Raw genomic sequence first — 112,547 nt, forward strand, 5'->3', positions numbered from 1 at the left:
CGGTCTCACTGGCGGTGTGTTCGGCAGTAACTATCAGGACGTGTTTGCGTTCATCGTGCTGATCATCGTGCTCGTGTTCCGTCCGTCGGGGCTGCTGGGCGAACGTGTTGCGGACCGTGCATAAGAGGGGGTAGCACAACATGACTTCTATTCAACCGATCGAGCCGTCGACGACGCTGATCCCCGAGAAGAACACGACCAGGACCCTCACGGTCGGGATCGTGACGGCCATCGTCGTGGCCGCGCTGCCCTTCGTGGTCGGCGCCGCGGGCGGCAACTACTGGGTCCGTGTGCTGGACTTCGCGATGCTCTATGTGATGCTCGCGCTGGGCCTGAACGTGGTGGTGGGCTTCGCCGGCCTGCTGGACTTGGGCTACATCGCGTTCTATGCGGTGGGCGCCTACGTTGCCGCGCTGCTGACCTCGCCACACCTCACGAACCAGTTCGAGTGGATCGCGCACATGTTCCCGGGCGGCATGCATACGCCGTACTGGATCGTCGTGCCGTGCGCGATGGGGCTCGCCGCTTTTGCGGGTATCGTGCTCGGCGCGCCGACGCTGCGTCTGCGTGGCGACTATCTCGCGATCGTGACCCTCGGCTTCGGGGAAATCGTTCGTATCTTCATGAACAACCTCGACCGGCCGGTGAACATCACCAACGGGCCGCAGGGCATCACGGGCGTGGCGCCGCTGCATGTCGCGGGCATGGACCTCTCGCAGCCGCATACGATCCTCGGTTTCACGTTCACCGCGGTGTACTGCTACTACTACGTGTTCGTGCTCTGCGCGCTGCTCGTGATCTGGGTGTGTACGCGCCTGCAGCACTCGCGTATCGGCCGTGCATGGGCCGCGATCCGCGAAGACGAAATCGCCGCCAAGGCCATGGGCATCAACACCCGTAACGTGAAGCTGCTCGCGTTCGCGATGGGCGCGTCGTTCGGCGGCCTCTCGGGTGCGATGTTCGGTGCTTTCCAGGGCTTCGTTTCGCCGGAGTCGTTCACGTTCTGGGAGTCGGTCGTGGTGCTCGCCTGCGTGGTGCTCGGCGGTATGGGCCATATTCCGGGCGTGATTCTCGGCGCGGTCCTGCTGTCGATCTTCCCCGAGTTCCTGCGCTCGACCATGGGACCGCTGCAGCATGCGCTGTTCGGCCACCAGATCATCGATACCGAAGTCATTCGCCAGCTGCTCTACGGTCTCGCGATGGTCGTCATCATGCTGTACCGCTCGGAAGGCCTGTGGCCCGCGCCGAAGCATGAGGACAAGATCGCGAAGATTGCGAAGCGTACGAGCAAGAAGCCGGTGCGCGCCTAAACGACAGGACGGGAGATACAGCATATGAGCAACAACCAGATCCGCCTGTCCGTGAAGGGCGTGAACAAACGCTTCGGCGGCCTGCAGGCACTCTCCGATGTGGGCCTGCAGATCGAAGCCGGCACGATCTACGGCCTGATCGGCCCGAACGGCGCGGGCAAGACCACGTTCTTCAACGTGATCACGGGCCTCTATACGCCGGATTCGGGCGAATTCCGGCTCGACGGCGACACCTACACGCCGACCGCCGTCTATCAGGTGGCGAAGGCGGGCATCGCGCGCACGTTCCAGAACATTCGTCTGTTCGGCGGTATGACCGCGCTGGAAAACGTGATGGTGGGCCGCCACGTGCGCACGAAGCACGGCCTGCTGGGCGCGGTGTTCCAGACGCCGGCCGAGCGCAAGGAAGAGCGTGAGATCAAGGAGCGCGCGCTCGAACTGCTCGAATACGTGGGCATTTCGCAGTACGCCGACTACACGTCGCGCAACCTCTCGTACGGCCACCAGCGCCGTCTGGAAATTGCGCGGGCGCTCGCGACCGATCCGAAGCTGCTGGCGCTCGACGAGCCGGCGGCGGGCATGAACGCGACCGAGAAGGTCGAACTCACGCGCCTGCTCGACAAGATCCGCGCCGATGGCAAGACCATCCTGCTGATCGAGCACGACGTGAAACTGGTGATGGGCCTGTGCAACCGCATGACAGTGCTCGACTATGGGAAAGTGATTGCCGAAGGCCTGCCGCACGACGTGCAGAAGGACCCCAAGGTGATCGAGGCGTATCTGGGCGCGGGAGTTCACTGATGGCTACACCGGTTCTGAAAATCAAGGGCCTGCAGGTCAACTACGGCGGCATTCAGGCGGTCAAGGGCGTGGACATGGAGGTCCAGCAGGGCGAGCTCGTCACGCTGATCGGCGCGAACGGCGCGGGCAAGACCACCACCATGAAGGCGATCACGGGCCTGAAGCCCTACTCGGCGGGCGACATCGAGTACATGGGCCAGTCGATCAAGGGCGTGCCGGCGCACGAGCTGCTCAAGCGCGGTCTGGCGATGGTGCCGGAAGGCCGTGGCATCTTCGCGCGCATGTCGATTGTCGAAAACATGCAGATGGGCGCGTACCTGCGCAACGACACGGACGGCATCAAGAAGGACGTCGATCGCATGTTCGGCTTCTTCCCGCGCCTGAAGGAGCGCGCGGCGCAGCTCGCGGGCACGCTCTCGGGCGGCGAGCAGCAGATGCTGGCGATGGCGCGCGCGATCCTCAGCAAGCCGAAGCTTCTGTTGCTCGATGAGCCGTCGATGGGTCTCTCGCCGATCATGGTCGAGAAGATCTTCGAGGTGGTGCGCACGATCTCGTCGGAGGGCATCACGGTGCTGCTCGTCGAGCAGAACGCGCGGCTCGCGCTGCAGGCGGCCAACCGTGGCTACGTGATGGACTCGGGTCTCGTCACGATGGAAGGCGACGCCAAGCAGATGCTCGACGATCCGAAGGTGCGCGCGGCGTATCTGGGTGAGTGAGCGGTAGCGGTCTTCACGACCGCGAAAGAACGAAAGCCGCATGGACCTGAGGCCCATGCGGCTTTTTTCATGGTACGGCGAGTAGAGCGCCGGTAGCTACGCGCTTGCTTCGGATTCCTGCATGCCGAGCCGCTTGCCGAGGCTCACGACCGCATCGGCTCGATAGCCGAGCGCATCGTAGAACGCGAGCACGTCGGGCTTGCTGCTGAGCACCTGGAGATTGAGCTTCGGGCACCCCATTGCGGCGAGCGCATGCTCCGCATGGTGCACGAGCCGGGTACCGATGCCGAGCCGCCGCGCATCCGCCGCCACGGCGAGCGAATAGAGCCAGCCGCGATGGCCGTCGTAACCCGCCATCACCGTGCCGACGACCGCGCTGCCTTCGCCATCTTCGCCACGCACCGCCACGAAGAACAATTCGGGCTGCGTACCGAGCTTGTTCGCGATCGACAGGCGCGGATCGCGGTGCGGCCGGCCGGTGTCCCCATATTCGGGAAACGCGTCCAGCCACAACGCGAGCACGGCGTCGGTATCGGCCACGGTGAAGGTGCGGATCGAAATGGACACGGGGCGCCTTTTTGCGTGCTTACAGCGAATCGAGCACCGTGCGCAGCATCGCCATCATCTGGTCGATCTCTTCGTTGGTCACGTTGAGCGCGGGCATGAAGCGCAGCAGATTCGGGCGCGCCGCGTTCAGCAGCAGGCCGTCCGGTTGCATGAGGCGCGCCTTCTCGACGATCTCCGGGCCGATGTCCTTGCCGAGCAGCAGCGCGCGCAGGAGACCTTCGCCGCGCTCGCCCTGGAAGCCGCGTTCCGCCGACAGTTCCAGCAGCTTCTCGCGCAGATACTCACCACGCGCACGCACGCCTTCGAGGAAGCCCGGCGCGACCAGTTGCGAGATCACCGAATACCCCACGGCCGTCATCAGCGGGTTGCCGTTGTAGGTGCCGCCCTGATCGCCCGCTTCGAACACCGTGATTTCCTTCTTCGCGAGCAGCGCCGCGAGCGGCACGCCGCCGCCGATGCCCTTGCCGAGCGTCATGATGTCCGGCTCGATGCCCGAGAGCTCGTAGGCGAAGAGGGTGCCCGCGCGGCCGCAGCCGCTCTGCACTTCATCCGCGATCAGCAGGATGCCGTGCTTCCTGGTGAGCGCGCGCAGTTGCTGCATGAATTCGCGGGTGGCGGGAATCACGCCGCCTTCGCCCTGGATCGGCTCGAGCATCACGGCGACGGTTTTGCCCGTGATGAGCTTCTCGACCGAGGCGATGTCGTTGAGGTCGGCCTTCGGGAAGCCCGGCACCTGCGGCGCGTAGATCGTGTCCCAGCCCGGTTTGCCGCTTGCCGACATCGTCGCGAGCGTGCGGCCGTGGAAGCTGTGGTCGAACGTGATGATCTCGTAGGCGCCGTCGCGGTGCTTCTTGCCCCACTTGCGCGCGAGCTTGATCGCGCCTTCGTTGGCTTCCGCACCGCTGTTGGCGAAGAACACCTTGTCGAAGCAGCTGTGCTCCGTGAGGAGGCCGGCGAGCTTCGCCATCGGCTCGTTATAGAAGGCGGGCGACGGGTTGATCAGCAGGCGTGACTGCTTTTCGATCGCCTCGATCATGCCTTCGTTGCAGTGCCCGAGGCTGTTGACGGCCCAGCCCTGGATGAAGTCCAAATATCGCTTGCCTTCGTTGTCGTAGAGCCACGACCCCTTGCCATGCGTGAAAACGATTTCGGGCCGGTTGGTGATGTACATCAGCGACTCGATCGGGTACTCGGAAAAATTCATGGCAACGGGCTCCGCGCTGGGACTGCAATAAGGGTTGGAAAGAAGCCGTCAAAACCGGCAGACAAACAAAAAGCCACGGACTGGCCGTGGCTTTCGTGATTCGAACTCCATGTGCGTTGGGGGTTCAACCCACATGCAACGCGCGTCCGCGACCGAGCCAGGCCCTAGAGATGGGGCAGGCGTCGACGTCGAAGAGCGGACAGGATGGAGTTCATGGGCGCAAGAATACGACAAGGGCGGCGGCGCTGTAAACCGTCAATGTGCCGATTTGCTTCGATCAGCCGAAGAAATTTTCGTGACGGCGCGCCGGCCCGCTTACCGGGGTGCACCACTACGCGCGCAAATGCGCAAAGGCATTGCGCGCGCAACGGGTGCGCGGCAGGGGCACACGACGCCTGCCCCTGCGCCGCTCAGACGGGGTTCGCGAGGTCCGCGGCGCTCGTGAACGAGTCCGCGTAGAACTCGTCTTCGGGCAGCCCGTGATGTTGCGAGAAGTCGCGCTGCGCCGACTCGACCATCACCGGCGCGCCGCACGCATACACCTGGTAGCCGGAGAGATCGGGCAAATCCTCGATCACGGCGCGGTGCACGAAGCCCGTGCGGCCGGTCCAGTTGTCGTCGGCGGCGGGCTCGGAGAGCACCGGCACGAAGCTGAAATTCGGGATGTCCTTCGCCCACTGCTCGGCGAGATCCAGCAGATACAGATCCTTCTTCTGGCGTGCGCCCCAGTAGAGCGTCATCGGGCGGTTCAGATTCTTGTGGGCCGCATGCTCGACGATCGCCTTGAGCGGCGCGAAGCCGGTGCCCGAGGCGAGCAGCACGATGGGCTTCCCGGAATCCTCGCGCAGGAAGAAGGTGCCGAGCGGCGCCTCGAAGCGCAGGATGTCGCGCTCCTTCATCTGCGAAAAGACGTGGTCGGTGAACTTGCCGCCCGGCATGTGGCGGATGTGCAGCTCGAGCGGGCCTTCCTCGTGCGGCGCGGTGGCCATCGAGTAGCTGCGGCGCGTGCCGTCCTTGAGGATGAACTCGAGGTACTGGCCCGCGAGGTACTGCAGACGCTCGTTGGCGGGCAGTTGCAGCTTGAGGACGACGACGTCGTCGGCTTTGCGCTCGATCGCGGCGATGCGGGTGGGCAGCTTGCGCACCTGGACGTCGCCGACGCCCGCCACCTCGCGGATATCGATTTCGAGGTCGGTCTGCGCCGTCGCGCAGCAGAAGAGCGCCATGCCGCGTGTTTTCTCGTCGTTCGAGAGCGCCGAAGCGGCGTGCGCGCGCTGCTCGACCTCGCCGCTGCAGACCGTGCCCTTGCACGAGCCGCAGGCGCCGTTCTTGCACCCGTACGGCAGGCCGACGCCCTGGCGCAGGGCCGCGTTGAGGATGGGTTCGTCGGGTTCGACCTGGAACTGCCGGCCGCTTTGCTTGAGCGTTACGTTGAAGACCATATTCGAGAAGGCTTGAGTCTGAAATCCGGGAGATTGAGCTGGGTTGCGGCTCGTTTCGCCGATGTTCGGCGTGCTTGAGCCTGTCTGAGCCTGTTTCGGCCTGCTCGGGCCGTCGCCGCACGACGCCGGCGGCTAAAATGGGTCCACCATGATTGCCACACGAACCTTGCGCCGTGCGCGCATCCTCATTGTCGGTTGCGGCGACGTCGGTTCGCGCTGCGTCGCCCAGTTGCAGGCGCGGCGCAGCCGACCGCGTATCTTCGCGCTCACGCGCCGTCCAGAGCAAACCGGGACGCTGCGCGCCGCGGGCGCGGTGCCGGTCGCCGGCGACCTCGACGTGCGCTCGCGCCTTGCGCGCCTCGCCGGGCTCGCGAGCGTCGTGCTCCACCTCGCGCCACCCGCCAAAGACGGCGACGACGACTTGCGCACACGCAGGCTGATTGCGGCGCTCAAGGCGCGTCGGCGCTCGGCGGCGCGGCCCGCCCAAAGCGGGGCATCGCGCCGCGCGGCGAGAGGCGCGCCAGCGCGTACGCCAAGGCCGGCAAAACCGTCGACATCGACGCGTACCATGCGTCCGAAATCGCTCTCTATTGTACCCGAGCGCACCCGCCGCACCGCCCATCCCCACCCCGCGCAGCCCACGCTCGTCTACGCGAGCACCACGGGCGTCTATGGCGACTGCGGCGGTGCACGCATCGACGAAACCCGTCCGGCGCGGCCTGCCAACGCGCGCGCGAAACGGCGCGTGGCGGCCGAGCGGCAGTTGCGGCGCGCAACGGCGCGTGGCGCGCTCAAGGCGACCATCGCCCGTATCCCCGGCATCTACGCCGGCAACCGCCTGCCGCTCTCACGGCTGGAGAAACGCACGCCGGCGCTGCTCGAGCAGGACGACGTCTACACGAGCCACATCCACGCCGACGATCTCGCGGCCATCCTGCTGCGTCTTGCCACGCACGGACGCCCGGCGCGCGTCATCCACGCCAGCGACGATAGCGAGCTGAAGATGGGGGACTATTTCGACCGCGTGGCGGACGCGTTCGGCCTCGCGCGCCCACCGCGCATCAGCCGCGCAGAGGCGGAGCACGAACTCGATCCGACGCTGCTTTCGTTCATGCGGGAATCGCGCAGGCTCGCCAACGTGCGGCTCAAGCGCGAGCTGCGCGTGCGCCTGCGCTATCCCGATGTGGATGCCTTTTTGCGCACGCTGCCGCCGCGCCCGTGAAGCCGGGCCGGCGGCGCGGCGCAAGCGTGCCGTTCACGTGATTGCCGGCAGCGCTTCGAGCAAGAGGAAGCAGAACAGGGCCCCGATGAGCGCCCCGATCAGATTTGGATGGTATTGATGCCGCAAATGCATCGACGCCAGCAAGCCGCCAATCAGAATCGCCCCCAGCGCCATGAATGCCATCAACACGAAAGAGATTTCGAATGAGCCGTTGATGATCATGATGCCCCTCCTTGCAACTTGTAATCGTTGTTGAGTCGAGTATAGGGCGGAACGTCTGGAAGGGCATGCTGCGGCGCGGCGCAACGAGGAGCGAAGCTGCGCGCGTGAGTGGGCGAACGCACGAAGGGCAGGCCGTGCGCGGCGTGCGCCGTGGTTTACCCCGTGTTGCGCAGCGCGTCGAGCGCGGCCGCATCGAGCCATTTCCATGCGCCCGGGGCCAGATCCTCGGGCAGCGCGAAGCCGCCGATGCGCTCGCGATGCAGCGCTTCCACGCGGTTGCCCGCGGCGGCAACCATGCGCTTGACCTGGTGGTACTTGCCTTCGAGCACGCTCAATTCGAGCTCGTGCTCCCCGCGCGCCTGCGCGGCGACGGCGGCGCTGGGCTCGCGCTCGCCGTGCAGCAGGACGCCTTCGCGCAGCGCCAGCAACTGCGTCTCGTCGAGCGGATGGCGCGTGGTGGCCACGTAGACCTTGGGCACCTTGCGTTTGGGCGAGGTGAAGGCGTGCACGAACTGGCCGTCGTCGGAGAGCAGCAGCAGGCCGGTCGTGTCCTGATCGAGACGCCCCACGGACTGCACGTTGCGCGCGGCGAACTGCGGCGGCAACAGGTGAAACACGCTCAGATGATGCTGCGGGTCGCGCGAGCACTCGTAGCCCGCGGGCTTGTTCAGCGCGAGGTAGGCGTGCGCGTGGAACGGCCAGGGCGAGCCGTCGACGCTGAACACGAGGCCTTCGGTATCGAAGGTGGCGAGCGGATCGGCGCAGGGCTCGCCCGCGACGGCCACACGCGCGTCGAGGATCAGGCCGCGGCACTGGCGGCGCGTGCCGAAGCCCTGGGTGAAGAGAATGCTTTCGAGGTTCATGGCGGGACGCCGGCGGCTACAAACCGCAGCATTTTAGCGAACGCCAGCGTGCCATCCGCGCACATGTCCGGATCGAATGCGTTTTTCCACGCGTGATGCCGCGATGGCGCATGAGGTGCCGCGCGTCCTGGGCGTTCCGGTTGAGACGCTTCACGGCGTGTCTTGCGAGGATGGCGTAACGTATCGCAACGCACCGGCCGACGCGTGAATCGCGCGCCGCGCCCGACAGTTCACGAGGAGAACGGCATGGCGAAGACGATCGCGGATTATTTGGCCAAGACGCTCGAAGCAGTTGGCGTCGAGCGTATCTGGGGCGTGACCGGCGACAGTTTGAACGGGCTCTCGGCGAGCTTGCGCAAGCTCGGCACGATCCGCTGGATGCATACGCGGCACGAGGAAGTCGCCGCGTTCGCGGCGGGCGCGGAAGCCGCTGCGACCGGCCGGCTCGCGGTATGCGCGGGCAGTTGCGGCCCCGGCAATCTGCACCTCATCAATGGCCTGTACGACTGCCATCGCAATCACGCACCGGTGCTGGCGATTGCCGCCCACATCCCGTCGACGGAGATCGGCCTCGGCTACTTTCAGGAAACCCACCCGACCGAGCTCTTTCGCGAATGCGCCCATTACGTGGAACTCGTGACGAACGCCTCGCAGTTTCCGCGCGTGCTCGCCACGGCGCTGCGCACCGCCATCGACCAGAAGGGCGTGGCCGTGATCGTCCTGCCCGGCGACGTGGCGCTGCTCGACGGCCCGGAGGAAGAGCCCGTCTGGGCGCAGCACGCGCGGCCCGCGACGCTGCCGGCTTCCGCGGACCTCGACCGGCTGGCGGACCTGCTCAACCGTTCGGAGGCTGTCACGCTGCTGTGCGGCAGCGGCTGCAAGGGTGCGCACGACGAAGTGGTGGCGTTCGCCGACACCCTCGGCGCGCCGACCGTGCACGCGCTGCGCGGCAAGCAATATGTCGAATGGGATAACCCGTACGACGTGGGCATGACGGGGCTGATCGGCTTCAGCTCCGGCTATCACGCCATGATGTCGTGCGACACGCTCGTGATGCTCGGCACCGACTTTCCCTATCGCAACTTCTATCCCGAGCACGCGAACATCGTGCAGATCGACCGCAACGCGGCGGCGCTGGGCAAGCGCGCGCCGCTCACGCTCGGGCTGATCGGCGATGTGCGCGAGACCTTGCGCACCCTGGCGCCACGCCTCACGCGCAAGACCAATCGCCATTTCATCGAACGCGCGCGCGAGCACTACGCGAACGCGCGCAAGGGACTCGACGACCTTGCGCGTCCGGCGCCCGCGGGCAAGCCGCTGCATCCACAATACGTGACCTCGCGCGTCGACGCGCTTGCCGCTGACGATGCGATCTTCGCCGTCGACGTCGGCACGCCTACGCTCTGGGCCGCGCGCTATCTGACGATGAACGGACGCCGCCGCCTGCACGGTTCGTTCAACCACGGCTCGATGGCGAACGCAATGCCGCAGGCGCTGGGCGCGCAGGCCGCGCACGCCGGGCGCCAGGTCATCTCGCTCTCGGGCGACGGCGGGCTTTCGATGCTGCTGGGCGACATTCTCACTGCGCGCCAGCTCGATCTGCCGATCAAGATCGTCGTCCTGAACAACGGGTCGCTCGGCTTTGTCGCGATGGAGATGAAGGCGGGCGGCTACGTGGAAACGGGCACCGATCTCGTGGCGACGAATTTCGCCGATATCGCGAAAGGGGCGGGCCTCTTCAGCGTGCGCGTGGAGACTTCGGAAGCGCTCGATGACGCATTGCGCGAGGCGTTCGCGCATGACGGCCCGGCGCTCGTGGACGTGGTGACGACCAAGCACGAGCTGGCGATGCCGCCGAAGCTGCAGTGGGCACAGGCGAAGGGGTTCAGCCTCTATATGCTGCGTGCGGTATTGAGCGGGCGAGGGGACGAGGTGGTGGAACTCGCGCAGACCAACTTGCGCTGATTCGCTGGGGCCGGCCTGCGGAGATTACGCGCCGGCAGCAAAAAACCCGCGAAGCCTTGTGCTGTCGCGGGTTTCTGTCCTTCGCCGGTGCTTGCCGGAATATTCTTTGGTCGGGCCGGAATGGAAAAATCCTTGCTAATTCAATGCTGGCGGGCGTCTGTTGTTTTCGCGCTGAAGAGATACCACCAAAAATACCACCAGAAGAGGCGCGCTGGCCCGGCGATCCGGGGAGCACGTTATCGCGGCAGACCTGAATATTCCGCTTGGTGTTGAGCCGACTCCATAGGTGCGCTTCGACTGCTACAGCCCCAGAGGAAACTGTATGTGCCGCAAAGCCTGAACGGCTGCATCTGTTCCGCATCAAATCACTGGACTCTTACCTACCGCAAAGTCTCCCATTTCGCTGCGTGCTACGTATACCAGCCTCAGATCGAGATGGAGGAGACATGGCGTTACCCGAATGGGGCAATTCCTATAACGCGCTCTACGTCCCGCTCAAGGGCGGTTGGCAGTGCGCGCTGGTGCCCGCTCGCGATATCGACGACGTATACCGTGGCTGGCGGCTGTCTTACGAGGAGCGCCAGAAGGCGCAGAAGGCGCGCGCAGACCAGATAGAGCAGGACAGGCGGGATTTCGATCAGCTATTCAGGGTGAGCATTGCTCGCCGTGCGTCGCGTACCTCAGGCGATTTCAGCGCCTACGCGGACTTCATCAGCAAGCATGTACGTGGGCGATGGCACACGCCAATCGACGGCGAAGATGTCACGCGCATTCTGCGCGAAGCGGTGCGAGATGGCTTGATCGTCCCGGCCATTGATCGTGATTGGCGAGGTAGTGTCGGTGTATCGAAGCGGTACGCGCCGCAAACCTGGAGCGAAACATATCGAAGCGCAGGCGGGGGCGGAGTGGCCGCCGCCAGCACGCGCGGCAAGACGTTTCACCAGTCTGTGATGGAATCGATGGGCCTTGATGCCGACGGCGCGACGGCCTACATCGAAAAGTACAACGCGATGGTCGAGCGCATCGAGGCAATACAGGCGGCGAACGCCGCGAAGCGCGCAGCAGCCGCACTGGCGAGCAACGGCGACGACTTGCTTGGCGTGGTGGAGGGGGCAGCCGGGGCGGTGCTTGGCGGGGGTGACGGCTCGGACGATGGAGAGGATGCTGACGATAGCGGTGCGCCTGACGATGACCTTTTCGGCGCCGGCTCAGCCAGCGATTCGACGCCGCTCGGCGATGCGCAGCCGTTTGAGTACAGCGAAGACTCAGCGAATAGCGATGTGACTGACCTTGCCGCGCGTGGCGTGAGCGAAGAGGATGAGGCGGAATGCTTTGCGCAGTACGAGGAAGATATGGAAATGTGCGGCGCGGGGAGCGCCACCTATGGGAGTCCCGCTTACTACACCGAATGTTCCCAGCGGGCATTTAGTCGTTATCAACAATGCAGGGGGTATTGATGGAGGCAAAGCGTCCAACGTGTGTCATTACGCTCTATGACGAAGAAACGCAGACGATTTCGTATCACCACGTCGCACAAAGTGCGGTCGCTGCGGCCATCGGGAAAAGCGCCAGCTTTGATGTTCCGCTCGCGGATTTTGGGCACAAGGTTGACGATGAGTTTGCGCGAAAGCTCGGTGTAATGATTCTGCTTATCCTGGCCGGGCGCTCTCCGTCGCTGAAAAGTCAACTAGCTATCACGACGAGCACGAGCGGCGACTCTGAACCGCCGACCACATAGGCCGCCAGTATCCAGAAACGCAAAAGCCGACCCTCGCGAGTCGGCTTTCTTGTGGCCGCCAGCCGGCGCGGCGCACTGGATCAGATATCAAGCAGCTTCGCGCAAGTATCGCGCTCTTTTTAGCCTGGCGCGTTGCCGGTAGCCCGACCAATCGGAACCACGTCAGCGCCGACCTTTATGCGATCGAGATAATCAGCCCATCGTTGCATCATCGCACGCCGTTCCTTGATGAACCGTGTGCGGTTGTAGGCGCTGCCGAGGTTATCGGACACGGCGTGCGCGAGCTGGTGCTCAATGACTTCCGGCTTGTGCTCCAGTTCCTCGTGCAGAATCGTTCTCGCCATTGCACGGAAACCGTGGCCGGTGATCTCAGTGCGCGTGTCGTAGCCGAGGCGACGTAGGGCGGCGTTGATTGCAGCCTCACTCATCGGCCGCTTGCGATCGCGCGCACCGGGGAACACATAACGCCCCGCGCCTGTGAGCGCGTGCAGTTCGCGCAGGATGGCGACGGCTTGGGCTGCGAGTGGTACCAGATGCTCGGTCTTCGTCTTGCTGACGTGGTAACGCCATTCACCGTTGTCCAGATCAAACTCTGACCACTCAGCCTGTCGCAGCCTCGCCGGGCCGCACGAACAGCATTGGTGCGAGCTTGAGTGCGCACAAGACAGGGAATGTCCCGGTGAAGCCGTCGAACGCGCGGAGCATTTCGCCCACCTTGGCGGGCTCGGTAATCGAGGCGAAATGCGTTGTCTGGGGTGGCGGAATCGCGCCCAGCAGGTCGCGAGCCGGATCGGCCTTGCACAAGCCTTCCTTGATACCGTAGCGAAACACTCGGCTGATCTCGCCACGGAGGCGGTGGGCGGTGAAACGCGCGCCGCGCGCATCGACACGCTTCAGCGCCTCGAGGATTTCCGGAGCTTCGATCTCAGTGACTGGGCGTTTGCCGAGCCAAGGGAAGGCGTCATTCTTGAAGCGCGCCGGCGTCTTGTCGTATTGCGCCGGCTCAACCTATGGGCGGCGCTCCTCCACCCATGCCAGCGCGACTGCCTCGAAGGTGTTGACCGCTGCCAGGCGCGCAGCGCGCTTGTCGGCCTTCTTCGTCTCGCCAGGATCGACGCCCGCCGCCAGCTTTTCCCGCGCCTCGTCGCGCTTCTTGCGTGCAGCCGCTAATGACACGTCCGGGTAGACATCCAGAGCCAGCGTCTTGTCTTTGCCGTTGAAGCGGTAATTCATCCGCCAGTACTTCGCCCCCGACTGCGCGATCTGGAGGTACATGCGGCCGCCGTCCGACAGGCGATTGCCGGTGCCGTCTTCGTTGAAGCGAGCGTTCCTGATCTGGGTGTCGGTGAGTGGCACGGTGGTATCGCGAGATGAAACGCGGTGGTAACTGGCTTTATGCCACCAAAAATCCCACCCGATACCACCGGCTGTCACCGCACCTTGCTGGACCATGCCGGAAAGAAAAAACCCGCGAAGCCTTGTGCTGTCGCGGGTTTCAGTACTTCACCGGAACGTGCCGGAATATTCTTTGGTGCCTCGGGCCGGAATCGAACCGGCACTCCTTTCGGAACCGGATTTTGAGTCCGGCGCGTCTACCAATTTCACCACCGAGGCAGTTTTCGCCGCCTGCTCTTAAAACAGACGCTCGAAGTAGCCGCAAATTATGGCGTAAATTTGCGGCCGCGGCAACCATAGACGTCGGCTCAGCGACAGTGCTCAGATCGTGCGCGAAAAGCGCTCAACCTGCTGGGTCCCGAGGTAGCGGTCGAACACCATGGCGATATTGCGCACGAACATGCGCCCGGCGGGCAGCACTTCGATCCGGTCAGAACTGCGCGCGACGAGCCCGTCGGCTTCGAAGGCGCGCAGCCGTTCCAGCTCGGGCGCGAACACGGCCGGGAAGCGTACGCCATAGGCTGCCTCGAATTCGTCGAAGCGCAGCTCGAGATTGCACATCAGCTCGGTGATGATGTCGCGGCGCAGGCGGTCGTCGGAGCTCAGGCGCACGCCGCGCGTCACGGCGAGCCGCCCGGCGTCGATGGCGGCGCCGTAGCCCGGCAGATCCTTGGCGTTCTGCGCGTAGACGTCGCCGACCTTGCCGATCGAGGAGGCGCCGAAGCCGATCAGGTCGCACTCCGCGCGCGTGCTGTAACCCTGGAAATTGCGATGCAGCGTGCGTTGCGCCTGGGCGCGCGCAAGCTCGTCGGTGGGCAGCGCGAAGTGATCCATGCCGATATAGACGTAGCCTGCGTCGGTGAGCTGCTCGACCACGAGCTGCAGCAGCGCGAGCCGTGTGGCCGGCGAGGGCAGTGTGGCGGCGTCCATCTGGCGCTGCATCTTGAAGAGCTGCGGCATGTGCGCGTAGCCGAATACCGAAATGCGCTCGGGCGCGAGCAGCAGGATCGTGTAGAGCGTGCGCTTGAAGCTGGCGACGCTCTGATGCGGCAACCCGTAAATCAGGTCGACGCTGATCGACTCGAAGCCGTTCGCGCGTGCCGTGTTCATGACGTCGACCGTGAGCTCGAGCGGCTGGACGCGGTTGATCGCGCGCTGCACGATGGGATCGAAGTCCTGTACGCCGAGGCTCAGCCGGTTGAAGCCGAGCGTGCGCAGATGTTCGATGGTTTGCACCGACGCTTCGCGCGGATCGATTTCGATCGAGTATTCCCCTTCGCTGTCGGGGCGCAGCGCGAAGTGCTCGCGCGTGGCGGCCATCAGCGTGCTCATTTCCTCCAGCGAGAGAAACGTGGGGGTGCCGCCGCCCCAATGCAGCTGCGAGACCGGCCGCGTGGTATTGAACAGCGCCGCCTGCAGCTCGATTTCGCGCACGAGTTGCTGCACGTACGGTTTCGAGCGCCTGCGATTTTTTGTCGCAACCTTGTTGCAGCCGCAATAGAAGCAGACGGTGTCGCAGAAGGGGATGTGGAAGTACAGCGAGAGGTCGGTTTCCGCTGCGCCGGGATCGGCCGCGGCGTGCCGGTAATGATCGAGATCGAAATCGTCGCGGAACTGCAGCGCGGTGGGGTAGGACGTATAGCGTGGGCCGTTTGCGCCGTATTTGGCCAGCAGATCGGGACGAAACAGAAGGTCGGTGTCGCTCATGCGGGGGACTCTGGGATGGCCGGCGCGGCACCCGCGGTGCGCCTCGCGGCATCCAGGGCGGGGCATCTTGATGCGCCTGATAAGTTCAGTGTAAGAGTCCGTTGATCAGGATGTTTGTGTAAAAAGGTCGCATCTTGCGATGGCACAATGCGAAGTGTTGTTTGCCGTGGTCGCGGTTGCGCCGGGCGATGGTTTTTTTTTGAATCTGTAACAGTCTGGTTTCAGGAAGCAGTGGTGAGTGCCGGTTTCCCTTTTCCCGCGTCCGCGCATGCATGCCGCCGCGGTTGCGGCGCATGTTGTATCGCGCCGTCCATTTCGAGCCCGATTCCCGGCATGCCGCATGGCAAGCCCGCGGGGGTGCGCTGCGTGCAGCTCGACGAGGACTTGCAGTGCAAAATATTCGGCTCGCCGTTGCGTCCCGCGTGCTGTTCGGGTCTGCAGCCGCAGGCCGAGATGTGTGGCGCCTCACGCGAGGAGGCGCTCATCTGGATCGAGCGTCTCGAAGCCGCCACCAAGCCTTAGTTGTGCCGCTTGGGCCCGCTGAAACCCGTCGTTCCCCCGGTCGTCCCCGCATCGTCCATTAAGGAGATTTCGCATGATCCGACGCGCGACGCGCGCTTCTTCCCCTTCGCGCAACCCCGACGCGCCTCGCGCCGCGCGACGGGCTTTCGTGCTCTCGGCCTGTGCGGCGGCCTGCACGGCGATGTCGCTCGGCGCCTGCGCGTCCGGCATCTTTCCCTTCATCCCCGATCACTACACCTTCTCGCAGCAACAGGTGCAGGGCGCGGTGCAGCGCAAGTTCCCGTACCACCGCTCGGTGCAGCAGCTTTTCGATGTGACGCTCGCGAACCCGGTCGTCACCCTGCTTCCCGAGCGCAACCGCGTGGCCGTCCGTGTCGATGCGCATCTCGAAAGTCCGCTGATGCAGGAGCCGGTGAGCGGCGTGTTCACGCTCTCGAGCGAGCTCGCCTACGATGCGCCGAGCCGCTCGGTCATCCTGAGGTCGCCCACGGTCGACAGCGTCGATATGGCGGGCGGCGCTGCCATCTATGCGCAGCAGGTGAACGCCGTTGCCGCCGTGGCCGCTACCCAGCTGCTGACCAACTATCCCATCTACACGTTCAAGCCGGATCAACTCCAGTTTGCCGGTGTCAATTACGAACCCGGTACAATCACTATCCTTACAAACGGCATACGCGTGCAGATCGTCGAGAAATAAGCGACAGGAAGCTCGCCGCGCGCAGCCGTCGGCGGGCGGGCGCGCAAGTGCCGTACGGTCCCCCCGACGCAAATTTTTCCGCAAGGGGAGTGGGGATGGACTGGATTGTGACGTGCAAGGCCCTGATTCTAGGCATTGTCGAGGGGCTGACGGAATTTCTGCCGGTTTCCAGCACCGGGCACCTGATCGTGGCGGGTAGCGTGCTCAACTTCGACGGCGAGTTCGAAAAGACCTTCGACGTCGTGATCCAGCTGGGCGCCATCCTCGCCGTGTGCTGGGAGTTCCGCCGCAAGATCGGCGCCGTGGTGACGGGCCTGCCCACGCGGCCCGACGCGCGGCGCTTCGCGCTCAACATCGTCGTCGCGACGATTCCTGCCGTGGTGCTCGGCCTCTTGTTCGAGAAGGCGATCAAGTCGGTGCTGTTCTCGCCGGTGCCGGTCGCGTTCGCGCTCGTCGCGGGCGGGTTGATCATCCTGTGGGTGGAAGGGCGCCGGCGCGCGGGAGCGGGGGCCGGGGCCGGCAAGGCGCCGCCGCCTGCGCGCGTGAATTCGCTCGACGACATCTCGCTCTTCGACGCCCTCAAGGTGGGCTGCGCGCAATGCTGTGCGCTAATTCCCGGCATGTCGCGCTCGGGCTCGACGATCATCGGCGGGATGCTGTTCGGCATCGAGCGGCGCGTGGCCACCGAGTTCTCATTTTTCCTCGCGATTCCGATCATCTTCGGGGCGACCGTCTACGAAATGCACAAGACCTGGCAGACGCTCTCGGCCGACTGGCTCGGGCTCTTTGGCGTGGGCTTCGTCGCCGCTTTCATCAGCGCGTTCGCCTGCGTGCGCTGGCTCTTGCGCTACATCGCCTCGCACGATTTCACGGTGTTCGCCTGGTATCGCATCGCGTTCGGGCTCGTGATCCTGCTGTTCGGCTATGGCGGCGGGCTCGACTGGCAGTAACACGACACGCAGCGACGCCGCAGGCGGCGTCGCCGGAAAGCAAAACGGGCGCCGCGGCGCCCGTTTGTTTTGATGGTCGTACTTGCCGGCGAAGCGTCAGCTCGCGCGGCGCTTGAACACCAGATCCCATACGCCATGTCCGAGCCGCAGGCCGCGGCGCTCGAACTTGGTCACCGGACGATAGTCGGGGCGCGGCGCGTAGTCGGCGGCCGTGTTCTCGAGCGCGGGCTCGGCGCCCAGCACTTCGAGCATCTGTTCCGCATAGTTCTGCCAGTCGGTCGCGCAGTGCAGGTATGCGCCCGGCTTCATGCGCGAGATGAGCAACTGGACGAACTTCGGCTGGATCAGGCGGCGCTTGTGGTGGCGTGCCTTGTGCCACGGATCGGGAAAGAAGATGTGCACGCCGTCGAGGCTCGCGGGCGCGATCATCTGTTCGAGCACTTCCACGGCGTCGTGCTGAATGATGCGGATGTTCGTGAGGTTCTGCTCGCCCACCAGCTTGAGCAGCGCGCCCACGCCCGGCTCGTGCACCTCGACGCCGAGAAAGTCGTCGTCCGGGCGCAGCGCGGCGATCTCCGCGGTGCTGGCACCCATGCCGAAGCCGATCTCCAGCACGCGCGGCGCGTGGCGGCCGAACACGGCGTCCCAGTTGGCGGCCTCGGGCGTGTAGGGCACCACAAAGCGCGGGCCGAGTTCGTCGAGTGCGCGGCGCTGACCGGTCGAGACGCGCCCGGCGCGCGTCACGAAGCTGCGGATGCGGCGCAGGTGCAGGCCATCATCAGCGCTCGCGGGGCTCGCCTGAGCGTCTTCAGCCGCGGTATCGGGCGCAGCCGTTTCCTGCGACGGGGTCGCGGCGTGGTCATCCGCGTTGGCGGGCGGCGTGCAGCCAGTGCGGGCTGCGTCGTTCGGATCGTGGTTCATCTTCGAGGACGGGAGGTGAGGGCAGCGGGCTTCGCGGCGTCGGGCACTGTCGGCATGGCGCGCAGTGTCACCCGGATAGCGGCGTTCAAACGTTCGCGCCGCGTTGGACGGAAGGCTCGCGCGTGGACGCTGGCGGCGGTGCGGGGCACATGGCTGCAGATCGCCGCCGCTCGCAGCTGGCCGGAGCCGCTTCGGGCAAACCCGGCGCGACGCCGCGCCCGGTTGCGAAGCCGCCGCGCATTATAGCAGCGTGGCCCTGCGGGGCTTTAAGCGGTCTGGCGGGGCGCGGGGCCTCGCGGGCTCTCCGGCGGGCGGATTCAGCCCGCTGCCACCGTCACGTGCATGGGCGTGGGCACTTTCAGCTCGAACGCGTCGACGCGGCCTGCGCGCACATCGAACAGCAGGCGCGTGAGATCGGCCACCAGGGCCTCGTGATGCTGGGCGTCGGCGGACAGCTGCTCGTTGGTATTGGCCAGCAGCGTGGCGCGTGCTTTCACGATTAGCGCGATCGCACTGCGGCGAGACATGAAAAATCGTTCCATCGATAACGGCCTGCGCGGATGCACAGGGTAAGACACGGGGCGGCCGCGGGGATACACCGCCTGCAAGTGCTGATGCTAGCGCATCGACAAGCCGGTCTGCAGCGAATCGTGCAGCGGCGGATCTGGGGAAATCGCTGGAGCGGCCCATGGCCACTGCCCGCCAGAGGATAGTGGCGTGACGACGCGATTACGAATCTCAGGGAAGCCGGGACGCCGGAAGGATCGGCCGACTGGAGAGATGCCGCAGCGCCTTGCAATCATGCATGAGGCCGCGATGTGAATTCGTGGAGCGGGCGATGGGAATCGAACCCACGTCTCCAGCTTGGGAAGCTGGGGTAATAGCCATTATACGACGCCCGCAGAGCGCGCCATTTTACGCGGAATTCACCGGGTTGTGCAATCGCGCGCGTCCCGCGTTGCCGCGGGACGCGGCGCGGCGTCAAATTCCGAACAGGGTGAGCGAGACCGCCGCGCGCGTGACAACCATCAGCAGCACCTGGACGATGACGAACAGCAGAATCGGCGAGAGGTCGAGGCCGCCGAAGTTCGGCAGCACGCGTCGAATGGGATTCAGGAACGGCGCCGTGAGCTGGAACAGCACGGGCATCGCAGGCGAGCGCGGGTTCAGCCACGAGAGCAGCGCCATCAGAATCGTGAGCCAGATGAGCAGATTGAGCGCCCACTTCACGAGCGTGAGCACGGCGACGATCAGGAGCGTGGGCAACAGACCGAGCGGATCGACGCCCGCGAGCCATACCATCAGCAGCACGTAAACGATGGCGGCGATCAGCGCGGCGACGACCCCGGCCCAGTCGATGCCGCGCACGCCGGGAATCACGCGGCGCAGCGGCAGCACGAGCCAGTTGGTCGCTTGCTGGATGGCATGCGTCACCGGGTTGTAGGGCGGAACGCGGACGAACTGCAGCCAGACGCGCAGCAGCAGGGCGGCGCCGAACAACGTGAAAATCGTGTTGAGCAAAAAGCGGGCGATATCGCCGAACATCGGTGTTTTTTCCTTCTTGTGATGAGTGACGGTGCGTGGCCGCAGGTTCTGGGCGTGTGGTCCGCGGCCCGCGGCGCGAATCAGACGGAAACCTTGATTTCGCTGATCAGGATCGTGCCATTGCCACCGTCGGTATAGTTGGGAATGTCGTCGACGAGCACTTTCTGATGCAGCTTGAACACGGCGTAGAAGTCATCCAGCGTGTCGAACAGGAAATGCCCGGCTGCGACGTAGGGCGGCGGCGTGCCCGGCGGCCCCGCGTTGATCCCGATGTCGATCGACCAGCCTTTGAGCGTGTCCCCGAAGAGCTGCGCGGCGAGCGGCATATGCCGCTCGGCGTAGTACTCGGTGTCGAATCGGCCGTTTTCGCGGTAAGGATAAAGGATGCTGACCTTGATCATTGTGCGTTCCTGTCGATGAATCCCGATGCGCGCCGCTTGCAGCAGGCGTGCGCGCGCCGTTGCCACATTACCACGGCTTACGCGTTGCCAGTGCGGGTGCGAGGCGTCGGCTGCCCACTCGGTGCACGCAGGATTCCAGTTGTTTTTCCGGCCAGAGGCTAAAGTGAGTTGAGGCGCTCGTGCAAGGCCCCACACCGCGCAATGTTCGCTGACGTACCGATGCAACGGCGTGCTCCGATTAAAAAGGATGCGAAGAGCGGCGGCGAGCGTGTGGCAAGGCATGGGATCCGGCCGGCGAGCACAGGCCGCCGCCCGCGTGGCGGCGCTCGAGGCGTGCGGAATGACCGCCTTTGTGCAGCACGGGGACCGCGCGACTAACAGGTCCCACGCGATATGTCACGCACCTGCGGCTATCTCGCAACACCGCGGTCGTTGTTCGCAAACCTGCGCACAATGCTTCTATGGCTCCGGTTTCGTTGTTGCTGTCGTGCAATTGGGTTGTTTCCTGTCGGTTGTCCGATTCGGGAGGTCACCATGAGCATCTTCGCTTACCGAAAGCATCTGCGGTTTCTCACGCCCCATCAGCGTCGCCGCTGGTGGGATCAGAGGAAGCGTCTAACGCCGCGCGTACAGATTAGCGGCGCGTACGTTCCGCCCAACGTCACGCGCGAGTTCACCTACGTGAAAGTCGGATAGCGCCGCTGCTCGCGCTGTTGCAATCACGACGATGCCCGGTCCATGGACCGGGCATCGTCGTTTCAGGCCCGCGAGCACGCCGCCCCAACCAATTTGTAATGAAACATTACCTGCCTTTTTGGCGTCGGGTGCGATGTTGTCGGTAACTATGACCGGGTGATCCACCTCGGTGGCCTGCAAGGCTCGATGCACTGCCGTTTGGGCCTTTCGTCGTCAGAAGTTTGCGCCATCGCCTTGATTCAGCGTCAAGAAGCCTGCATCTGCGATTGCAATTTGCAACAAATGGCAACCTTTGGCGGCCTCCGTTTTAGATAGAGTCCATGTGTGGGCTGTGCCCGTCATGTGGAGCGACGCCGTCGTCGGCCGCCAGGAGAAGAGAAGTGAAAAAGACCGTTTCGTTTATCGTTGCCGCTGTGCTGGGTGTGGGGCTCGTCAGCGCAGCCGAGGCGCACGTTTCGGTGGGTATCGGTATTGGCATTCCCGTTGCACCGGCTTATCCGGTCTATGCTGCACCGGTCTACGCACCGCCGCCGCCCGTGTACTATGCGCCGCCGCCGGTGGTCTATGCGCCGCCGCCCGCAGTCGTCGTAGGCGGTTATGGCTATGGCTACTACGGCCATCCGTACTGGCGCCATCATGGCTACTACCGTGGCTATCACGGCGGCTGGTACCGCCACTAAGCTCGACGGATGATGCCGGGTGGCGCAGCCGCCACCCGCCAGAAGTTTTCCGCAACGGCGCAACGCCGGCTCATGCCGCGTTGCGCCGTTTGCTTTTCAGGCACTCGTCACGCGGCGCCTGTAGTCTGGACGATCAGATCGCGGTAGCCGTGCACGATCACGCTGTATGAGAAGTACGCGAAGAGCAATGCCGACAGCACGTGGCATGCGCGCAGCAAGCCCGCGCCGGCACGCTTGCGGCCATGGCTTGCGAGGCCGCACAGGAACAGCGTCCAGCCCAGTCCGCCCAGGAAAAAGCCCACGAGAAACACGGCCGCGGAGCCCGCGGTCGTGGCGCCCGATTTCGCGATGAGCGCGCCGCCCACGGCAGCGAACCAGAGAATCGCGCTAGGCGAGGACATGGCGAGCAGCACACCGCGCGCGAAGCTGCGCAGCGGGTTGGGCTTGGGCAGGGCGCCGTCGGCGTTGCCTTCCACCGGCGGCGCGGCATCCGGATTGAGCGCTTCGCGCGCCATCTTCCAGGTGAGCATCAGCAAGAGGGCTGCGCCACCGATCCACACGACCCAGCGCACCGCATCGAATTGCAGCAGCGCCGCCATCCCGGCAAGCGCGAGCGCGGCGTAGGCCAGATCGCCGAAACAGGAGCCGATACCGAGCCAGAAGCCCGGCCTGAAGCCGTGCGAGAGCGTGAGCGAGATGCACGCGACGTTGACGAGGCCGATGTCGAGGCACAGCGAGAGCGACAGAAAAAAGCCGTCGGAGAGCAGGGAAAGGTGAGGCATGTAACGTTGATTGTTGTTGTGCCGCGCCGCCCGGCGCGAGGGATGCGTGATGGGCGGTGCGGCGTGCGTGCGCCGCTCGTTGGCCGCTTCGGGGTAAGCGGTTCGAACGGCGCTCAGTGGTACGGGTGTGGCACCTGAGCGGCTCGCTCAGACGCCCATGCAGAGATACTTCAGCTCGACATATTCGTCGATGCCGTACTTCGAGCCTTCGCGTCCGAGCCCCGACTGCTTGACGCCGCCAAACGGCGCAACCTCGTTCGAGATGAGCCCGGTGTTGATGCCGACCATGCCGTACTCGAGCGCTTCCGCCACGCGCCACACGCGGCCGATGTCGCGGCTATAGAAGTAGGATGCGAGGCCGAACTCGGTGTCGTTTGCGAGGCCAATCACTTCGGCTTCGTCGCTGAAACGGAATACGGCGGCGACCGGGCCGAAAGTCTCCTCGCGTGCGATCAGCATGTCGCGCGTGACTTCGGCGAGCACGGTCGGCTCGACGTAACGGCCTTCCACCACGTTGCCGCCCGCGACAAGCTTCGCGCCCTTCGATGTTGCGTCCCCGATGTGCTGCGTCACCTTCGCAACGGCGGCGTCGTCGATCAGCGGTCCCTGGTTGATGCCGTCCTCGAAGCCGTTGCCGACCTTGATCTTGCGCGAGGCGGCGGCGAGCTTTTCGACGAACGCGTCATAGACCTTGTCGTGCACGTAGAAGCGATTCGTGCACACGCAGGTCTGGCCCGCGTTGCGGTATTTCGAGATCACGGCGCCTTCCACCGCAGCGTCGATGTCGGCGTCGTCGAACACGATGAAGGGCGCGTGGCCGCCGAGCTCAAGCGCGATTTTCTTCACGGTGGGCGCGCATTGCTGCATGAGAATGCGGCCCACCGGCGTGGAGCCCGTGAACGAGAGGTGGCGCACGATGTCGCTTTCGCAGAGCGCCTTGCCCACCTCGATCGAATTGGCCGAATCGGCGGTGACGACGTTGAATACGCCTCTTGGCACGCCCGCGCGCTGCGCGAGCTCGGCGAGCGCAAGCGCGCACAGCGGCGTCTGCTCGGCGGGCTTCACGACGATCGTGCAGCCCGCGGCGATGGCGGGCGCGACCTTGCGGGTGATCATCGCGACCGGGAAATTCCACGGTGTGATCGATGCGCATACGCCGATCGGCTGCTTGAGCACGACGAGCTTGCGGTCGGCCGCCGGACTCGCGAGCACGTCGCCGTTCACGCGCTTGGCTTCCTCGGCGAACCATTCGAGGAACGAGGCGCCATAGAGCACTTCGCCGCGCGCCTCGGCGAGCGGCTTGCCCTGCTCGGCGGTCATGATCGCGGCGAGGTCGTCGGCGTGCTCGATCACGAGGTCGAACCAGCGGCGCAGCACGGTCGCGCGCTCCTTGCCGGTCTTCGCGCGCCAGGCGGGCAGCGCGGTGTGCGCGGCGGCGATGGCACGGTGCGCCTCGGCGGCGCCGAAGTCGGGCACGCGGGCAATTTCCGTGTTGTCGGCGGGGTCGAGCACGGCGAAAGTGGCCGCGCCACCGCTCCATTCGCCGTCGATCCAGGCGCGCGTCTTGAAGAGTGCGGGATCCTTCAGTTGCGTCAGGCGTTCGGATGCGGACAGGCTCATCATCGTGTCTCCTCAATGCGTGAGCGGCGCGGCCCGAAGCGGGCCGTATCGCGGTGAGCGCGGCGTCGCGAAGGCGTCGCGGATGTGCGGCAAATCAGCGGGCAGCGTGGCGGGCCGCAAGCCCGCGATCCTCAAGCGCGCCCGAGTCCGAGTTCTTCGTAAAGCCGGTCGACGCGCGTCTTCACGTCCTGGGTCATCTCGATGGCGCGGCCCCATTCGCGGTCCGTTTCACCGGGCCACTTGTTGGTGGCGTCCAGGCCCATTTTCGAGCCGAGGCCCGCAACCGGCGATGCAAAATCGAGATAGTCGATCGGCGTATTTTCGACGAGCACCGTGTCGCGCGCCGGATCGATACGCGTGGTGATCGCCCAGATCACTTCCTTCCAGTCGCGGATGTCCACGTCGTCGTCGACCACGACAATGAACTTCGTATACATGAACTGGCGCAGGAAGCTCCACACGCCGAACATGACGCGTTTTGCGTGCCCGGGGTAGCTCTTCTTCATCTGCACGATCGCCATGCGGTAGCTGCAACCTTCGGGCGGCAGATAGAAGTCGGTGATCTCCGGGAATTGCTTCTGCAGCAGCGGCACGAACACTTCATTCAACGCGACGCCGAGCACGGCCGGCTCGTCGGGCGGCTTGCCTGTATACGTGGAGTGATAGATCGCGTCGCGCCGCATCGTGATGCGCTCGACCGTGAAGACAGGAAACCACTCCTGTTCATTGTAATAACCGGTGTGGTCGCCGTAGGGGCCTTCGAGCGCGTGCTCGTACGCGGCGCTCGCGCCTTTCGTGGGGCGCGGCGGTGCGCCTGCGGGCGCCGGTGCGGGTTCATGAGCGCCGTTTTGCACGTGATCGCGCGGATAGATGAAGCCTTCGAGCACGATCTCCGCGCGCGCCGGGACCTGGAGCGTGTCGACGCCGGGCGTGAGGCATTTCGCAAGCTCGGTGCGCCCGCCGCGCAGGAGGCCCGCGAACTGGTATTCGGAGAGCGTGTCGGGCACCGGCGTGACGGCGCCGAGGATGGTCGCCGGGTCGGCGCCGAGCACGACCGCAACCGGGTAAGGTTTGCCAGGGTTGTGCAGCGCGAATTCGCGGAAATCGAGCGCGCCGCCGCGGTGCGCGAGCCAGCGCATGATCAGCTTGTTGCGCCCGATCAGCTGCTGGCGGTAGATGCCCAGGTTCTGGCGCGTCTTGTTCGGTCCGCGCGTGACCGTGAGGCCCCAGGTGATGAGCGGACCGGCGTCGCCGGGCCAGCAGGTCTGGATGGGCAGCTTCGCAAGATCGACGTCGCTGCCTTCCCAGACGATCTCCTGGCAGGGCGGGGCGCTCACGGTCTTGGGCGCCATGTCCCAGACGGCCTTGGCAAGCGTGAGCAGCTTGCCCGCATCCTTCAGGCCGCGCGGCGGCTCGGGTTCCTTCAGTGCGGAGAGCAGGCGCCCCACGTCGCGCAGCGACTCGAGCGCCGCGCCGTCGCCGGCGCTCTCGGGCGCGTCGATGCCCATGCCGAGCGCGACGCGCCGCGGCGTGCCGAAAAGATTGCCGAGCACGGGGAACGCATGGGTCGCGCGGCTCTCGAATAGCAGGGCGGGGCCGCCGGCGCGCAGCACGCGGTCGCAGAGCTCGGTCATTTCCAGCACCGGGGAGACAGGCTGCGGCACACGGCGCAATTCGCCGAGCGTCTCCAGGCGACCGACGAAGTCGCGCAAGTCTTTGTATTTCATCAGGATAGGGTCGGAGCCGCAGCGCGCGGCGGGTGCAGAGGCAAGACGATTGTCGATTTTACCTGTGTTACTTGACGCACGCTGTCAGTCATATTGGGTAACCGGCCGCAGACGCGCTTGGTACGTGGGTCTGCCCGGATTGAACACTGTTCATCATTACAATTAGTTATAGATTTGACATTCTATAGTGTTGACGATCTATTAGAGCCTGCTAGAATCCGTCCACACTGGTTGCAGGGCTTGCAATTTTTAGCCACCGTCCCGGTCCTTCAGACGCAACGCGTCGCCGTTTAGCCGATTCCCTGCACGGCTCTTCACGGTCTAGATTGGTTGTCTTCGCCGGCGCCTCTTTGCGCCGGCTGTTCGCGTGAGAACTCCCCACGCGCGCCCAAGGCGTGCCCAGTAGTTCGGGAGGAGTTCCACCTACGGCGTTCTTGCCGTTTTCCCGACGCCGCTGCCGCACTAGCCAGGGCGCGCGGTGTCTTGATCCTGCGATTGCCAATGGGCCTCGCGCCGACTTCGGTCGCCGGATCATGCAACATGGGGAGATCTGTTAGATGAATACCTGGTTATCGTGGTGGCGCGCCGACGAGCGTCTCGCTCCGGGGCTGCGTGCGCTGCTGCGACGTGGCACGCGTCTGAGCCACCACTTGTTCAGCATTGTCGGCGGTTGCGCCGTCCTGGTCGCGCTCGCCATCTGGTTGCTGCCCTCGTGGCGCGGCACGCTGGCCGCACGCATGATGCCCTTTGTCACTGCTGCCGTGCAGGCGGGTCCCGCGCGTCTGCTGCAGGGCAATCCGCTGCCCGCGTTCCCGCAGCCCAACGCCGGAACGGACGAAGACGGCAACGCCGACGGTGCGACCCTGCCCACGGCGCTGCTTTCCGACGCCGGTGCGCCTCGCGGGAACGCGACGAGCGCCGATGTGGCGACCGGCGGCTCGAACGGCACGGTGGACCACGTCGCGAACAGCGTCTCCAAGGGCGGCATGGCCACGCTCGACGCGGTCACGCTCAACGGTCTCGATCCGCGTTCGCTGCCGAGCGTCGGCACGCTGGCGCGCATGATCCCGTCGCAGCGCATCGCGCCCGACGCCCGCGACGACCGCGTGCTGGTTTCGGCGCGCGAGCAGGCGCTCGTCGCCACCTATATCGCGCGCCGCTATCGCGTGGCGCAGGAGCCGGTCGGCGAGCTCGTGCAGGCCGCCTTCGACACCGGCCGTGAAGTGGGTCTCGATCCGCTGCTGCTGCTCGCGGTCATGGCGATCGAGTCGGGCTTCAACCCGTACGCCGAGAGCGGGGTGGGCGCGAAGGGCCTCATGCAGGTCATGTCGAAGGTCCACTCGGACAAGTTCCAGTACTTCGGCGGCCAGCGCGCGGCGCTCGATCCGCTCGCGAACATCAAGGTTGGCGCGCTGGTCCTGAAGGACTGCATCGCGCGCGGCGGCTCGCTGCCGGGCGGCCTTCGTTTGTACGTGGGCTCGACCTCGCCGGACGACGGCGGCTACGGCGCCAAGGTGATGGCCGAACGTATGCGTCTGCGCGACGTGGCCCGCGGCCGCAACGTGCCGATCAATGCGCCTCAGGCGCCCACCACCACGGCCAGCGCGCCGGTGCAGAAGGTGGCGAGCGTGAACGGCGATAAACGCGTGCACGTGACGCTCGACAACGCGCATGCGCTGGTGGACAAGTCCGCCACGTCCGACAAGGCGGCGCCCGAACAGGACGACGCCAGCAATGGCGCCAGCACGGCGGCCCAGAAGCACAGCCAGCCCGAACTGGGCGCGTAAGGCTTCATCGCGAAAGAGCGGACAAGACGAAAAAGGCACCCTCGGGTGCCTTTTTCTATTGCTTCTTCGATTCCTGCCCTGGTTCGGGGATCAGCGGTTGAAAAATGTTCTCAACCGCTCGACGGCTTCTTCAAGCCGCTCGTAGGCCGTGGCGTACGAGAGCCGCACATATTGGCGCGGCGCGGCCACGCCGAAGTCCATGCCCGGGACCATCACCGTGCCCGCCTCGTGCAGCATGGCGCGCGTGAGCGCGTCGCTGTCGCCGGCAGCCGGGTGATTGACGCTCGTGCAGTCCGCGTAGACGTAGAACGCGCCGTCGGGCATCACGGGCACCGTGAACCCGAGCGATTCGAGCGCGGGCGCGATGAAGTCGCGGCGGCGCTTGAATTCCAGCCGGCGTGCTTCGTAGATGCCCAGCGTCTGTGGCTCGAAACAGGCGAGCGCCGCGTGCTGCGCGAGCGCCGACGCGCAGATGAACAGGTTCTGCGCGAGTTTTTCGAACGCGCCGACCAGCGACGGCGGGACCACGAGCCAGCCGAGGCGCCAGCCCGTCATGTTGAAGTACTTCGAGAAGCTGTTCACGGTCACCACGTCGTCGCCGAAAGAGAGGGCGGAGACGGGGTGCGCGTCGTAGCTCAAGCCTTGATAGATCTCATCGACGATCGTGAAGCCGCCGCGCGCCCGCACGGCCTTCACGATGCGCGCGAGCTCGTCGGGCTCGATCGACGTGCCGGTGGGGTTCGACGGCGAGGCAAGCAGCACGCCGCGCGTGCGCGGCGTCCACAGGCGCTCGACGTCGCTCGCGGTGAGCTGGAAGCGCGCTTCGGGGCAGCTCGGCACGAGCACCGGCTTGCCTTCCGCGGCGGCGACGAAGTGCCGGTTGCACGGATAGCACGGGTCGGGCATGAGCACCTCGTCGTCGCGATCGACGAGCGCCGTGCAGGCGAGCAGCAGCGCCGCCGAGGCGCCGGCCGTCACGACGATGCGCGCGGGATCGACTTTCAGGCCGTACGCATGCTCGTAATGCGCGGCGATCGCCTCGCGCAGCGCGTGGATGCCGAGCGCGTTCGTGTACTGCGTGACGCCGCGGCGCAATGCAGCGGCGGCGGCCTCGACCACGGGCTCGGGCGCCGTGAAGTCCGGCTCGCCGATGCCCATATGGATGATGTCGCGTCCGGCGCGCTCGAGCTTCGCGGCCTCCTTCGCCAATTCCATGACGTAGAAAGGCTGGATCTCGTCGACGCGCGCGGCAAGCCGCAGCAGCGGTTCGGCAACGGTGTTCATGCGGGTGTTTCCAGTGCTGGCAGGCGATGCGGCGCGCGGGAAGCCGGTGGCCTGACGGCCTGGCTCCACGCGCCGTATTGCGATTACGACTTGCGGGCGGCCTGGGCCTCGGTGGCGCGCAGTTGCGCCGCGAGCTTGTCGAGCACGCCGTTCACATACTTGTAGCCGTCCGAGCCGCCGAAGGTCTTCGTGAGCTCGACCGCCTCGTTGATGACGACGCGATACGGAATGTCGACGTGGTGCTTGAACTCGTAGGTCGCCACGAGCAACACCGCGCGCTCGACGGGCGAGAGCTGCTCGATCGGACGGTCCAGACACGGCGCGATGGCGGCGGAGAGCTCCTCCGATTCGCGGATCACGCCGTGCAGGAGCGCGTCCAGATGCTCGTGGTCGGCCTTGTCGTAGCCCTGCGAACCGCGCAACTGCGCGTCAATCTCGCCGGCGGGCACACCCGACAGCAGCCACTGATACAAGCCCTGCGTGGCCAGTTCGCGGGAGCGGCGGCGCGCGCTCTTCATTGCTGTTCCTCTTCGTCTTCCTCGTCTTCTTCGTCGTCGCCGCCGTCGAGCTGCTCGAGCGCCACCGTGAGGTTCGCCATTTCGACGGCGACGCGCGCGGCGTCACGACCCTTTTCGGTCATGCGCGCAACGGCCTGCTCGTCGTTCTCGGTCGTGAGGACCGCGTTGGCGACCGGCACGCCGAAGTCGAGCGCGATGCGCGAGATGCCCGCGCCGCTTTCGTTCGAGACGAGCTCGAAGTGGTACGTCTCGCCGCGCACGACCGCGCCGAGCGCGATCAGGGCGTCGAACTGGCCGCTTTCGGCGAGCTTTTGCAGGGCGAGCGGGATTTCCAGCGCGCCCGGCACGGTGACGAGCAGCACGTCTTCGCCCGTGACGCCGAGGCGCTCGAGCTCTTCGATGCAGGCGTCGGCGAGGCCGTTGCAGACGGGTTCGTTAAAGCGCGACTGAACGATGCCGATGCGCAGTCCGTCGCCGTCGAGGTTCGGTTGGTATTGTCCGATTTCCATGTGGTGTCCGTAGGTTCGGTTGAGCGTGGTGACGCGTGAAGTGGGGCCTGCGGCTTAATGCGCTGCGCGGTCAGCCGTGTCCGGCGGGCAGGGTGCTTCGGTTTCGCTGCCCGGCATCGGCACGAAGCCGGTGACTTCGAGCCCGTAGCCCGACATGCTGCCGAGGCGGCGCGGCTTGGAGAGCACCTGCATGCGGCCCACGCCGAGCTCACGCAGGATCTGCGCGCCGATGCCGTAGGTCTTGAAGTCCACGGGCCGGCGTGCGAGCGCCTCCGCGCGCTCCTTCTGGTCGAACGCCTTGAAGACGTCGATCAGATGTTCCTTGGTGTCGCCGCAATTGAGCATGACGATCACGCCGAGGTCGCGCTCAGCGATTTCGCGCATGGCGGCGTCGAGCGTCCACGAGTGCGTGGACGAGCCCGTTTCCAGCAGATCCAGCACCGAGAGCGGTTCGTGCACGCGTACCGGCGTGTCTTCACCGGGCTTGGGCGTGCCGCGCACGAGGGCGATGTGCGGCGTGCGCGTGGGGTGGTCGACGTACATGACCGCGCGGAACGCGCCGTGGGCCGTGTGCATGGTGCGCTCGGCCACGCGCTCGACGATCGACTCGGTGCGGCTGCGATAGTGGATCAGGTCGGCGATGGTGCCGATCTTGATGTTGTGCTCCTTGGCGAACTCGATGAGATCGGGCAGGCGCGCCATCGTGCCGTCGTCCTTGATGACCTCGCAGATCACCGCCGCCGGCGTGAGGCCCGCGAGCGCCGTGAAGTCGCAACCCGCCTCGGTGTGGCCCGCGCGCACGAGCACGCCGCCTGGCTGCGCCATGATCGGGAACACGTGGCCGGGCTGCACGATGTGCTCGGCGCGCGCGTCGTGCGCGACGGCCGTCTGGATCGTGCGGGCGCGGTCGGCGGCGGAGATGCCGGTCGTGACGCCTTCGGCCGCCTCGATGCTCACCGTGAACGCCGTGCCGTACTGCGTGCCGTTGCGGTAGGTCATGAGCGGCAGGTTGAGCAGCTTGCAGCGTTCCTGCGTGAGCGTGAGGCAGATCAGGCCGCGGCCGTACTTCGCCATGAAGTTGATGGCCTCGGGCGTCACGAACTCCGCTGCGATGACGAGGTCGCCCTCGTTTTCCCGGTCTTCTTCGTCAACGAGGATCACCATCTTGCCGGCTTTCAGTTCGGCGATGATCTCAAGGGTGGAGGCGAGCGTCATGATGGGATTTTGGCTGGAAAGCGCACATTTTACGCCACGCGGGCGGGCGCGTCGCCCAGAACGGAGGGAGCGCGCGGGGTTTTGAGGCTGGCGGGCGCTCTGGCGGGTTCGCCGGCGTCGTGCGTTTGTGTGGCCCGGCGCGGATCAAGCGCGCACGAGAGTTGGCCGAACGGCCAGCTAGCCCCGGCGTGGCGCCTTCGCGACAATAGTAACGCTTGACGTTATTAACGAGGAGCGTTACTATCCATGACGATTACATCATTTGCCTGCCGGGACACCGCCGTCCTCTTCACGGGGCGCCGGGTTGCCCGATTTGCCGCAATCGAATCGGTCGCCATGCGCAAGCTGCAGCAAGTTCATGCCGCAGTCTCGCTATCGTTTTTGCGCGTGCCGCCCGGCAACCGGCTGGAGCCCCTGAACGGCGACCTCGAAGGGGCGTACAGCATCCGCATCAACGCGCAATGGCGCATCTGCTTTTATTTCGCGCGCGGCGAGGCTTCGCAGGTGCGCATCATCGACTATCACTGAGGAGCATTGCTATGGCACGGGAAGTACCGCTGGCCACTCCGGGCGAGATCCTGAACGAAGACTGGCTCAAGCCGATGGGCATCAGCCAGTACGCGCTCGCCAAGGCGATTGGCGTGCCGCCGCGCCGCATCAACGAGATCGTGCTCGGCAAGCGCGCGATCACGGCGGACACGGCCGTGCGGCTCGCCGTCTATTTCGGCACCGACGCGCGCAGCTGGATGGAACTGCAGGCGCACTACGACACCGAACTCGCGCGCGAGGCGCTCGCCGAAGTCCTCGCGAACATTCAGCCACATGTGCGTGCGGTGGCGGCCTGAGCGCCGGCGCGTCCGGCTTGCGGCTTGCCACGCGCCGGGCGCTCAGCGCAGGACGATATCGTCGGCGAGTCCCTTCGTGAGCTCCAGCGCCTGGCGCTCGAACAGGCGCCGGTAGAGCCCGTTCTCGCGGCGCACGAGTTCGTCGTGCGTGCCTTCCTCCGCAACGCGCCCGCGCTCGAGCACCAGCAGCCGGTCGAGCGCACGCACGGTCGAAAGCCGGTGCGCGACCACGACCGTCGTGCGGCCCTCCATCAGGCGCTCCATGGCCTGCTGGATCAGCACTTCGCTTTCGCTGTCGAGGCTCGAGGTCGCTTCGTCGAAGATCAGGATCGGCGCGTTGGCGAGGAACGCGCGCGCGATCGCGACGCGCTGGCGCTCGCCGCCCGAGAGCTTCACGCCGCGCTCGCCCACGAGCGTCTCGTAGCCGCGCGGCAGCGCCATGATGAAGTCGTGTGCGCTCGCGAGCTTCGCCGCGCGCACGATCTCGTCGTGGGTCGCGCCGGGTCTCGCATAGGCGATGTTCTCCGCGAGCGAGCGGTGGAACAGCACCGGCTCCTGCTGCACGATGGCGATCTGTGAGCGCAGCGACGCCTGCTGGATCTGCGCGATGTCCTGGCCATCGATCGTGATGCGGCCATCGGACACGTCGTAGAGCCGCTGGATCAGCTTGATGAGCGTGGTCTTGCCGGAGCCCGAATGGCCGACGAGCCCCACGCGCTCGCCCGGCGCGATGCGCAGCGAAAGATTCGCGTAGAGCGGCCGCTCGTGCGCGCCGTAGCGGAACGTCATGTTCTCGAAGCGGATGTCGCCGCGGTCGATCACGATGGGCGGCGCGTCCAGCCGGTCTTCGATGCCAAGCGGCTGGGCATCGAGCATCACGAGCTCTTCCATGTCGTTGACCGAGCGCTGCAGGTTGCGCACGTGCATGCCCACGTCGCGCAGATAACCCTTGAGCAGGAAGAAGAGCGTGAGCGCGAAGGTGATGTCGCCCACGCTCGCGAGCCCGCGCGCCCAAAGCAGCAGCGCCGAGCCCAGAATGGCCGCCTGCATGGCCACCAGCAACGCGCCCTGCACGCCACCGTTGAACGTGCCGCGCCGCCAGGTGCGGCGCGTGCGGCTGTCCCACTTCGCGATCACGCGCGCGAGCCGGGCTTCTTCGCGCGTTTCCGCGCCGAACGCCTTGACGACGGGGTTGCACGAGACGGCGTCGGCGAGCGCGCCACCCATCTTCGTGTCCCACTGGTTCGCCAGCCGCGCGGAAGGCGCGACGTAGAAGAGCGAGAGCGAGACAGTAATGGCGAGATAGAGCGCCGAACCGACTCCGACCACGAGACCCATCACGTGCCACTGCACCGCGAGCAGAATGGTCGAGCCGACGAGCATCACGAGCGACGGGAAGAGGGCGACGAGCAGCGTGTCGTTGAGCAAGTCGAGCGCCCACATGCCGCGCGTGATCTTGCGCACGGTCGAGCCGGCGAAGCTATTCGCGTGCCAGTCGGTCGAGAAGCGCTGCACGCGGTGAAAAGCGTGCGTCGCGACCTCGCTCATCATCCTGAGCGTGAGCACGATGATGTTCTGGAACGCGGCCTGGCGCATGAGCGTGCCGCCGAGCCCGAGCGCCGTCAGCGCCCAGAACGCCACGACGGCGGCGTGCCAGGCGGCGGCGTTGCCGCTTGCGGCGTCGTGCGCGAGCGCGTCGACGAGCTGGCCGGCGTAGTGCGGCGTGAGCACGTCGGCGAGCGCGCCGAGCAGCGCGGCGAGGGCGACGGCGCCTACACGCCACGGCTGGCGCGACCAGTGCCGGAACGTGAAGCCGAGGACATTGCGGAACGTCTGTCCGCCCGAAGCGAGTTGTTTGTCTTGGTCTGCCATGGACAGCGTGCTCCGGACGCGAGGCCCGGAGACTCTTCAGGAATGCGATGAGCGGAAAACGGGGTCTGCGCGTTCAGTGACGCAATTCGGGCACTTCATGCCGAACGTAAAACCTCGAAATCGCTGGAAAGCGGCGCGGCGGCAAGCATGCCGCCAAAGACGCGCCGCGCGGCGCAGCGGACGCGGTCAGCGTGCCGGAAGCGGAGTGTGCGCGAAGTGTGGCATCACCCGAACCGGCGGCATGACGGCGGCCATCTCGATTACTGCCATCTTTGCCTCCTTCATTGAGTTCGGGTGGAGAGACCGCGGCGCGCCGGTCGGCGCCCGCGAGGGACGAATGGGGAGTCTACCAGCGCTGCAGAATATGTGCTTGCACGCGGTGCGGAGTGGGCTGTGCGTGCGCGCCGTTCTTGTCGCGTGTCACTGAGAGGGGCGTCCCGCGAACTGCGCGGGCACGCGCCGTGGCAGGCCGCTCAGTCCTGAGCTATGCCGTTGCCTCGCGAGGAGGAGAGCATCCGCTCCACATACCGCGCAATCAAATCGATTTCGAGATTCACCTTCGAGCCCGCCACGAGATGCTTGAGCGTAGTCACTTCAACCGTGTGCGGAATCAGGTTGATCGAAAACTCGCAGCCGTCGGCGCGGTCGTCCACGGAGTTCACGGTCAGGCTCACGCCGTTGACCGTGACCGAGCCCTTGTAGGCGAGGTAGCGGCCGATCTCCGCCGGCGCGAGGATGCGCAGCTCGTGCGACTCGCCCACGGGCGCAAAACGCGTGACGGTGCCGAGGCCGTCGACGTGGCCCGAGACGATATGGCCGCCCAGGCGGTCGTGCGCGCGCAGCGCCTTTTCGAGGTTCACTTCGCCCGTGTCGGCGAGGCCCACGGTGCGGTTCAGGCTCTCGCGCGAGACGTCCACGTCGAAGCTCGCCGCCGACTTCTCGATCACGGTCATGCACGCGCCCTGAATGGCGATGCTGTCGCCGAGCTGCACGTCCTCGAGGTCGAGGCCACCCGCGTTGACGGTGAGGCGCACGCCCGCGTCGGCGTCGCTGCCGAGCGGACGGATCGATTCGATGCGGCCCACGGCCGCGACGATTCCGGTAAACATCTGGCTGTCCTTTATCTGTTCGTTCAGTGTGTTCGGGAGAATCATGGTGCCTCCCCGTCCGCGTGGGCATCGGCGCCCGCAGTCGGGTCCGCATTGGGGTCATCGTGCACGAGGCGCGCGAGGATGCGCAGATCCTCGGCGACGCGCTCGACCGAGTGGAAGGCGAGGCGCGTGCGCGCATCGAGCTTCGCAGGTGCGACAAGGTCGAACATGCCGAGCGCGTTCGTGCCGAGCAGCGAGGGCGCGAGATAGACGAGCAGCTCGTCCACGCAGCCTTCGCGCAACAGCGATCCATTGAGCTTGTAACCCGCTTCCACGTGCAGCTCGTTCACGCCGCGCGCGGCCAGCTCGCCGAGCATGGCGGGCAGATCCACCTTGCCGCGCTCATTGCCGATCGCGACGATCTCGGCGCCGCGTGCGCGCAGTGCGTCGGCGCGCTCGGCGTTGGTGTCGTCTAGCGTGGCGCAGAACACGAGCGTGGGCGCACCCACGAAGATCTGCGCAAGCGGCGAGGCGTCGAGGCGGCTGTCGACGAGAATGCGCCTGGGCTGGCGCGGCGTGTCGATCGCGCGCACGGTCATGCGCGGGTCGTCTTCCTTCACAGTGCCGATGCCCGTGAGGATGGCCGAGGCGCGTGCGCGCCAGGCATGGCCGTCGGCGCGCGCGGCCTCGCCCGTGATCCACTGGCTTTCGCCCGAGGGCAGGCCGGTGCGGCCGTCGAGCGACGCCGCCACTTTCATGCGCACCCAGGGGCGCTTTCTCGTCATGCGCGAGACGAAGCCGATATTCAGTTCGCGCGCCTCGTTGGCAAGCAGCCCGCAGCGCACTTCGACACCCGCGTCGCGCAGTATCGAGAGGCCGCGCCCCGAAACGAGCGGGTTCGGGTCTTCCATCGCCGCGATCACGCGCGCGACTTTCGCCTCGATCAGCGCGTTCGCGCAGGGCGGCGTGCGGCCAAAGTGGCTGCACGGTTCGAGCGTCACATAGGCCGTCGCGCCGCGCAGGTCGTGGCCGCGCGCACGCGCGTCCTTCATTGCCTGAATTTCGGCGTGGTCGTGGCCGGCGGGCTGCGTGAAGCCTTCGCCAATCACCACGCCGTCCTTCACCAGCACGCAACCGACGCGCGGGTTCGGATCGGTCGTGTACAGGCCGCGCACCGCGAGGGCGAGCGCACGCTGCATGTGGGCGAAATCGGCTTGCGAAAACATGTCGTGCTGGCTCCGGGGCGTTGCGGGTGAGGGAGGGCTGCGAGGCGTGCCGCCCCGCCTTCGGCTGGCTGCCGCGTGCTTTGTATGTGCTTGGTGCGAGCTTGGTGCCTTACTGCTCGGCGAACGCGCGGCGCGCAACGGCAATCGTCTCGTCGATGATCGCGTCGTCGTGCGCGCTCGACACGAAGCCCGCCTCGTAGGCCGAAGGTGCGAAGTACACGCCCGCATCCAGCATCTGGTGGAAGAAGCGGTTAAAGCGCGTCACGTCGCTCTTCGTGACTTCCGCGAAGCTGCCCGGCACCTTGTCCGCGAAGTAAAGGCCGAACATGCCGCCGACCGAATCCGCGACGAACGGCACATTCGCTTCGCGCGCGGCCTGCGAGAGACCTTGCGCGAGACGCGCGGTCTGCGCCGTGAGCTGCTCGTAGAAGCCCGGCGCCTGAATGAGCTGCAGCGTCTTCAAGCCCGCCGCCACGGCGATCGGGTTGCCCGAGAGCGTGCCCGCCTGATAGACAGCGCCGTTGGGCGCGAGGTGGTCCATGATCTCGCGGCGGCCGCCGAACGCCGCCGCCGGCATGCCGCCGCCGATCACCTTGCCGAGGCACACGAGGTCCGCCTGCACGCCGTACAGCGCCTGCGCGCCGCGCAAGCCGACGCGGAAGCCGCACATCACTTCGTCGAAGATCAGCACGCTGCCGTGCTTGGCCGTGAGGCTGCGCAGTGCGCCGATGAACTCGGGCGTGGCCTTCACGAGGTTCATGTTGCCCGCGACCGGCTCGACGATCACGGCGGCGATCTCGTCGCCGAACGCCTTGAACGCTTCTTCGAGCGCCGCGACGTTGTTGTACTCGAGCACCGTGGTGTGCTTCGCGGTGTCCACCGGCACGCCCGCCGAAGTGGGGTTGCCGAACGTGAGCAGGCCCGAGCCGGCCTTCACGAGCAGGCTGTCGGCGTGGCCGTGATAGCAGCCCTCGAACTTCACGATGCGGTCGCGCTTCGTGAAACCGCGTGCGAGGCGCAGCGCGCTCATGGTGGCTTCGGTGCCGCTCGACACCATGCGCACCTGCTCCATCGACGGCACGATCTTGCAGATTTCCTCGGCGATCTCGATCTCGGCCTCGGTCGGCGCGCCGAACGAGAAGCCATTGGCGAGCACGCGCTGCACGGCTTCGAGCACTTCGGGGTGCACGTGGCCGACGATCATCGGGCCCCACGAGCCGATATAGTCGATGTAGCGCTTGCCTTCGGCGTCCCAGAAGTACGCCCCTTGCGCGCGCTCGATGAAGCGCGGCGTGCCGCCGACCGAGCGGAACGCGCGCACGGGCGAGTTCACGCCGCCCGGAATGGTGCGCTGGGCGCGTTCGAAAAGGGCCTGGTTCGTGGACGAGGTGTTGGACATGAGTGCTGGACCTGCGAGAGTGGTGTTTGCGGTGGCGTGGGGCGCGGCAGGCGTTGCCCTGGCGCGCTCCACGCTCTGACCCATGCGGCTGGGGCCGGTCAACTGAGGTGCCGGGCCAGGCGCCAGCGATGGGGCGTTTATGCCGAAATTGTACCGGAGTCGCGCCGAACGGGCCGAGGGCCGCACCGGGCGGCGGAGGGGGCGGCGGCGGGGCACCGGCGCGCACTGCGCGGACGGCGCGGACGGCGCGGACGGCGTGAGGCAGCCCTTGCACCGGCGCGTACCGCACGGACGGCGCCAGCCAGGCCTTCTCCAGACTTACCCAGCCGCGTGCATCGCCGCGACCGCTGCCGCCGGCATGGGCCGCCTGCCGGTCAGCTCGGCCCAGCGCTTTTCCAGCGCGCCCTCGGCGATCGGCTTGATGACGGTGCCCGAGCTCTGCGCATCCCAGGTCTGCACGGAAAACGGATGCACGCGCAGCGCGTCGCGCGCGATCACGACGTTTTCGCTGGCGTCGACCAGCCAGTCGTAGACGAAGTCGATGCACAGCCGGTAGCCGCGCTTGTACGCGGGATCAGGCACCTCGTAGGGCGCGCGTGTCACATAGCCGGAGCCGAACAGGCCTCGTGGCTCGGAGGCGACGCGATGCAGAAAGACGCGGTCGCCGGGCAGGATGCCGCGCGCGAAGCCGCAGCCCCATGTGTCGGCAACGGCTTCGCCCGCCTGCACGCGGCGTGCGAAGTCGGACAGCTCGGGCCAGGGCCACTTCTTGGGGCTCCAGATCAACAGGTAGGCGCTCATGGGCGAAAGTCGCGCCTCGCGGCGCATTGCAGGTCAAGAAAGGGCGAAAGAGGGCGAAAAGGGACGAGCAGGGCGCAGCTTAGCGCAAAGCGGCTGCGGCGCGACACGGACTCCGTTGCAGCCGGCCCGCGCGGCGCGACCCTGCGGGGCGCCGAAAGCGAAAATTAAGCCTCGGGTACAATGCTTCGGCTACGTAGCCGCTTCTCGCGCCGCATTGCGTCGCGATTGCGACCCGAAGGGACGCAACCGGCCCATGCCGAAGCGGCGCAGAACATCGAGACCGAGCCCCCGGCCACGGTCCGCTCCTCATCGATTCCATGTCCCATTCCCCGCGACGCCGGCCCGATGGCCGGCTGATCCTGTTGCTCGGCGCGCTCGCCGCCTGTGGCCCGCTCGCCACCGACATGTACTTGCCGAGCCTGCCCGCCATCGCCCAGTCATTCGGCGTGAGCGCGGCCGCAGCCGCCATGACGCTCACGAGCTTCATGGCGGGCTTCTCGATCGGCATGCTGCTCTACGGTCCGCTCTCCGATGCCTACGGCCGCCGCCCCGTGCTGCTCGGCGGCATCGCGCTCTTCACGCTCGCGAGCGTCGCGTGCTGGCTCTCGTACTCGGCGGGCGAGCTCACCGTCGTGCGCTTTTTGCAGGCGCTCGGCGCGGGTGCGGCCTCGGTGCTCGCGCGGGCGATCGCACGCGACGCGCACGAGCCGTCCGACGCGGCCAAGGTGCTCTCGATGGTCGCCATCGTCACCTCGATCGGCCCGCTGCTCGCGCCGCTGATCGGCGGGCAGTTGCTGCTGCTCGGCGGCTGGCGCGTGGTGTTCGTCGCACTGACGCTGTTCGGCCTCGCGTGCGGCGTTGCCGCCTGGCTGCGCGTTCCCGAGACCTGGCCGGCCGAAAAGCGCGAGAGCGCCGCCGTGCTGCGCTCGTTCGCGGCGTACGGGCGCTTGCTGCGCGACCCGCTCGTCTGGGGCCACATGCTGTGCGGCGGCATGGCATTCGCCGCGATGTTCACCTACATCTCGGCCACGCCGTTCGTCTATATCGAGTACTTCCACGTCTCGCCGCAGCACTACGGCCTGTTCTTCGGTGCGAACGTGTTCGGCATCATGCTCGGCAACTTCCTCAACACGCGCTTCATCGGACGCATGGGCACGCTGCGCATGGTGTCGATGGCCTCGACGGTCAGCATCGCCGCGTCGTTCTTCGTCGCGCTCATGTGCGTGACGGGGTGGGGCGGCCTGTGGTCGATCGTGACCGGGCTGTTCTTCGTGGTGGGCGTGGTCGGCCTGCTCAGCGCGAACTGCGCGACCGATCTGATGTACCGCTATCCGAAGAACGCCGGCGCGGCCGCGGCCGTGTTCGGCGCGACGCAGCTCGGGCTTGGCGCCTTCGCGAGCATCGTGGTCGGCTGGTTCCCCGGCGTCTCGCCGCTCGGCATGGGCTGCACGATCGGCGCGTGCGGCGCGCTCACCTGGGTCGGCCGCAGCATCGTCGTGAAGTGGCACGGGCGGCCCGCGCCGGGCGCTCAGCAGGCGGCGCCGAACGCGTAAGCGCAGCCAGCCGGAAGCACACATGCAAAACGGGACGCCGAGGCGTCCCGTTTTGCATGGCGTCACGCTTTCATTGCATCAATTGCGGCAACGCCATTGCACGTTCGCGCGTTCTCGTCGCGTCAATCGCTTGCACGCGCCGACGAAGACGCGCCGTGGCTCAGCCAGTCGAGCACGGCGGAGGCGTCGTCATCGGCATGCTCGCGGGCCTTTTCGACGGCATCGCCCATGTCCGCATCGGGCGACGCGCGGCGGATCGCGACGCCCACCGCGAGAATGTCGATCATCAGCAGATGCAGGACGCGCGAGATCATCGAAAGCTGCGACTCGCGCATCTCGATGTGGTCGGTCTCGAGCGCCACGGTCGCGCGCTTGGCGAGCGGCGTGTTGCTCGAGGTGATCGCGATCACCTTCGCGCCGGCCTGCATGGCGACGTCGAGCACGCGCAACAACTCGGGCGCGCGGCCCGACTTCGACACGGCCACGATCACGTCGCCCTTGCCGAGCAGGGCGGCCGAGGCCGCCTGCATGTACAGGTCGCCGTAAGCGATAGTCGGGATGCCGAAGCGAAAGAACTTGTAGTGCGCGTCCTGCGCGACGATGTGCGAGTTGCCGAGGCCATAGAACTCGATGCGCCGCGCGCCGTTGAGGAGCGTTATCGCCTGTTCCACATGCTCGAAGTTCAGATGCTCGCGCAGCTGCAGGATGGCCGAGACGGTGTTGTCGAGCACCTTCGCGCCGAAGTCGGTGGCCGTGTCGCCCAGATGCACCTGGCTGTGGCTCACGGGAATCGTGCCCGTGAGGCCCGTGGCGAGCTTGAGCTTGAAGTCCGAGAGCCCCTGGCAGCCGAGCGAGCGGCAGAAGCGGATGACCGTGGGCTGGCTCACGTCGGCCTTGCGCGCGATGTCGACGATCGGGTCGTTGATGATCGAGCGCGGATGGTTCAGCGCGAGGTCGGCCACGCGCCGCTCGGCGGGCGTGAGCGCGTCGCGCATCTGGCGGATGCGCTCGAATACTGCCGACGATCCGCCGCCCGCGCGATTCGAGAGCTGCTCCGCGAGGATCGCCGAAACGCCGAGGAACGCCGGGTATTCGGCGGTGATGACATAGGTCGGCACGTTCGCGAGGTAGGCGTCGAAGCGCCCCTTGGCCTCGAAGCGCTGGCGAAACGACGAACGCGTGAACAGCTCACCCAGGCGCGGCACCACGCCGCCGCCGATATAGATGCCGCCGAGCGAGCCGAGCGTCATCGCGATGTTGCCCGCGAAGCTGCCGAGAATGCCGCAGAAGCATTCGACGGTTTCCACGGCGAGCGCCTCGCCGTCGTGCGCGCGCTTGACGATCTCGCCCGTGTCGATGGTCGCGGCCGGCTTCTTCTTGTCGCGCGCGGCCAGCGCGCGATAGATGAGCTCGATGCCGGGGCCCGCGCACACGCGTTCGAACGACACGTGCGGCCACTTCTTGCGCGCGAACTGCAGCACGATGTCCTCGCGCTCGTCCTGCGGCGAGAAGCTCGCGTGGCCGCCTTCGCTGCCGAGCGCGATCCAGCGGTCGTCGGCGGGAATCAGGCCCGAGACGCCGAGGCCCGTGCCCGGCCCGAGCAGGCCGATCACGCTGTTCTGGCGGCGCTGGCCGCCGCCCACCTGGGTGCGCTGCGTGTCGGTCAGGCCCGGCAGCGCCATGGCGAGCGCGGTGAAGTCGTTCACGACCAGCAGCGTGTCGAAGCCGAGCGCGCGGCGCGTGGCTTCGATCGAAAAGGTCCAGTCGTGATTGGTCATGCGCACCTGATCGCCGTCGACCGGGTTCGCAATGGCGATGGCCGCGTGGTTCACGCGGCCGATCTTTGTGTCCTTCAGGTACTGCTGGATGACCTGGGCGACGCCCGGATAGTCGGCGCACGGATACACGCGCACCTGACCGATCTCGCCCGGGCCCGTCTCCAGCGCGAAGCGCGCGTTGGTTCCGCCGATGTCGGCGAGCAGCCGCGGTCCGTCGGCGTGCTGGCCCGCGCCAGGGGCGGATTTGTTAGGCGCACCAGTAGACATCGAGTCTCACTCCCTTGTCGTTCGCCAGCTTCGAGATGGCGTTGTTCTGTTCTGCCGCGGCGGCCTGTTGCAGCACGTCGAGCTTGCGCTGGCCCGCGATCAGCAGGAACAGGCGATCCACCTGGCGCAGCGCCTGCATCGACCAGGAGACGCGCGCGTGCGGCGCCGCCTGCGGATGCACGGCCACGAACGGGCGCGCCGTGGTGATGGCCTCGTGCCACTCGGGCGCGTCGGCGAAGATCGAGGCCGTGTGGCCGTCCTCGCCCATGCCGAGCACCGCGACGTTGGGCAACAGGCGCTGCGGGTCCGCGTTGAGCGCGGCGACGTGCGCGTCCAGCGTCTGCGCGACATCGACGAGCGGCAGGAAGCGCGCGTGCGCCGCCTCGTTCTTCAGCAAGGTCTCGTGCACGAGCCGCGCGTTGCTGGCGGGGTCTGTCTCGGGCACCCAGCGGTCGTCCACCAGCGTGATGTCGGTGCGCGCCCAGTCGAAGCGGTGCGTCGACAGGGTTTCGAGAAATGGACGCGGGCTCGTGCCGCCTGAAACCGCGAGCGTTGCACGGCGCACGCCGGTGCCGGGTGCGGCTGTCAGAGCGGCGAGCGACGCATGTAGCGCGTCGCCCACGGCTCGCGCCAGCGCGTCGGATTGGACGCGCGGGTCGTCGAATACGTGAAGCTCGATCACTTCTCCTCCAGGCGGCTTTTTTGTCGATCTGCGTGGGTGTTCATCTATTCCGTTCAATTCTCTTCTTCGAGCCAGCAGGTGCCGTGCTGCGCCAGCATCGCGCTCGAGGCCGCCGGTCCCCACGTGCCCGCCGCGTACGGCTTGGGCGGGCGCGGCGAGGCGGCCCATTCGTTGAGGATGGGCTCGACCCATTTCCATGCGGCTTCCTGTTCGTCGCGGCGCACGAAGAGGGCGAGGCGTCCGTTGATCACGTCGAGCAGGAGACGCTGGTACGCCTCCATCTGGCCTTCGCGGAAGAACTGGTCGAACGCGAGGTCGAGGTGGACGCTCGCGAGGTTCATGCCCTCGCCGGGTTGCTTGGCGAGACAGTACAGACGAATGTTCTCATTGGGCTGCAGGCGAATCACCAGACGATTCGAGCCGGGGCGCAGCGCGGTCGGGCCCAGCGCCGAATGCGGCACGGGGCGGAAGTTCACGACGATTTCCGCGACGCGGTCGGCGAGGCGCTTGCCCGTGCGCAGGAAAAACGGCACGCCGGCCCAGCGCCAGTTTTCGATCTCGACGTTCAGGGCGACGAAGGTTTCGGTGCGGCTATCGGGCTTCACGCCGTGCTCGGTCGCATAGCCCGGCACCTGCTGCCCGCGAATCACGCCCGCATGGTACTGGCCGCGCACGGCGACCTTGCTGATATCGGCGGGATTGATGGGCTTGAGCGCACGCAGCACGCGCAGCTTCTCGTCGCGCACCGAGTCCGAGTCCATCGAATGCGGCGGCTCCATGGCGACGATCGAGAGCAGTTGCAACAGATGGTTCTGCACCATGTCGCGCAACGCGCCGGTGTTGTCGTAGAAGTCGCCGCGCGCTTCCACGCCCAGCTCTTCCGCAATCGTGATCTGGATGCTCTCGACCCACTCGCGGCGCCACAGCGGCTCGAAGAGCGCATTGCCGAATCGCAGCGCGAGCAGGTTCTGCACCGGCTCTTTGCCGAGATAGTGGTCGATCCGGTAGATCTGCTCTTCGGCGAAGATTTCGCCCACGGCGTCGTTGATCGCATTGGACGACTTGAGGTCGTAGCCGAGCGGCTTTTCCAGCACGATGCGCGCGCGCTCGTTCAGGCCGACCGAGGCAAGCGCGCGGCAGATCGGCACGAACAGCGACGGCCCCGTGGCCAGATAGAACACGCGGATGCCGGGCAGCGACGCGATACCGTCGCGCAGGTGCGTGAAGTCTTCGGCGCGCGAGAGGTCGAGCTTCACATAGTCGATGCGCTCGAGAAAGCTCGCCCAGGCGGCCTCGTCGAGACCGTTCTTCGAGACGTGCGGCTTGACGTGCTCGTTGACCCACTGGAGGTACTGGTCGCGATCGTCCTCGTGGCGCGCGACGCCCACGATTCTCCCCGACGCGGCGAGCATGCCCGAGCGGTGCGCTTCGAACAGGGCCGGCAGGATCTTGCGCATCGACAGGTCGCCGGTGGCGCCGAAGAGCACGAACGTGAAGCCTGAATCGGTAGGGCTTTGCATAGTCTCCGTCACAGTCCAGAAAGGCCGCGGGAACAAGTTCCAGCGGGGCTCGCGCAGGATGCCGATCGAGCTCCGCCTGGGCGGCCGTAGTCCGATAAAATTTTTTTTGACACTGAATTGTAGTTTAACTACAATCCAAATCAAGAGGTAACGTTCATTCGATGAAAAAAGCGTAGGCAAGCGCGGCGCAGCATAGGTTTGCGGCGGTCCTGCACACGTTTTTCGCGGGTGGACGGAACGTCCCTCATGTTAACGGACAATGGATTCGTCCATGTACCTTCCCGGCGCTCAGTCGGGTCTCTCAATGAGGCCTGCCGGACACCGGAAGCGGGGATGTTCGGCCGCCGCGCCTCTATGACCGGTGCGCGCGGCGCCTTGACTGGTCGAGCGTCGCGTCTCGCGCGCGCGGCCGGACAAAATCAAAAGAGGAGACAGTCTTTGCGTTCCGAACTACTCATCTCTTGAGCGTCCTGCGGCCGGACACCGGCCCGCGGCCCGCGCGCATCCAAAGAAAAAACGCGCGCGCGGCATTCCGGCGCCCGACCCGTCCAGTGTTTTGCCTGTTTTTGTGCCTGTACTAACCACACCGCACCCTGGTGACATCAGGGGCCAGCTGTTCTTACTGATCAGGTGTCTGGAGGAGATAAGCAATGAAATTCCGAGCGATCATGGGCGCCCTGTGCGCCGCAGGTCTCATGGCCGGCGTCGCGACCGCGCAGGCGGCCGAGTCTCTCGAAGTGCTGCACTGGTGGACTTCGGGCGGCGAATCGAAGGCCGTCGGCGTGCTCAAGGACGACATGCAGAAGCAGGGCTATGTGTGGAAAGACTTCGCGGTCGCCGGTGGCGCGGGCGCGGCGGCCATGACCGCACTGAAGACCCAGGTGATCTCGGGTAACGCACCCACGGCAGCACAGATCAAGGGCCCGCTGATCCAGGAATGGGCAGACCAGGGCGTACTGGTGCCGATCGACGCCGCCGCTGGCGACTGGAAGGCCAACCTGCCGCCGCAAATCGACAAGATCATGCGCGCGGATGGCCACTACGTTGGCGCGCCGTTCTCGGTGCACCGCGTGAACTGGCTGTGGATCAACAAGGCGGCGCTCGACAAGGTGGGCGGCAAGGCGCCGACCACGTGGCCGGAGTTCTTCGCGCTGGCCGACAAGCTCAAGGCCGCGGGCTACCAGCCGGTTGCCGCGGGCGGCCAGCCCTGGCAGGACCTGACGCTCTGGGAAGACGTGGTGCTCTCGCAGGGCGCGGAGTTCTACAAGAAGGCGCTCGTCGATCTCGACCAGAAGACCCTGACCTCGCAGCAGATGGTGGGCGTGTTCGACACGGTCCGCAAGATCGAGTCGTACATGGATAACGCCCGCACGGGCCGCGACTGGAACCTCGCCACGGCCATGGTCATCAACGGCAAGGCCGGCATGCAGTTCATGGGCGACTGGGCCAAGGGCGAGTTCGCGAACGCGAACAAGCAGCCGGGCACGGACTACGTCTGCGCACCGGTGCCGGGCACCTCGAAGGCCTACACTTTCAATGTCGACTCGTTCGTGTTCTTCCAGCAGAAGGGCCAGAAGACGGCCACGCCGGGCCAGATCGCGCTCGCGAAGACGATCATGAGCCCGGCCTTCCAGGAGCAGTTCAGCCTGTACAAGGGCTCGATCCCGGTGCGTCTGGGCGTGGACATGAGCAAGTTCGACGCGTGCGGCAAGCAGTCTTACGCGGATGAGCAAACGGCGATCAAGGCCGGCGGCTATGTGCCCTCGCTCGCGCACGGCATGGCTCAGCCGGACGCAACGGCCGGTGCGATCACCGACGTGGTCACGAAGTTCATGAACTCGAACCAGGACTCGAAGAGCGCAGTGGAAGCGCTTGCGAAGGCCGCCAAGACCAAGTAAGCGAAGTCAGTCTGTGTAGTTGATGCAATGAGACAGGCGGAGTGCGCCGCATGCGGCGCACTCCGGGCATGACGGGTCGAACCGACCCCCATCATCGTGTGGAGTCCGTAATGTTTCGCACCGTACCAGGAGTCGCGCAGTGACTGCTTCTCTTAGCGGCAACGGCAAGGCGGCCACGCCTGCCACACGTCGCACGTCGCCGATGGCGGCGCTCGCCGACCGCTGGATCCCGAAGCTGGTGCTCTCGCCCAGCATCCTGATCAGCCTCGTGTTCGTCTACGGCTTCATCGCCATCACCGGCTATCTGTCGCTGTCGAATTCGCGACTGATGCCGCGCTACGAATTCGCGGGCTTCGACCGCTACAGCGAGCTTTTCAGCAACGACGTCTGGTGGACGTCGGCGCAGAACCTCGGCTGGTTCGGCATCCCGTTCATTGCCATCTGCGTGTTTCTCGGGCTCTTTCTCGCGATCCTGCTCGACCAGCAGATCCGCCAGGAAGGCGCGCTGCGCGCGGTGTTCCTCTATCCGATGGCGCTCTCGTACATCGTGACGGGCACGGCGTGGCAGTGGATCTTCAACCCCGATCTCGGTATTCAGCAGGTGCTGCACGACTGGGGCTGGACGAGCTTCCAGCTCGGCTGGCTCAACGACCCGGACAAGGCGATCTTCTGTATCGTGGTTGCCGCCGTGTGGCAGTCCACGGGCTTTTGCATGGCGCTGTTCCTCGCGGGCCTGCGCGGCGTCGACAGCGAAATCTTCAAGGCTGCCCAGGTGGACGGCGCGACGCTGCCCACGATCTACCGCAAGATCGTCATTCCGAGCATGCGTCCGGTGTTCTTCTCGGTGCTGCTGATTCTGTGCCACATCACGATCAAGACCTTTGACCTCGTCGTCGCGCTGACCGCGGGCGGTCCGGGCACGTCGTCGTCGCTGCCGGCCATCTTCATGTACACGTTTTCGTTCAACCGCGGGCAGCTCGGTGTCGGCGCAGCTTCGTCGATGATGATGCTTGCGACGGTGGTGGCCGTGCTCGTGCCGCTCATGTACCTGGAATCGAGGAGCACGCGCAATGCAGCCTAAGATGAAGGTGAGCCGCGTGTTCGTCTACGCGGCGCTGATCCTGTTCGCGTTGTACTTCCTGTTCCCGCTCTACGTGATGCTGTCGACGTCGTTCAAGTCGCTCGACCAGATCCATACGGGCAACATGCTCACGCTGCCGACGAGCCCGACCTTCGCGCCGTGGATCAAGGCGTGGAGCCAGGCCTGTACCGGCGTGCGCTGTGACGGCATGCAGCCGTTCTTCATGAACTCGGTGAAGATGGTGATTCCGGCCGTGCTGATCTCGTCGATCATCGGCGCGTTCAACGGCTATGTGCTCACGCACTGGCGCTTCCGCGGCGCGGACGCGCTCTTCACGATGCTGCTGGTGGGCTGCTTCATCCCGTTCCAGGCGATCCTGTTGCCGATGGCGCGTCTCGAAGGCTTCTTCGGCCTTTCGAACACGATTGGCGGGCTGGTGCTCGTGCACGTCGTGTACGGCATCGCGTTCACCACGATGTTCTTCCGCAACTTCTACGTGAGCGTGCCCGCCGAGCTCGTGAAGGCCGCGCGCATCGACGGCGCCGGCTTCTTCATGATCTTCACGCGCATCATGCTGCCGATCTCGCTGCCCATCTTCATGGTCTGCCTGATCTGGCAATTCACGCAGATCTGGAACGACTTCCTGTTCGGTATCGTGTTCTCAGGCGTCGATTCGATGCCGATCACGGTGGCGCTGAACAATCTCGTGAACACGTCCACGGGCGTGAAGGAATACAACGTCGACATGGCCGGCGCGATCATCGCCGCGCTGCCCACGCTGCTCGTCTACGTGATCGCCGGCCGCTACTTCGTGCGCGGTCTCACGGCGGGCGCGGTGAAGGGCTAACTACGAAAGTTTGAGAAGAGGATTCACAGCATGGCAAGCCTTTCCATTCGCGACGTCTACAAGACCTACCCGAACGGTGTGCCCGTCCTCAAGGGCGTGAACATCGACATCGAAGACGGCCAGTTCCTGATTCTCGTGGGCGGCTCGGGCTGCGGGAAGTCGACGCTGCTCAACATGATCGCGGGTCTCGAAACCGTCACCAAGGGCGAGATCTGCATGGACGGCAAGGTCGTCAACAATCTCTCGCCGAAGGACCGGGACATCGCCATGGTGTTCCAGTCGTACGCGCTCTATCCGTCGATGACGGTGCGCGAGAACATCTCGTTCGGCCTGAACATCCGCAAGGTGCCGAAGGCCGAGCAGGCGCAGATCGTCGATCGCGTCTCGAGCATGCTGCAGATCCAGCATCTGCTCGACCGCAAGCCGGGCCAGCTCTCGGGCGGCCAGCGCCAGCGCGTCGCCATGGGCCGCGCACTGGCGCGCGATCCGATCATGTTCCTGTTCGACGAGCCGCTCTCGAACCTCGACGCGAAGCTGCGCATCGAGATGCGCTCCGAAATCAAGCTGCTGCATCAGCGCGTGGGCAAGACGATCGTCTACGTGACGCACGACCAGATCGAGGCGATGACGCTCGGCGACCGCATCGCCGTGATGAAGGACGGCATCGTGCAGCAGTTCGGCGCGCCGCAGGAAATCTACGACTCGCCGTCGAATCTCTTCGTGGCGGGCTTCATCGGCGCGCCGCCGATGAACTTCATCAATGGCAAGCTGGTGGAGCAGGGCTCGGGTGTGGGCATCGAACTCGATACGGGCGTCGCGCGCAACGTGCTGAAACTGCCGCTGTTCGAGACGAACAAGCTGCGCAGCCATATCGGCCAGGAGGTGGTGCTGGGCCTGCGCCCGGAGCGCATCACCGACGCGCGCAGCGCGCACGACGGCCATGGTCACGAGCTGCAACGCCACACCGTGAAGGTCGACGTGATCGAGCCGACCGGCCCGGACACGCTCGTGTTCGCGCAGGTCAACGGCAAGCGCGTCGTGAGCCGCGTGCACCCGGGCGCGAACCCGCAGCCGCTCAATAGCATGGAGCTGCTGTTCGACGTCTCGAAGGCCGTGCTGTTCGATCCGAAGACGGAAGCGCGTATCGCCTGATCGTCGTCCGCCGGGGTTTCCTGGCGCGATAAAAAAGCCCCGTTCGCTGCGAGCGCAGTGAACGGGGCTTTTTATTTCCGGCCGCGGAGGCGGCGGGATCGATCAGCGCGCGTGCGGGTGATGCTGTCCATGCCCGTGCGTATGCGGCTGCAACAGCACGAGCACCGCGCCCGCGCCGCCGTCATGCGGCCGTGCCTGGCAGAACGCGATCACTTCTTCCTTCTGCACGAGCCACGCGCGCACCTTGCCCTTGAGCACGGGCTCCTTGCCCACCGAGCCGAGCCCCTTGCCGTGAATCACGCGCACGCAGCGCAGCCCGCGCTTGCCCGCCTCGCGGATGAAAGTCTGCAGCGCCTCGCGCGCTTCCTCGCGGCGCATGCCGTGCAGGTCGAGCTGGGCCTGCACGATCCATGCGCCGCGCCGCAGCTTCTTGACGATTTCCTCGCTCACGCCGGGACGGTGGTAGTAGAGCGAGTCGTCGGTATCGAGCAAGGCTTCGGGGTCGAAGTCGTCGGAAATCGCCTCATGGAGGACCGCCTGCTCGTCGAGCTGCGTTTGCAGCGGCAGCGGCGCGGGCGCCGCGCGCCGGGGCTGCGCGCGCGGCGGCTGCTTGAGCTGCGCCACCTGGCCGATCTCGCGGCGAAACAGGTCGCTGTCGGCGGCCGCTTCCACGCGCGCCGCCTTGGCGGCCGCGCGCTCGCGTTCGCGCTGGCGCGTTTGCGTCTTCAGCGCGTCGCGCAGGCTGCCGAGGCCGGCGAAGCCGGGGGTGGCCTTGCCGGGTTCGGCAGCGGGCGTGACGGCAGGCATGGGCGCCGGGGCGGGGCGCGCGGATGCGGGGCGCTTGGGCTCGCCCGGATGGGGCACGTTCTTGGGCATGGCGAAAAAGGCTGGGTAAGGCGGTGGCGCCGCAAAAGCAAAGGGCCGCCGGCTGGCTGGCCGCGGCCCTCTTGCGATGCGCCGTCTGGCTCGATGGCGCTATTTTACCGGCTGGCCGGCGTGCGACCCGTCGCGCCGCGTTGCGGGCCGGGTTGGCCCGATTCGCGGCCGGCCTCGAAGCCGGTTTGGCGAGCCGATCAGCGCTCGGCTTCGGCGCTCATCACGTGCGGCTGGCCGAGCTCGTTGACGGTCTCGAGATAGCGCTGCGCGTCGAGCGCGGCCATGCAGCCCGTGCCGGCGCTGGTGATGGCCTGGCGGTAGACGTGGTCCTGCACGTCGCCGGCGGCGAATACGCCCGGCACGCTCGTGCCCGTGGCATTGCCGTTCAGGCCGCCGTTCGTGATGATGTAGCCGTTCTTCATCTCGAGCTGACCTTCGAAGATGTCGGTGTTCGGCTTGTGGCCGATTGCCACGAACACGCCTTGCAGGTCGAGATCGGTGGTCGCGCCGGTCTTCACGTTCTTGATGCGCAGGCCATTCACGCCGCCGTCGTTGCCGAGGACTTCGTCGAGCACATGATCCCACTTGATGTCGACGACACCTTCCTTTTCCTTTTCCAGCAGGCGGTCGATCAGGATCGGCTCGGCGCGGAACTTGTCGCGGCGGTGGATGACCGTGACCTTCCTGGCGATGCCGGCGAGATAGAGCGCTTCCTCGACGGCGGTGTTGCCGCCGCCGATCACGGCAACGTGCTGGTTGCGATAGAAGAAACCGTCGCAGGTCGCGCAGGCGGAGACGCCGCGGCCCATGAAGAGCTCTTCGCTCGGCAGGCCGAGATATTGCGCCGATGCGCCGGTGGCGATGACGAGCGAATCGCAGGTGTACTCGCCCGAGTCGCCGATCAGGCGGATCGGCTTCTCATCGAGCTTGGCCGTGTGAATATGATCGAACACGATTTCCGTGTTGAAGCGCTCGGCGTGCTCGAGAAAGCGCTGCATCAGTTCCGGACCTTGCACGCCGTTCGGGTCGGCGGGCCAGTTTTCCACGTCGGTCGTGGTCATGAGCTGGCCGCCCTGGGCGAGGCCGGTGACGAGCAGCGGCGAGAGATTCGCGCGTGCCGCATAGACGGCTGCCGTGTAGCCGGCGGGGCCGGAACCGAGAATCAGGACTTTGGCGTGTTTGGTTGCGGACATGGTCGAATTCCGTAGAAGGCGCTGCGTGGCGCGGTTTCCTGGGGCACGCTTCCGCGCGGCTTGCAGCGCGGAAGCGTGCCCAGTTGCCTGCTCCGTTACCGGGATCCGCAGGCGGGCCGCCGGTGGTGCGGCGGGGCACACGCATGAAGTTGGGCATCAGCGCGCAATTATAAAGGCCGGGGGCGTTTGATGCTCCATCGCGGTTTCTCATCGGCGCGATAGCCTGGCGCCGCACGATGCGTCAGGCGCGCATGCTGCCCCAACGCGCCGTTGTCAGTTACCCTCATTTACAGCCTGGGGCCGCCGGGGCCTAAACAACGCGTTTACAATAGGCCCGATCTGACGTCGGCGGCCGGGCCCGTCTGCCGGAGCCCCGGCAGTGCGCCCGGACCGCGCAAGCTTCAAGAATCACCAGGATTCAATGGCCAAAGCTCCTTATTCCGCGCAGGCGCAGGCATTGCCTAATCGCATGTCGCGTCTTTTCACTGAAATCCGCTGGCTCCTGCAGGTCGCGCTGGGCGTGTTCCTGCTGATGGCGCTCATCAGCTACAGCCGCCGTGATCCGAGCTGGACCCACGCCGCGCAGGTCGACCACATCTCGAACTGGGCGGGGCGCGTCGGCGCGTGGACCTCGGACATCCTGCTGCTGCTGTTCGGGCTCTCGGCCTACTGGTGGGTCGTGCTGCTCGCGCGCCATATCTCGAAGAATTACAAGCGCATCACGCGCCACGAAGCGCTCCCCGAGGACGATGACGACAAGCCGCGCGACCACAGCTGGGTGGCCGAAGGCCTCGCGTTTGTGCTCGTGCTGCTCGCCTGCGACGGCATCGAGGCGCTGCGCATGTGGTCGCTCAAGGTGCAACTGCCGCGCGCGCCGGGCGGCGTGGTGGGCGAGGCCGTCGCGCACGGCGTCTCGCACGCGCTCGGCTTCACGGGCGGCACGCTCGCGCTGTTGCTGGCGCTCGCGATCGGCTTGTCGCTGTATTTCCGGTTTTCGTGGCTGAACGTGGCCGAAAGGGTGGGCGAGTCGATCATCAACGCGGTGACGATGGCGAAGCTGCACCGCGAGGCGGGCCGCGACCGCAAGCTCGGCGAGGTCGCCGCGGTCAAGCGCGAGGGCAAGGTCGAGCGCGGCCGCGTGAAGATCGAGGAGCACGAGCCGGTCACGATCGTGCCGCCGGTGGTCACGCCGCAGCGCTCCGAGCGCGTGGAAAAGGAGCGCCAGGTGCCGCTCTTCACCGACTTGCCGGGCGACTCCACCTTGCCGCCCATCTCGCTGCTCGACCCGGCACCCAAGACCCAGGAAACGATTTCGGACGACACGCTCGAGTTCACCTCGCGCCTGATCGAAAAGAAGCTCAAGGATTTTGGCGTGGACGTGGCCGTAGTGGCCGCGTATCCGGGCCCGGTCGTCACGCGCTATGAGATCGAGCCTGCCACCGGCGTGAAGGGCAGCCAGATCGTGGGCCTCGCGAAGGACCTCGCGCGCTCGCTCTCGCTCGTCTCGATCCGCGTGGTGGAGACGATCCCCGGCAAGAACTACATGGCGCTCGAGTTGCCGAACCAGCGCCGCCAGACCGTGCGCCTCTCTGAAATCCTCGGCTCGGCCGTCTATGCGGACGCGCCTTCGGCGCTCACCATGGGGCTCGGCAAGGACATCGGCGGCAAGCCCGTTTGCGCCGATCTTGCGAAGATGCCCCACCTGCTCGTGGCCGGCACGACCGGCTCGGGCAAGTCGGTGGGGATCAACGCGATGATCCTGTCGCTGCTCTACAAGGCGAGCGCCGAGCAGGTGCGCATGATCCTGATCGACCCGAAGATGCTTGAAATGAGCGTCTACGAGGGCATTCCGCATCTGTTGTGTCCGGTGGTGACCGACATGCGCCAGGCCGGCAACGCGCTGAACTGGACGGTCGCCGAGATGGAGCGCCGCTACAAGCTCATGAGCAAGCTGGGCGTGCGCAATCTCGCGGGCTACAACAACAAGATCGAAGAGGCGAACAAGCGCGAGGAGAAGATCCCGAACCCGTTCAGCCTCACGCCCGACGATCCGGAGCCGTGCCAGAAGCTGCCGAATATCGTGGTCGTGATCGACGAACTCGCCGACCTCATGATGGTGGTCGGCAAGAAGGTCGAAGAGCTGATCGCGCGTATCGCGCAGAAGGCGCGCGCAGCGGGTATTCACCTGATTCTCGCGACGCAGCGGCCTTCGGTGGACGTCATCACCGGCCTCATCAAGGCCAACGTGCCCACGCGGATTGCGTTCCAGGTGTCCTCGAAGATCGACTCGCGCACGATTCTCGACCAGATGGGCGCCGAGTCGCTGCTCGGCATGGGCGACATGCTCTACCTGCCGCCGGGCTCGGGGCTGCCCGTGCGCGTGCACGGCGCGTTCGTCGCCGACGAAGAAGTGCATCGCGTGGTCGACAAGCTCAAGGAGCAGGGCGAGCCGAACTATATCGAAGGGATTCTGGAAGGCGGCGTGGCGGGCGAGGGCGACGAAGGCTCGGCCGGCGCTTCGGGCACCGGCGACGAGTCCGATCCGCTCTACGACCAGGCCGTCGAGGTAGTCATCAAGAACCGGCGCGCGTCGATTTCGCTCGTGCAGCGGCATCTGCGCATCGGCTATAACCGTGCGGCGCGCCTGCTCGAGCAGATGGAGCAATCGGGGCTCGTTTCGGCGATGTCGTCGAGCGGCAACCGCGAGATCCTCGCGCCCGCGCGCGACGCCGATTGAGGTCGATCGACGTCGTCCACGGCGCCTGCACCGCGCCGGCGCAGGCACACATTGTGGTTTTGGGAGAACGATAGATGCAGTTTCAGGTTGGGCAACACACCCGTTTGACGCTGGGCCGCGCCGGGCGCGCGCTCTTCGCGGCGCTTGGCGCGTCGCTCGTCATGGCCTCGCACGCGTATGCGAGCGGCACCGATCAACTGAAGCAGTTCGTCGCGCAGGTCCACGCCGCGCGCGGCAACTTCGTGCAACGCGAACTGAAGACGCCCACGAACGCGAAGAACGCGAGCGACGCCATTGCCACGGCCATGTCGAGCTCCAGGACATCGAGCGGCACCTTCGTGTTCGCGCGTCCCGGCAAGTTCATCTGGACCTACGAGAAGCCGTATCAGCAACTGCTGCAATCCGACGGCGACAACCTCTATGTCTACGACAAGGACCTGAACCAGGTCACCGAGCGCAAGCTCGGCGGCGCGCTCGGCGCGAGCCCGGCCGCGATCCTGTTCGGCAGCAACGATCTGGACAAGAACTTCACGCTCACCGACGCGGGCGTGAAGGATGGCATCGACTGGCTGGAGCTGATTCCGAAGTCGAAGGACACGCAGTTCAAGAGCGTGGGCATCGGCTTTCGCGATGGCAATCTCGAAGCGATGGAACTGCACGACGTGTTCGGCAACGTGACGCTGCTCACGTTCTCCAACATCGAGAAGAATCCGTCGCTGCCGGCGTCGACCTTCAAGTTCGTGCGGCCCAAGGGCGCCGACCTGATCACGGGTGGCGGGAACTGATCCGCGCGACGTGACGCGACAAGCGATGTCACAAAAAAGGGGGCGGCTCGATGGGGCCGCCCCCTTTTGCTATGGGCTATAGGTGCCGCGCACTCGCGCGCTCAGACCGAAAAGCGCAGCACGCCCTTGTCGTCCACCTTGCGCTTGAGCTTGCCCGAGAGCCACAGCAGGTTCAGGTGGGCGAGCGCTTCACCCATCGCGAAGGTCAACTGATGCATGTCGAGCGCGCGCTTGAACATGATCGGCACGATGTCGGCGGCGCATTGCGGCGCGCGCTCGCAGGCTTCCATCACTTCGGCGAGGCGCGCGTCGTGGTGCGCGCGCAATTGTCCGATGCGCGTGTGCACGCCGCGGAACGGCTTGCCGTGCGAGGGCAGCACGAGCGTGTCCTCGGCCATGGCCTCGTAGCGTCCGAGCGATTCGAGGTAGAGGCCGAGAGGATTGCCCTCCGGCTCCATGTCGAACACGGAAACGTTGGTCGAGATGCGTGGCAACACCATGTCACCCGAGATCAGCACGCCGAGCGATTCGCACAGCAGCGCGCAATGCTCGGGCGAGTGGCCGTAACCCGTGACGACACGCCAGTCGCGGCCGCCGATCGACACCGTGTCGGCCTCGCGCAGCCGGCGGTATTGCGGCGGCAGCGCCGGCACGAGGTTCGAGTAGTAGTTACGGCGGTTGCGCAGCTGATCGAGCGAGGCCTCGTCGGTCACGCCGTGGCGCGCGAAATGGCGTGCCGCGCCTTCGCCGCCCGCGTTCGAGCCGTTGCCCGAGGCCAGCACGCACGCGCTCATGTATTCGCCGAGCGTCGCCCACAGGCGCACGTCCCAGCGCTTCTTCTCGCCGCCCGCGCAGATCCAGTGCGCAAGGCCGATATGGTCCGGATGGCAGTGCGTGACGATCACGCGCAGCACCGGCAGGCCTTCGAGCTGGGAGTCGAACACCTGCTCCCAGTGCACCTTGATCGTGTCGTCGGTGATGCCGCAGTCCACCACGGTCCAGCCTTGCTGGCCGTCGATCTCGTCGCGCAGCAGCCAGAGGTTGATGTGATCGAGCACGAACGGTAGCGGCATGCGCAGCCATTTCACGCCGGGCGCGACTTCGAAGGCGAGGCCGGGTTCGGGCAGGGTATCGGCGAAGGGGTAGTCGAGCTGGTGTTCGAGGGCGTTCATTGGGGTCTCGTCTGATCTAATTATGCGGGGCTGATGACGGCCGGCGCCGCCGTCTGGCCTCATTGTCGCTGCATTGCGCAATTCCTGCAGGGAAACCGGGAGAATGTTCCGGTACGCGGAACATTCGGGCGGTTGCACAACCTATGCGTTGACGATAACGTAAACGTCGATTCCAACGATAGCCCAGCCGCCGGGTCCACCCCGGCTGGCGCGAGGCGCGCTTTCCGACATGACCCAGTACACGATTACCGAGCTCGCCCGCGAATTTGACGTGACGCCACGTGCGATCCGTTTCTACGAGGATCAGGGCCTGCTCGCGCCGAGCCGCGAAGGGGCGGGCGGCCTCAAGCGCGTGTTTTCGGGGCGTGATCGCACGCGACTGAAGCTCACGCTGCGCGGCAAGCGCCTCGGCTTCACGCTCAACGAGATTCGCGCGCTGCTCGATCTCTACGATTCGCCCACGGATACGCTGCCGCAGCTCCAGGCGTTCCTCGACACCGTGGTGCACCACCGCGAGATACTGGAGCGTCAGCGCGCCGATCTGGACGCCACGCTCGAAGACCTCGCACAATACGAGACCCAGGCGCGCGCGCTGCTCGCAAAGAACGCCGCGGGCGAGCGGATTGCGCCGCTCGTACTGCCCGACGATCAGTAGCCGGCGCTGGCCCGTCTTCGCGTCACGCCGTCGAGCCGAGGTGAATGCGTCATGAGACATTTTCCGAAACTGCTTTCATCGCAGATCGGCTTCGACGTTGCGCAGACGATGCTCGAAGGCTTCAATCGTCACTACCGCAACTTCTGCGCGGCGGCCGTGCGCGCGCGCGAATGCTTCGAGGCGCGCGACTGGCGCAGCCTGCAACAGCTCGCGCGCGAGCGCATTGCGTCTTACGACGAGTGCGTGCGCGAGTGTGTGATGGCGCTCGAAGACGAGTACGACGCGGAAAGCATCGACGACGAGGTCTGGGAGCAGATCAAGCTGCACTACATCGGCCTGCTGACGACGCACCGGCAGCCCGAGTGCGCCGAGACCTTCTTCAACTCGGTGTGCTGCCAGATCCTGCATCGCTCGTACTTCAACAACGACTTCATCTTCGTGCGGCCCGCGATCTCGACCGAATACATCGAGAACGACGAGCCCGCGGCCAGGCCCACCTACCGCGCGTACTATCCGGGCAAGGACGGGCTGGCGCCCACGCTCGCGCGCATCGTCACGAATTTTCAGCTCCAAACGCCGTTCGAGGACCTCGATCGCGACGTGGACTGCGTGATGCGCACGATGCTCGACACCTTCGGCGTAGTCGAGCCCAAACCCAACTTCCAGATTCACGCGCTCGCGTCGCTGTTCTTTCGCAACCAGTCGGCGTATATCGTCGGGCGCATCATCAACGGCGATCTGCTCGTGCCGTTCGTGGTGCCCATCCGCCACACGGACGACGGCAAGCTCGCGCTCGACACCGTGCTCCTGCGCCTCGACGAGCTGCTCGTCATGTTCAGCTTCTCGCACTCGTACTTCCTCGTGGACATGGGCGTGCCGTCCGCCTATGTGGAGTTCCTGCGCACGATCATGCCGCGCAAGGCGAAGGGCGAGATCTACACGTCGCTCGGGCTGCAGAAGCAGGGCAAGAACCTCTTCTATCGCGACCTGCTGCATCACCTCAAGCATTCGAGCGATCAGTTCATCACCGCGCCCGGTATCCGCGGCATGGTCATGATCGTGTTCACGCTGCCGTCGTTTCCGTACGTGTTCAAGGTGATCAAGGACAGCTTTCCCGCGCCGAAGGAAACCACGCGCGAGCAGGTGGAAGCGAAGTACCAGCTCGTGAAGCGCCACGACCGCCTCGGACGCCTCGCCGATACGCTCGAATATTCGAGCGTCGCGCTGCCCGTCGCGCGCCTGGCCGAAGCGCTCGTGCGCGAGCTCGAAACGCTCGCGCCTTCGATGATCGAGTACGAGGGCGAGAACCTCGTGATTCGCCATCTCTACATCGAGCGCCGCATGGTGCCGCTCAATATCTGGCTGCAGAACGGCAGCGACGAAGAAGTCGAGCACGGCATCCGCGAATACGGCAATGCGGTGAAGGACCTGATGCGCGCGAACATCTTTCCGGGCGACATGCTCTACAAGAATTTCGGCGTGACGCGCCACGGCCGCGTGGTGTTCTACGACTATGACGAGATCGAATATCTGACCGAATGCAACGTGCGCGCGGTGCCCGCGCCACGTAATGAGGAAGACGAACTATCTGCCGAGCCGTGGTACGGAGTTGGCCCGCACGATATTTTCCCGGAGACGTACCGGACGTTTCTGCTCGGCGACCCGCGCGTGCGGCGCTATTTCCTCGAGCATCACGCCGACTTCTTCGACCCGGCACTGTGGCAGGAGAGCAAGGCGCGCCTGCTCGCGGGCGAGGTGCCCGACTGCCTGCCGTACGACGCGGCGGTGCGCTTTCGCACGCGCTATCCCGAGCGCTTCGCGCAGGACGACGCCGACGGCGAGGCCGATGAGAACGACGCACGCGCCGCATGAGGCACGTGGCGGACTACGAACTTTCGATCATCGATGGATCGAGTAAGGAGGCTGGACATGAGTGAGACGCAGAAGGATCCGGTTGTGATCGTGGCGGCGACGCGCACGCCGATGGCCGGTTTTCAGGGCGATTTCGCCTCGCTGGCAGCGCCGCAACTGGGTGCGGCGGCAATTGCGGCCGCGGTGGAGCGCGCGGGCCTCAAGCCCGAGCAGGTCGACGAGGTCGTGATGGGCTGCGTGCTGCCCGCCGGCCAGGGCCAGGCGCCCGCGCGCCAGGCGGCGCTCGGGGCTGGCCTGCCGCTCGCGGCGGGCGCGACCACGGTGAACAAGATGTGCGGCTCGGGCATGCGCGCGGCGATGTTCGCGCACGACATGCTGCTGGCGGGCTCCGCCGACGTGATCGTTGCGGGCGGCATGGAGAGCATGTCGAACGCGCCGTATCTGCTGCCCAAGGCGCGCGCGGGCATGCGCATGGGGCACGGCCAGGTGCTCGATCACATGTTCCTCGACGGACTCGAAGACGCCTACGACAAGGGCCGCCTGATGGGGACGTTCGCCGAGGAGTGCGCGAGCGAATTCGACTTCTCGCGCGAGAGCCAGGACGCCTTTGCGATCGAGTCGCTCAAGCGCGCGAAACGCGCCAACGAGGACGGCTCGTTTGCCTGGGAGATCGCGCCGGTGAAGGTCGCCACGCGCGCGGGCGAGACGACGATCGAGCGCGACGAGCAGCCGTTCAAGGCCAATCTCGACAAGATCCCGACGCTCAAGCCCGCCTTCAGCAAGACGGGCACGGTGACGGCCGCGAATTCGTCGTCGATTTCGGACGGCGCGGCGGCGCTCGTGATGATGCGCGAATCCACGGCAAAGCGCCTCGGCGTCAAGCCGCTCGCGCGCGTGACCGGCCATTCGACCTTCGCGCAGCAGCCCGCGAAGTTCACGACCGCGCCCGTGGGCGCGATCGCGAAGCTCTTCGGGAAGACCGGCTGGAAGGCCTCCGATGTCGATCTCTACGAGATCAACGAGGCGTTTGCCGTGGTCACGATGGCGGCGATGAAGGAGCACGACCTGCCGCACGAGAAGGTCAACGTGAATGGCGGCGCGTGCGCGCTGGGCCACCCGATTGGCGCATCGGGCGCGCGCATTCTCGTCACGCTGATCGGCGCATTGCGCGCACGCGGGCTCAAGCGCGGCGTCGCGAGCCTGTGCATTGGCGGCGGCGAAGCGACCGCAATGGGCGTCGAACTCATGTAGGCTTGTGCTTGAAACGCGCCGCGGGGAGGCGGCGCCTCGCAATACCGGCACGCGGCGCAGCAAAAAAACCGCGGCACCCGAAAAAGGTGGCGACATGAAAACAGCGTTGATCGTGGGCGCGTCGCGGGGCCTCGGCCTCGAATTCGCGCGCCAGTATGCGAAGGCCGGCTGGCGCGTGCTGGCCACGGCGCGATCCGATGAGGCGCTCAGGGCGCTGAACGCGCTCGGCGCCCAGACACTTCCGCTCGACATCGCGCAGCCTGAGGACATCGCCGCGCTCGGCGCGAAGCTCGACGGCGAGCGGCTCGACGTGGCGCTCATCGTGTCGGGCGTCTACGGCCCGCGCACCGAGGGCGTCGAAGCCATCAGCGCCGCAGACTTCGAGTACGTGATGAACACCAACGTGCGCGGCCCGATGCAGCTCATTCCGATCCTGCTGCCGCTCGTCGAAGCGGCGTACGGTGTGCTCGGCGTGCTGTCGAGCCGCATGGGCAGCATCACGCAGACGACCGGCACGACGGGCTGGCTCTATCGCGCGAGCAAGGCGGCGGTCAACGACGTCATCAAGATCGCCTCGCTGCAGACCCGCCGCGCGACCTGCATCGCGCTCCATCCGGGCTGGGTGCGCACCGAAATGGGTGGAGCGCACGCGGCCATCGACGCGGCGGCGAGCGTCGCCGGCATGCGCGAAGTCGTGGCTGAGGCGGCCGCCGCGCGCGACGTCTTCAACGGACGCTTTTTCCAGTACGACGGCACCGAGCTCGACTGGTGAGTGGTGTATCCGCGTAATAATCGTGTTCTGGGGCCGCAACGCTTGCGCGAGCGGCCCTTTGTGTTTTGTTCTGCCGAGTGGTGCGACATCGCACACCCTCGTATGCAATCGCATTTAATCGCATTTAATCGCACTTGATCGCACTTGATCGCACGTGAAGGATCGTTATTCAATGACCGCTGAACTCAAGCGCGCCGCGCGCCCGCTCGACTGCCCTTGTGGCGGTGCCGCGCCCAATCTGAAATCGGGCGCAAAGGCGCCGCGCTTTGCCGACTGCTGCGGCCGCTTCATCGATGGCGGTGCGCTGCCCGCCACGGCGTTCGAGCTGATGCGCTCGCGCTACACGGCCTACGTGCTGGGCGAGGCCGACTATCTGCGTGCGACCTGGGCCGTCGAGACCTGTCCCGCCGATCTCGACGCCGACCCTAATGCTCCCGGCGCTCCGCGCTGGCTGGGCCTTGCCATCAAGCGCCACGAGGCCATTGATGCGACGCATGCGCTGGTCGAATTCGTCGCGCGCTACAAGAGCGGTGGGCGCGCGTATCGCCTGCACGAGCTGAGCCGCTTCACGCGCGGCCAGGACGGCCGCTGGCGCTACGTCGACGGCGACATCCTCGAGGGCTGAACGCGAGCCGCGCACTGCCGTTGCGGGGCCTGAGATAACGCCTTTGCAAACAAGCACTTAATGCAAAAAAACGGGGCCGTTGGCGGTGCGCTACACGCAACACGCTGAAATACTTGTTATGCCGTGCTCACCAAGAGCGCGACGAAATCCCGCCATGCGCCGCCCGTCAAGGTATACGCGGCGCATACCGTTCGTTGGCACGCCTTATGCCGGGTTACCCCTGAATTGCACAACAATTAATTGTCGTGCGAGGATGCAATCACGGTGCTCGTCACGCCAAGTAAGCAAACGTTGAGAAACGTTTTCTCACGGCGATTCAGTGACGGGTGCTGGCGGCGGATCTGACGTTTGCAGATCGGCGCCGCACAGGTGTTCCGATCCGTGTTCTCCCCCGCAGCAACGGGTAAAGCCACGCCAGGCTCCTTAGCCAGGCGCGCCGATCCTGTTGTGTCCGCAAAGGGCGGGGATGTTCACATAGTGGTTCGGTCAGGCAGATTACAGCAGGACTTTCGCAGGCGGGTGTTGCGCATGGCGTTCAGGAAGCTTCTTACCGGATGGGCGGTGGCCGGCACGGCGTGCGTGCTGTCGGTTGCCCACGCAGCATCGCTTTCCGATCCGGCAACAGCGGCCAGCGCGCAGGCTTCCGCATCGTCGTCGCTCTCAGTTGCGCACGCGGATGGCCAAGGCGACGCCTCGCACGCCGCAGGCACACCGCTCGCATCGGGCCCGCTCGGCAGCGCGAACGTACCGCGCATCGCGCTCGACGACGCGTATCTGCCCGTCGTGCGCGCCGACATGAACGAGCAGATCATCCACATTCCCGTCGCCGGCGATCCGAGCGTCACGCTCGAAACCACGGTCTATCGTCCCGATGGTCCCGGCCCGTTCCCGATGGTGGTGTTCAACCACGGCAAGATTCCCGGCGATCCGCGCATGCAGCCGCGCAGCGACCCGATGTCGTTCGCGCGCGAATTCGTGAGCCGCGGCTATGTGGTCGTGGCGCCGAACCGCCAGGGCTTCGCGGGCTCGGGCGGCACCTATCAGCAAGATGGCTGCGACGTGGCCAGCAACGGCCTCGGCCAGGCCGCCGACGTCGCCACCACGGTCGACTACATGGCGAAGCAGTCGTATGTGGACGCGAACCATATCGTCGTCGCCGGCACCTCGCATGGCGGCCTCGCGACCATGGCCTACGGCACCGAAGCGGCGCACGGCGTGCGCGCGCTCATCAACTTCTCGGGCGGCCTGCGTCAGGACGCCTGCACGGGCTGGCAGAACAACCTGACCGAGGCGTTCGGCGATTACGGCGCCAAGGCGCGCGTGGCCTCGCTCTGGCTCTACGGCGACAACGACTCGGTGTGGACCTCCGATCTCGTCACGCGCATGTTCGCGGCGTTTCATACCGCGCAAGTGGGCGAGGCGCAGTCGGGCGCGGGCGCGAAGCTCGTCGATTTCGGCTCGTACAAGAACGACGCGCACCGCCTCGTGGGCGACCGCGACGGCGTGCAGATCTGGTGGCCCAAGGTCGAGGCGTTCCTCGCGAGCCAGGGCATGCCCACGGCCCAGGAATACCGCGTGGCGACGCAGGCCGCGCCGCACGCCAGCGGCTACGCGTCGATCGATTCGGTGAGCGCAGTGCCGTTCCTCGATCAGGCGGGCCGTGACGGCTATCGCAATTTCCTCAAGCAGTACCCGAGCCGCGCCTTCGCCGTGTCCGATTCGGGCGCCTGGTCGTGGGCCGAGGGCGGCGACAACCCGATGGCCGTCGCCATCGCGAACTGCCAGAAGCACAGCTCGGATCCGTGCCGCCTCTACGCGGTGAACGGCAACGTCGTGTGGTCGGACGGCACCGCCACGGCGCAGAACGACAATGCCGACGACGGCCACAGCGTCGCCGAAGACGACGCCGACAACTCGCACGCGCTCGCAAGCCGCTGAGCGTGTTTGAAACCGCCGGAGTGCGCGTGAGCGCCACGGCGGTTTTGCACATTTGACCCCACTGAAAGACGCGCGCTTACGCGCCCGGTCGCTTCCGCATCGCCTTCTCATTGCCATTGGGTTTTCGCCTCAATGGCACGCCCGTTCGCCCCAATCGTCTGGTTTTATCCGTACGCATAGCGTGGCGACTTCCGCTCGCGTGACCGATCGACGCCAGCGCTTTCTCGATGCTTCCCCCGAAAAAAAATCGCCGCGCGCGATCTGACGGCACGCCTTTTCGGCACGCGCCCACAGATTTTTTTGCATAAGCGCGCTTCACTTTGCCGTCGTCATCTACGGTCATTTCTGGCCTTCACAAAGGAACGGTGCGCAGCTGTCCCGAACCGCGCCGAACCCCGCGCGCACGGGCTTTCCGGGCCCATTTTGGGGGTAGTGCATTGCGGCATTGAACGGGTTAATCTCGGTCGCTGTCGTATCGGGAGCCGCACTTGAACTCGCATTCCAACCTTGCCAACGAAGCCTGGATCGCGCGCAGCCTGCGCGCCGTCTGGCATCCTTGCACCCAGATGAAGCACCACGAGCGCTTGCCGCTCGTGGCCGTCGCGCGCGGCGAAGGGCCGTGGCTCTACGACCATGAGGGCCGGCGCTATCTCGACGCCATCAGCTCGTGGTGGGTCAATCTCTTCGGCCACGCCAATCCCACGATCAATGCCGCGCTCAAGGCGCAGCTCGACACGCTCGAGCACGTGATGCTCGCGGGCTGCACGCACGAACCCGCGGTCGAGCTCGCCGAGCGGCTTGCCGCGCTCACCGGCGGCACGCTCGGCCATGCGTTTTTCGCTTCGGACGGCGCGTCGGCGGTCGAGATCGCGCTGAAGATGAGCTTTCACGCGTGGCGCAATCAGGGCGCGAACGACAAACGCGAATTCGTGTGCCTCGCCAACAGCTATCACGGCGAGACCATCGGCGCGCTCGGCGTGACGGACGTGAAGCTCTTCAGGGATGCTTACGATCCGCTTTTGACCCACGCGCATGTGGTTGCCTCGCCCGATGCGCGCACGGCGCGCGAGGGCGAAAGCGCCGCCGACGTGGCGCGCCGCGCGCTCGCCGACGTCGAGCGCGTGTTCGCCGAGCGCGAGGGCCGCATCGCGGCGCTGATCGTCGAGCCGCTCGTGCAATGCGCGGCCGGCATGGCGATGCACGATCCCGCGTATCTGCAGGGCCTGCGCGCGCTGTGCGACCGCTACCGCGTGCATCTGATCGCCGACGAAATCGCCGTGGGCTGCGGCCGCACGGGCACCTTCTTCGCGTGCGAGCAGGCCGGCATCTGGCCCGATCTGCTCACGCTCTCGAAGGGCATCAGCGGCGGCTACCTGCCGCTTTCGATCGTGCTCTCGCGCGACGAAATCTACGCGGCCTTCTACGACGACGACACCACGCGCGGCTTTCTGCATTCGCATTCGTACACCGGCAATCCGCTTGCCTGCCGTGCCGCGCTCGCGACGCTCGACCTCTTCGAGCGCGACGACGTGCTCGCCACGAACGCGCGCAAATCGACGCAACTGCGCGAGGCCTTTGCGCCGCTCGAACAGCATCCGCTCGTGCGTGACCTGCGCCAGTGCGGCACGATCCTCGCGTTCGACGTGGCGATCGAAGACGCCGGGCGCGCCCGCACGTTCTCGCGCCGCTTCTTCGAAAACGCGCTGCAGCGCGAATTGCTGCTGCGCCCGATCGGCACGACGGTCTACGTGATGCCGCCGTACATTCTCGACGCACAGACGCAGGCGCACCTTGCCGAGCGCACGCGCGAGACATTCGACGCCACCGTCGCGGAGGACCTCTGATGGCGCAACACACCTCACTGCTCGACACGCTCGAACACGGCCTGCGCGAGCTCGACGCGCAAGGCTTGCGTCGTCGCCGCCGCACCATCGATTCGCCGTGCAGCGCGCACATGGTCGTCGACGGCCGCGCGAGCATCGGCTTCGCGAGCAATGACTACCTCGGGCTCGCCGCCCATCCGCAACTCGTCGCGGCGCTGGCCGAAGGTGCCCAGCGCTATGGCGCGGGCAGCGGCGGCTCGCATCTGCTGGGCGGCCACTCGCGTGCCCATGCGCAGCTCGAAGACGATCTCGCCGCGTTCGCGGGCGGCTTCGTCGATGCGCCGCGCGCGCTCTACTTCAGCACGGGCTACATGGCGAATCTCGCCGTGCTCACCGCGCTCGCGGGCCGCGGCACGACGATCTTCTCCGATGCGCTCAACCACGCTTCGCTGATCGACGGCGCGCGGCTCTCGCGCGCCGACATCCAGATCTATCCGCATGCGGACATGGACGCGTTGAGCGCGATGCTCGAAGCGTCCGACGCGCGCGCGAAGGTGATCGTGAGCGATACGGTGTTCAGCATGGACGGCGATGTCGCGCCGCTCGCGCGTCTCGTCGAGCTTGCCGAAAAGCACGGCGCGTGGCTCGTGGTCGACGATGCGCACGGTCTGGGCGTGCTCGGCCCGCAAGGGCGCGGCGCGCTGGCCGAAGCCGCGCTGCGCTCGCCGCACCTCGTGATGGTCGGCACGCTCGGCAAGGCTGTGGGTGTCTCGGGCGCGTTTATCTGCGCGCACGACACCGTGATCGAGTGGCACGTGCAGCGCGCGCGCCCGTACATCTTCACGACGGCTTCGTCGCCGGCGGTCGCGCACGCGGTGTCCGCGAGCCTGCGACTGATCGCGGGCGAAGAGGGCGATGCGCGGCGCGCGCATCTGAAGCATCTGATTGGGCGCACGCGCTCGATGCTCAAGGAAACCTGCTGGCAACCCGTCGATTCGCACACGGCCGTGCAGCCGCTCGTGATCGGCTCCAACGATGCCACGCTCGCACTGCAGGCCGCGCTCGAGCGCGATGGCCTGTGGGTACCGGCGATTCGTCCGCCGACCGTGCCTGTGGGCACTTCGCGTCTGCGCATTTCGCTCTCGGCAGCGCATTCGGATGCCGACCTCGATCGCCTGAACGCAGCGCTGCAACGCGCAAGCCTTGACGAGCAAAAGCAGGTGCAGGAGAGCGCACAATGAGCACTGCGAAATTTTCGCTCTTCGTCACCGGCACCGATACCGAGATCGGCAAGACCTTCGTGAGCGCGGCGCTCTTGCGCGGCCTGGCCCATGCGGGCCTGCGCGCGGCGGCGATGAAGCCCATCGCGGCCGGCGCCTGCGAACGCGATGGCGTGTGGCACAACGAAGACGCCGACCAGCTCGACGCCGCCGCGAGCGTGCTGCTGCCGCCCGAGATGCGCACCCCGTACCTGCTCAAGGAGCCGGCCGCGCCGCACATCGCCGCCGCGCTCGAAGGCGTGACGCTCGACATGGCGCGCATCGTGCAATGCTACGGTCAGGCGCGCGAGCGCGCGGACGCCGTGGTGGTCGAAGGCGTCGGCGGCTTTCGCGTGCCGCTCACGGCGACGCAGGACACCGCGGATCTCGCCGTCGCGCTGAATCTGCCGGTGGTGCTCGTCGTGGGCATGCGGCTTGGCTGCATCAGCCACGCGCTGCTCACCGCCGAAGCGATCGCCGGGCGCGGCCTCACGATCGCGGGCTGGGTCGCGAACCGCATCGACCCGGCCATGACCTTTCCCGAAGAAAACATCGACGCGCTGCGCGAGCGTCTCGCCGCGCAATTCGGCGCGCCGCTCATCGGCGTCGTGCCGCACATGCCGGGCGCACGCGCCGACGCCGCGGCCGAACACCTGAACATCGACGCGTTGCTCGCACGCCTGGCCACGCTGAGCTGAGCAGACGCGTCTGAACCCCTATCGCCCGTCAAGAAGGACCCCGACACCATGACCGAAGCCCACATCGACATCACCGCGCTCAAGAAGACCGCGCCGCCGGCACAGCCGCAAGACGAAGCCGCAGCGCGCTGGCGCGTCGCCGATGTCGCGGCGCTCTACGAGCTGCCGTTCAACGACCTGATGTTCCGCGCCCAGCAGGTGCATCGCGAGCATTTCGACGCGAATGCGGTGCAGCTCTCCACGCTCCTGTCGATCAAGACGGGCGGCTGCGAGGAGGATTGCGCGTATTGCCCGCAGTCGTCGCATCACGACACCGGCCTCGACGCGAGCAAGCTCATGGACGTGGATGCCGTGCTCGACGCCGCGCGCGTGGCGAAGGCCAATGGCGCGACGCGCTTTTGCATGGGCGCGGCGTGGCGCAATCCGAAGGACCGCCATCTCGAGCCGATCAAGGACATGATCCGCGGCGTGAAGTCGATGGGCCTCGAAACCTGCGTGACGCTCGGCATGCTCGAAGACCACCAGGCGAAGGCGCTCGCCGACGCGGGCCTCGACTACTACAACCACAACCTCGATACCTCGCCGGAGTTCTACGGCCAGATCATCTCGACGCGCACCTACCAGGACCGCCTCGAGACGCTCGAGCGCGTGCGCGACGCAGGCATCAACGTCTGCTGCGGTGGCATCGTCGGGATGGGCGAGTCGCGCCGCGAGCGCGCGGGCCTGATCGCGCAGCTCGCGAACATGGAGCCGTATCCGGAGTCGGTGCCCATCAACAATCTCGTGCAGGTGAGCGGCACGCCGCTCGAAGGCACCGAGCCGCTCGATCCGTTCGAGTTCGTGCGCACGATCGCGGTGGCGCGCATCACGATGCCCAAGGCGATGGTGCGCCTCTCGGCGGGCCGCGAGCAGATGGACGAGGCGCTGCAGGCGCTGTGCTTCATGGCGGGCGCGAACTCGATCTTCTACGGCGACCAGCTGCTGACGACGAGCAACCCGCAGGCCGAAGCCGACCGCAAGCTGCTGCAGCGTCTGGGCATCAGCGCGCAGGCGGCGCAGGAATTGCCGGCTGAGGGGCATGCGCATCACGCGGATCATGCCCATCACGGCGGCTGCGGCCACTGCGAATAAAAGCGCTGACGAGCGCTTTGAAATGCGCGGCGTGCTAGCAGTGCGCCGCTGAAAAAACAAACGCCACGCTGTGAAGCGTGGCGTTCTCGTTTGTAACGTCGTTTGGTGCGTGCGGCGCTTTAAGCGTAAGCCGCGCGCCGGCGTCCCGCGAGCACGAGGTAGCAGAGCGCGCCGATCACGAGCGCGGGCAGCGTGGCGCCGAGATTCGGCAGCCACTGGTTGAGCGCCTGATACGCGCCGAAGCCGAAGCCCCACGCAACAAACGCGGTCACATGCCAGCCACCCGAATAGCCGTAGGCGCCGTTCAAATCGGCGAGCGCGCGGGCGTCGATACGGCGGCGCCGCACGATGAAGTGATCGGCGAGCACGACGCCGAAGAGCGGCGCGAACACCGAGCCGATGAAGAGCAGGAAGTTCTCATAGCGCGCCATCGGCACGACGAGGCCGATCAGCGTGCACAGCGCGCCGAACGCCGCCGAGAGCCACGGCACGCTGCCGCGCGTCCAGAACGTGCCGGTCGAGACGGCGGCCGAATGGATGTCGGCGAAGGCGTTGTCGATTTCGTCGATCAGCACGAGCAGCAGGGCGAAGCCGCCGCCCGCCTTCGCGAGCGCCGTGGTGAGGAGCGCGTCGCCGCCGCCCGCGGCGAGGCCGTAGATCGCGCCGAGCGCATAGAACCACAGGTTCGCGATGCCATAGCCGAACAGCGTGCCGCGGAAGGTCTCGCCCGCGCGGCGGCCAAAGCGCGTGTAGTCGGCGATGAGCGGCAGCCACGAGAGCGGCATCGCCACGACGAGGTCGATCGCGCTGCCGAACGGCATCTCGCCGGTGCCGGGACGCTTCATCAGCGCGCCGATGTCGTGCTGCGCGAGCAGGCTCCACGTGAGCCACGCGGCGCCTGCGAGCAGGAGCCAGATGCCCCAGGTGCGCAGGAAGCGGCGCACGAACGAGAGCGGGCCGCTCACGGCGAGCAGCGTGGCGAGGAAACCGAAGATCAGGGTCCACACGAGCGGCATCGAGAGGCCGAAGGCCTGCTTGGCGAGCGCATCGGCGGAATCGCGCATCACGATGATCTCGAACGAGCCCCAGCCCACGAGCTGCACCATGTTGATGACGGCCGGCACGGACGCGCCGCGGATGCCGAGCGTCGGGCGCAGCGACGCCATGGCGGCGAGGCCCGTGTCGGTGCCGATCACGCCGGCGAGCGCGAGCAGCACGACGCCGATCACGCTGCCGATGCCGATGGCGGCCAGCGCATGGGGCAGCGAGAGGCCCGGCACGAGCAGGGCGCCCGCCTGGGCGACCAGCAGGCCGATGCCGAGCGAGAACCAGAGCGCGAAGGCGTCGCCGGTGCGGAACTGGCGGCGCGCGTCGGGCACGGGCACGTTGGGCGCGTAGGTCGAGCCGGCGTCGCCGGCCGCACCTGAGCCGGCCACACCTGAGCCGGCCGCACCGGATTGCAGGTTTTGAGTCATGGATGAAGCTACCCTCTGTATCGTCTGTTTTGTCTGATGTTTATTGGGGCCGGCCAACTGGGGCGCAAGGCATCGCGTCTCGCGCTGCCGCCCGGGCTGTCATAATGCACGACTGCATCCGGCGCGGCGGGCCGTTTTCGGGGCGCGAACACACGCCTTCGAAGCCGGCCAGTCCCCGGGAAAGCCGACATTATCGCGAAAACGTCATGTTTGAAGAAACCCGTGCCAACGTTCCGCTCGCCGAGCGGCTGCGCCCGCGCTCGATCGACGAAGTCATCGGCCAGAAGCATCTGCTCGGGCCCAACAAGCCGCTGCGCGTCGCCTTCGAGTCGGGCGAGGCGCATTCGATGATCCTCTGGGGGCCGCCCGGCGTCGGCAAGACCACGCTCGCGCGCCTGATGGCCGACGCCTTCCACGCCCAGTTCATCGCGCTCTCGGCGGTGCTCTCGGGCGTGAAGGACATCCGCGAGGCCGTGGAAACGGCGCAGATGCACCGCGCGCATGGCCATCAGACGCTCGTGTTCGTCGACGAAGTCCACCGTTTCAACAAGAGCCAGCAGGACGCCTTCCTGCCGCACGTGGAGTCGGGCCTGTTCGTGTTCATCGGCGCGACCACGGAGAATCCGTCGTTCGAGGTGAATAGCGCGCTGCTTTCGCGCGCGGCGGTCTACGTGCTCAAGAGCCTCGACGAGGAGGAGCAGGGCGAACTGCTCGCACGCGCAAGCGAGGAGCTGGGCGGCCTGACCTTCACCGACGAAGCGAAAAAGGCGCTGATCGGCTCGGCCGATGGCGACGGGCGCAAGCTGCTGAACAACCTTGAAATCGTCGCGCGCGCGGCCGCGCAGCAGAAAAAGCGCGAGATCGACGGCGAGCTGCTCGGCAGCGCGCTCGCCGAAAACCTGCGCCGCTTCGACAAGGGCGGCGACGCGTTCTACGACCAGATCAGCGCGCTGCACAAGTCGGTGCGCGGCAGCAACCCGGACGGCGCGCTGTACTGGTTCTGCCGCATGCTCGACGGCGGCGCCGATCCGCGTTATCTCGCGCGGCGCATCGTGCGCATGGCGTGGGAGGACATCGGCCTCGCCGATCCGCGCGCGGCGCGCATCACGCTCGACGCCGCCGAGACCTACGAGCGGCTCGGCTCGCCCGAGGGTGAACTGGCGCTCGCGCAGGCGGTGATCTACCTCGCGGTCGCGCCCAAGTCGAACGCCGGCTACAACGCGTACAACGAGGCGCGGCGCTTCGTCGGCAAGGATCAATCGCGCGCGGTGCCCATCCATCTGCGCAACGCGCCCACCAAGCTCATGAAGGAGCTGGGCTACGGGCACGAGTATCGCTACGCGCACGACGAACCCGACGCCTACGCGGCCGGCGAGACCTATCTGCCCGACGGCATGCGCGAGCCGCGCTGGTATCAGCCCACGCCGCGCGGGCTCGAAGGCAAGATCGGCGAGAAGCTCGCGCGTCTGGCCGACCTCGACGCGCAATGGCGAGAAGACCACCGCGACGAAATCCGCGAGCGCAAGCGCAAGGGCTAGCCCGCGCCGGTGCGCTAAAATCGGCAATTCACACAACGAAACTGCGTCTCACAATCCCATGCTCGACATCCAGCTGCTGCGCAAAGACCTCGACGGCGTCGCGAAGCGCCTCGCCGACCGCGGCTATACCCTCGACGTCGCGGCGTTCACCGCGCTCGAAGCGGAACGCCGCGCCATCCAGACCCGCACCGAAGAACTGCAGGCGCGCCGCAACAGCCTGTCGAAGCAGATTGGGGCGATGAAAGGCCGTGGCGAGGACACCTCGGCGGTCATGGCCGAAGTGGGCGGCATTGGCGACGAAATGAAGGCCTCGGCCGCCAAGCTCGACGACATCCAGACGAAGCTCTCGGACCTGCTGCTCGGCGTGCCTAACCTGCCGCACGAGAGCGCGCCCGTGGGCAAGGACGAAAACGACAACGTGGAAGTGCGCCGCTGGGGCACGCCGCGCGAGTTCAGCTTCGAAGTGAAGGATCACGTCGACGTGGGCACGCCGCTGGGTCTCGATTTCGAGACGGGCGCGAAGCTTTCGGGCGCGCGCTTCACGATGCTGCGCGGCCAGATCGCGCGCCTGCACCGCGCGCTCGCGCAGTTCATGATCGATACGCACACGCTGCAGCACGGCTACACGGAAACGTACACGCCCTACATCGTCAATCCGGAAATCCTGTACGGCACGGGCCAGCTGCCCAAGTTCGCCGACGACATGTTCCGCGTGGAGAAGGGCGGCGCCGAGAACACGGTCACGCAGTACCTGATCTCCACCTCGGAGATCTCGCTCACGAACACCGTGCGCGAGAGCATCGTCGAAGGCAGCGCGCTGCCCATCAAGCTCACCGCGCATTCGCCGTGCTTCCGCTCGGAAGCCGGTTCGTATGGCCGCGATACGCGCGGCATGATCCGTCAGCATCAGTTCGACAAGGTCGAGATGGTGCAGATCGTCGCACCGGAAACGTCGTACGACGCGCTCGAGCAAATGGTCGTGCATGCGGAAACGATTCTGCAGAAGCTCGGTCTGCCGTACCGCGTGATCACGCTGTGCACGGGCGACATGGGCTTCTCGGCCGCCAAGACCTACGACCTCGAAGTGTGGCTGCCGGCGCAGAACACCTATCGCGAAATTTCGAGCTGCTCGAACACCGAAGCGTTCCAGGCGCGCCGCATGCAGGCGCGCTACCGCAACGCGCAGGGCAAGCCGGAGCTCGTGCATACGCTCAACGGCTCGGGTCTCGCGGTGGGCCGCACGCTCGTGGCCGTGCTCGAGAACTACCAGGAAGCGGACGGCTCGGTCACGGTGCCGGAGGTGCTGCGTCCGTACATGGGCGGTGTCGCGCGTCTCGAAGCGGGCGCCTGAACGTCGCGCGCGGATCGGGCCATGTGAATCGCTTGCCCTCGAAACTTTTCTCCAAAGAGGGCTTGCAAGATTCAAAAAATGTTCTATAATCTTCGCTTCTCTGGTCGCCGACCAAGACCGGAGAAGCAGTAAAAAAGCAGTACCCCGGAGAGGTGGCAGAGTGGTCGAATGTACCTGACTCGAAATCAGGCGTACGGTTTCCCCGTACCGTGGGTTCGAATCCCACCCTCTCCGCCAAATTCAAAGGCAGAAAGCCCGTAAGTTCAATGACTTGCGGGCTTTTTCCATTTCTCAGCCCATAAAATAGCCCATTATCGAGCAAAAAGTCGCCGCCGTTCGGGTCCGCTAGAACCCGCTGTTGTCCTTGACGATTTACGGGATTCTCACGAACGAAATCAAGAGAGCTTCGATTGCAGGGGCGTCTCTTGCGGTCATCACCTTTCGGGAGGCAATGTGGGCGACCCATTGCGTTCACGGATCTATCTGGACCCGAAGCATCCGCGCTACGCGCCGAGGCTCGCCGCCGCCGTGAATGCCTGGCTGGCGGTCACACAGGCTAACGGCGGGAGCGTGAAAGACGCGATCAGGAAATGGTTGCGCGAGCCGGCCCGACAGCACCAATCTAATAACGCTATGCCGCGCCATTCCGGCGCGCACCTGACCACAAAGGTGAAGTCATGGCGGCTCCGAAGATTCCCATCCTCATTCCCCGCTCACGCGTTTCCGCGATTACCGGTCTGCGAGCCTACGCCACTTGTGCGTGCATGGCTTCATTCGCCGCCGTCGCGCTATGGGCTGCGCCGTTAGCGGATTCGTGGACCACGAACATAGAAGCCCGCATCACGCGGGCTGACAGATTATTTGGTGCGCGTATGGGCCACCGGACTAATCGCTCTACCAGGTAGGTCGGGCACGAGCCGCCCGCGAAGTTACGCCCGCTCAGAATTCTGACCTTGCTTTGCAAATCTGCTCGTGAATGCAGAGTACGCTGAAAGCCCGAAAAGAGGATGGGTGACTGACTGACGATGTGGAATACCCTTTCTGTGCCGCTCGAAAACGGATGGCAGTGCACGCTGATTCCGGGGCCGCAGTATTATGACCTGACGGCCTGGGGGCGCGGTTACCGCAATATGTCGGCTCGCGCGCTGTACCCCAATGCTGGCCGGGACAATTCTGCTTATTCGTGGAATACGCGGCCCCTGAGTGAAGTGGACAAGAGCGAGTTGTGGGAGAAGGACCGGATCAGGCAACTTGCGGAGGATCGGGCGACATTCCTCCACCGCTTTCGCCCGAATTGGGATTTGCGCACGATTACCGGTCGGGGCGATCTGGAGCATGTCCAGCGCTTCCTGTGCGCCACCATGGACGTGCTTCACTCGGACGAGCCGACCGATAACGAAAGCGTCCAGCGCGTGCTCTGCGGGGCGGTCGCAAGCGGCCACCTTGTCCCGGTGGTCAATCATGAATACCGCGGCTTGCCGCGCGTGTCACAGCCGACTCCGGGGCCGTTGCACTGGCCCGCGACGAGGGGCGGCGGTAGCGCATATCCGCCGAAGGTCATCTCCTATCCCGAGTTTGTGGCACTACAGCGGGCCAACGGCGAGCTTCCTCCACTGGACGCACCCGCTGGCGGCGTGGGCGCTACCCTTGACCCACTGCCTGACCTTGGCGCACCTGCCACGGCTGACGACGTTTTTGGCTTGACCGGCGTCGTTGAATCGGCGACAGGCGCTTTGCTTGGTGGCGACGATTCCGACGATGGCGGTGGTGTTGGCGGGGATGACAGCGGCGCGTCTGACGACGACCTGTTCAGCGCGGATTCGGGCGACGGTTCAACCCCGCTTGGCGATGCGCAGCCGTTTGAATACTCCGACGATTCGAACAGTGGTGACGTAACCGACCTTGCGGCGCGCGGCGTGAGTGAGGAACATGAGGCGGAATGCTTCGACCAATATCAGCGTGATATGGACGAATGCACCGCATATCGAAGCGCGATGGGCGGGCAACGTTTTATGGACGCGTGTTCCCAGCGCGCCTTCCAGAACTATCAACAATGCAGAGGGTATTGATGGCAAATCATCCTGAAAAGCGGTGCGTCGTTGTAATGTGGTCCGAAGAGAAACAGGCGGTCGTTTCGTACACGCTGGACGAGGAAAAAGTGCTTGCGGTGACTTCTCGCCTCTTTCCGCTAGAACTGCCGGTAGCGGACTATAACGACACGCTGGACGATGAGTTCGCAAGGAGATTCGGCGGAGCAACACTGAATCTTCTCGCCTTGTCGAATCCTGGCCTGAAGCCTTTTATCAAGGTCACGCAAGCTGATGATTGAGTGATTCGTTGCGGCACGGACTAGCCTGTCAAGACGCCGCACACATGCGCCGCCCATGTTTCCATCATCGGACGTCGTTGCTCCATCAAATCGGTTCGGTGATAGCTCGCTTCAACCTTGTTCGCGATGGTATGCGCGAGCGCCCGCTCGGCAAGGTCGCGGGCATAACCGTGTTCGCTAGCGAAATCGCGGAACGAACTTCTATAGCCGTGCAGCGTCGCGACGCTGCCCCGGCGTATCGCTCTTTGCCTTCACGCGGCGCAGTAGTGCCGTCAATGTCATATCGAGGCCCGCATCGCGCCGCTTGCCCGTTACGGGGCTGGTAAATCGCAACGTCCATTTGCTGCCCGTCTTGCCGGGGGTGAACATCAAGCCTGTCACCTTGCCGTCGAACACCGGCTTGTCGCCGTGCTGGAGTGCGTTTGCCTGTCTGTCGATAAGTGCCATATTCAGCCCATCGTCTAGCCCATCGGAAAATGCCGGATAGCGCCGGAAGATTGTAGACTGTTGTGGCAGGAAAGTGGCGTCAAACCTTTGATATGTATAGGTTTTATGGATTGGTGAGGAAGGGTATGGATTGAATTTTGGCGGTCATTCTCACCGCCAAATTCAGAAAACCCCTGCATGCTCAACCGCTGCAGGGTTTTTTGCTTTTCCGCCGCCTACTTCCCCGTATGCCCGCGCCGCTCCAGCGAGCGCAGGAACGTGCCCGAAATCGCCGAGGTGCCGTGGTGCACGATCTTCTCGTCGATGAGCGCCCACACCGACATGCCCACGCCGCGCACGCGCTGGCAGAACGACAGATCCTCCGAGAGATAAACGCCTTTTTCGCCGACAGTGTCGAAGAACGCGTAGAAGTTGCCGTCGGGCAGATACGGCGCGTATTGCGCGGGCGGCCGGTAGCGCTGCGTGACCGGCACGAGCGCCTCGAGCGCATCGCGCCGGATCAGGAAGATACCGGTGCCGATGTGGTTGACCTCGACCCAGCCGTTGCTGACCGTGCTGCTGCCTTGCTCGTCGGCGCGGATCGCCGTGTTGTAGTCCACCGTCTTTTCCTGCCATTCGCGCAGGGAGAGGCCCACATCGTCGCTCGTGATCTGCTTTTCCATATCGAAGAACCGGTACGGGCACGCGATGCCCGCCACCGGCTTGTTGCCGGCGATCAGGCGCGGGACCGCCTCGCGCGAGAAGTCCATGTCCGTGTCGAGGAACAGGACATGCGTGTACTCGGGGTGGCTCAGGAAATAATTCGCGAAGAAGTTGCGTGCGCGGATGATGTGCGACGAGGCCGTATGGATGTACTCGAAGCGCACGCCGCGCTCCTTGAAGGTCTCCATCAGGCGGGCCAGCGCCATCGCGAAGTCGAAATGCACCGAATTGTCGTAGGTGGGCAGCGCGATCAGAACGTTGAGCGGGGCGTTCGGTTGCGCGCCGGGCGCGGCGCCCGGAGTCGGGTCAGGTTGGTTCATGATCAGGCGTTCCGCTCATGTCGTTGTAAGATATTTCTCATTTTTGAGGGCAGCTTGCGCGCGAACAATCGGACGGCTCCGAATCATCGCGAATCGGCGCGGGCCGGACGGGGCGGATGCCCCGGTACAATGAGCCCTTCGACGCAGCTCCTTTGTTGAATTCGCTGCGAGGCGCCTCGCGCGCCGTCGCGCTCACTTATCGTTCACAGATGGCTATCACCTACAAATCTGCCGACGACCTCGCGCGTCTGCGCATTTCCGGCCGGCTCGCTGCCGACGTGCTCGCCATGATCGGCGAACACGTCAAGCCCGGTGTCTCCACCGACGACCTCGACGCGATCTGCAACGACTATATCGTCAACACGCTCAAGGCGGTGCCGGCCAACGTCGGCTACCTCGGCTTTCCGAAGACGATCTGCACCTCGGTCAACGCGGTGGTGTGCCACGGCATTCCGAACCGCAACGAGGTCCTCAAGGACGGCGACATCATCAACATCGACGTCGCCGTGATCAAGGACGGCTATTTCGGGGACACGAGCCGCATGTACACCGTGGGCACCACGAGCACGGTCGGGCGCCAGCTCATCGACACGACTTACGAGGCCATGCTCGCCGGCATTCGCCAGGTGAAGCCAGGCGCCACGCTCGGCGACGTGGGCCACGCGATCCAGCGGCGCGCCCAGGCCGACGGCTTTTCGATCGTGCGCGAGTACTGCGGCCACGGCATCGGCAAGGTTTATCACGAAGAGCCGCAGGTGCTGCACTACGGCCAGCCGGGGCAGGGCGTGCGCCTGAAGCCGGGCATGGTCTTCACGATCGAGCCGATGGTGAACGCGGGCCGCGCCGGCACGGCGGTGCAGCGCGACGGCTGGACGGTCGTGACGAAGGACCGCTCGCTCTCCGCGCAATGGGAGCACATGGTGGCGGTCACCGACGACGGCTACGAACTGCTCACGCCCTGGCCGGACGGCACGGGCGCGTACGAGGCCCCGTGAGGGCCGCGGTGGCTCGGGCTGTGCGGCTCATCGATCAGCCTGTCAAGGCTGTGTGTGTGGCGTTTGCGGGGCAATTTTGTTAAATAAGGATTTGACTCTCTCGCCAGTTCGGTTAAAGCTACGCGTTAGTGCTTTATTGGGGTTTACGACTGCATGAGTCCGTCACTGACCGTTCGCCGTATCGCTGCCGATCAGGGTGCCGTGCTCCGCGAGCTTCGAACCGCTTCGTTGCGCGACGCGCCTTATGCGTTCGGCGACTCGCTCGAAGATGCGCTGTCCGCCGATGCAGCCGTTTTTGACGCCGCGGCTGCGCGTCACGCGGATTCGCATGCCGCCACCTCGTTCATCCTCTACACCGAGGGTCATCCTGCCGGCCTGATCGGCGCGAACTTCGAGAACGCGCCGGCACGCCGCGCGTTTGTGTTCGCGTTGTGGGTGGCGCCGGCGGTGCGGCATCTGCGCGGCGGCGAACTGCTCGTCAACGCGGCCATCGAATGGCTCGTGAGCGAAGGGGCCGCGCAGGTCTACGCCTGGGTGACCGATAACAACATCACCGCCATGCGCTTCTACGAGCGACTCGGCTTCGTCGCCACCGGCGACCACGCGCGCAGCGCGCAAACGCCCGAGCAGTGGGAAACGCTGCTCATGCGTGACGTCGCGTTTGCGCCCAAGAGCATGTCGGCCCAATAACGGAGCACTTGCCCAGCGTCCTTTTCCCTTGCTTTTCACGCCATGACGTGTGCACCGCACGTCATGCGCCGGCACCCCCGCCGTCTTTGCATCGTTCCCTATGTCGCAGCATTTTGAGCCATTAAAAATAATGGCTACGCGCGTCGACGCCTGTAAAATACGCAAAATTTTTCGCCGATCGCCATGTCGCCCAAGAAATCGCCATATTTTGAACTGAAGAGCGGTTCAGTCGATACGCTTTTGTTCGTGGTTAAAACGACTGAACTCGATGCGATGCGCGCCGAGCTTACGCGGCGTTTCGAGGCGACGCCCGAATTTTTCGCCAACGACACGGTGGCCATCGACGTGCGGCGCCTCGCTGACGGTGAGCAGGTCCCGCTCGCCGACATCGCGCGCCTGCTCGAAAGCGTGCGCATGCGCCCCGTGGGCGTGGTCGCTCAGCCCGCACAGCACGGCTGGGCAGCCGTTGCGGGCCTGCCGTTCCTCGAGGCGCGCGACAAGCGCGTCGCCAACGGTCTAAGCGGTGCAAACGGGGCGAGCGGTACGGCCGGCACGGGTGGCGCGGGCAGCGATACGCCTGCCGCCGCGCAAGAAGCCGACGCCGTTGCCAACACCGCTGCGCCGGCACAGTCCGCCGATACCGCCGCAAATGCGGCCGCGAAGCCGGGCGACGCTGCCGCAGCGGCCTCCGGCGCTTCCGCCGTGCAGCCGGAACTCTTTCCCCAGGACGCGCCGGAAGCGGACAGCCCCAATGCGGGCGCGGGGAGCGAAGCCGACATCGCCGCGCCGCGCTTGACGAACACCGAGCCGACGCTCGTGATCGACCGGCCGCTGCGCTCGGGCCAGCGCATCTACGCGAAGGGCGACCTCGTGGTGCTCGGCATGGTGTCCAACGGGGCGGAAGTGATCGCCGAAGGCAACATCCATATTTACGCGCCGTTGCGCGGCCGCGCGCTCGCGGGCGTGCACGGCAATCACGACGCACGCATTTTCTGCACGAGCCTCGAGGCGGAACTGATTTCGATTGCGGGGATCTACCGTACCGCTGAAGTTCCACTCGCCGCCGAGGTTAAGGGCAAGCCGGCGCAAATCCGGCTCGACGAAGAGAGACTCTTGATCGAACCGTTGAGGCTCACCTGAGTGCCGCGCGAGCGTGAGCAACACGCGAGCGCGAGCGGCACGCGATGAGACCAAACTGAGAAACTGACGAACGCAAGGTAAGGGAATGGCAAAAATCATTGTGGTGACTTCGGGCAAGGGTGGCGTCGGTAAAACGACCACGAGCGCGAGTTTCGCATCGGGCCTCGCGTTGCGTGGCCACAAGACCGCGGTCATCGATTTCGACGTGGGCCTGCGCAATCTCGACCTCATCATGGGTTGCGAGCGCCGCGTCGTGTACGACCTGATCAACGTGATCCAGGGTGAGGCGAACCTCAATCAGGCGCTCATCAAGGACAAGAAGTGCGAGAACCTGTTCATCCTGCCGGCCTCGCAGACGCGCGACAAGGACGCGCTCACGAGGGAAGGCGTGGAGAAGGTGATCGAAGATCTGCGCAAGATGGACTTCGAGTACATCGTCTGCGACTCGCCGGCCGGCATCGAATCGGGCGCGCTGCTCGCGATGCACTTCGCTGACGAAGCGCTCATCGTGACGAACCCGGAAGTGTCGTCGGTGCGCGATTCGGACCGCATCCTCGGCATGCTGTCGTCGAAGACCAGGCGCGCGATCGAAGGCAAGGATCCGATCAAGGAGCACTTGCTGATCACGCGCTACAACCCCAAGCGCGTGAGCGAAGGCGAAATGCTCTCGCTGTCGGACATTTCGGAGATCCTGCGCATCGAGCTGATCGGCGTGATCCCGGAATCGGAAGCGGTGCTGCACGCATCGAACCAGGGCCTGCCCGCAGTCCATCTCGACGGCACCGATGTCGCCGAGTCGTACAAGGACGTAGTGGCGCGTTTTCTCGGCGAAGACAAGACGCTTCGTTTCACCGATTACCAGAAGCCGGGGCTCCTGCAGCGCCTCTTCGGTAGCAAGTAAGGGAGGCGCACGTCATGTCGTTTCTTTCGTTTTTTCTCGGCGAGAAGAAGAAGTCCGCCTCGGTAGCGAAGGAACGCCTGCAGCTCATCATCGCTCACGAGCGTGCAGGCGGTCATCCGCCCGCCGATTATCTGCCGGCCCTGCAACGCGAGCTGGTCGCGGTGATCTCGAAGTACGTGAAGATCTCCGACGACGACATCCGCGTGAGCCTCGAGCGCCAGGACGACCTCGAAGTGCTCGAGGTCAAGATCGAGATTCCGCAGGCCTGATGCACCCGATGCGCGCGGGGCGCTGGTGTGCCGCGCGCATCTCGATATTCACGCCGTATTGCCATCGCTTTGCGTGCAGGCGCGTGCGCGCATGGATGCGCGTGCCCGCGCCGTGCGTGACGCACGCGTGTCGCGCATGAGCGGTTACGCGCCGCTTTCCGCACCGAAATATTCGGTTTCACTTCACCCCTCGCGGTAACAACGCCGTTGTCAGCGCAGGCGCGTGCTCGCGCATTGATCGGGTAACGCCACTTTCGGCGTCCAACTCGAAGGGGAGATTTACATGAACAGCTCCATCCGCCTGCTCGTTGCCAAGGCCGCCATTGTCGTCGCGGGCGCTTGCGCCGTCGCGGCGCCCGCACTCGCGGAAGAAGTCATCGTCGTCGCGCCGAGCGCGCCGCCGCCCGAGCGCGTCGAAGTCGTGCCGGCGCCGCGCGTCGGCTATGTGTGGGACAAGGGCCACTGGCGCTGGGATCACGGCCACTACGTGTGGATCGGGGGCCATTGGCAGGCCGAGCGTGTCGGCTATCACTGGGTGCCGGGCCACTGGGTCGCGCACGGTCCGAACTGGCGCTGGATCGAAGGTCACTGGGCAGCGTGAGCTGGCGGTTAACGCGCCAACCCGGGTCCAGGAGAGAAACACTATGAGCAAAAAACTGCTTGCTGCCGCCGCGCTCGCGCTCATGCTGGCCGGCTGCATCGTCGTGCCGGCGCGGCCCATGTATGTGCGGCCGGCTCCCGTCGTGGTCTATTGACGTCACGCCAACGCGACGCGCCGCTTCACGGCGCGCCAGGCCCGGCACACATCAGCGGTCTGAGGTTCGGTCCGCTGCGGTGTGGCCGGGCTCATTGCTTTCCGGCGCGGCTTCCAGTGCCTGCATCGTCACGGCTGCGTTGGCTGCGACGCTGGCGTCGTTTGCCGCCTGGGCCTCGGGCACAGCGGTTTCTACGTCTGCGGCCTGCGCCGCGCTTGCGGCCGCCATGGCCGGCTGCGCGTAACGCAGCGAGAGCGTCTCGTAGAGCGGCGGCGCAAAGATGCGCGAGATACGGCTCGCAATCAACGCGGTGGCCATCAGCGAGATCACGAGCGCGTGGCCGTCGATCATTTCCATGACGATCACGAACGAGGTGATGGGCGCCTGCGTGACCGCCGCGAGATAGCCGACCATCGCGAGCGCGATGAGCATAGGCAGTTGCAAGTTGCTGAAGAGCATGTGCAACACATTGCCGAAGCCGGCGCCGATCGACAGGGAAGGGGCGAAGATGCCGCCCGGAATGCCCGGCAGGTACGAGCCGACCATCGAGGCCATCTTGAGGAACGGATACGCGACCGATAGATGCTCGCTGCCGTCGAGCAGGCCACGCGCTTCGGCGTAGCCGCTGCCGAACGTCCTGCCGCCCGAGACGAGGCCGATCAGCGCGATGGCCAGCCCGCAAAGCGCGGCGAACGCGATGGGGCGCTCGCCATGCAGCTTGCGCAGCGGCTCCGGAATCCAGCGCTGCGTGTTGAGCAGCAACCAGGCAAAGATGCCGCCCGCGATGCCGGTGACGAGCGCGGTGATGATCACGGCCACGGCGAGCAGATCGGGGAAGTGCGCACCGATCTGGATCGTGCCGAAATACGTGTAGTTGCCGTTCAGGCCGAGTGCGATCACGCCGGCGATGATGATCGACGTGATGACCACGCCGCTTGCGCGCGCCTCGAAGCTGCGCGTGAGCTCTTCGATCGCGAACACGATGCCGGCGAGCGGCGTGTTGAACGCCGCTGAGAGCCCCGCGGCCGCGCCGGCGAGCACGAGCTTGCGCTCGATGAGCGCATTCGAGCGCGGGTAGAAGCGGCGCATGTTGAACATCAGCGCCGCGCCGACTTGCACCGTGGGCCCTTCGCGGCCGATCGTGAAGCCGCCGAGAATGCCGAGGAACGAGATGGCGATCTTGCCGGCGAGAATGCGCAGCGTGAGCAGGCGCGTCCCTGTATCGCCCGTCTTCGTATGCAGCGTGGCGATCACCTGCGGAATCCCGCTGCCTTCGGCGCCGCGAAAGAACGTGCGGGTGAGCCACACGGCGGCCGCCGCAACGGCGGGCGTGACGATGAGTGGCAGCCAGACATGCTGATGCTGCACGCGCAGAAAGGCGTTGTAGCCCCAGTCGATGAGGCGCGCGTAAAACACCGCGACGAGGCCGACCGCGATCGCGCCGAGCCACAGCACGCCGTACTGCCGCCACAGACGCCGCGCGCGGCGCACGAGCAGCGAAATAATGTCCGGATTCACGGTCCGCATGGATCTATTCGGGGCGCAAAGGAATCATTGTAGCGGCGTGAGCGGGGGCTGTCGGATTCATCTGCGTGACGGATCGCGGGTTTCCGCGTCCCGCATCAGGTGCCGGATCACATAAAGAAGGGTTCGATGAATGGCGAACGGCTCCGCAATTTGTCCTCTGAGCCGCTTCGCGCTCCGTTAAAATCTCGGGAAAAATTCAGGCAAATCAAGGAAATCGGGCCTTGCAGGTCCGCAGCACAATGAAACGAGTTTTGATTGTCAAAGTGACCTCGCTCGGCGATATCGTCGAGGCGCTTCCGGTCGTGGCCGATGTCCAGCGCGCCTTCCCCGGTGTGAAGGTCGACTGGGCCTCCGACGAGTCATTCGCCGATATCGTGCGCTGGAACGCCGGCGTCGACCGTGTGCTCTGCGCGCCGCTGCGCCGCTTCAAGAAAGCGCGCCGCTGGAGCGACTTCAAGGCGATCTGGGCGTCCATCTCCGAGCTGCGCGCCGAGCGTTACGACGCGATCGTCGATATCCATGGTGTCTACAAGAGCGCGATCATCGCGTTTCTCGCGCGCGGGCGGCGGCGTTTCGGTTACCTCGCGCAGGATCTCGGCGAGCGCGGCGCAGCCTTCGCCTATAACGGCCGCTTCGGCCCGCGTCCGAAGTGCGATGCGTGGCTCGGCATGCGCATCAGCACGGGCGAGGCGCTCGGCTATAAGGTCGACACCCCGCCCGACTTCCAGATGCGCGTCCCGCGCGACGGCACGGCACTGCCCGCGCCTGACGCGCCCACGGCGCTGATCTTCCACGCCACCTCGAAGGAAGAGAAGAAGTGGCCCGTCGAGCATTGGGGGGAACTGTGCCACGCACTCATTGCGCGCGGCCTGCGCATCGAATTGCCGTGGGGCTCGGACGCCGAGCACGCCACGGCGCGCGAGATCGCCGCGCTCGTGCCTGGGGCGACGGTGCTGCCGCGCCTCACGGTCTCGCAAGTCGCGCAACGCATTGAAGACTGCGCGCTCGTGGTGGGCACCGACACGGGCTTCGTGCATCTCGGCCACGCGCTGCTCAAGCCCACCGTGATGATCTTCGTCGCGACCGATGCGGAGCATCTTGGCGTGCGTGCGCCCAACCGCTCGATTTCGGTTGGCGATGGCCATCACGTGCCGCCCGTCGCGGTCGCGCTCGATGCCGTCGATCGCGTCTATCCCGCGCGCGACGGCGGCGGCGCGGCGAAGGGGCCGCTCGCTACCGCGGCCTGATCTCCGCCCCGCGCGCTGTCTTCGCGGCGTCCTTCCCGGGGCGCCGCTTTCTCCCCGTTCTCCCGCTGTTTTCCATTACATAGTTGTTAAAAGTGTCGCCGTTGCGTAGCGCACGGCGCGCCGACAGCGCATGCGCCTGCGAGGCGTTGCGCAGCCTGTAACACTGGCCACACTGCTACTTACAAATTGCAACGCCTCAGACGTTCGCCGTCGTGTTCAATCGAAAGCGTCCGCAGCCCGCATGGCCCATGCAGGGCAAAGCCGGACAACAGACATTGACTCGATGGGAGAACGAAGTGAAACGACTGACGCGTACCCTGATTGCAGGTGCATTGCTCGCAGCGGCGCTGGGCGGGTGCGTCGTGGTGCCGGCGGGTGGCTATTACAGCGGAGGCTACCACCACGGCTACTACTACTGATGAGGCTCCCGTGGGGCGCGGCGGTTCGCTCAGGCGAGCAGCAACTCGACAGCGACCACCGCCGCGATGGCCGCGGCATTGGCAAGCAACGCTTCCAGCACGACTGAGCGCCAGCTTGCCGTGCGCAGCCGGAAGGCCAGGACGAGCGAGATACCCAGCGCGAGTGCGATCATTAGCACGACATCGGCGTTGCTCAGATGCAGGCTCATCGTTGACCTCGCTGGCAGACAGACGCGGACTTCGTCCATTCGAGTATAGGCACGCTGGTCTCGCTCGCGAATAAAAAAGCGGAATCCGCCTCGCGGACTCCGCTTTTTTATTGCCGGTGCGTTGCCGGGCGCACATGGCCCGGCGCACCTTTACAACTCAGGTCAGCGACGTGTGACGCGTCTCGCGCATGCACAAGACGCCGAACAGGCTCACGGCTGCCGCGATCGACACATACGCGCCGACCCACGAGAGGCCACCGCGCGCGGCGAGCACCTGCGCGATGTACGGCGCCACCGATGCGCCCAGGATGCCGCCCAGGTTGTACGCGACACCCGCGCCCGTGTAGCGCACGCTCGTGGGGAAGAGCTCGGGCAGCAGGGCGCCCATCGGCGCGAAGGTGGCGCCCATCAGGAACAGCTCGATCACGAGGAACAGCAGCACGAGCGGCAGCGAGCCGCTGCCGAGCAGCGGCTGCATCGTGAAGCCCGAGAGGATGGCCGCAATGCAGCCGACGATCAGCACCGGCTTGCGGCCGAAGCGGTCGGAGAGCCAGGCCGAGATCGGCGTGGCGATGCCCATGAAGACCACCGCAATGCAGAGCATGCCGAGGAACGTCGGGCGCGGGATATGCAAGGCGCTCACGCCGTGCGAAAGCGAGAACACGGTAGCGTTGTAGAACAGCGTGTAGCAGACCACCATCGCGAGCGCGCCGAGCAGCGTAGGCCACCAGTGCTTCGAGAGCAGCGCGGCAACCGGCACGCGTACGCGCTTTTCGCGCTCGATGGCGGCCTTGAACGCGGGCGTTTCGGCAATCTTCAGGCGCACATAGAGGCCCAGCGCGACGAGCACCGCCGAGACGATGAACGGCACGCGCCAGCCCCAGTCGCGGAACTGCTGGTCGGAGAGCGTGGAGGCAAGGCCGAAGAACAGGCCGTTCGACGCAAGAAAGCCCACCGAGGGTCCGAGCTGCGGAAACATGCCGAACCAGCCGCGCTTGCCTTGCGGCGCGTACTCGGTCGCGAGCAAGGCCGCGCCGCCCCATTCGCCGCCGAGGCCGATGCCCTGGCCGAAGCGCAGCACGCACAGCAGGATCGGCGCGAGGCTGCCGATCGCGTCATAGCCGGGCACGAAGCCGATCAGCGTGGTGGAGAGCCCCATCACGAGCAGCGAGGCGACGAGCGTCGATTTGCGGCCGATGCGGTCGCCGAAATGGCCGAAGATGAACGAGCCGATCGGCCGCGCGACGAACGCGATGCCGAACGTCACGAACGCGGAGAGCGCCTGGGCCGTGGCCGAGCCGTGCGGGAAGAACACGGGGCCGATCACGAGCGCGGCGGCCGTTGCGTACACATAGAAGTCGTAGAACTCGATCGCGGTGCCGATGAAGCTCGCGAAGATCACGCGCGCGGTGTTTTGCTGCTTCGCTGCGTTCGCCTGATCGGCGCTCGCGGGCGAAATGGGAGAAGTGGACATCGATGGGTCTCCAATTGTTGTAACGCGCACTGACGCGCTGCATGGGGCACGCGGGGCGGCGCAGGCGTCTTTTGTTCAGGATTCGAAGCCGGGCGGACTAGCGGCATGGCTCAGGGGCCTCAGGTCCGGGGCGCACCCGCGGCTCGCCGTCCGCGGATGCCCTGGCGGCATCTTTGCGCAGGCAACGATTCATCAGTATGCATCGCGCAGCACCGGCTGTGTGCGCGACGCGGGAACCGGCGGGGTGGCACGCGGATAAGGGCGAGCGGCACGAGAGGTGGCCGTGCGGCGCTCGGGTGGCGCATTGGCGCGGCGCGGGTGGCGCCATGCAATGCGCGAGGCCGGTCGAATGCCGGCGGGGGATAGCGGAAAATTATAACGACCGTGCGCAACGCGCGGCAAGGCTCCAGCAAGCCCGGCGCGTGGGCTCTGCAAGGCGCGACGCTACGGGGCTCAGTTGAAGTTCTGCGCTTGCGGCGAGGCGAGCGTGCGCAACTGGAACTTGCCGTTGTCGTTGAAGAGCCAGTCTTCGAACAATTCGATCTGGCCGACGGAGTTGAGCAGATGTGCCGGCGGCGGAGGCAACGGCGCCGAGCGGCGCAGTGTGACGAGCGCGGTGGCTTCGGCGTCGTAGTCGCCATTGGAGCGGTAGACCGACGATTTCGTGATCTGCCCGTCGCGATTGACTGTGAAGGACACCACGACGAGCGAGCGCAGCATCGCCTGCGGCGTGCCTTGCAGCACATAGGACGGATTGCGCTCGACGATGCGCTTCGCGACGGCGGCGCGATAGTCGTCGAGTGCGGCGCTATTGATTGCCTGAGGCGGGATGACCAGCAGCGGCCGTGGCGGCGGTGTGATCGTGCAGCCGCTCGCGAGCGCGAGCAGCAAAAACAGAACGAAGCGCCGCAACAGGCGTGTGCAGGCGGATGGATTGCCAGATGCGCTCACGGCTGCAAGGCCGCTGCGCGGGCGGACGCGGATGAGCATGGCGAGCAGGCTCGAATGCGAAACCAGATTCGAGCTTAGTCGATACGCGCGGGGTTTCAATCCGCAGTCACCCGCGTCGTGAATTCGGGTGCGTGATCGTGGCCGCCAGGGAACTGGCAGCGCGAGGCGAACTACAGGAGAAGCGTATTGGGCGCTTATTCGACGGGGAACTGCGCGCACGGATCTGCGGCCACGGTGGCGCAGGCGTACGAGTACTGGCCGCTCTTCATAAAGAGCTCTTTGCCGACCTCGAGGTTATCGCGCAGATCGGGCGAGCTTTCCCAGGCGATGTAGCTCGAGCACATGACGGCAAGCAGAACGACGATTGAGAATGCGAATTTTTCAAGCAGTTGAAAACGGTGCGGCATCATGAATCCCCTTAATGGACGGGATTGTACCGCAGTACTAGGGTTTTCACCTAGGTATCTGCCATATAGCTGGCATGATATGTGGAGGTGATATGTGATTGCGACCCTTAAATTCGGCAAGCTATTTCGATAGCAGGACGATGGGCCGCCGCGATGCGCGTGTGGCATCGGCCGAGTGTGGCGAACGGGGAATTTCAGGCGGCAAGGAAAGCAGGAGAGCGGCTTTTTAGGCGAGCCCGTGCGCGCGTTTTGGACGCGCGGCTTCGTAGAACTGTCGCAGCCAAGGCGCAGATGGAGAGACCGCGCTGGCGGGGCGGTGTCCGTCAAGGTTTCTTATCTGGCGGGGCTTGCAGGAGCTGTTGTGACCGGCAGCGTTGCGGGGGACAGTCTGTAGGTCATGCACATAGCATCAACCGCGCGCCAGTCCAGGTAGCGCAAGGTCAGCCTCCTGATGACGTGCTACTAAACACGCCACAACCAGGCGGAGGTGGCATGTCGTTACCCGAATGGGGCGGTTCATACAACGCGCTTTACGTTCCGCTCAAGAGCGGTTGGCAGTGCGCGCTAGTGCCCGCTCGCGATATCGAAGACGTAGACCGTGGCTGGCGGCTGTCGTACGAGGAGCGTCAGAAAGCGCGGAAGGCGCGCGAAGACCAGATGGAGCAGGACAGGCGGGATTTCGATCAGCTGTTCAGGGTGAGCATTGCTCGCCGTGCGTCGCATACCTCAGGCGATTTCAGTGCCTATGCGGACTTCATCTGCAAGCATGTACGTGGGCGATGGCACGCGCCGATCGACGGCGAAGACATCACGCGCATTCTGCGCGAAGCGGTGCGAGATGGCCTGATCGTCCCGGCCATTGACCGTGACTGGCGCGGCAGTGTCGGCGTCTCGAAGCGCTACGCGCCGCAAATCTGGGGCGAAGCGTATCGAAGCGTCGGCGGGGGCGGAGTGGCCGCCGCCAGTCCGCGCAGCAAGACGTTTCACCAGTCGGTGATGGAATCGATGGGCCTTGATGCCGACGGCGCGACGGCCTACATCGAAAAGTACAACGCGATGGTCGAGCGTATCGACGCAATCCAGGCCGCGAACGCTGCAAAGCGCGCAGCAGCCGCAGCGACCAGCAATGGCGGCGACCTGCTCGGTGCGGTGGAGGCGGCAGCCGGGGCGGTGTTCGGCGGCGATGACGATTCGGATGATAGCGGTGACGACGGCACCTCTAACGATGACCTGTTCAGCGCGGATTCTGGTGACGATTCGACGCCGTTGGGCGATGGACAACCGTTCGCGTATCAGCCCGATACGCCGGATGGTGAAGTCGAAGAGCTGGCTGCCAGCACAAACAAGGAGAACTACGCTGCGAAGATGCTCGGCTATGACCGAAAGACCTTTGGCGACATGATTCACGCGATGAAGTACTTCTACAAGTTGCGGGGCGACGATAACGTCATTTGGCACGACGATGGAGACGTTGAGTTCAATGGTGAAATCATCGACAACGTGCACAACTGGGCTTCCTGAGGAACGAAATGAAATCCCCCTATCAACGTGCGCACGTGTCGTTCTGTATCTATCAAGATGTGGAGCCGCCCGAATTCTGGACAAACTACTTTGGCGTCGAGCCGGATACGCAAATCGTGAAAGGGCAACTTCGCGTCATGCCGTCTGGTCGGACTAGCAGATTTCCGGCTCGTGTTGGGCTGTGGGGAATCGGAAGTAAGGAGTACGTCCAGAGCGACCTTCTAAGCCCGCATCTTCGCTATCTGGTTGAGCGCTTGGCACTGCCACGAGCGGGTCTGCCGGAATTGCTCAAGCGTACTGGTGCGCAGATGCGCTTTTTCTGCTACTGGGACAACGAGGCCGGGGACCGTGTACCCGACGTGCCCGACGATATCCGGATCATGGTGGAAGCGATGGGCGGCACGGTCGAGATTGATGAACACCGGTAGTCCAACGAGAGAGCCAACCGCCGTGCCGGCTTTTTTGCGTCCCGGCAGCCGTGTAACGCCCGCCGGGCCTGAAATCAAGCCCGGAAATCAGAACGCCCGCAAAACGTTGTCTGGCTGGCATTTCAGGCGGCTTTGATTTCCCGGTTGTTTGATTAACCCGTTTGAAAAACGGGAAATTTTCTCTGCGTGAGGGGACGCGCGGTTTCCCGCATGGTGCAACGCCAGACTTTTCACGCGCCCTCCGAACCGACGCACGCTCCGGGGTGCCGCGAAAGGGCCGCGCGGCATGGCGGCGACTCGCTGGTCATTTTGTGGGTCGAAAAAACAAAATCCCCGTAAATCATTGAATTTACGGGGATTTGTCCTTGAATCTGGCGGAGGCGGTGAGATTCGAACTCACGGAAGGGTTACCCCTTCGCCGGTTTTCAAGACCGGTGCATTCAACCACTCTGCCACACCTCCGGAGCCGCGCATTGTAACCCGAAACGCGCTCGCGCCGGCAGCCCCTCCATCATCTCGATTTGAACGTCAGGCCGGCTCTTTGAGAAACAGCTCCTGCAGATCATTGAGAAAGCGCTGACCCAGCTCCGTGGGCACGATCTTCTCGTAGTCGCGTGCGATCAAGCCGCGCTTTTCCGCTTCCTTCAGCGCGGGTTCGATCGTCGTGATCGGCAGCCCCGTGCGTTCCATGAAGCGATGCACCGGGAAGCCCTCCACGAGCCGCAGCGCGTTGAGCATGAACTCGAACGGCAGATCGCGCGCGCTCACTTCGTGTTCTTCCTGGATCGGCTTGCCCGCGCGCGCCTCTTCGATGAACGTGGCCGGATGCTTGTAGCGCATCTGGCGCACGATGCGGTTCGGGAACGACAGCTTCGAGTGCGCGCCCGCGCCAATGCCCAGGTAGTCGCCGAAACGCCAGTAGTTGAGGTTGTGGCGGCTCTGCCGGTTCGGCTGCGCGTACGCCGAGACTTCGTAGCGCCCGAAGCCCGCCTCGGCCGTGCGCGCGTGGATCCACTCCTGCATGTCCGCCGACAGGTCGTCGTCGGGCACGGGGGGCGGGAACTTCGCGAACAGCGTGTTCGGTTCGAGCGTCAGGTGATAGAGCGACAGATGCGGCGGCGCGTACGACAGCGCCGTTTCGATATCGGCCTGGCATTGCGCGAGCGTCTGCTGCGGCAGCGCGAACATCAGGTCGAGATTGAAGTTCTCGAAGGTATTGGCCGCGACTTCCACGGCATGGCGCGCCTGAGTGGCGTCGTGAATGCGCCCGAGCGCCTTCAGATGTGTTTCGTTGAAGCTCTGGATGCCAACCGAGAGACGGTTCACGCCGCTCGCGCGAAACTGCGCGAACTTCGCTGCCTCGAAGGTGCCGGGGTTCGCTTCGAGCGTGATTTCCGCGTCGGCGTCGAGCGGCAGCAGTGCGCGCACGTCGGAGAGCAGGCGATCGAGCCCCGCTGCCGAGAGCAGGCTGGGCGTGCCCCCGCCGATGAACACCGTGTGCACCTGGCGCCCCCAGACGAGCGGCAGCGCCTGTTCGAGATCGGCGCGCAGCGCGTCGAGGTAGTCATGCTCGGGAAAGCGCTCGCCTTTCCATTCGTGCGAGTTGAAATCGCAGTACGGACACTTGCGCACGCACCACGGGAAATGCACGTAGAGCGACAGCGGCGGCAGCGAGGTGAGGCGAATGCTGCCAGGCATCGTGAACGACTGGACCACGTCGATGCCGGTTCGATGCTGCTGGCTCACGCTAGCTCCTCCAGCCGTGCGAGCAGTTGCCGCAAGGCGATTGCACGATGGCTCGAGGCGTTCTTCAGCGCCGGATCGAGCTCGGCGGCCGTGGCCTCGAGGCCCGGAATGTAGAAGTACGGGTCGTAGCCGAAGCCGTTCTCGCCGCGCGGTGCGTCGAGCACCACGCCGTGCCAGCGGCCTTCGGCGATCAGCGGCTCGGGGTCGTCGGCGTGGCGTACGAGCGCGAGCACGCAGTAGTAGTAGGCGCGGTGGTCGTCGTGCGCCTTGAGGTTTTCGACCAGCAGCGCGTTGTTCGCCGCGTCGCTTTTCTCGCCGCCCGCAAGCTGCGCGTAGCGCGCCGAATAGACGCCGGGTGCGCCGCGCAACGCGGGCACGCACAGGCCTGAATCGTCGGCGAGAGCGGGCAGGCCCGTGAGCTTCGCCGCATGGCGCGCCTTGGCGAGCGCGTTCTCGACGAACGTGACGTGCGGCTCCTCGGCTTCGGGCACGTTCAACGCACCTTGCGGCACGAGCTCTATGCCCGCTGCGCCGAGCAGTGCAGCGAACTCGCGCAGCTTGCCCGCGTTGTTCGAGGCGAGCACGACACGCGAAAGCGTAGCGACGCCCGGCGTGGCGACGCGCGGCGCAGCGGCACCCGTTTCAGGCGAATTAGCCATGCGCGATCCCCAGCGCGGCCTTCTGTTTTTCGATCAGCGAGGCAATGCCGCCTTGCGCGAGATCCAGCAGCGCGTTCAGTTCGTTGCGCGAGAACGGTGCGCCTTCGGCGGTGCCTTGCACTTCGACCATGCCACCCGAGCCCGTCATGACGACATTCATGTCGGTGTCGCATTGCGAGTCTTCGGCGTAGTCGAGATCGAGCACCGGCACGCCTTCATAGACGCCCACCGAGATCGCCGCCACGTAGTCGGTGATCGGCGAGCGCTCGATGCGGCCCGTCGCGAGCAGTTTCGTCACGGCGTCGTGCGCCGCCACGAACGCGCCCGTGATGCTCGCCGTGCGCGTGCCGCCGTCGGCCTGCAGCACGTCGCAATCGAGGTTGATGGTGCGCGCGCCGAGCGCTTCGAGGTCGAACACGGCGCGCATGGCGCGGCCGATCAGGCGCTGGATTTCCTGGGTGCGGCCGGTCTGCTTGCCGCGCGCGGCTTCGCGGTCGCTGCGCGTGTGCGTGGCGCGCGGCAGCATGCCGTATTCGGCGGTGAGCCAGCCCTGGCCCTTGTCGCGCAGGAACGGCGGCACGCTCTCGGAGACGCTCGCCGTGCACAGCACCTTGGTGTCGCCGAATTCGACGAGCACCGAACCTTCGGCGTACTTCGTGTAGTGGCGGGTGATGCGGACGTCGCGAAGCTGGTCGGCGGCGCGGCCGGAGGGGCGCTGGATGGATTGGGTCATCGTCGGGTGTGCGCGAGGGCACGAAGCAGGAAGGGGAAACCGCAATTTTACCGCCTTCGCGCGCTGGGCGAAGCGCGCTTACTGGGGCGCGAGCGTGGCGCCAGGCGTGCGCGGCGGTGGTGTTTCCAAAAATGGGATAATACGGTTTCTCCGCCCCGCGTCATCGCAAGCACGAGACCACGCCGGGCGCCTCGACTTCTCTTGCCGTGACCCGCGCTTTTCACGAAGCGCGCCGCCATGGCTTTTTCGCGAGACGAACCATGATTTACAGCATGACCGGCTATGCCAGCGCCACGCGCGAACTCGTAGCGGCATCGGGCACGGGCGGCGCCAGTGTCTCCGTCGAACTGCGCACCGTGAATTCGCGCTTTCTCGACCTGAACTTCCGCATGCCCGAAGACGTGCGTGTGTGCGAGCCCACGTTGCGCGAAATGCTGATGACGAAGCTTTCGCGCGGCAAGGTCGATATCCGTATCAACATCCAGCGCAGCGAGCAGGCCGCCAACGCAGGCGCGCTCAACCGCGATGCGCTTGACCAGCTCGCGACGCTCGAGCGCGCCGTGCTCGACGCGTTCCCCGACTCGGGCCGCCTGCGCACCGGCGAGATTCTGCGCTGGCCCGGCGTGCTGGCGGAAAGCGGCGTGGCGCCCGAAGTGTTGCGTGACGCGGTGCTCGGCTGCGGCAAGCAGGCCATCGCCGACCTGATCGACGTGCGCGCGCGCGAAGGCGCGCAGCTCGCCAACATGCTGCTCGCAAACGTCACGGAAATGGAGGCGATCGTCGCGAAGATCACGCCGCTCGTGCCGGACCTGATCGTCAAGCATCAGCAGAAGATCGTCGAGCGGCTGCAGGAAGCGCTCGGCATCGCCGCGCCCGAAAGCGCGAACGGCAACGGCAATATCGGCAATATTTCGCGTGAAGAAATTGCCGAGCGCATCCGCCAGGAAGTGACGATGTACGGCATCCGCATCGACATCGCCGAAGAGCTCTCGCGCCTGACCGCGCATCTGACCGAAACGCGTCATGTGATCGAGAAGGGCGGGCGCGTCGGCAAGCGTCTGGACTTCATGATGCAGGAGCTCAATCGCGAAGCGAATACGCTCGGCTCGAAGGCGGCAGCGAAGGAGCTCGCCGATGCCTCGATGACGCTCAAGCTGCTCATCGAGCAGATGCGCGAGCAGGTGCAGAACCTCGAATAAGCATGGCGCGCCGCGCGTAGGGGCAACACGTGCGCGGCGCGTTCGAAGCCACGCAGCGCAGGTAGCAACTCAAGCAGCAAACCCAGCAGCAACTCAGGAAGCAACGAACATGACCGACCAGACCAGCAGCCACAGCAGCCATAGCGGCAGCAAGGCCGAAACGAAGCCGCGCAATCCGTACGCGGGCGTCTATCCGGGCAATCTTTTCATGGTGGTCGCGCCCTCGGGCGCGGGCAAGTCCACGCTCGTGAACGCGCTGCTCGCCGAAGACAGCGCGATCCGTTTGTCGATCTCGTACACCACGCGCGCGCCGCGTTCGAAGGAGCGCGACGGCGAGCACTATCACTTCACGAGCGTCGACGATTTTCTCTCGCGTCATGCCGAGGGCGAGTTCCTCGAAAGCGCGGAAGTTCATGGCAACTACTATGCGACGTCGCGCGTGTGGATCGAAGACCAGATGAAGATCGGCAATGACGTGCTGCTCGAAATCGACTGGCAAGGCGCGCAGCAGGTGAAGAAGCAGTTCCGCAACGCAGTGGAAATTTTCATCCTGCCGCCTTCGCTCGATGCACTCGCGGACCGCCTGAAAAAGCGCGGCGAAGACGAGCCCAACGTCATCACGCGACGCTTGCTTGCAGCGGGTAGCGAGGTGGCGCACGCAAGCGAAGCGGAGTATGTCGTGATCAACGAGAACTTCGATCGCGCGCTGCAGGAGTTGCGCAACATCGTGAGCGCAACGCGTCTGCGTTTCGCGTCGCAATACGCGCGGCACACCGAGCTGTTCGTGCAGCTCGGCATCCACCAGCCGCAGCCCGGCGCATCGGGCACATAAGGTAGAATAAGAACCTGCTGAGAATGAGAAGGAACCCGACATGGCCCGCATCACCGTCGAAGACTGTCTGAAACAAATTCCGAACCGCTTCGAACTGGCGCTCGCAGCGACGTATCGCGCACGCCAGCTCGCCCAAGGCCACACGCCGAAGATCGAAAGCCGCGACAAGCCTACCGTCGTCGCGCTGCGCGAGATCGCGGCCGGCCAGGTGGGTCTGGAAATGCTGAAAAAGGTGCCCGTCTAACGGCGGCCCGTTGTACTGCGCCGTACCTCGCAGTACCCTGTGTATAGCCATTTGTCATGTAATTCGTGCTGGGCGTCACACGCAGCGCGCCAACTGTCAACGCCAGACCTGATACGGAGGGGAACATGAGCACCACGCCCTCGCCGGCCACCGAGGTGGACCAGGAAGCCGAGACTGCGAGCCCTGCGCGCAATTACATCGACGCGGTCCTCGAACAGTCGTTTCGTCATCTGTTCGGGCCGACCGCCACACCGGAGCAGCCTCGCAAGCACGGTGTCGTTTCCATCGCCAATCTGACCGCGGCGCTTTCCGGTTACCTCACGCCCGAGGAAATCAAGGAAGTCAAAGCGGCGTTTCACTTCAGCGACGAAGCCCACCTCGGGCAATATCGCCAGAGCGGCGAACCCTATATCACCCATCCCGTCGCCGTCGCGGAGATTTGCGCCGGCTGGAAGCTCGACGCCCAGTCGATCCAGGCCGCGCTCCTGCACGACGTGATGGAAGACCAGGGCGTGACCAAGGCGGAGCTCGCCGAGCGCTTCGGCGCGAAGGTCGCGGAACTGGTCGACGGCCTGTCGAAACTCGACAAGATGGAGTTTCGCAACCGCGAGGAAGCGCAGGCGGAAAACTTCCGCAAGATGCTGCTCGCGATGGCGCGCGACGTGCGCGTGATTCTCGTGAAGCTCGCCGACCGGCTGCACAACATGCGCACGCTCGGCGCGGTGCCGCCCGAGAAGCGCCGCCGCGTGGCGCGCGAGACCATCGACATCTACGCGCCCATCGCGCACCGTCTGGGCCTGAACAATACCTATCGCGAGCTGCAGGATCTGAGCTTCGCGAATTTCAATCCGAATCGCTACGCCACGCTCGAAAAGGCGGTGAAGGCCGCGCGCGGCAATCGCCGTGAGGTGGTGAGCAAGATTCTGGAGTCGGTGCAGCGCGCCATTGCCGACGCGAAGCTCGACGCCGAAGTCACCGGCCGCGAGAAAACCATCTTCAGCATCTACAAGAAGATGCGCGACAAGCAGCTGTCGTTCTCGCAGGTGCTCGACGTGTACGGTTTTCGCGTGGTGGTGGAGTCGCCGCTCGAGTGCTACACCTGCATCGGCGCGCTCCATGCGCTCTACAAGCCCGTGCCGGGCAAGTTCAAGGACTACATCGCCATTCCGAAAGTGAACGGCTATCAGTCCCTGCACACCACGCTGGTGGGCCCGTTTGGCGCGCCCATCGAGTTCCAGGTGCGCACGCGCAAGATGCACGAGATCGCCGAAGCGGGCGTGGCGGCGCACTGGCTCTACAAGAACGGCGGCGCCGATCTCAACGACGTCCAGAAGCGCGCGCACCAGTGGCTCAAGTCGCTGCTCGACATCCAGAGCGAGGTGGGCGATTCCAGCGAATTCCTCGAGCACGTCAAGATCGACCTGTTCCCGGACGCGGTCTACGTCTTCACGCCGAAGTCGAAGATCATGGCGCTGCCGCGCGGCGCCACGGCGCTCGACTTCGCGTATTCGATCCACAGCGACCTGGGCAACCAGTGCGTCGCCGTGAAGATCAACAACGAGCTGCTACCGCTTCGCACGGAATTGAAGAGCGGCGACATCGTCGAGGTGATCACCGCGCCGTATTCCAAGCCGAATCCGGCATGGCTCGGCTTCGTGCGCACCGGCAAGGCGCGCTCGGCCATCCGTCACTATCTGAAGACGATGCGGCTCACGGAGTCGGTCCAGCTGGGCGAGCGCCTCGTCGATCAGGCGCTCAAGGGCTATGGCTACCAGCTCGCCGAGGTCTCGCAGGAAGTGTGGGAGAAGCTGGTCCAGTGGACCGGCAACAAGAACCGCCAGGAGATCTTCGCCGACATCGGCCTTGGCCGGCGCGTGGCGGCGGTCATGGCCAAGCGCATCGAAGTGCTGATGAGCGGCCAGGACGCCGACGACGACGATCATCACCATCCGCCGCGCGACCCGAACGCACCGCATGCGCCGCCCGTGGTCATCACCGGCACGGAAGGCATGTCGGTGCAGCTCTCGGCCTGCTGCCGCCCGATTCCGGGCGACGACATCATGGGCTATATCGGCATCGGCCTCGGCATGGCGATCCATACCACCGACTGCCGCGTGGCGCAGCGCATCCACCGGCGCGATCCGGGCCGCTGGATCGACGTGGCGTGGGCGCCGCAGCCGGGGCGTCTGTTCGACGTCGCCGTGAAGGTGCTCGTGAAGAACACGAAGGGCGTATTTGCCCGCGTGGCCGCCGACATCACGTCCGCCGACGCCAACATCGTGCACATCGCCATGGACGACGACCTCGCGCAGGAGTCCAACATGCTGCGCTTCGTGATCCAGGTGAGCGACCGCGTGCATCTCGCGAACGTCATGCGTCGCGTGCGCACGAATCCGGACGTCATGCGCATCACGCGCGAGCGTCCCAGCGACGAAGGGCACCATCGCCACGAGGGTGGCATGCGCATCGAGCGCGAGCGCGCCGATTATTGACGGCACGGGCGGCCCCTGGGTGGGCCGCTGCTTGTGGCGGTCACCCTTCGATGGGGCATCGGCCCTGTGGGGCTGTGCTGCCGCTTGCCGTGTCGTTCGCCTTGTTGTGCTTCCCGGCCCGATCTTCTGCGGCCGTCCGGCGCCGCCCCTGTGCGCCGCGCCTGTGGCGACCCCACGAACCCATTTCAACCGGAAACGAGGGCACGCAATGAACGTAGCTGACTTGACCGGCCTCGCGCTCGACTACTGGGTGGCGCGCAGCCTGCCGGACTTCGTGCGGGAGATCTATTTCACCGATAGCGGCGAGACCGTCGCGGTGCGCGGCAACGACCGCGGCCGGCCGTGGGACGGGCGCTTCGAGCCCTCCACATCGTGGGAGGCCGCCGGCGTCGTGCTCGATCGCGCTCAGCGCCTCGAGTTGAGCGAGCGGCATGGCGACGCGCCGGCGCGCTGCGTGGCCGAGTTCGAGGGCAGCCAGCACAAAGTGGAGGCGCATGGCGCTACGACGCGCGAGGCGCTGCTGCGCGCGTTCGTGAAGAGCCGCTTTGGCGACACGGTGGAGCAGATGCTGCGTCAGCCACAGGCCGTGCTGGGGGCGAGCATGAGGCTGGTGGGGGAGCCGGGTGCGATCGGTGACGTGGAGGACTTGCCGCGCCCGGATGCGCAGATCGGCGATATCGGCACGGAGCCGCGCTAGCCACGCTAACGGGACGCCACAAAGACAAAGGGCCTTCCTGAATCAGGAAGGCCCTTCGAAGGGTGGCGCGGCTGGCAGGATTCGAACCCACGACCCCTTGGTTCGTAGCCAAGTACTCTATCCAACTGAGCTACAGCCGCACGCTAAAACGATACTACTTACTGCAGTGTACTACCTGAGATTTGCCTCAGTGCTACTTGAGCAAAACTCGAAAAAGTTGGCGCGGCTGGCAGGATTCGAACCCACGACCCCTTGGTTCGTAGCCAAGTACTCTATCCAACTGAGCTACAGCCGCACGCAGAAGTGAGATTATAGCAACGTTTTCAAAAAAGGGAAGGCCCTTATCGCGATTTGTCTGAGGACGCGCTTCGTGTAACCTGAGGGGAGGGCCACAGGGACCGAAGTTACAAGCAACGTGTAGTGAAGCGAACCATCATGAACAAGGCATTTGTCAAAGAATCGACCGACAACGACGACGACGATCTCGAGGCCGGTTATCCCGAAATTCCCGCCGGGACCAAGAACTACATGACGCCCGCGGGCTACGAGCGCATGCGCAGCGAGCTGCTGCACCTGATCGACGAGGAGCGGCCCGAAGTGGTCAAGCTCGTCTCGTGGGCCGCCTCGAACGGCGACCGCTCCGAGAATGGCGATTACATCTACGGCAAGCGCAGGCTGCGTGAAATCGACCGGCGCATCCGTTTTTTGACCAAGCGGCTCGATCTGGCCGAGGTCGTGGACAGCAGCCGCCAGGAAAGCGTGGAGCAGGTGTTCTTCGGCGCGACCGTCGACTACGGCACCGAGGACGGCGAGTCGCATACGATCACGATCGTGGGCGTCGACGAGGTCGATCTCGACCGTGGTCATGTGAGCTGGATTTCGCCCATTGCGCGCGCGCTCCTGAAGGCCAAAATCGGCGATCAGGTGACGCTGCATACGCCGGCCGGGCCCGAGCCCGTCGACGTGCTCGACGTGCGCTATCCGGCGCCCGGGGCGTGAGCGGCCCGGCAGGGCACGCGCTGGCCTGGCCCCTGGGGCGCGGCATGCGTGAGCATCCGTGCAGAAATGAAAAAAGGCGCCGCAAGCGGCGCCTTTTCAGCTGCACAGCAGGCCGATGTGGCCTGCGCGGTGCGGCTTAGAAGCGGTGACGCATACCAACCGTCACAGCGACCTGGTCCTGACGGGTCGAAGCCGAACCCAGACCGTTCAGGTAAGCGCCGATGCCAGCATCGTTCGACGACACGTGCTGCCAGTCGCCTTGCAGGTAGACGTCGGTGCGCTTCGACAGTGCGTAGTCCGACTGCAGTGCGACCGTGTTGTAGTTCGGGTTCACGCCGCCGCCGAAGTTCGCGCGGGTGTACGTGTAGGCACCTGCCAGGCTCAGGGCCGGGGTCAGAGCGTAACGGACGTTGCCTTCGAAGTTCTGGAAGCGTGCGCTGCTCGCGTTGAAGCCGAGGCCGGCCGAAGTACCCGATTGCGAGGGCGAAATGCCAACCGCGTTGCCCAGTTGCGTCTGCGTGTAGACGAAGCCAGCCGTTGCCGGGCCGAACGTGTAGTTCACGCCGCCACCGAACGTGCTTTGACGGCCAGCTGCGAACGTGTAGTCACCTGCTTGTGCGCCCGAGAACGAAATGCTGTTCATCTGCAGGTTGTTGACGTCGTTGTTTGCGTGCAGGTAGGCAGCAGCAACGTTCAGGCCGCCGTAGTTATACGTTGCGCCGACGCTGTAAGCACGGTTGTTCGCGAATTCGGTGCTGTTCGAGAACGAGTACGTGCCGCCGAACTTGAAGCCAGCGTAGTTGACGCTCGAGTACTTGACCGTGTTGTTGAAACGAACCGAGTTGTTCAGGTTGTCGTTGTCGAACGGGTGAGCGGCGATCGTGCCGCCGTATTGTGTGCCGGTGTTCGACAGCGGTGCGAGGTAGTCGACGACGGAGTCGTACTGACGACCGAGGGTGACCGCGCCGTACTGGTCGCTAGCCAGACCAACGAACGCTTGACGGCCGAACATACGGCCCTTTTGGCCCAGCGTACCGTTGTCGATGTTGAAGCCGTTTTCCAACGTGAAGATGGCCTTCAGACCGCCACCGAGGTCCTCAGCACCGCGCAGGCCCCAACGGCTGCCGTTGACCGTGCCGCTCGTTGCTTGCCAGGCGCTGTGGCCACCCTGGTTGTTCGTGTAGGTGATGCCGGCGTCGATCAGGCCGTACAGCGTAACGCTGCTTTGCGCGTGCGCAGCCGTTGCAAAAACGCCCGTGAGGGCAGCGACCATGAGAGTCTTTTTCATCTTTGTAAACTCCGAGAACAGAGGTGGGTTTCGTTGAACCCTGTTTGGGAAACCGTCCACGCGATGGGCAGCGAGAGGCAATACTCGCGTGGCGCGTTAATCCGTCGAAGTCGGTTTCCGGACAGGCAGAGTGTAGAGACGGTGCCCGGAAAGGGGGCATTCCGATTCACGCAATAAAGTATTGCGAAATCAGAAATGATATTGAGATTCGCGTTAGGCCTTACTGGTTGGGGCTTTCAGCGAGATTCAGGAAGACGGGGGGAGGGTGTCAACCGAACGGCGTTGTGCGATCGCTACACCAATTGATCGTGAAAAACAACGCTAATCCGGGTCAATCACGATTATTGCTACCCACGTAACAGATGGTTGTGCTGGACAGCGTTAATGAGCCAGCGGTCCTGCGGCTATACTGCAATGGCTGCTTTTCGAAGCAGACTTTTTCGTTGACGAAAAAGATCTCCAAACCTTTGTCAGCGCGGCCCACAGCCGCGCTTTTTTTTGCCCGCGTCCCGCTGGCCGCGCTTCGCAGGCCCTCGTAGCCTTTACCTGGCGGGATCCTCCGGCGGCTCCGGCTGCAGGCTCCAATCTTCCATTACATAGTGTCGAGCGTCCATAGGGGAACACAGCAGGTTGTGCCAATGGTCGCCGTGCCATGATCCGTACGCCTCGAGCTCGGCCGTCGTTCCGGTTGCCGGATCGGTGCCGTCGATCTGGACGAGCCAATGAAACCACTGTCGTAGTGCTGTCAGCATGGTTGCCTCCCATTGCACGCTAACGGTATTCATGATGGATTGAATGTATTACTCGAACAACCGGTAAAAACACTTACGATTGACACGTATTGTTACATCTGGGGCAATCTTGCCCGATCCGGCACCGGTCTTCCATTAACCGGTAAAAAAGTAGTCTTCATGCATATTCATTTCTCACGCATATATATCTGCATGCCTTTTGATGCTTGCTGGTTTATCTCTGAGATGGGATTGCTGTTATAAAAAATTCGCTTGACTGGCGATTGACGTTCCCCGTATAACGACGATTCTGAATTACCTTTCAGCTTCAATTCCAATGGGGAATGCAGAGAGGCGAGTCAGTTGGCTTTCGGCGTGAGGATATTGCCCGCGTCATTATATTTCTAGGGAAACTGAAAGATGGAAACCGGTATTGTCAAATGGTTCAATGATGCGAAGGGCTTTGGCTTCATCACGTCTGACGCCGGCGGCGACGACCTGTTCGCGCACTTCTCGGAGATCCGCTCGGAAGGCTTCAAGTCGCTGAAGGAGAACCAGCGCGTCTCGTTCGACGTCAAGGTCGGCCCGAAGGGCAAGCAGGCAGCGAACATTCAGCCGCTGTAAGCGCGGCGCGCGAGCGGGCCGGCGCGCCTGCTCCCCGCGGCAAGCAGCCCTGGAGACCCCAGGGCTTTTTTATTTTGGGGCGCAGGAATTCGCGTAATAGCATTGCGCATCTTTAAGACATTCACGTAATCAGCGGGAAAACCCCAATTCAAAATCCCGCCGGCAGGTTGATTAAGTCACGCCGCCAGGAAAGCTGCTGTGGCGTGAAGACCCTGCGCGCTTCGCCCAAACAAGGCATACTTGGGCGCACTTCTCATTCTCGTCTTGCCGTTTCACCATGTCCGACACCCTCTTGAGCGCCGAACTTCCGTCCGGCGATGGCCCGCTGGTTTTCGTGGATCTAGAAACGACGGGCGGATCGGTGGGCGATCACCGCATTACCGAGGTCGGGGTTGTCGAGGTGAAGGATGGGCTGGCCACGCGATGGAGTTCGCTGGTCGACCCGCAACAGGCGATACCGCCCTTTATTCAGCAGCTCACCGGCATTACCGACGCCATGGTGCGCGGGGCGCCCACCTTTGCCGAAATAGCGCCCGCGCTGTTCGAACGGCTCTCGGGCAAGCTCTTCATCGCGCATAACGCCAGTTTCGACCGCGGCTTTCTGCGTGCCGAGTTCGAGCGCGCCGGCTTTGCGTTCAATCCCGATGTGCTGTGCACGGTGCGCCTGTCTCGGGCCCTGTTTCCCGCCGAGAAGCGCCACGGCCTGGACGCGCTGGTGGAGCGCCACGCGCTCGTGCCGGCCGATCGGCACCGCGCGCTTGCCGACGCCGATCTGCTCTGGCAATTCTGGCAGCGCCTGCCCGGGCTCGTACCCACGCAGATGCTTGCCGGGCAGGTCGAACGACTCACGCGCCGGCACCGCCTTGCGGGCGATATCACCGACGATCTGATCGATACTGCGCCAGCCGGCCATGGCGTCTATGTGTTCTACGGCGAGAACGACGTGCCGCTCTATGTTGGGCGCAGCGTGCGCGTGCGTCAGCGTGTGCGTTCGCATTTGTCGGGCGAGCGGCGTTCATCGCGTGAGCAGCGTATGGCGCAGCAGATCCGGCGTGTGGAATGGCAGGCGACGGGCGGGGAGCTGGGCGCGCTCTTCGTCGAGGCGCGATGGATCGCGCAAATGCGCCCGTCGTTCAACCGCGTGCCACGCGTTTCGAAACACGACCCGGCGGACGCACCCTGGCCGTTCGATGGTGCCGTGCTGGTGGAGGAGCGCGATGCCGCGCACGACCAGCCCGTGTTGCATGTGATCGATCGCTGGTGCTACCTCGGTGTGGCGGCGAGCGCGGTGCAGGCGGCCAGTCTCGTTGCCGCGTCGGCCGCGGCCGTTGCTCCGTTCGAACTGTCGACGTGGCGCATTTTGCAGAGCCGCCTCGAGAAGGGCCTGCGCGTACTGCCTTTGCGGGACCTGGTTGCCGACGGGCTGACGAACGCGGCCTGACGCGGCCCGAGAGCCGGCGTCCGATGGTCGATTCGGCGGCTTAAGCCGTACCGCCTACACCGCCCCCTTCGCAGACATGTCCAAGCGCGTGCGTCATGGCCGCGGCGCGCGTGGAGTCGTAACGCGTCAATTCCTTCCAGTTTGCAACTGCACGCGCGACGCGCGCCGGGCAGTCATCCGCGGCACGCGTGGGCTGCACGCGCGCGAGTGCGCCGATAAGCTGTGCCGTCAGGCGATCGAGTTGTGGGCGCGTGACGGTCGCGAGATCCGGCGCCGGGCCGGCGGGCGGCTGCGACGACTGCCAGCTCGCGAAGAGCGCTTGCTGCACTTGCGTGCTCGCATCGATTTGATCGCGGAAGAAGCTTCGTGCGAACGCCGGATCGACGCCCGCCGCCGCGGCGCGTTTCTGCACGTCGGCGAGCAGCGCGTTTTCGCGTGGCGTGTCGGTGATCGGCTTGTGGTTGAGCCATTTCCACTGTGCGACGGGCTCAGCCAGCGAGAGGCGCTGCGCCACGAGTGCAACGAGATTGGTGAGCGCGGTGTCGTCGCCGTCGGCGTGTGCCGAGGTGACCGGCAAGATGATCAGGAGTGCAGCGGCGCAGGCAGCGAGGGCGCGGAATGCGGATTTCATTGAGGGAGGGCTGGCCGGCTGGCCGAAGAGGGAAAAGCGAAGGATAGCCGGTTATGAGGCGCTTGCTGCGTTATTGGCGAACGTGCGAGCGAGAGCCCGTCGTCGCGAATACCGTCAGTGCGGTGAAAAACGATCTGGATTGCCGGTGCGTTTGCGCACGTTTTGCGCACGATATAAACCACACGCGCGCTCTATCGAACGCGCGTGCGTTAAGCGAGCTGAGGCTCGTCAGTATGGGCGCAACCAGCCGCGCGCACCATCGTTGCGATAGTGCGATCCTGTGCGCGCAAAAACACACGCCAATACCCGCTCGGGCCGGCCGCTTGTTTTGCACGTCTAGCGCCAGTGCGCTTCCCCGTCACTTCTGTTCGTGTGCCTTGCGCTGCTCGTCGAGAAATGCCCGAACGTGAGCGGGCAATTCGTCGCCGAGAAACTCGACGGCCACCGGTTCCGGATCCGGGCTGAATACTTGGTCCGGGGTCGGAATCCTTGGCGGTTTGGCATCCATGATCTTTCTCCTATGTAAGGCAATTATCCGACTGCGCCCTTCAATCGCGCTAGTGCCCGCCAACGCAACGGAGTTTTTCTGGTGCGCGTGTTGCTTTATTTGCACATCGGGATAACTTATTAACAGAGTGGGAATATACTTTCTTGGTTGCACTTAACGATGCCTGCATGCCGCTTCAGTCTGCGGGGCGCTGGCGCGTCGTGTAATCGACGCTCCTGCTGCGCTGTCGCAGCGCTCCTCCCGGGGGTGCTGGCGGCCGCCGCACAAGTGCGGCGGCGTCTTGCTGCGCTACCCGGCAAGCGTGGTCGTGCGTTGCGTGCCGCCCTTGTGCGACTGCCTACCCGTTACCCGCTATATCGGCCCATTATCGGGCGAGCTTGACCCGAGAACTTTAAACATAATTAAAACGGTGTAAGCGTTCGTATCGGTCGAACGGGTTTCTCGTCATATGTCTGCATTTTGCAGCGAGTTAATGCCAGCACTCCCATAAATGATTGCTGGCGTGAACGGCCGCATATCGATGCGGCCCTGTTGCCCCCTCAGGACTGCACCGGCGCCGGAACCTGCTGCACATGGGCGTGGTTCGCCGGTACCGCGCGCACGTTCACCTGGCCGTGAATGCGCGCCTGATGGCCGTCCGCGAACATGTAGTACGGGAAAGGGTGGACGGGCTCGGACGCCGCGTCGAGGCGCGCGACGAGTTCCGGCGCGAGCGTAAAGTCGAGCGCACCAAGCGACTCCTCGAGCTGCGCGGCCTTCGTCGCCCCAACGATGATGCTGGACACGCCTCGCTTCTGATACAGCCAGTTCAGCGCCACCTGTGCCATCGGCCGGCCGGCTTCATGCGCGACGCGCTCGAGTTCGGCGACGATCGCGAAGTTGCGCGGCGAGAGCTTGTCGAAGCCGGGCGGCGGCTTCGGGCCCACGGTTTGCAGCCGGCCCGCGCCTGCTACGGCCGTGAGGCCCGCCGCGCCATCCGCGCCCGATTGCGAAGGCCGATACTTGCCCGATAGCACGCCCATGCCGAGCGGACTCCAGGGCACGAGCCCCATGCCCAGCTGCGTCGCGAGATCGGCGAACTCGTGCTCGGCGTTGCGCTCGATCAGCGAGTATTCGAGCTGCATCGCCGCGACGGGCTCGAAGCCGCGCCAATCGGCGAGGGTCTGCGCGCGGCCGGCATACCAGGCCGGCACGTCCGAGAGCCCCACGTAGCGGATCTTGCCCGCGCGCACCGCGTCGTCCATGGCACGCATCACTTCGTCGGCGGGCGTCATGCGGTCCCATGTGTGCAGGTAATAGAGGTCGATGTAATCGGTGCCGAGGCGCTTGAGCGAGCCTTCGAGCGCGCGCAGCAAGTTCTTGCGATGATTGCCGCCCGCGTTGGGATTGCCCATTTGGGCGTTGTACGAATACTTGGTGGCGATCACGAGTTGCTCGCGCAGGCCGCGCGCGGCGGCGAAGCGTCCGACCCAGGTTTCGCTCGTGCCTTCCGTGTAGAGATCGGCGGTATCGATGAAGTTGCCGCCGGCGTCGACATAGAGATCGAAGAGGCGGCGCGCGCTGGCTTCGTCCGCGCCCCAGCCCCATTCGGTTCCGAACGTCATCGTGCCAAGAGCGATGGGGCTGACGCGCAGGCCCGAGCGGCCGAGCAGGGTGTAGGTGTCGAGTTTCATGGCGAGTGTCCGATCCCGCGCGAGGCGCGCAGGTGAGTGGTGAGTACGGCCTCATCTTGCGCCCGATCATTCTGTGGAAAAATCGGGTCCATCTGAAAGGACTGTGAAGCCGGACTTCACAATGGAGGGCAGATGGATCCGACCTTCGCCGCAACGCCTGGCGCACCCGCTCTCGCGACGCGCCTGCCCGCACTGCTCGCGGTCGCCGCCGTCGCGCGCCACGGCAGCTTCACACGCGCGGCACTCGCTTGCGGGTTGTCCACGTCGGCGCTCTCGCAAAGCGTGCGCGCGCTCGAAACCCAGCTGGGCGTGCGGCTCTTCAACCGCACGACGCGCCGCGTCGCGCTCACCGAAGCGGGCGCGCAGTTTCTCGCGCGCGTGCAGCCGGCGCTCACCGAGATCGAGGCGGCGTTCGATGCGCTCGACGCCTCGCGCGATCAGCCCGCCGGCGCGTTGCGCATCAATCTGCCGCGCGTCGCGAGCGAGCTGCTCGTGTTGCCGCATCTCGCGGAATTCATGGAGCGGCATCCGCAAATTCGCCTTGAGCTCGCGCTGGACGACGCCTTTGCCGATCTCGTGGGTGAAGGGTTCGACGCGGGCATCCGGCTCGGCGAATCGCTCGCGCCGGGCATGGTGGCGGTGCCGATCGGCGGCCCGATCCGCCTTGCCGTGGTGGGTGCGCCGGCGTACTTCAGGCGTCAAGCGCCGCCGGCCACGCCCGACGATCTCGCCGCTCACGACTGCCTGCACTACCGCTTCGCTACGGGCGGCGTCTACCGGTGGGAGTTCGCGCGGCGCGATGAGCCACAGCGCGTGTTCGACGTGCTCACGCAAGGGCGCTTCGTGACCAACGACTTGCGGACGATGGTCCGGGCCGCCGAAGAAGGCGTGGGCTTGCTGCACGTGATCGAGGATTATGTGCGCGCGCAACTCGACAGCGGGCGCCTCGTGCCCGTGCTTCAAGACTGGTGCCCATCGTTTCCCGGCTTCTATTTGTACACGCCTGGGCGCGCGCGATTGCCGCCGAAGCTGCGCGCCTTCATCGACTTTCTGCGCGAGAAGCGTGGGATTGTCTGAGGCTCTGCGTGGATTTCAGCATTGTCTGATTCGGCTGCCTGGCGATCTTCGCTATCTTCAAAAAGCTTCGACTCAAGCATCGTGCGGGCATCGGCCGTCGGTAGCCCGCCGCCTCAGCGTTTTAAGTCTCTCGAACTTCACTCCTCAATCCGGGCATCGCGCACATCTGTTGCGTGAACACACAATGAGCCATCAAGACGGTACTGCACTGGCCGCTATTGCGTCCGACGACTCGACCACACAAGCCTTGCTTGCGCGCGCCGACCAATACTTCGACCGCGGCCAAATGGCTGAAGCGCTGCGTGGCTATCAGGACGTGCTTGCCGCAGAACCCCGCCATGTGCACGCACTGCATCGCACCGCGCTCGCGCATTTTCGTAACGGAGAGCAGGGCGTTGCGCGCGACTGGCTGGAACGCGCAATCAATGTCGTGCCGGAGCGTGCCGAATTATGGGAGCATCGCGGCCTGCTCGCGGCGCTGGCAGGCGAGCACATCGCAGCGGAGGCCTTCTATCACCGGGCCCTCGCACTCTACGGTGGCACGGCCAGCCTGCATCGCAATCTGGGCGACGCGCTGAAGCTCGCCGGCCGCCGCGCCGAAGCGTGTGCGCATTACGAAAAGGCGCTCGGGTTCGATCCCGGGCTTCACCACGCCGTGCGCCGTCTCGCCACGCTCAGCCTCGAAGACGGGCGCCACGAAGAGGCCGTCAAGCACCTGCACCGCGCATGGGCGCTCGGTGCCTCGCGCCTTGCCGATGGCGTCGATTTGATCAAGGCGCTGTCACACCTTGGAAATGCCCGGGAAACGGATGCGCAGATCGGACGCATGCGCACGGCTTTCGCTGCGGATCCCAACGCGCTCGACGAACTCGCATTCCACCTGAACGAACTTCATCGATACGAATTGGCGTACGAAGTCGCTACGCAAGGGTTAAAGGTGGATGCCGCGGTCGCCGGCCTGCATCACAACGCCGCCTATGCGTCGAACATGCTCGGCGAATTCGCGCGCATGCGGCGGCACAGCGTCGAGGCTGCACGTCTGATGCCCGACGACGCACATCTGCAGTTCAACGTTGCCGTGTCGCTGCTGCGTGACGGAGAGTTTGAGGAGGGCTGGCGCCATTACCGCTGGCACGAACGTCTGCCGCAGAACAGCACGCTGGCGCAGCCAGGCTTCCCGGAGTGGGGCGGCGAGCCCGTTGCCGGGCGACGCTTCTTGCTCGTCGGCGAGCAGGGACTGGGCGACCAGATCCAGTCGCTGCGCTACGCCGACTGGCTGCAGCGCCAGGGGGCAATCGTCGATGTCTGGGTTGGCGAGGCACTAGGCGACGTGGCGGCGTGTGCGAGCGGGGTGAACAGGGTCTGGACTGCGCTGCCGCCCGGTCCCTACGACTTCTGGAGCCGCATGTTCCGCTTTCCCGAATACATGAAGCTGAGCGCGAGCATGTTGCCGCTCGCGATGCCGTACCTCGGTGCGCCTTCCGGGGTCGTTGGCCGTTGGCGCGAGCGGCTTGCCGGCGCGATAGACACGGACGCGCCCACGCGCCGAATAGGCCTGGTGTGGGCCGGCAATCCCGATTACGAATTCGACCGCTATCGCTCCATCGCCCTGCGTGCGCTGCATCCGGTGCTCGAGCGGCGAGGCGTGGCGTGGTTTGCGCTGCAAAAGGGCGCGGCGCAGAGCGAAGTGGAGGCGTTGCCGCCCGGCATCGAGAACACACCGCTCGGGCCGGAGATCGGCAGCTTCACCGATACGCTCGCCATCGTGCAGTCGCTCGACCTCGTGATCACCGTGGATACATCGGTTGCGCATCTGGCGGGCGCCGCGGGCGTGCCGGTGTGGATCCTGCTGCCGACCTGCACCGACTGGCGCTGGATGACGGGCCGCAACGATACACCGTGGTATCCGTCGGCGCGGCTTTTCAGGCAGCGTGAGCTGGGGCGCTGGGATGACGTGGTCGGGGAGGTGGGGGAGGCGCTGGAGGCTTCTTTGTCATCGCACCGCTAAAGATGCGGGTGCGCCATCGTGACGGAAAGCGGCGGCGCAAAGCAAAAAGCCCAGTCGAAGACTGGGCTTTTTGCTTGAATCTTGGTGGTGCCGGAAAGAGGAATCGAACCCCCGACCTTCGCATTACGAATGCGCTGCTCTACCGTCTGAGCTATTCCGGCGTCACATCAGAGAAGGAAGATTATAGGAAAGATTAGCAGAATATGCAAGCCCTTCCTTCATCTTTTTTTATTTTTTCGCTTCCTGGTGGTAGCGCGTCACGCGCTCCACCTCGTTCTTCGAGCCGAGGAACACGGCCACACGCTCGTGCAGGCTCTTCGGCTGAATGTCGAGAATGCGCTGCTCGCCGTTGGTCGCCATGCCGCCGGCCTGCTCGACGATGAACGACATCGGGTTCGCTTCGTACATGAGGCGCAGCTTGCCCGGCTTCGACGGGTCGCGCTTGTCGGCCGGATACATGAAGATGCCGCCGCGGTTCAGGATACGGTGCACGTCGGCGACCATCGAGGCGATCCAGCGCATGTTGAAGTTCTCGCCGCGCGGGCCGTCCTTGCCTGCGTTCAGCTCGCCAATGTACTGCTGCACCGGCTCATACCAGTGGCGCGCGTTCGAAGCGTTGATCGCGTACTCGCGCGTCTCTTCGGGAATGCGCATGTTGCTCTGCGTGAGCACCCACGAGCCGAGTTCGCGGTCGAGCGTGAAGCAGTTCACGCCGTTGCCGGTCGTGAGCACGAGCACGGTCTGCGGGCCGTAGACGGCGTAGCCGGCCGCGACCTGTTTGGTGCCGGGCTGCAGGAACGATTCTTCGGTGGCCTGCTGGCCGTCCGGGCAGCGCAGCACCGAGAAGATCGTGCCGATCGAGACGTTCACGTCGATGTTCGACGAGCCGTCGAGCGGGTCGAACACGAGCAGATACTCGCCCTTCGGATAGTTGGCCGGGATCGGGAAGAAGGTTTCCATTTCCTCGGACGCCATGGCCGCGAGGTTGCCGCCCCATTCGTTGGCGTCGAGCAGGATTTCGTTCGACAGGATGTCGAGGTTCTTCTGCACTTCGCCCTGGACGTTCTCGCTGCCGGCGGTGCCGAGCGCATCGCCGAGCGCGCCCTTGCTGACGTTGTAGCTGATCGCCTTGCACGCGCGCGCGACAACTTCGATCAACAGACGCAGATCGGCCGGGAGGTTGCTGTGCTCGCGCTGCTGCTCGATCAGGTATTTCGTGAGAGTGGTACGACGTTGCAATGCCATTGCAGTACTCCGGATGCGCTTGGGAATAGCGCAATTCTACCTGCTGGACGGAGGGCGCCCCGCTTGCGGCACTGCAAAAAAAGTTCGCCAATGCCCGGCCTGGCGCGCCGGGGGGCCCGGGCGGCCAATCCTGAAAATGCGCCCGATCGCGCTGGCGCGCATCGCAGACGGAAAAATAATGCAGAAAAAATGCGCACAAAAATGCCGGCCGCGAAGGCCGGCAGTGTGTCTTGCGTGTGCGCAATCGGGTGGCACGCCGCGCGGCAGGACGGCGTGCCGCCGCCTGCCGCGCTCAGTCAGGCTTACGCCAGCGCCTTTTCCACGATCTCGCGCACGTCGCGCGACTTCGCCTGTGCGGCGACCTGCTCGAGGGCGGCGCGCATCGCCTCGCGCAGCGCGGGCGTGAAGCGGCGCCACAGCTCGAGATTGCGCGCAAGGCGCGCGGCAACCTGCGGGTTGATGGCGTCGAGCGCGATGACCTGCTCGGCCCAGAACGCGTAGCCCGAGCCGTCCGCCGCGTGGAATTGCGCCGGATTGGCCGCGCAGAAGCTGAAGATCAGCGAGCGCGCGCGGTTCGGATTCTTCAGATTGAAGGCCGGATGCCGCATCAGCGCGCGCACGGTCTCGATCATCGGACGCTGCGCCGTGCCGCGCTGCGTGGCCTGCAGCGAGAACCACTTGTCGATGACGAGCGGCTCCTTCTCGAAGCGCACGTAGAAGTCCTCGAGCGCCTGCTTCGCATAGTCGCCGCCCGTGCCCGCCGCGGCGTTCATCAGCGCCGAAAGCGCGGCCGCGCGGTCGGTCATGTTGTTCGCACCGTCGTATTGCGCGGTGGCGAGCCGTACGGCGTCGGCGGGGTCGTCGAGCTCCGAGAGGTAGGAGAGCGCGAGGTTCTTCAGGCCGCGGCGGCCGGCCGCTTCCGGCGTGGGCTCGTAGGCGCCCGGCGTGAGGTTGGCGTCGTAGGCGGCGAGCCATTCGGCCTTGAGCGCCGCGGCGAGGCCCTTGCGCACGAACTGGCGCGCGGTGTGCACGGCGGCGGGATCCGACTCCGCCATTTGCTCCGCGAGGTAGGTTTCCGAAGGCAGCATCAGCGCGAGCTCGCGGAACGACGGCGAGAGCGACGCATCGGTCAGTACGTGGGCAAAGGCTTTCACGAGCGCGTCATTCAGCACGAGCGGCTGTCCGGCGCCGGCGCGGGCGGCCAGCGCGAGCAGTTCACGCGTGGCGAGGCGCTGGCCCGCCTCCCAGCGGTTGAACGGATCGCTGTCATGCGCGAGCAGGAATGCGAGCTCGTCGTTGCTGTAGTCGTACTCCACGATGACCGGCGCGGAGAAGTTGCGCAGCAGCGAGGGCAGGGGCTTGTGTGAGACGTCGACGAAGGTGAAGGTCTGCTGCGTCTCGGTGAGCTCGAGCACGCGTGTCGTGCCCGTCGCGCGTTGTTCGCCTTCGAGCGTCAGCGACAGGTCCGCGCCGTCGGGGCCGATCAGGCCGATCGCAAACGGGATCAGGAGCGGCCCCTTTTGCGTTTCGCGCGCAGCGGGCGAGCCGTTCGCATAGCCTTGCGCGAGCGTCACGCCATAGCGCTTCGCGGCTGCGTCGTATTGCGTCGTGACGGTCACGCGCGGCGTGCCCGCCTGGCTATACCAGCGCTCGTACTGGGCGAGGTCGCGGCCATTGGCGTCGGCCATCGCGCGGCGGAAGTCGTCGCAGGTCACCGCCTGGCCGTCGTGGCGCTGGAAGTAGAGGTCCATGCCCTTGCGAAAGCCGTCGCGGCCGAACAGCGTCTGGTACATCCGCACGACTTCCGCGCCTTTCTCGTAGACGGTCATCGTGTAGAAGTTGTTGATCTCGACGTAGCTCTCGGGGCGCACCGGATGCGCCATCGGGCCCGCGTCCTCGGCGAACTGCATCTGGCGCAGCACGCGTACGTCCTCGATGCGCTTGGTCGCGCGCGCGGCCTCGTTCTCGTCGCCGCCCGACATGGCCGCCGAGAACTCCTGGTCGCGGAACACCGTGAGGCCTTCCTTCAGGCTCAGCTGGAACCAGTCGCGGCAGGTCACGCGGTTGCCGGTCCAGTTGTGGAAATACTCGTGGCCCACCACGGCTTCGATGTTGGCGAAGTCGACGTCGGTGGCCGTTTCCGGATTCGCCAGCACATACTTCGTGTTGAAGATATTGAGCCCCTTGTTCTCCATCGCGCCCATGTTGAAGTCGCTCACGGCGACGATCATGAAGCGGTCGAGATCGAGTTCGAGGCCAAAGCGCCGCTCGTCCCAGCGGATCGAGTGGATCAGCGAGTCCATCGCGTGGCGCGTCTTGTCGAGATCGTGCGGCTCGACCCACACCTGCAGCAGCTTTTCCTTGCCCGAGCCGCTCTTGATGCGCTCTTCGAGCGCCACGAGCTTGCCCGCCACCAGCGCGAACAGGTAGCTCGGCTTGCGGAACGGGTCTTCCCACTTCGCATAGTGGCGGCCGTCGGGCAGATCGCCTTCCGCGACGAGATTGCCGTTCGAGAGCAGCACCGGGTACGCGGCCTTGTCGGCGCGCAGCGTGACGGTGTAGGTCGACATCACATCGGGGCGGTCGAGGAACCAGGTGATGCGTCGAAAGCCCTCGGCTTCGCATTGCGTGAAGAAGTTGCCACTCGACACGTAAAGGCCCGAGAGCGTGGTGTTCGCTTCCGGGTTGCAGGCGCCGGTGAGCGTGAGCGTGAACGCGTCGGGCACGTTCTCGACCGTGAGGCCGTGTTCGTGCGCGCGCACGTACTCGTACGGCTGGCCATCGATTTGCGCGCCGATGAATTCGAGTTGCTCGCCCATC

Annotated in this window: 102 protein-coding genes, 7 tRNA genes and 2 pseudogenes (1 of these 111 running past the window's edge); 57 read left to right on the forward strand and 54 right to left on the reverse strand. The window is 65.3% G+C overall.

Translation table 11 applies throughout. The annotated features are described in order from the left end of the window. The 4 genes and pseudogenes from BO1_RS57000 to BO1_RS00020 all read left to right on the forward strand — a co-directional run. Positions 1 to 124: pseudogene (locus BO1_RS57000) on the forward strand (branched-chain amino acid ABC transporter permease); the annotation flags it as partial. A 16-nt stretch (positions 125 to 140) separates the two neighbouring features. Next, positions 141 to 1,310 carry an ABC transporter permease subunit gene (locus BO1_RS00010; protein ID WP_028215776.1) on the forward strand — a complete coding sequence of 390 codons (1,170 nt, stop codon included), beginning with the start codon at positions 141 to 143 and terminating at the stop codon, positions 1,308 to 1,310. Positions 1,311 to 1,334: 24 nt separating this feature from the next. Beyond that, on the forward strand, positions 1,335 to 2,111 hold the full coding sequence (locus tag BO1_RS00015; protein WP_028215777.1) for an ABC transporter ATP-binding protein: 777 nt from the start codon (positions 1,335 to 1,337) through the stop codon (positions 2,109 to 2,111). After that, the gene (locus BO1_RS00020; protein ID WP_028215778.1) at positions 2,111 to 2,827 is read left to right on the forward strand and encodes an ABC transporter ATP-binding protein; all 717 of its coding nucleotides are present in this window, start codon (positions 2,111 to 2,113) and stop codon (positions 2,825 to 2,827) included. Before BO1_RS00015 ends, BO1_RS00020 begins: the two co-directional genes overlap by 1 nt. Before the next feature lie 96 nt (positions 2,828 to 2,923). On the opposite strand, the gene BO1_RS00025 is transcribed toward BO1_RS00020, so the two are convergent. The 3 genes from BO1_RS00025 to BO1_RS00035 form a co-directional block, all read right to left on the reverse strand. After that, positions 2,924 to 3,394, reverse strand: coding sequence for a GNAT family acetyltransferase (locus BO1_RS00025; RefSeq protein ID WP_043283452.1), 471 nt, complete (start codon positions 3,392 to 3,394; stop codon positions 2,924 to 2,926). 19 nt (positions 3,395 to 3,413) lie between these two features. Continuing rightward, complete coding sequence (locus tag BO1_RS00030; protein ID WP_028215780.1) at positions 3,414 to 4,598, reverse strand: acetylornithine transaminase; 1,185 nt, start codon at positions 4,596 to 4,598, stop codon at positions 3,414 to 3,416. A gap of 410 nt (positions 4,599 to 5,008) precedes the next feature. After that, the gene (locus BO1_RS00035) at positions 5,009 to 6,040 is read right to left on the reverse strand and encodes a CDP-6-deoxy-delta-3,4-glucoseen reductase (protein WP_028215781.1); all 1,032 of its coding nucleotides are present in this window, start codon (positions 6,038 to 6,040) and stop codon (positions 5,009 to 5,011) included. A 148-nt stretch (positions 6,041 to 6,188) separates the two neighbouring features. Here BO1_RS00035 and BO1_RS00040 point away from each other — a divergent pair, with 148 nt between their 5' ends. Continuing rightward, on the forward strand, positions 6,189 to 7,262 hold the full coding sequence (locus tag BO1_RS00040; protein ID WP_028215782.1) for an NAD-dependent epimerase/dehydratase family protein: 1,074 nt from the start codon (positions 6,189 to 6,191) through the stop codon (positions 7,260 to 7,262). A 33-nt stretch (positions 7,263 to 7,295) separates the two neighbouring features. On the opposite strand, the gene BO1_RS00045 is transcribed toward BO1_RS00040, so the two are convergent. Both BO1_RS00045 and BO1_RS00050 read right to left on the reverse strand, forming a co-directional pair. Then, positions 7,296 to 7,484, reverse strand: coding sequence for a hypothetical protein (locus BO1_RS00045; protein ID WP_028215783.1), 189 nt, complete (start codon positions 7,482 to 7,484; stop codon positions 7,296 to 7,298). Between the two features lie 155 nt (positions 7,485 to 7,639). Then, entirely contained in the window at positions 7,640 to 8,347 is a 708-nt protein-coding gene (locus BO1_RS00050; RefSeq protein WP_028215784.1) for a pseudouridine synthase, read from the reverse strand. Positions 8,348 to 8,593: 246 nt separating this feature from the next. On the opposite strand from BO1_RS00050, the gene poxB reads away from it, so the two are divergent. The 3 genes from poxB to BO1_RS49160 all read left to right on the forward strand — a co-directional run bounded on the left by poxB (position 8,594) and on the right by BO1_RS49160 (position 12,050). Next, on the forward strand, positions 8,594 to 10,312 hold the full coding sequence (poxB, locus tag BO1_RS00060; RefSeq protein WP_028215785.1) for a ubiquinone-dependent pyruvate dehydrogenase: 1,719 nt from the start codon (positions 8,594 to 8,596) through the stop codon (positions 10,310 to 10,312). A 446-nt stretch (positions 10,313 to 10,758) separates the two neighbouring features. Continuing rightward, positions 10,759 to 11,769, forward strand: a complete 1,011-nt coding sequence (locus BO1_RS00065) for a hypothetical protein (protein WP_028215786.1) — start codon at positions 10,759 to 10,761, stop codon at positions 11,767 to 11,769. Beyond that, positions 11,769 to 12,050: a hypothetical protein gene (locus BO1_RS49160; protein ID WP_156992069.1), complete on the forward strand. Its 282-nt coding sequence runs from the start codon at positions 11,769 to 11,771 to the stop codon at positions 12,048 to 12,050. Before BO1_RS00065 ends, BO1_RS49160 begins: the two co-directional genes overlap by 1 nt. A 119-nt stretch (positions 12,051 to 12,169) precedes the next feature. Here BO1_RS49160 and BO1_RS49165 read toward each other — a convergent pair. From BO1_RS49165 to BO1_RS60890, 4 genes and pseudogenes are all read right to left on the reverse strand, one after another. Then, positions 12,170 to 13,406, reverse strand: a pseudogene (locus BO1_RS49165) (tyrosine-type recombinase/integrase). A gap of 173 nt (positions 13,407 to 13,579) precedes the next feature. Then, a tRNA-Leu gene (locus tag BO1_RS00080) sits at positions 13,580 to 13,664 on the reverse strand. Positions 13,665 to 13,766: 102 nt separating this feature from the next. Continuing rightward, complete coding sequence (hemN, locus tag BO1_RS00085; RefSeq protein WP_028215787.1) at positions 13,767 to 15,152, reverse strand: oxygen-independent coproporphyrinogen III oxidase; 1,386 nt, start codon at positions 15,150 to 15,152, stop codon at positions 13,767 to 13,769. Between the two features lie 85 nt (positions 15,153 to 15,237). Next, complete coding sequence (locus BO1_RS60890; RefSeq protein ID WP_245643675.1) at positions 15,238 to 15,447, reverse strand: hypothetical protein; 210 nt, start codon at positions 15,445 to 15,447, stop codon at positions 15,238 to 15,240. On the opposite strand from BO1_RS60890, the gene BO1_RS00090 reads away from it, so the two are divergent. The 3 genes from BO1_RS00090 (at position 15,384) to BO1_RS00100 (ending at position 17,321) form a co-directional block, all read left to right on the forward strand. Further along, entirely contained in the window at positions 15,384 to 15,674 is a 291-nt protein-coding gene (locus BO1_RS00090; protein WP_043283454.1) for a YkgJ family cysteine cluster protein, read from the forward strand. The genes BO1_RS60890 and BO1_RS00090 overlap by 64 nt on opposite strands. Before the next feature lie 181 nt (positions 15,675 to 15,855). Beyond that, entirely contained in the window at positions 15,856 to 16,371 is a 516-nt protein-coding gene (locus BO1_RS00095; RefSeq protein WP_245643673.1) for a DUF1439 domain-containing protein, read from the forward strand. 95 nt (positions 16,372 to 16,466) lie between these two features. Further along, entirely contained in the window at positions 16,467 to 17,321 is an 855-nt protein-coding gene (locus BO1_RS00100; protein ID WP_028215790.1) for an undecaprenyl-diphosphate phosphatase, read from the forward strand. 96 nt (positions 17,322 to 17,417) lie between these two features. Here BO1_RS00100 and trmB read toward each other — a convergent pair whose 3' ends face one another. From trmB to BO1_RS00125, 5 genes are all read right to left on the reverse strand, one after another. After that, positions 17,418 to 18,242, reverse strand: coding sequence for a tRNA (guanosine(46)-N7)-methyltransferase TrmB (gene trmB, locus BO1_RS00105; protein ID WP_028215791.1), 825 nt, complete (start codon positions 18,240 to 18,242; stop codon positions 17,418 to 17,420). A 317-nt stretch (positions 18,243 to 18,559) separates the two neighbouring features. Continuing rightward, positions 18,560 to 18,769 (reverse strand): hypothetical protein, encoded by a 210-nt coding sequence (locus tag BO1_RS00110; RefSeq protein WP_028215792.1) that lies wholly within the window; start codon positions 18,767 to 18,769, stop codon positions 18,560 to 18,562. A gap of 300 nt (positions 18,770 to 19,069) precedes the next feature. Next, a tRNA-Gly gene (locus BO1_RS00115) sits at positions 19,070 to 19,144 on the reverse strand. A gap of 79 nt (positions 19,145 to 19,223) precedes the next feature. After that, the gene (locus tag BO1_RS00120; RefSeq protein ID WP_028215793.1) at positions 19,224 to 19,787 is read right to left on the reverse strand and encodes a YggT family protein; all 564 of its coding nucleotides are present in this window, start codon (positions 19,785 to 19,787) and stop codon (positions 19,224 to 19,226) included. An 80-nt stretch (positions 19,788 to 19,867) separates the two neighbouring features. Beyond that, a complete protein-coding gene (locus tag BO1_RS00125) occupies positions 19,868 to 20,188 on the reverse strand; it encodes an EthD family reductase (RefSeq protein ID WP_028215794.1) in 321 nt (106 codons plus the stop codon). Between the two features lie 1,076 nt (positions 20,189 to 21,264). Between BO1_RS00125 and BO1_RS00130 the strand changes: the two genes are divergently transcribed. After that, the gene (locus BO1_RS00130; RefSeq protein WP_028215795.1) at positions 21,265 to 21,564 is read left to right on the forward strand and encodes a hypothetical protein; all 300 of its coding nucleotides are present in this window, start codon (positions 21,265 to 21,267) and stop codon (positions 21,562 to 21,564) included. Between the two features lie 107 nt (positions 21,565 to 21,671). Here BO1_RS00130 and BO1_RS00135 read toward each other — a convergent pair whose 3' ends face one another. The 3 genes from BO1_RS00135 to BO1_RS00145 all read right to left on the reverse strand — a co-directional run bounded on the left by BO1_RS00135 (position 21,672) and on the right by BO1_RS00145 (position 25,693). Next, positions 21,672 to 22,346, reverse strand: coding sequence for a LysE family translocator (locus tag BO1_RS00135; protein ID WP_028215796.1), 675 nt, complete (start codon positions 22,344 to 22,346; stop codon positions 21,672 to 21,674). A 147-nt stretch (positions 22,347 to 22,493) separates the two neighbouring features. Beyond that, positions 22,494 to 23,969, reverse strand: coding sequence for an NAD-dependent succinate-semialdehyde dehydrogenase (locus BO1_RS00140; protein ID WP_245643671.1), 1,476 nt, complete (start codon positions 23,967 to 23,969; stop codon positions 22,494 to 22,496). A gap of 128 nt (positions 23,970 to 24,097) precedes the next feature. Beyond that, positions 24,098 to 25,693 (reverse strand): UbiD family decarboxylase, encoded by a 1,596-nt coding sequence (locus tag BO1_RS00145; protein WP_028215798.1) that lies wholly within the window; start codon positions 25,691 to 25,693, stop codon positions 24,098 to 24,100. Between the two features lie 557 nt (positions 25,694 to 26,250). On the opposite strand from BO1_RS00145, the gene BO1_RS00150 reads away from it, so the two are divergent. Next, complete coding sequence (locus BO1_RS00150) at positions 26,251 to 27,480, forward strand: transglycosylase SLT domain-containing protein (RefSeq protein ID WP_028215799.1); 1,230 nt, start codon at positions 26,251 to 26,253, stop codon at positions 27,478 to 27,480. A gap of 90 nt (positions 27,481 to 27,570) precedes the next feature. On the opposite strand, the gene BO1_RS00155 is transcribed toward BO1_RS00150, so the two are convergent. The 4 genes from BO1_RS00155 to ribBA form a co-directional block, all read right to left on the reverse strand. Beyond that, complete coding sequence (locus BO1_RS00155) at positions 27,571 to 28,764, reverse strand: pyridoxal phosphate-dependent aminotransferase (RefSeq protein WP_028215800.1); 1,194 nt, start codon at positions 28,762 to 28,764, stop codon at positions 27,571 to 27,573. A gap of 83 nt (positions 28,765 to 28,847) precedes the next feature. After that, positions 28,848 to 29,282 (reverse strand): transcription antitermination factor NusB, encoded by a 435-nt coding sequence (nusB, locus tag BO1_RS00160; protein WP_028215801.1) that lies wholly within the window; start codon positions 29,280 to 29,282, stop codon positions 28,848 to 28,850. Continuing rightward, positions 29,279 to 29,791 (reverse strand): 6,7-dimethyl-8-ribityllumazine synthase, encoded by a 513-nt coding sequence (ribH, locus tag BO1_RS00165; RefSeq protein ID WP_028215802.1) that lies wholly within the window; start codon positions 29,789 to 29,791, stop codon positions 29,279 to 29,281. Before ribH ends, nusB begins: the two co-directional genes overlap by 4 nt. Positions 29,792 to 29,845: 54 nt before the next feature. Further along, entirely contained in the window at positions 29,846 to 31,006 is a 1,161-nt protein-coding gene (gene ribBA, locus BO1_RS00170) for a bifunctional 3,4-dihydroxy-2-butanone-4-phosphate synthase/GTP cyclohydrolase II (protein ID WP_028215803.1), read from the reverse strand. A gap of 246 nt (positions 31,007 to 31,252) precedes the next feature. On the opposite strand from ribBA, the gene BO1_RS00175 reads away from it, so the two are divergent. Together BO1_RS00175 and BO1_RS00180 are read left to right on the forward strand one after the other, a co-directional pair. Beyond that, positions 31,253 to 31,534: a type II toxin-antitoxin system RelE/ParE family toxin gene (locus tag BO1_RS00175; RefSeq protein WP_028215804.1), complete on the forward strand. Its 282-nt coding sequence runs from the start codon at positions 31,253 to 31,255 to the stop codon at positions 31,532 to 31,534. A gap of 11 nt (positions 31,535 to 31,545) precedes the next feature. Next, complete coding sequence (locus tag BO1_RS00180) at positions 31,546 to 31,851, forward strand: HigA family addiction module antitoxin (RefSeq protein ID WP_028215805.1); 306 nt, start codon at positions 31,546 to 31,548, stop codon at positions 31,849 to 31,851. Between the two features lie 42 nt (positions 31,852 to 31,893). Here BO1_RS00180 and BO1_RS49170 read toward each other — a convergent pair whose 3' ends face one another. From BO1_RS49170 to BO1_RS00210, 5 genes are all read right to left on the reverse strand, one after another. Next, positions 31,894 to 33,723: an ABC transporter ATP-binding protein gene (locus BO1_RS49170; RefSeq protein ID WP_043283456.1), complete on the reverse strand. Its 1,830-nt coding sequence runs from the start codon at positions 33,721 to 33,723 to the stop codon at positions 31,894 to 31,896. Positions 33,724 to 34,196: 473 nt separating this feature from the next. After that, on the reverse strand, positions 34,197 to 34,832 hold the full coding sequence (locus tag BO1_RS00195; protein ID WP_028215807.1) for a riboflavin synthase: 636 nt from the start codon (positions 34,830 to 34,832) through the stop codon (positions 34,197 to 34,199). 41 nt (positions 34,833 to 34,873) lie between these two features. Further along, positions 34,874 to 36,040: a bifunctional diaminohydroxyphosphoribosylaminopyrimidine deaminase/5-amino-6-(5-phosphoribosylamino)uracil reductase RibD gene (ribD, locus tag BO1_RS49175; RefSeq protein ID WP_043283457.1), complete on the reverse strand. Its 1,167-nt coding sequence runs from the start codon at positions 36,038 to 36,040 to the stop codon at positions 34,874 to 34,876. A gap of 109 nt (positions 36,041 to 36,149) precedes the next feature. Next, a complete protein-coding gene (gene hemL / locus BO1_RS00205) occupies positions 36,150 to 37,439 on the reverse strand; it encodes a glutamate-1-semialdehyde 2,1-aminomutase (protein WP_028215808.1) in 1,290 nt (429 codons plus the stop codon). Positions 37,440 to 37,757: 318 nt separating this feature from the next. After that, positions 37,758 to 38,240 (reverse strand): hypothetical protein, encoded by a 483-nt coding sequence (locus BO1_RS00210; RefSeq protein ID WP_028215809.1) that lies wholly within the window; start codon positions 38,238 to 38,240, stop codon positions 37,758 to 37,760. Positions 38,241 to 38,557: 317 nt separating this feature from the next. Between BO1_RS00210 and BO1_RS00215 the strand changes: the two genes are divergently transcribed. Beyond that, complete coding sequence (locus BO1_RS00215; protein WP_028215810.1) at positions 38,558 to 39,793, forward strand: Bcr/CflA family multidrug efflux MFS transporter; 1,236 nt, start codon at positions 38,558 to 38,560, stop codon at positions 39,791 to 39,793. 122 nt (positions 39,794 to 39,915) lie between these two features. On the opposite strand, the gene BO1_RS00220 is transcribed toward BO1_RS00215, so the two are convergent. From BO1_RS00220 to zwf, 3 genes are read right to left on the reverse strand one after another with little or no spacing between them, the layout of a single operon-like run. After that, the gene (locus tag BO1_RS00220; RefSeq protein ID WP_028215811.1) at positions 39,916 to 41,838 is read right to left on the reverse strand and encodes a bifunctional transcriptional regulator/glucokinase; all 1,923 of its coding nucleotides are present in this window, start codon (positions 41,836 to 41,838) and stop codon (positions 39,916 to 39,918) included. Beyond that, positions 41,819 to 42,520: a 6-phosphogluconolactonase gene (pgl, locus tag BO1_RS00225; protein ID WP_028215812.1), complete on the reverse strand. Its 702-nt coding sequence runs from the start codon at positions 42,518 to 42,520 to the stop codon at positions 41,819 to 41,821. The genes BO1_RS00220 and pgl overlap by 20 nt, the downstream gene beginning before the upstream one ends. A gap of 53 nt (positions 42,521 to 42,573) precedes the next feature. Then, complete coding sequence (zwf, locus tag BO1_RS00230) at positions 42,574 to 44,040, reverse strand: glucose-6-phosphate dehydrogenase (RefSeq protein WP_028215813.1); 1,467 nt, start codon at positions 44,038 to 44,040, stop codon at positions 42,574 to 42,576. A 650-nt stretch (positions 44,041 to 44,690) separates the two neighbouring features. Between zwf and BO1_RS00235 the strand changes: the two genes are divergently transcribed. The 4 genes from BO1_RS00235 (at position 44,691) to BO1_RS00250 (ending at position 49,018) form a co-directional block, all read left to right on the forward strand. Further along, positions 44,691 to 45,938 (forward strand): ABC transporter substrate-binding protein, encoded by a 1,248-nt coding sequence (locus tag BO1_RS00235; protein ID WP_028215814.1) that lies wholly within the window; start codon positions 44,691 to 44,693, stop codon positions 45,936 to 45,938. A 139-nt stretch (positions 45,939 to 46,077) separates the two neighbouring features. Continuing rightward, positions 46,078 to 47,019 (forward strand): carbohydrate ABC transporter permease, encoded by a 942-nt coding sequence (locus tag BO1_RS00240; protein WP_028215815.1) that lies wholly within the window; start codon positions 46,078 to 46,080, stop codon positions 47,017 to 47,019. Next, on the forward strand, positions 47,009 to 47,866 hold the full coding sequence (locus BO1_RS00245) for a carbohydrate ABC transporter permease (RefSeq protein WP_028215816.1): 858 nt from the start codon (positions 47,009 to 47,011) through the stop codon (positions 47,864 to 47,866). Before BO1_RS00240 ends, BO1_RS00245 begins: the two co-directional genes overlap by 11 nt. Positions 47,867 to 47,896: 30 nt before the next feature. After that, a complete protein-coding gene (locus BO1_RS00250) occupies positions 47,897 to 49,018 on the forward strand; it encodes an ABC transporter ATP-binding protein (RefSeq protein ID WP_028215817.1) in 1,122 nt (373 codons plus the stop codon). 102 nt (positions 49,019 to 49,120) lie between these two features. On the opposite strand, the gene BO1_RS00255 is transcribed toward BO1_RS00250, so the two are convergent. Continuing rightward, on the reverse strand, positions 49,121 to 49,894 hold the full coding sequence (locus BO1_RS00255; protein ID WP_028215818.1) for a Smr/MutS family protein: 774 nt from the start codon (positions 49,892 to 49,894) through the stop codon (positions 49,121 to 49,123). Positions 49,895 to 50,091: 197 nt separating this feature from the next. Then, positions 50,092 to 51,087, reverse strand: coding sequence for a thioredoxin-disulfide reductase (gene trxB, locus BO1_RS00260; protein ID WP_028215819.1), 996 nt, complete (start codon positions 51,085 to 51,087; stop codon positions 50,092 to 50,094). Between the two features lie 421 nt (positions 51,088 to 51,508). Between trxB and BO1_RS00265 the strand changes: the two genes are divergently transcribed. Both BO1_RS00265 and lolA read left to right on the forward strand, forming a co-directional pair. Then, positions 51,509 to 53,824, forward strand: a complete 2,316-nt coding sequence (locus BO1_RS00265; protein WP_028215820.1) for a DNA translocase FtsK — start codon at positions 51,509 to 51,511, stop codon at positions 53,822 to 53,824. 74 nt (positions 53,825 to 53,898) lie between these two features. Further along, entirely contained in the window at positions 53,899 to 54,609 is a 711-nt protein-coding gene (lolA, locus tag BO1_RS00270) for an outer membrane lipoprotein chaperone LolA (protein ID WP_028215821.1), read from the forward strand. A gap of 101 nt (positions 54,610 to 54,710) precedes the next feature. Here lolA and BO1_RS00275 read toward each other — a convergent pair whose 3' ends face one another. Then, on the reverse strand, positions 54,711 to 55,781 hold the full coding sequence (locus BO1_RS00275) for an MBL fold metallo-hydrolase (protein ID WP_028215822.1): 1,071 nt from the start codon (positions 55,779 to 55,781) through the stop codon (positions 54,711 to 54,713). A 229-nt stretch (positions 55,782 to 56,010) separates the two neighbouring features. Between BO1_RS00275 and BO1_RS00280 the strand changes: the two genes are divergently transcribed. The 10 genes from BO1_RS00280 to bioB all read left to right on the forward strand — a co-directional run bounded on the left by BO1_RS00280 (position 56,011) and on the right by bioB (position 67,805). Then, on the forward strand, positions 56,011 to 56,436 hold the full coding sequence (locus tag BO1_RS00280) for a MerR family transcriptional regulator (RefSeq protein WP_043283459.1): 426 nt from the start codon (positions 56,011 to 56,013) through the stop codon (positions 56,434 to 56,436). Between the two features lie 51 nt (positions 56,437 to 56,487). Continuing rightward, positions 56,488 to 58,308: a bifunctional isocitrate dehydrogenase kinase/phosphatase gene (gene aceK, locus BO1_RS00285; RefSeq protein ID WP_028215824.1), complete on the forward strand. Its 1,821-nt coding sequence runs from the start codon at positions 56,488 to 56,490 to the stop codon at positions 58,306 to 58,308. A gap of 57 nt (positions 58,309 to 58,365) precedes the next feature. After that, complete coding sequence (locus BO1_RS00290) at positions 58,366 to 59,559, forward strand: acetyl-CoA C-acetyltransferase (protein WP_028215825.1); 1,194 nt, start codon at positions 58,366 to 58,368, stop codon at positions 59,557 to 59,559. A 94-nt stretch (positions 59,560 to 59,653) separates the two neighbouring features. Beyond that, positions 59,654 to 60,331 (forward strand): SDR family oxidoreductase, encoded by a 678-nt coding sequence (locus BO1_RS00295; protein ID WP_028215826.1) that lies wholly within the window; start codon positions 59,654 to 59,656, stop codon positions 60,329 to 60,331. A 172-nt stretch (positions 60,332 to 60,503) separates the two neighbouring features. After that, on the forward strand, positions 60,504 to 60,956 hold the full coding sequence (locus BO1_RS00300) for a YchJ family protein (RefSeq protein WP_028215827.1): 453 nt from the start codon (positions 60,504 to 60,506) through the stop codon (positions 60,954 to 60,956). Between the two features lie 528 nt (positions 60,957 to 61,484). Beyond that, the gene (locus BO1_RS49180) at positions 61,485 to 62,894 is read left to right on the forward strand and encodes a dienelactone hydrolase family protein (protein ID WP_084687700.1); all 1,410 of its coding nucleotides are present in this window, start codon (positions 61,485 to 61,487) and stop codon (positions 62,892 to 62,894) included. A 488-nt stretch (positions 62,895 to 63,382) separates the two neighbouring features. Continuing rightward, positions 63,383 to 64,738, forward strand: coding sequence for an adenosylmethionine--8-amino-7-oxononanoate transaminase (gene bioA / locus BO1_RS00310; protein WP_028215828.1), 1,356 nt, complete (start codon positions 63,383 to 63,385; stop codon positions 64,736 to 64,738). Further along, a complete protein-coding gene (gene bioF / locus BO1_RS00315) occupies positions 64,738 to 65,958 on the forward strand; it encodes an 8-amino-7-oxononanoate synthase (protein ID WP_043283460.1) in 1,221 nt (406 codons plus the stop codon). The genes bioA and bioF overlap by 1 nt, the downstream gene beginning before the upstream one ends. Continuing rightward, positions 65,955 to 66,674, forward strand: coding sequence for a dethiobiotin synthase (gene bioD / locus BO1_RS00320; RefSeq protein WP_028215829.1), 720 nt, complete (start codon positions 65,955 to 65,957; stop codon positions 66,672 to 66,674). The genes bioF and bioD overlap by 4 nt, the downstream gene beginning before the upstream one ends. 48 nt (positions 66,675 to 66,722) lie before the next feature. Beyond that, positions 66,723 to 67,805 (forward strand): biotin synthase BioB, encoded by a 1,083-nt coding sequence (bioB, locus tag BO1_RS00325; RefSeq protein ID WP_028215830.1) that lies wholly within the window; start codon positions 66,723 to 66,725, stop codon positions 67,803 to 67,805. A gap of 119 nt (positions 67,806 to 67,924) precedes the next feature. Here bioB and cytX read toward each other — a convergent pair whose 3' ends face one another. After that, positions 67,925 to 69,241 (reverse strand): putative hydroxymethylpyrimidine transporter CytX, encoded by a 1,317-nt coding sequence (gene cytX, locus BO1_RS00330; protein WP_028215831.1) that lies wholly within the window; start codon positions 69,239 to 69,241, stop codon positions 67,925 to 67,927. Between the two features lie 245 nt (positions 69,242 to 69,486). Between cytX and BO1_RS00335 the strand changes: the two genes are divergently transcribed. From BO1_RS00335 to BO1_RS00355, 5 genes are all read left to right on the forward strand, one after another. Next, entirely contained in the window at positions 69,487 to 70,818 is a 1,332-nt protein-coding gene (locus BO1_RS00335) for a replication-associated recombination protein A (protein WP_028215832.1), read from the forward strand. Between the two features lie 58 nt (positions 70,819 to 70,876). Continuing rightward, on the forward strand, positions 70,877 to 72,169 hold the full coding sequence (gene serS, locus BO1_RS00340) for a serine--tRNA ligase (protein WP_028215833.1): 1,293 nt from the start codon (positions 70,877 to 70,879) through the stop codon (positions 72,167 to 72,169). Positions 72,170 to 72,315: 146 nt separating this feature from the next. Continuing rightward, a tRNA-Ser gene (locus BO1_RS00345) sits at positions 72,316 to 72,406 on the forward strand. Positions 72,407 to 73,194: 788 nt separating this feature from the next. After that, positions 73,195 to 74,238: a hypothetical protein gene (locus BO1_RS56140; protein WP_156992071.1), complete on the forward strand. Its 1,044-nt coding sequence runs from the start codon at positions 73,195 to 73,197 to the stop codon at positions 74,236 to 74,238. Beyond that, positions 74,238 to 74,498 (forward strand): hypothetical protein, encoded by a 261-nt coding sequence (locus tag BO1_RS00355; RefSeq protein ID WP_156992072.1) that lies wholly within the window; start codon positions 74,238 to 74,240, stop codon positions 74,496 to 74,498. The genes BO1_RS56140 and BO1_RS00355 overlap by 1 nt, the downstream gene beginning before the upstream one ends. Positions 74,499 to 74,699: 201 nt before the next feature. Here BO1_RS00355 and BO1_RS60895 read toward each other — a convergent pair whose 3' ends face one another. Next, complete coding sequence (locus tag BO1_RS60895; protein WP_043283462.1) at positions 74,700 to 74,945, reverse strand: hypothetical protein; 246 nt, start codon at positions 74,943 to 74,945, stop codon at positions 74,700 to 74,702. A 215-nt stretch (positions 74,946 to 75,160) separates the two neighbouring features. Continuing rightward, on the reverse strand, positions 75,161 to 75,967 hold the full coding sequence (locus BO1_RS00365; RefSeq protein ID WP_028215836.1) for a hypothetical protein: 807 nt from the start codon (positions 75,965 to 75,967) through the stop codon (positions 75,161 to 75,163). A gap of 209 nt (positions 75,968 to 76,176) precedes the next feature. Here BO1_RS00365 and map point away from each other — a divergent pair, with 209 nt between their 5' ends. From map to BO1_RS00400, 6 genes are all read left to right on the forward strand, one after another. Further along, positions 76,177 to 76,962 carry a type I methionyl aminopeptidase gene (gene map, locus BO1_RS00370; protein WP_028215837.1) on the forward strand — a complete coding sequence of 262 codons (786 nt, stop codon included), beginning with the start codon at positions 76,177 to 76,179 and terminating at the stop codon, positions 76,960 to 76,962. 153 nt (positions 76,963 to 77,115) lie between these two features. Then, positions 77,116 to 77,652, forward strand: coding sequence for a GNAT family N-acetyltransferase (locus BO1_RS00375; RefSeq protein WP_028215838.1), 537 nt, complete (start codon positions 77,116 to 77,118; stop codon positions 77,650 to 77,652). Between the two features lie 183 nt (positions 77,653 to 77,835). Beyond that, complete coding sequence (minC, locus tag BO1_RS00380; RefSeq protein WP_028215839.1) at positions 77,836 to 78,792, forward strand: septum site-determining protein MinC; 957 nt, start codon at positions 77,836 to 77,838, stop codon at positions 78,790 to 78,792. A gap of 85 nt (positions 78,793 to 78,877) precedes the next feature. Further along, positions 78,878 to 79,693, forward strand: coding sequence for a septum site-determining protein MinD (gene minD, locus BO1_RS00385; RefSeq protein WP_028215840.1), 816 nt, complete (start codon positions 78,878 to 78,880; stop codon positions 79,691 to 79,693). Positions 79,694 to 79,707: 14 nt separating this feature from the next. Beyond that, positions 79,708 to 79,962, forward strand: coding sequence for a cell division topological specificity factor MinE (gene minE, locus BO1_RS00390; protein ID WP_028215841.1), 255 nt, complete (start codon positions 79,708 to 79,710; stop codon positions 79,960 to 79,962). Positions 79,963 to 80,245: 283 nt separating this feature from the next. Continuing rightward, positions 80,246 to 80,563, forward strand: a complete 318-nt coding sequence (locus tag BO1_RS00400) for a YXWGXW repeat-containing protein (RefSeq protein ID WP_028215842.1) — start codon at positions 80,246 to 80,248, stop codon at positions 80,561 to 80,563. A gap of 205 nt (positions 80,564 to 80,768) precedes the next feature. Here the strand turns inward: BO1_RS00400 and BO1_RS00410 are convergent, their stop codons facing one another. Then, positions 80,769 to 82,244 (reverse strand): chloride channel protein, encoded by a 1,476-nt coding sequence (locus BO1_RS00410; RefSeq protein WP_028215844.1) that lies wholly within the window; start codon positions 82,242 to 82,244, stop codon positions 80,769 to 80,771. Between the two features lie 239 nt (positions 82,245 to 82,483). Between BO1_RS00410 and waaC the strand changes: the two genes are divergently transcribed. Further along, positions 82,484 to 83,491, forward strand: coding sequence for a lipopolysaccharide heptosyltransferase I (gene waaC, locus BO1_RS00415; RefSeq protein WP_028215845.1), 1,008 nt, complete (start codon positions 82,484 to 82,486; stop codon positions 83,489 to 83,491). A gap of 296 nt (positions 83,492 to 83,787) precedes the next feature. Further along, positions 83,788 to 83,910 (forward strand): hypothetical protein, encoded by a 123-nt coding sequence (locus BO1_RS61725; protein WP_281179131.1) that lies wholly within the window; start codon positions 83,788 to 83,790, stop codon positions 83,908 to 83,910. 29 nt (positions 83,911 to 83,939) lie between these two features. Here the strand turns inward: BO1_RS61725 and BO1_RS00420 are convergent, their stop codons facing one another. From BO1_RS00420 to BO1_RS00435, 4 genes are all read right to left on the reverse strand, one after another. Then, complete coding sequence (locus tag BO1_RS00420) at positions 83,940 to 84,119, reverse strand: hypothetical protein (RefSeq protein WP_028215846.1); 180 nt, start codon at positions 84,117 to 84,119, stop codon at positions 83,940 to 83,942. A gap of 157 nt (positions 84,120 to 84,276) precedes the next feature. Then, positions 84,277 to 85,593, reverse strand: a complete 1,317-nt coding sequence (locus tag BO1_RS00425; protein ID WP_028215847.1) for an MFS transporter — start codon at positions 85,591 to 85,593, stop codon at positions 84,277 to 84,279. 453 nt (positions 85,594 to 86,046) lie between these two features. Continuing rightward, positions 86,047 to 86,583, reverse strand: coding sequence for an energy transducer TonB family protein (locus tag BO1_RS00430; RefSeq protein ID WP_084687701.1), 537 nt, complete (start codon positions 86,581 to 86,583; stop codon positions 86,047 to 86,049). A 155-nt stretch (positions 86,584 to 86,738) separates the two neighbouring features. Further along, positions 86,739 to 86,954 carry a hypothetical protein gene (locus BO1_RS00435; RefSeq protein ID WP_322788515.1) on the reverse strand — a complete coding sequence of 72 codons (216 nt, stop codon included), beginning with the start codon at positions 86,952 to 86,954 and terminating at the stop codon, positions 86,739 to 86,741. A gap of 564 nt (positions 86,955 to 87,518) precedes the next feature. On the opposite strand from BO1_RS00435, the gene BO1_RS60900 reads away from it, so the two are divergent. Both BO1_RS60900 and BO1_RS00445 read left to right on the forward strand, forming a co-directional pair. Then, complete coding sequence (locus BO1_RS60900; RefSeq protein WP_245643672.1) at positions 87,519 to 88,472, forward strand: hypothetical protein; 954 nt, start codon at positions 87,519 to 87,521, stop codon at positions 88,470 to 88,472. Positions 88,473 to 88,480: 8 nt separating this feature from the next. Next, positions 88,481 to 88,900, forward strand: a complete 420-nt coding sequence (locus BO1_RS00445) for a DUF4279 domain-containing protein (RefSeq protein WP_028215851.1) — start codon at positions 88,481 to 88,483, stop codon at positions 88,898 to 88,900. A 372-nt stretch (positions 88,901 to 89,272) separates the two neighbouring features. Here BO1_RS00445 and BO1_RS00450 read toward each other — a convergent pair. The 4 genes from BO1_RS00450 to rph all read right to left on the reverse strand — a co-directional run bounded on the left by BO1_RS00450 (position 89,273) and on the right by rph (position 92,038). After that, positions 89,273 to 89,362 (reverse strand) — tRNA-Ser (locus BO1_RS00450). Positions 89,363 to 89,428: 66 nt separating this feature from the next. Continuing rightward, positions 89,429 to 90,598, reverse strand: a complete 1,170-nt coding sequence (hemW, locus tag BO1_RS00455; RefSeq protein ID WP_407669882.1) for a radical SAM family heme chaperone HemW — start codon at positions 90,596 to 90,598, stop codon at positions 89,429 to 89,431. A 44-nt stretch (positions 90,599 to 90,642) separates the two neighbouring features. After that, positions 90,643 to 91,305, reverse strand: coding sequence for an RdgB/HAM1 family non-canonical purine NTP pyrophosphatase (rdgB, locus tag BO1_RS00460; protein WP_043283463.1), 663 nt, complete (start codon positions 91,303 to 91,305; stop codon positions 90,643 to 90,645). Then, positions 91,298 to 92,038, reverse strand: coding sequence for a ribonuclease PH (gene rph, locus BO1_RS00465; RefSeq protein WP_028215854.1), 741 nt, complete (start codon positions 92,036 to 92,038; stop codon positions 91,298 to 91,300). Before rph ends, rdgB begins: the two co-directional genes overlap by 8 nt. Before the next feature lie 260 nt (positions 92,039 to 92,298). Here rph and BO1_RS00470 point away from each other — a divergent pair, with 260 nt between their 5' ends. The 5 genes from BO1_RS00470 (at position 92,299) to BO1_RS00490 (ending at position 97,502) form a co-directional block, all read left to right on the forward strand. Next, the gene (locus tag BO1_RS00470; protein ID WP_028215855.1) at positions 92,299 to 93,237 is read left to right on the forward strand and encodes a YicC/YloC family endoribonuclease; all 939 of its coding nucleotides are present in this window, start codon (positions 92,299 to 92,301) and stop codon (positions 93,235 to 93,237) included. Between the two features lie 109 nt (positions 93,238 to 93,346). Then, a complete protein-coding gene (gene gmk / locus BO1_RS00475; RefSeq protein WP_028215856.1) occupies positions 93,347 to 94,069 on the forward strand; it encodes a guanylate kinase in 723 nt (240 codons plus the stop codon). A 40-nt stretch (positions 94,070 to 94,109) separates the two neighbouring features. Further along, positions 94,110 to 94,313, forward strand: coding sequence for a DNA-directed RNA polymerase subunit omega (rpoZ, locus tag BO1_RS00480; RefSeq protein WP_006400783.1), 204 nt, complete (start codon positions 94,110 to 94,112; stop codon positions 94,311 to 94,313). 125 nt (positions 94,314 to 94,438) lie between these two features. Further along, complete coding sequence (locus BO1_RS00485) at positions 94,439 to 96,805, forward strand: RelA/SpoT family protein (protein WP_028215857.1); 2,367 nt, start codon at positions 94,439 to 94,441, stop codon at positions 96,803 to 96,805. 208 nt (positions 96,806 to 97,013) lie between these two features. Beyond that, a complete protein-coding gene (locus BO1_RS00490; protein WP_028215858.1) occupies positions 97,014 to 97,502 on the forward strand; it encodes a phage protein NinX family protein in 489 nt (162 codons plus the stop codon). A 63-nt stretch (positions 97,503 to 97,565) separates the two neighbouring features. Here the strand turns inward: BO1_RS00490 and BO1_RS00495 are convergent. Both BO1_RS00495 and BO1_RS00500 read right to left on the reverse strand, forming a co-directional pair. Further along, positions 97,566 to 97,642: transfer RNA gene (locus BO1_RS00495), tRNA-Arg, on the reverse strand. A gap of 78 nt (positions 97,643 to 97,720) precedes the next feature. Next, positions 97,721 to 97,797: transfer RNA gene (locus BO1_RS00500), tRNA-Arg, on the reverse strand. A 140-nt stretch (positions 97,798 to 97,937) separates the two neighbouring features. Between BO1_RS00500 and greB the strand changes: the two genes are divergently transcribed. Next, entirely contained in the window at positions 97,938 to 98,501 is a 564-nt protein-coding gene (gene greB, locus BO1_RS00505; protein WP_028215859.1) for a transcription elongation factor GreB, read from the forward strand. A 136-nt stretch (positions 98,502 to 98,637) separates the two neighbouring features. Here greB and BO1_RS00510 read toward each other — a convergent pair whose 3' ends face one another. Together BO1_RS00510 and BO1_RS49195 are read right to left on the reverse strand one after the other, a co-directional pair. Then, positions 98,638 to 99,789 (reverse strand): porin, encoded by a 1,152-nt coding sequence (locus BO1_RS00510; protein WP_028215860.1) that lies wholly within the window; start codon positions 99,787 to 99,789, stop codon positions 98,638 to 98,640. Positions 99,790 to 100,331: 542 nt separating this feature from the next. Further along, positions 100,332 to 100,541 (reverse strand): hypothetical protein, encoded by a 210-nt coding sequence (locus BO1_RS49195; protein ID WP_043283477.1) that lies wholly within the window; start codon positions 100,539 to 100,541, stop codon positions 100,332 to 100,334. A gap of 399 nt (positions 100,542 to 100,940) precedes the next feature. Here BO1_RS49195 and BO1_RS00520 point away from each other — a divergent pair, with 399 nt between their 5' ends. After that, entirely contained in the window at positions 100,941 to 101,144 is a 204-nt protein-coding gene (locus BO1_RS00520; protein ID WP_027817418.1) for a cold-shock protein, read from the forward strand. A gap of 277 nt (positions 101,145 to 101,421) precedes the next feature. Further along, a complete protein-coding gene (locus tag BO1_RS49200; protein ID WP_043283464.1) occupies positions 101,422 to 102,585 on the forward strand; it encodes an exonuclease domain-containing protein in 1,164 nt (387 codons plus the stop codon). Between the two features lie 40 nt (positions 102,586 to 102,625). Here BO1_RS49200 and BO1_RS00530 read toward each other — a convergent pair whose 3' ends face one another. The 3 genes from BO1_RS00530 to BO1_RS00540 form a co-directional block, all read right to left on the reverse strand. Further along, positions 102,626 to 103,216, reverse strand: a complete 591-nt coding sequence (locus BO1_RS00530) for a chorismate mutase (RefSeq protein ID WP_028215861.1) — start codon at positions 103,214 to 103,216, stop codon at positions 102,626 to 102,628. Positions 103,217 to 103,574: 358 nt separating this feature from the next. Beyond that, positions 103,575 to 103,724, reverse strand: a complete 150-nt coding sequence (locus BO1_RS60080) for a hypothetical protein (protein ID WP_027795377.1) — start codon at positions 103,722 to 103,724, stop codon at positions 103,575 to 103,577. A gap of 539 nt (positions 103,725 to 104,263) precedes the next feature. Beyond that, a complete protein-coding gene (locus tag BO1_RS00540) occupies positions 104,264 to 105,397 on the reverse strand; it encodes an aldo/keto reductase (RefSeq protein WP_028215862.1) in 1,134 nt (377 codons plus the stop codon). A gap of 132 nt (positions 105,398 to 105,529) precedes the next feature. On the opposite strand from BO1_RS00540, the gene BO1_RS00545 reads away from it, so the two are divergent. Both BO1_RS00545 and BO1_RS00550 read left to right on the forward strand, forming a co-directional pair. Further along, entirely contained in the window at positions 105,530 to 106,474 is a 945-nt protein-coding gene (locus tag BO1_RS00545) for a LysR family transcriptional regulator (protein WP_043283465.1), read from the forward strand. Positions 106,475 to 106,658: 184 nt separating this feature from the next. Beyond that, positions 106,659 to 108,482 (forward strand): tetratricopeptide repeat-containing glycosyltransferase family protein, encoded by a 1,824-nt coding sequence (locus tag BO1_RS00550; protein ID WP_043283466.1) that lies wholly within the window; start codon positions 106,659 to 106,661, stop codon positions 108,480 to 108,482. A gap of 85 nt (positions 108,483 to 108,567) precedes the next feature. On the opposite strand, the gene BO1_RS00555 is transcribed toward BO1_RS00550, so the two are convergent. From BO1_RS00555 to pepN, 3 genes are all read right to left on the reverse strand, one after another. After that, positions 108,568 to 108,643: transfer RNA gene (locus tag BO1_RS00555), tRNA-Thr, on the reverse strand. A 67-nt stretch (positions 108,644 to 108,710) separates the two neighbouring features. Next, the gene (locus BO1_RS00560) at positions 108,711 to 109,727 is read right to left on the reverse strand and encodes a class 1 fructose-bisphosphatase (RefSeq protein ID WP_028215865.1); all 1,017 of its coding nucleotides are present in this window, start codon (positions 109,725 to 109,727) and stop codon (positions 108,711 to 108,713) included. 302 nt (positions 109,728 to 110,029) lie between these two features. Then, positions 110,030 to 112,547, reverse strand: the 3' portion of a protein-coding gene (gene pepN, locus BO1_RS00565) for an aminopeptidase N (protein WP_028215866.1). The gene runs 173 nt beyond the window's last position; only the last 2,518 of its 2,691 coding nucleotides appear in the window; its start codon lies beyond the right edge, outside the window — the gene reads right to left on this strand; it ends in the stop codon at positions 110,030 to 110,032.

The sequence above is a fragment of the Paraburkholderia oxyphila NBRC 105797 genome (assembly GCF_000685075.1).
Classification (GTDB): domain Bacteria; phylum Pseudomonadota; class Gammaproteobacteria; order Burkholderiales; family Burkholderiaceae; genus Paraburkholderia; species Paraburkholderia oxyphila.

Bases quoted from the DNA above. Each gene is read 5' to 3' on its own strand.
- BO1_RS00010 (WP_028215776.1), top strand. From the start codon at position 141: ATGACTTCTATTCAACCGATCGAGCCGTCGACGACGCTGATCCCCGAG.
- BO1_RS00015 (WP_028215777.1), top strand. From the start codon at position 1,335: ATGAGCAACAACCAGATCCGCCTGTCCGTGAAGGGCGTGAACAAACGC.
- BO1_RS00020 (WP_028215778.1), top strand. From the start codon at position 2,111: ATGGCTACACCGGTTCTGAAAATCAAGGGCCTGCAGGTCAACTACGGC.
- BO1_RS00030 (WP_028215780.1), bottom strand. From the start codon at position 4,598: ATGAATTTTTCCGAGTACCCGATCGAGTCGCTGATGTACATCACCAAC.
- BO1_RS00035 (WP_028215781.1), bottom strand. From the start codon at position 6,040: ATGGTCTTCAACGTAACGCTCAAGCAAAGCGGCCGGCAGTTCCAGGTC.
- BO1_RS00040 (WP_028215782.1), top strand. From the start codon at position 6,189: ATGATTGCCACACGAACCTTGCGCCGTGCGCGCATCCTCATTGTCGGT.
- BO1_RS00045 (WP_028215783.1), bottom strand. From the start codon at position 7,484: ATGATCATCAACGGCTCATTCGAAATCTCTTTCGTGTTGATGGCATTC.
- BO1_RS00050 (WP_028215784.1), bottom strand. From the start codon at position 8,347: ATGAACCTCGAAAGCATTCTCTTCACCCAGGGCTTCGGCACGCGCCGC.
- poxB (WP_028215785.1), top strand. From the start codon at position 8,594: ATGGCGAAGACGATCGCGGATTATTTGGCCAAGACGCTCGAAGCAGTT.
- BO1_RS00065 (WP_028215786.1), top strand. From the start codon at position 10,759: ATGGCGTTACCCGAATGGGGCAATTCCTATAACGCGCTCTACGTCCCG.
- BO1_RS49160 (WP_156992069.1), top strand. From the start codon at position 11,769: ATGGAGGCAAAGCGTCCAACGTGTGTCATTACGCTCTATGACGAAGAA.
- hemN (WP_028215787.1), bottom strand. From the start codon at position 15,152: ATGAGCGACACCGACCTTCTGTTTCGTCCCGATCTGCTGGCCAAATAC.
- BO1_RS60890 (WP_245643675.1), bottom strand. From the start codon at position 15,447: ATGCGCCGCAACCGCGGCGGCATGCATGCGCGGACGCGGGAAAAGGGA.
- BO1_RS00095 (WP_245643673.1), top strand. From the start codon at position 15,856: ATGTCGCTCGGCGCCTGCGCGTCCGGCATCTTTCCCTTCATCCCCGAT.
- BO1_RS00100 (WP_028215790.1), top strand. From the start codon at position 16,467: ATGGACTGGATTGTGACGTGCAAGGCCCTGATTCTAGGCATTGTCGAG.
- trmB (WP_028215791.1), bottom strand. From the start codon at position 18,242: ATGAACCACGATCCGAACGACGCAGCCCGCACTGGCTGCACGCCGCCC.
- BO1_RS00110 (WP_028215792.1), bottom strand. From the start codon at position 18,769: ATGTCTCGCCGCAGTGCGATCGCGCTAATCGTGAAAGCACGCGCCACG.
- BO1_RS00120 (WP_028215793.1), bottom strand. From the start codon at position 19,787: ATGTTCGGCGATATCGCCCGCTTTTTGCTCAACACGATTTTCACGTTG.
- BO1_RS00125 (WP_028215794.1), bottom strand. From the start codon at position 20,188: ATGATCAAGGTCAGCATCCTTTATCCTTACCGCGAAAACGGCCGATTC.
- BO1_RS00135 (WP_028215796.1), bottom strand. From the start codon at position 22,346: ATGCCTCACCTTTCCCTGCTCTCCGACGGCTTTTTTCTGTCGCTCTCG.
- BO1_RS00140 (WP_245643671.1), bottom strand. From the start codon at position 23,969: ATGATGAGCCTGTCCGCATCCGAACGCCTGACGCAACTGAAGGATCCC.
- BO1_RS00145 (WP_028215798.1), bottom strand. From the start codon at position 25,693: ATGAAATACAAAGACTTGCGCGACTTCGTCGGTCGCCTGGAGACGCTC.
- BO1_RS00150 (WP_028215799.1), top strand. From the start codon at position 26,251: ATGAATACCTGGTTATCGTGGTGGCGCGCCGACGAGCGTCTCGCTCCG.
- BO1_RS00155 (WP_028215800.1), bottom strand. From the start codon at position 28,764: ATGAACACCGTTGCCGAACCGCTGCTGCGGCTTGCCGCGCGCGTCGAC.
- nusB (WP_028215801.1), bottom strand. From the start codon at position 29,282: ATGAAGAGCGCGCGCCGCCGCTCCCGCGAACTGGCCACGCAGGGCTTG.
- ribH (WP_028215802.1), bottom strand. From the start codon at position 29,791: ATGGAAATCGGACAATACCAACCGAACCTCGACGGCGACGGACTGCGC.
- ribBA (WP_028215803.1), bottom strand. From the start codon at position 31,006: ATGACGCTCGCCTCCACCCTTGAGATCATCGCCGAACTGAAAGCCGGC.
- BO1_RS00175 (WP_028215804.1), top strand. From the start codon at position 31,253: ATGACGATTACATCATTTGCCTGCCGGGACACCGCCGTCCTCTTCACG.
- BO1_RS00180 (WP_028215805.1), top strand. From the start codon at position 31,546: ATGGCACGGGAAGTACCGCTGGCCACTCCGGGCGAGATCCTGAACGAA.
- BO1_RS49170 (WP_043283456.1), bottom strand. From the start codon at position 33,723: ATGGCAGACCAAGACAAACAACTCGCTTCGGGCGGACAGACGTTCCGC.
- BO1_RS00195 (WP_028215807.1), bottom strand. From the start codon at position 34,832: ATGTTTACCGGAATCGTCGCGGCCGTGGGCCGCATCGAATCGATCCGT.
- ribD (WP_043283457.1), bottom strand. From the start codon at position 36,040: ATGTTTTCGCAAGCCGATTTCGCCCACATGCAGCGTGCGCTCGCCCTC.
- hemL (WP_028215808.1), bottom strand. From the start codon at position 37,439: ATGTCCAACACCTCGTCCACGAACCAGGCCCTTTTCGAACGCGCCCAG.
- BO1_RS00210 (WP_028215809.1), bottom strand. From the start codon at position 38,240: ATGAGCGCCTACCTGTTGATCTGGAGCCCCAAGAAGTGGCCCTGGCCC.
- BO1_RS00215 (WP_028215810.1), top strand. From the start codon at position 38,558: ATGTCCCATTCCCCGCGACGCCGGCCCGATGGCCGGCTGATCCTGTTG.
- BO1_RS00220 (WP_028215811.1), bottom strand. From the start codon at position 41,838: ATGTCTACTGGTGCGCCTAACAAATCCGCCCCTGGCGCGGGCCAGCAC.
- zwf (WP_028215813.1), bottom strand. From the start codon at position 44,040: ATGCAAAGCCCTACCGATTCAGGCTTCACGTTCGTGCTCTTCGGCGCC.
- BO1_RS00235 (WP_028215814.1), top strand. From the start codon at position 44,691: ATGAAATTCCGAGCGATCATGGGCGCCCTGTGCGCCGCAGGTCTCATG.
- BO1_RS00245 (WP_028215816.1), top strand. From the start codon at position 47,009: ATGCAGCCTAAGATGAAGGTGAGCCGCGTGTTCGTCTACGCGGCGCTG.
- BO1_RS00250 (WP_028215817.1), top strand. From the start codon at position 47,897: ATGGCAAGCCTTTCCATTCGCGACGTCTACAAGACCTACCCGAACGGT.
- BO1_RS00255 (WP_028215818.1), bottom strand. From the start codon at position 49,894: ATGCCCAAGAACGTGCCCCATCCGGGCGAGCCCAAGCGCCCCGCATCC.
- trxB (WP_028215819.1), bottom strand. From the start codon at position 51,087: ATGTCCGCAACCAAACACGCCAAAGTCCTGATTCTCGGTTCCGGCCCC.
- BO1_RS00265 (WP_028215820.1), top strand. From the start codon at position 51,509: ATGGCCAAAGCTCCTTATTCCGCGCAGGCGCAGGCATTGCCTAATCGC.
- lolA (WP_028215821.1), top strand. From the start codon at position 53,899: ATGCAGTTTCAGGTTGGGCAACACACCCGTTTGACGCTGGGCCGCGCC.
- BO1_RS00275 (WP_028215822.1), bottom strand. From the start codon at position 55,781: ATGAACGCCCTCGAACACCAGCTCGACTACCCCTTCGCCGATACCCTG.
- BO1_RS00280 (WP_043283459.1), top strand. From the start codon at position 56,011: ATGACCCAGTACACGATTACCGAGCTCGCCCGCGAATTTGACGTGACG.
- aceK (WP_028215824.1), top strand. From the start codon at position 56,488: ATGAGACATTTTCCGAAACTGCTTTCATCGCAGATCGGCTTCGACGTT.
- BO1_RS00290 (WP_028215825.1), top strand. From the start codon at position 58,366: ATGAGTGAGACGCAGAAGGATCCGGTTGTGATCGTGGCGGCGACGCGC.
- BO1_RS00295 (WP_028215826.1), top strand. From the start codon at position 59,654: ATGAAAACAGCGTTGATCGTGGGCGCGTCGCGGGGCCTCGGCCTCGAA.
- BO1_RS00300 (WP_028215827.1), top strand. From the start codon at position 60,504: ATGACCGCTGAACTCAAGCGCGCCGCGCGCCCGCTCGACTGCCCTTGT.
- BO1_RS49180 (WP_084687700.1), top strand. From the start codon at position 61,485: ATGGCGTTCAGGAAGCTTCTTACCGGATGGGCGGTGGCCGGCACGGCG.
- bioF (WP_043283460.1), top strand. From the start codon at position 64,738: ATGGCGCAACACACCTCACTGCTCGACACGCTCGAACACGGCCTGCGC.
- bioD (WP_028215829.1), top strand. From the start codon at position 65,955: ATGAGCACTGCGAAATTTTCGCTCTTCGTCACCGGCACCGATACCGAG.
- bioB (WP_028215830.1), top strand. From the start codon at position 66,723: ATGACCGAAGCCCACATCGACATCACCGCGCTCAAGAAGACCGCGCCG.
- BO1_RS00335 (WP_028215832.1), top strand. From the start codon at position 69,487: ATGTTTGAAGAAACCCGTGCCAACGTTCCGCTCGCCGAGCGGCTGCGC.
- serS (WP_028215833.1), top strand. From the start codon at position 70,877: ATGCTCGACATCCAGCTGCTGCGCAAAGACCTCGACGGCGTCGCGAAG.
- BO1_RS56140 (WP_156992071.1), top strand. From the start codon at position 73,195: ATGTGGAATACCCTTTCTGTGCCGCTCGAAAACGGATGGCAGTGCACG.
- BO1_RS00355 (WP_156992072.1), top strand. From the start codon at position 74,238: ATGGCAAATCATCCTGAAAAGCGGTGCGTCGTTGTAATGTGGTCCGAA.
- BO1_RS60895 (WP_043283462.1), bottom strand. From the start codon at position 74,945: ATGGCACTTATCGACAGACAGGCAAACGCACTCCAGCACGGCGACAAG.
- BO1_RS00365 (WP_028215836.1), bottom strand. From the start codon at position 75,967: ATGAACCAACCTGACCCGACTCCGGGCGCCGCGCCCGGCGCGCAACCG.
- map (WP_028215837.1), top strand. From the start codon at position 76,177: ATGGCTATCACCTACAAATCTGCCGACGACCTCGCGCGTCTGCGCATT.
- BO1_RS00375 (WP_028215838.1), top strand. From the start codon at position 77,116: ATGAGTCCGTCACTGACCGTTCGCCGTATCGCTGCCGATCAGGGTGCC.
- minC (WP_028215839.1), top strand. From the start codon at position 77,836: ATGTCGCCCAAGAAATCGCCATATTTTGAACTGAAGAGCGGTTCAGTC.
- minD (WP_028215840.1), top strand. From the start codon at position 78,878: ATGGCAAAAATCATTGTGGTGACTTCGGGCAAGGGTGGCGTCGGTAAA.
- minE (WP_028215841.1), top strand. From the start codon at position 79,708: ATGTCGTTTCTTTCGTTTTTTCTCGGCGAGAAGAAGAAGTCCGCCTCG.
- BO1_RS00400 (WP_028215842.1), top strand. From the start codon at position 80,246: ATGAACAGCTCCATCCGCCTGCTCGTTGCCAAGGCCGCCATTGTCGTC.
- BO1_RS00410 (WP_028215844.1), bottom strand. From the start codon at position 82,244: ATGCGGACCGTGAATCCGGACATTATTTCGCTGCTCGTGCGCCGCGCG.
- waaC (WP_028215845.1), top strand. From the start codon at position 82,484: ATGAAACGAGTTTTGATTGTCAAAGTGACCTCGCTCGGCGATATCGTC.
- BO1_RS00420 (WP_028215846.1), bottom strand. From the start codon at position 84,119: ATGAGCCTGCATCTGAGCAACGCCGATGTCGTGCTAATGATCGCACTC.
- BO1_RS00425 (WP_028215847.1), bottom strand. From the start codon at position 85,593: ATGTCCACTTCTCCCATTTCGCCCGCGAGCGCCGATCAGGCGAACGCA.
- BO1_RS00430 (WP_084687701.1), bottom strand. From the start codon at position 86,583: ATGCTCATCCGCGTCCGCCCGCGCAGCGGCCTTGCAGCCGTGAGCGCA.
- BO1_RS00435 (WP_322788515.1), bottom strand. From the start codon at position 86,954: ATGATGCCGCACCGTTTTCAACTGCTTGAAAAATTCGCATTCTCAATC.
- BO1_RS00445 (WP_028215851.1), top strand. From the start codon at position 88,481: ATGAAATCCCCCTATCAACGTGCGCACGTGTCGTTCTGTATCTATCAA.
- hemW (WP_407669882.1), bottom strand. From the start codon at position 90,598: ATGCCTGGCAGCATTCGCCTCACCTCGCTGCCGCCGCTGTCGCTCTAC.
- rdgB (WP_043283463.1), bottom strand. From the start codon at position 91,305: ATGGCTAATTCGCCTGAAACGGGTGCCGCTGCGCCGCGCGTCGCCACG.
- rph (WP_028215854.1), bottom strand. From the start codon at position 92,038: ATGACCCAATCCATCCAGCGCCCCTCCGGCCGCGCCGCCGACCAGCTT.
- BO1_RS00470 (WP_028215855.1), top strand. From the start codon at position 92,299: ATGATTTACAGCATGACCGGCTATGCCAGCGCCACGCGCGAACTCGTA.
- gmk (WP_028215856.1), top strand. From the start codon at position 93,347: ATGACCGACCAGACCAGCAGCCACAGCAGCCATAGCGGCAGCAAGGCC.
- rpoZ (WP_006400783.1), top strand. From the start codon at position 94,110: ATGGCCCGCATCACCGTCGAAGACTGTCTGAAACAAATTCCGAACCGC.
- BO1_RS00485 (WP_028215857.1), top strand. From the start codon at position 94,439: ATGAGCACCACGCCCTCGCCGGCCACCGAGGTGGACCAGGAAGCCGAG.
- BO1_RS00490 (WP_028215858.1), top strand. From the start codon at position 97,014: ATGAACGTAGCTGACTTGACCGGCCTCGCGCTCGACTACTGGGTGGCG.
- greB (WP_028215859.1), top strand. From the start codon at position 97,938: ATGAACAAGGCATTTGTCAAAGAATCGACCGACAACGACGACGACGAT.
- BO1_RS00510 (WP_028215860.1), bottom strand. From the start codon at position 99,789: ATGAAAAAGACTCTCATGGTCGCTGCCCTCACGGGCGTTTTTGCAACG.
- BO1_RS49195 (WP_043283477.1), bottom strand. From the start codon at position 100,541: ATGCTGACAGCACTACGACAGTGGTTTCATTGGCTCGTCCAGATCGAC.
- BO1_RS00520 (WP_027817418.1), top strand. From the start codon at position 100,941: ATGGAAACCGGTATTGTCAAATGGTTCAATGATGCGAAGGGCTTTGGC.
- BO1_RS49200 (WP_043283464.1), top strand. From the start codon at position 101,422: ATGTCCGACACCCTCTTGAGCGCCGAACTTCCGTCCGGCGATGGCCCG.
- BO1_RS00530 (WP_028215861.1), bottom strand. From the start codon at position 103,216: ATGAAATCCGCATTCCGCGCCCTCGCTGCCTGCGCCGCTGCACTCCTG.
- BO1_RS60080 (WP_027795377.1), bottom strand. From the start codon at position 103,724: ATGGATGCCAAACCGCCAAGGATTCCGACCCCGGACCAAGTATTCAGC.
- BO1_RS00540 (WP_028215862.1), bottom strand. From the start codon at position 105,397: ATGAAACTCGACACCTACACCCTGCTCGGCCGCTCGGGCCTGCGCGTC.
- BO1_RS00545 (WP_043283465.1), top strand. From the start codon at position 105,530: ATGGATCCGACCTTCGCCGCAACGCCTGGCGCACCCGCTCTCGCGACG.
- BO1_RS00550 (WP_043283466.1), top strand. From the start codon at position 106,659: ATGAGCCATCAAGACGGTACTGCACTGGCCGCTATTGCGTCCGACGAC.
- BO1_RS00560 (WP_028215865.1), bottom strand. From the start codon at position 109,727: ATGGCATTGCAACGTCGTACCACTCTCACGAAATACCTGATCGAGCAG.